At 62.5% G+C, this 113,621-nt stretch carries 111 protein-coding genes and 2 tRNA genes (1 of these 113 only partly in view); 53 read left to right on the top strand and 60 right to left on the bottom strand.

Annotation, left to right across the window (positions count from 1 at the left end):
- The 9 genes from odhB to HB676_RS02120 form a co-directional block, all read right to left on the bottom strand.
- Positions 1–575 carry the beginning of a 2-oxoglutarate dehydrogenase complex dihydrolipoyllysine-residue succinyltransferase gene (odhB, locus tag HB676_RS02160; protein WP_213735993.1) on the bottom strand. Its footprint begins 676 nt before the window's first position, so only the first 575 of its 1,251 coding nucleotides appear in the window; it begins with the start codon at positions 573–575; its stop codon lies beyond the left edge, outside the window.
- A 116-nt stretch (positions 576–691) separates the two neighbouring features.
- Positions 692–3,649: a 2-oxoglutarate dehydrogenase E1 component gene (locus tag HB676_RS02155; RefSeq protein ID WP_213735992.1), complete on the bottom strand. Its 2,958-nt coding sequence runs from the start codon at positions 3,647–3,649 to the stop codon at positions 692–694.
- A gap of 134 nt (positions 3,650–3,783) precedes the next feature.
- Positions 3,784–4,668 (bottom strand): succinate--CoA ligase subunit alpha, encoded by an 885-nt coding sequence (gene sucD, locus HB676_RS02150; RefSeq protein WP_213735991.1) that lies wholly within the window; start codon positions 4,666–4,668, stop codon positions 3,784–3,786.
- A 36-nt stretch (positions 4,669–4,704) separates the two neighbouring features.
- Entirely contained in the window at positions 4,705–5,184 is a 480-nt protein-coding gene (locus HB676_RS02145; protein WP_213735990.1) for a DUF1579 family protein, read from the bottom strand.
- Positions 5,185–5,188: 4 nt separating this feature from the next.
- Complete coding sequence (gene sucC / locus HB676_RS02140) at positions 5,189–6,382, bottom strand: ADP-forming succinate--CoA ligase subunit beta (RefSeq protein WP_213735989.1); 1,194 nt, start codon at positions 6,380–6,382, stop codon at positions 5,189–5,191.
- Between the two features lie 202 nt (positions 6,383–6,584).
- The gene (mdh, locus tag HB676_RS02135; RefSeq protein WP_213735988.1) at positions 6,585–7,553 is read right to left on the bottom strand and encodes a malate dehydrogenase; all 969 of its coding nucleotides are present in this window, start codon (positions 7,551–7,553) and stop codon (positions 6,585–6,587) included.
- 222 nt (positions 7,554–7,775) lie between these two features.
- On the bottom strand, positions 7,776–8,960 hold the full coding sequence (gene zapE / locus HB676_RS02130; protein ID WP_213735987.1) for a cell division protein ZapE: 1,185 nt from the start codon (positions 8,958–8,960) through the stop codon (positions 7,776–7,778).
- 74 nt (positions 8,961–9,034) lie between these two features.
- The gene (thpR, locus tag HB676_RS02125; RefSeq protein ID WP_213735986.1) at positions 9,035–9,571 is read right to left on the bottom strand and encodes an RNA 2',3'-cyclic phosphodiesterase; all 537 of its coding nucleotides are present in this window, start codon (positions 9,569–9,571) and stop codon (positions 9,035–9,037) included.
- A 145-nt stretch (positions 9,572–9,716) separates the two neighbouring features.
- Entirely contained in the window at positions 9,717–10,442 is a 726-nt protein-coding gene (locus HB676_RS02120; RefSeq protein WP_213735985.1) for an arylesterase, read from the bottom strand.
- Between HB676_RS02120 and HB676_RS02115 the strand changes: the two genes are divergently transcribed.
- From HB676_RS02115 to HB676_RS02100, 4 genes are all read left to right on the top strand, one after another.
- Positions 10,441–11,169, top strand: coding sequence for an ABC transporter ATP-binding protein (locus HB676_RS02115; protein WP_213735984.1), 729 nt, complete (start codon positions 10,441–10,443; stop codon positions 11,167–11,169). The two genes, HB676_RS02120 and HB676_RS02115, sit on opposite strands and share 2 nt — an antisense overlap.
- A gap of 13 nt (positions 11,170–11,182) precedes the next feature.
- Complete coding sequence (locus tag HB676_RS02110) at positions 11,183–13,753, top strand: FtsX-like permease family protein (RefSeq protein ID WP_213735983.1); 2,571 nt, start codon at positions 11,183–11,185, stop codon at positions 13,751–13,753.
- A 254-nt stretch (positions 13,754–14,007) separates the two neighbouring features.
- Positions 14,008–14,799, top strand: a complete 792-nt coding sequence (locus HB676_RS02105) for a Bax inhibitor-1/YccA family protein (RefSeq protein WP_213735982.1) — start codon at positions 14,008–14,010, stop codon at positions 14,797–14,799.
- A gap of 87 nt (positions 14,800–14,886) precedes the next feature.
- Positions 14,887–15,420 carry a GNAT family N-acetyltransferase gene (locus tag HB676_RS02100; protein WP_213735981.1) on the top strand — a complete coding sequence of 178 codons (534 nt, stop codon included), beginning with the start codon at positions 14,887–14,889 and terminating at the stop codon, positions 15,418–15,420.
- 136 nt (positions 15,421–15,556) lie between these two features.
- On the opposite strand, the gene HB676_RS02095 is transcribed toward HB676_RS02100, so the two are convergent.
- The 3 genes from HB676_RS02095 to acnA all read right to left on the bottom strand — a co-directional run bounded on the left by HB676_RS02095 (position 15,557) and on the right by acnA (position 20,114).
- Positions 15,557–15,928 carry a DUF2794 domain-containing protein gene (locus HB676_RS02095; protein ID WP_213735980.1) on the bottom strand — a complete coding sequence of 124 codons (372 nt, stop codon included), beginning with the start codon at positions 15,926–15,928 and terminating at the stop codon, positions 15,557–15,559.
- Between the two features lie 497 nt (positions 15,929–16,425).
- On the bottom strand, positions 16,426–17,211 hold the full coding sequence (locus tag HB676_RS02090) for a DUF1223 domain-containing protein (protein WP_213735979.1): 786 nt from the start codon (positions 17,209–17,211) through the stop codon (positions 16,426–16,428).
- Between the two features lie 182 nt (positions 17,212–17,393).
- Positions 17,394–20,114: an aconitate hydratase AcnA gene (acnA, locus tag HB676_RS02085; protein WP_213735978.1), complete on the bottom strand. Its 2,721-nt coding sequence runs from the start codon at positions 20,112–20,114 to the stop codon at positions 17,394–17,396.
- A 223-nt stretch (positions 20,115–20,337) separates the two neighbouring features.
- On the opposite strand from acnA, the gene ccmA reads away from it, so the two are divergent.
- The 5 genes from ccmA to HB676_RS02060 all read left to right on the top strand — a co-directional run bounded on the left by ccmA (position 20,338) and on the right by HB676_RS02060 (position 23,196).
- Complete coding sequence (gene ccmA, locus HB676_RS02080; protein ID WP_213735977.1) at positions 20,338–20,940, top strand: heme ABC exporter ATP-binding protein CcmA; 603 nt, start codon at positions 20,338–20,340, stop codon at positions 20,938–20,940.
- A complete protein-coding gene (gene ccmB / locus HB676_RS02075) occupies positions 20,937–21,605 on the top strand; it encodes a heme exporter protein CcmB (RefSeq protein WP_213735976.1) in 669 nt (222 codons plus the stop codon). The genes ccmA and ccmB overlap by 4 nt, the downstream gene beginning before the upstream one ends.
- A 72-nt stretch (positions 21,606–21,677) precedes the next feature.
- Positions 21,678–22,418, top strand: coding sequence for a heme ABC transporter permease (locus tag HB676_RS02070; RefSeq protein WP_213735975.1), 741 nt, complete (start codon positions 21,678–21,680; stop codon positions 22,416–22,418).
- A 5-nt stretch (positions 22,419–22,423) separates the two neighbouring features.
- Positions 22,424–22,603, top strand: coding sequence for a heme exporter protein CcmD (gene ccmD, locus HB676_RS02065; protein WP_213736117.1), 180 nt, complete (start codon positions 22,424–22,426; stop codon positions 22,601–22,603).
- A complete protein-coding gene (locus tag HB676_RS02060; protein ID WP_213735974.1) occupies positions 22,600–23,196 on the top strand; it encodes a DsbE family thiol:disulfide interchange protein in 597 nt (198 codons plus the stop codon). The genes ccmD and HB676_RS02060 overlap by 4 nt, the downstream gene beginning before the upstream one ends.
- A 5-nt stretch (positions 23,197–23,201) precedes the next feature.
- Here the strand turns inward: HB676_RS02060 and HB676_RS02055 are convergent, their stop codons facing one another.
- Together HB676_RS02055 and ftsY are read right to left on the bottom strand one after the other, a co-directional pair.
- Positions 23,202–23,804: a septation protein A gene (locus HB676_RS02055; RefSeq protein WP_213735973.1), complete on the bottom strand. Its 603-nt coding sequence runs from the start codon at positions 23,802–23,804 to the stop codon at positions 23,202–23,204.
- A gap of 127 nt (positions 23,805–23,931) precedes the next feature.
- Positions 23,932–24,876: a signal recognition particle-docking protein FtsY gene (gene ftsY / locus HB676_RS02050; protein ID WP_213735972.1), complete on the bottom strand. Its 945-nt coding sequence runs from the start codon at positions 24,874–24,876 to the stop codon at positions 23,932–23,934.
- A 28-nt stretch (positions 24,877–24,904) separates the two neighbouring features.
- On the opposite strand from ftsY, the gene HB676_RS02045 reads away from it, so the two are divergent.
- Positions 24,905–25,630, top strand: a complete 726-nt coding sequence (locus HB676_RS02045; RefSeq protein WP_213735971.1) for an RNA pseudouridine synthase — start codon at positions 24,905–24,907, stop codon at positions 25,628–25,630.
- 146 nt (positions 25,631–25,776) lie between these two features.
- Here HB676_RS02045 and mtaB read toward each other — a convergent pair whose 3' ends face one another.
- Positions 25,777–27,045 (bottom strand): tRNA (N(6)-L-threonylcarbamoyladenosine(37)-C(2))-methylthiotransferase MtaB, encoded by a 1,269-nt coding sequence (gene mtaB / locus HB676_RS02040; RefSeq protein WP_213735970.1) that lies wholly within the window; start codon positions 27,043–27,045, stop codon positions 25,777–25,779.
- Positions 27,046–27,048: 3 nt separating this feature from the next.
- Complete coding sequence (gene dapF, locus HB676_RS02035; RefSeq protein ID WP_213735969.1) at positions 27,049–27,921, bottom strand: diaminopimelate epimerase; 873 nt, start codon at positions 27,919–27,921, stop codon at positions 27,049–27,051.
- A 246-nt stretch (positions 27,922–28,167) separates the two neighbouring features.
- Between dapF and HB676_RS02030 the strand changes: the two genes are divergently transcribed.
- Both HB676_RS02030 and HB676_RS02025 read left to right on the top strand, forming a co-directional pair.
- Complete coding sequence (locus tag HB676_RS02030) at positions 28,168–28,872, top strand: GyrI-like domain-containing protein (RefSeq protein WP_213735968.1); 705 nt, start codon at positions 28,168–28,170, stop codon at positions 28,870–28,872.
- 5 nt (positions 28,873–28,877) lie between these two features.
- Positions 28,878–29,582: an SIMPL domain-containing protein gene (locus tag HB676_RS02025; protein WP_213735967.1), complete on the top strand. Its 705-nt coding sequence runs from the start codon at positions 28,878–28,880 to the stop codon at positions 29,580–29,582.
- 85 nt (positions 29,583–29,667) lie between these two features.
- Here the strand turns inward: HB676_RS02025 and HB676_RS02020 are convergent, their stop codons facing one another.
- Positions 29,668–30,732, bottom strand: a complete 1,065-nt coding sequence (locus HB676_RS02020) for an MBL fold metallo-hydrolase (protein ID WP_213735966.1) — start codon at positions 30,730–30,732, stop codon at positions 29,668–29,670.
- Between the two features lie 343 nt (positions 30,733–31,075).
- Here HB676_RS02020 and ffh point away from each other — a divergent pair, with 343 nt between their 5' ends.
- From ffh to HB676_RS01975, 10 genes are all read left to right on the top strand, one after another.
- The gene (gene ffh, locus HB676_RS02015) at positions 31,076–32,641 is read left to right on the top strand and encodes a signal recognition particle protein (RefSeq protein ID WP_213735965.1); all 1,566 of its coding nucleotides are present in this window, start codon (positions 31,076–31,078) and stop codon (positions 32,639–32,641) included.
- A 153-nt stretch (positions 32,642–32,794) separates the two neighbouring features.
- On the top strand, positions 32,795–33,130 hold the full coding sequence (gene rpsP, locus HB676_RS02010; RefSeq protein ID WP_213735964.1) for a 30S ribosomal protein S16: 336 nt from the start codon (positions 32,795–32,797) through the stop codon (positions 33,128–33,130).
- A gap of 19 nt (positions 33,131–33,149) precedes the next feature.
- Positions 33,150–33,677, top strand: a complete 528-nt coding sequence (gene rimM, locus HB676_RS02005) for a ribosome maturation factor RimM (RefSeq protein WP_213735963.1) — start codon at positions 33,150–33,152, stop codon at positions 33,675–33,677.
- A 189-nt stretch (positions 33,678–33,866) separates the two neighbouring features.
- Positions 33,867–34,565 (top strand): hypothetical protein, encoded by a 699-nt coding sequence (locus HB676_RS02000; RefSeq protein ID WP_213735962.1) that lies wholly within the window; start codon positions 33,867–33,869, stop codon positions 34,563–34,565.
- 54 nt (positions 34,566–34,619) lie between these two features.
- Positions 34,620–35,312 (top strand): hypothetical protein, encoded by a 693-nt coding sequence (locus HB676_RS01995; protein ID WP_213735961.1) that lies wholly within the window; start codon positions 34,620–34,622, stop codon positions 35,310–35,312.
- 108 nt (positions 35,313–35,420) lie between these two features.
- Complete coding sequence (trmD, locus tag HB676_RS01990; RefSeq protein WP_213735960.1) at positions 35,421–36,167, top strand: tRNA (guanosine(37)-N1)-methyltransferase TrmD; 747 nt, start codon at positions 35,421–35,423, stop codon at positions 36,165–36,167.
- A gap of 207 nt (positions 36,168–36,374) precedes the next feature.
- Positions 36,375–36,758, top strand: coding sequence for a 50S ribosomal protein L19 (gene rplS, locus HB676_RS01985; RefSeq protein WP_213735959.1), 384 nt, complete (start codon positions 36,375–36,377; stop codon positions 36,756–36,758).
- A 151-nt stretch (positions 36,759–36,909) separates the two neighbouring features.
- Entirely contained in the window at positions 36,910–37,032 is a 123-nt protein-coding gene (locus HB676_RS34010) for a hypothetical protein (RefSeq protein WP_275944902.1), read from the top strand.
- A gap of 69 nt (positions 37,033–37,101) precedes the next feature.
- Positions 37,102–38,508, top strand: a complete 1,407-nt coding sequence (gene leuC, locus HB676_RS01980) for a 3-isopropylmalate dehydratase large subunit (protein WP_213735958.1) — start codon at positions 37,102–37,104, stop codon at positions 38,506–38,508.
- 91 nt (positions 38,509–38,599) lie between these two features.
- The gene (locus HB676_RS01975) at positions 38,600–38,803 is read left to right on the top strand and encodes a hypothetical protein (RefSeq protein ID WP_213735957.1); all 204 of its coding nucleotides are present in this window, start codon (positions 38,600–38,602) and stop codon (positions 38,801–38,803) included.
- A 74-nt stretch (positions 38,804–38,877) separates the two neighbouring features.
- On the opposite strand, the gene HB676_RS01970 is transcribed toward HB676_RS01975, so the two are convergent.
- The gene (locus tag HB676_RS01970; RefSeq protein WP_213735956.1) at positions 38,878–39,075 is read right to left on the bottom strand and encodes a hypothetical protein; all 198 of its coding nucleotides are present in this window, start codon (positions 39,073–39,075) and stop codon (positions 38,878–38,880) included.
- Between the two features lie 240 nt (positions 39,076–39,315).
- On the opposite strand from HB676_RS01970, the gene HB676_RS01965 reads away from it, so the two are divergent.
- Positions 39,316–39,540 (top strand): hypothetical protein, encoded by a 225-nt coding sequence (locus HB676_RS01965; RefSeq protein WP_213735955.1) that lies wholly within the window; start codon positions 39,316–39,318, stop codon positions 39,538–39,540.
- A gap of 12 nt (positions 39,541–39,552) precedes the next feature.
- Here HB676_RS01965 and HB676_RS01960 read toward each other — a convergent pair whose 3' ends face one another.
- Positions 39,553–39,846: a hypothetical protein gene (locus HB676_RS01960; protein ID WP_213735954.1), complete on the bottom strand. Its 294-nt coding sequence runs from the start codon at positions 39,844–39,846 to the stop codon at positions 39,553–39,555.
- Between the two features lie 151 nt (positions 39,847–39,997).
- Here HB676_RS01960 and HB676_RS01955 point away from each other — a divergent pair, with 151 nt between their 5' ends.
- Positions 39,998–40,393 carry a metallopeptidase family protein gene (locus HB676_RS01955; RefSeq protein WP_213735953.1) on the top strand — a complete coding sequence of 132 codons (396 nt, stop codon included), beginning with the start codon at positions 39,998–40,000 and terminating at the stop codon, positions 40,391–40,393.
- Positions 40,383–41,168, top strand: coding sequence for a capsular polysaccharide synthesis protein (locus HB676_RS01950; RefSeq protein WP_213735952.1), 786 nt, complete (start codon positions 40,383–40,385; stop codon positions 41,166–41,168). The genes HB676_RS01955 and HB676_RS01950 overlap by 11 nt, the downstream gene beginning before the upstream one ends.
- A 168-nt stretch (positions 41,169–41,336) precedes the next feature.
- On the opposite strand, the gene HB676_RS01945 is transcribed toward HB676_RS01950, so the two are convergent.
- Positions 41,337–42,209 carry a CoA ester lyase gene (locus HB676_RS01945; RefSeq protein ID WP_213735951.1) on the bottom strand — a complete coding sequence of 291 codons (873 nt, stop codon included), beginning with the start codon at positions 42,207–42,209 and terminating at the stop codon, positions 41,337–41,339.
- 98 nt (positions 42,210–42,307) lie between these two features.
- Between HB676_RS01945 and HB676_RS01940 the strand changes: the two genes are divergently transcribed.
- A complete protein-coding gene (locus tag HB676_RS01940; RefSeq protein ID WP_213735950.1) occupies positions 42,308–42,958 on the top strand; it encodes a carbonic anhydrase in 651 nt (216 codons plus the stop codon).
- A 28-nt stretch (positions 42,959–42,986) separates the two neighbouring features.
- Here the strand turns inward: HB676_RS01940 and HB676_RS01935 are convergent, their stop codons facing one another.
- On the bottom strand, positions 42,987–43,538 hold the full coding sequence (locus tag HB676_RS01935) for a TIGR00645 family protein (protein WP_213735949.1): 552 nt from the start codon (positions 43,536–43,538) through the stop codon (positions 42,987–42,989).
- A 31-nt stretch (positions 43,539–43,569) separates the two neighbouring features.
- Entirely contained in the window at positions 43,570–44,604 is a 1,035-nt protein-coding gene (locus HB676_RS01930) for an aspartate-semialdehyde dehydrogenase (RefSeq protein ID WP_213735948.1), read from the bottom strand.
- A 141-nt stretch (positions 44,605–44,745) separates the two neighbouring features.
- Here HB676_RS01930 and HB676_RS01925 point away from each other — a divergent pair, with 141 nt between their 5' ends.
- Both HB676_RS01925 and HB676_RS01920 read left to right on the top strand, forming a co-directional pair.
- Positions 44,746–45,570 (top strand): hypothetical protein, encoded by an 825-nt coding sequence (locus tag HB676_RS01925; RefSeq protein WP_213735947.1) that lies wholly within the window; start codon positions 44,746–44,748, stop codon positions 45,568–45,570.
- A 173-nt stretch (positions 45,571–45,743) separates the two neighbouring features.
- Entirely contained in the window at positions 45,744–46,133 is a 390-nt protein-coding gene (locus HB676_RS01920; RefSeq protein ID WP_213735946.1) for a hypothetical protein, read from the top strand.
- A gap of 65 nt (positions 46,134–46,198) precedes the next feature.
- On the opposite strand, the gene leuB is transcribed toward HB676_RS01920, so the two are convergent.
- Entirely contained in the window at positions 46,199–47,311 is a 1,113-nt protein-coding gene (gene leuB / locus HB676_RS01915; protein ID WP_213735945.1) for a 3-isopropylmalate dehydrogenase, read from the bottom strand.
- A gap of 240 nt (positions 47,312–47,551) precedes the next feature.
- Between leuB and HB676_RS01910 the strand changes: the two genes are divergently transcribed.
- Positions 47,552–48,739: a YbfB/YjiJ family MFS transporter gene (locus HB676_RS01910; protein WP_346347235.1), complete on the top strand. Its 1,188-nt coding sequence runs from the start codon at positions 47,552–47,554 to the stop codon at positions 48,737–48,739.
- Positions 48,740–48,838: 99 nt separating this feature from the next.
- Here HB676_RS01910 and HB676_RS01905 read toward each other — a convergent pair whose 3' ends face one another.
- The 4 genes from HB676_RS01905 to HB676_RS01890 all read right to left on the bottom strand — a co-directional run bounded on the left by HB676_RS01905 (position 48,839) and on the right by HB676_RS01890 (position 52,004).
- Positions 48,839–49,624, bottom strand: a complete 786-nt coding sequence (locus HB676_RS01905) for a molybdopterin-binding protein (RefSeq protein WP_213735944.1) — start codon at positions 49,622–49,624, stop codon at positions 48,839–48,841.
- 20 nt (positions 49,625–49,644) lie between these two features.
- Positions 49,645–50,277, bottom strand: a complete 633-nt coding sequence (locus HB676_RS01900) for a cytochrome b/b6 domain-containing protein (RefSeq protein ID WP_213735943.1) — start codon at positions 50,275–50,277, stop codon at positions 49,645–49,647.
- A 190-nt stretch (positions 50,278–50,467) separates the two neighbouring features.
- Positions 50,468–51,022, bottom strand: coding sequence for a fasciclin domain-containing protein (locus HB676_RS01895; protein WP_213735942.1), 555 nt, complete (start codon positions 51,020–51,022; stop codon positions 50,468–50,470).
- Between the two features lie 220 nt (positions 51,023–51,242).
- Positions 51,243–52,004: an SDR family oxidoreductase gene (locus tag HB676_RS01890; protein WP_213735941.1), complete on the bottom strand. Its 762-nt coding sequence runs from the start codon at positions 52,002–52,004 to the stop codon at positions 51,243–51,245.
- A gap of 96 nt (positions 52,005–52,100) precedes the next feature.
- Between HB676_RS01890 and HB676_RS01885 the strand changes: the two genes are divergently transcribed.
- A complete protein-coding gene (locus HB676_RS01885; protein WP_213735940.1) occupies positions 52,101–53,645 on the top strand; it encodes a malonyl-CoA synthase in 1,545 nt (514 codons plus the stop codon).
- Between the two features lie 12 nt (positions 53,646–53,657).
- Here the strand turns inward: HB676_RS01885 and HB676_RS01880 are convergent, their stop codons facing one another.
- Complete coding sequence (locus HB676_RS01880; protein WP_213735939.1) at positions 53,658–54,647, bottom strand: ABC transporter substrate-binding protein; 990 nt, start codon at positions 54,645–54,647, stop codon at positions 53,658–53,660.
- Between the two features lie 470 nt (positions 54,648–55,117).
- On the opposite strand from HB676_RS01880, the gene sdhC reads away from it, so the two are divergent.
- From sdhC to HB676_RS01855, 5 genes are all read left to right on the top strand, one after another.
- Entirely contained in the window at positions 55,118–55,516 is a 399-nt protein-coding gene (gene sdhC, locus HB676_RS01875) for a succinate dehydrogenase, cytochrome b556 subunit (RefSeq protein WP_213735938.1), read from the top strand.
- 29 nt (positions 55,517–55,545) lie between these two features.
- Positions 55,546–55,920, top strand: coding sequence for a succinate dehydrogenase, hydrophobic membrane anchor protein (gene sdhD / locus HB676_RS01870; protein WP_213736115.1), 375 nt, complete (start codon positions 55,546–55,548; stop codon positions 55,918–55,920).
- A gap of 3 nt (positions 55,921–55,923) precedes the next feature.
- Complete coding sequence (gene sdhA / locus HB676_RS01865) at positions 55,924–57,768, top strand: succinate dehydrogenase flavoprotein subunit (RefSeq protein WP_213735937.1); 1,845 nt, start codon at positions 55,924–55,926, stop codon at positions 57,766–57,768.
- A gap of 33 nt (positions 57,769–57,801) precedes the next feature.
- Positions 57,802–58,584 carry a succinate dehydrogenase iron-sulfur subunit gene (locus HB676_RS01860; protein ID WP_213735936.1) on the top strand — a complete coding sequence of 261 codons (783 nt, stop codon included), beginning with the start codon at positions 57,802–57,804 and terminating at the stop codon, positions 58,582–58,584.
- A gap of 72 nt (positions 58,585–58,656) precedes the next feature.
- Complete coding sequence (locus HB676_RS01855; protein ID WP_213735935.1) at positions 58,657–59,586, top strand: glutathione S-transferase family protein; 930 nt, start codon at positions 58,657–58,659, stop codon at positions 59,584–59,586.
- Positions 59,587–59,600: 14 nt separating this feature from the next.
- Here HB676_RS01855 and HB676_RS01850 read toward each other — a convergent pair whose 3' ends face one another.
- On the bottom strand, positions 59,601–61,250 hold the full coding sequence (locus HB676_RS01850) for an acetolactate synthase large subunit (RefSeq protein WP_213735934.1): 1,650 nt from the start codon (positions 61,248–61,250) through the stop codon (positions 59,601–59,603).
- Positions 61,251–61,490: 240 nt separating this feature from the next.
- Between HB676_RS01850 and HB676_RS01845 the strand changes: the two genes are divergently transcribed.
- The 3 genes from HB676_RS01845 to HB676_RS01835 all read left to right on the top strand — a co-directional run bounded on the left by HB676_RS01845 (position 61,491) and on the right by HB676_RS01835 (position 63,109).
- On the top strand, positions 61,491–62,327 hold the full coding sequence (locus HB676_RS01845) for an FkbM family methyltransferase (RefSeq protein WP_213735933.1): 837 nt from the start codon (positions 61,491–61,493) through the stop codon (positions 62,325–62,327).
- 71 nt (positions 62,328–62,398) lie between these two features.
- Entirely contained in the window at positions 62,399–62,887 is a 489-nt protein-coding gene (locus tag HB676_RS01840) for a pyridoxamine 5'-phosphate oxidase family protein (protein ID WP_213735932.1), read from the top strand.
- Positions 62,888–63,109 carry a hypothetical protein gene (locus tag HB676_RS01835; protein ID WP_213735931.1) on the top strand — a complete coding sequence of 74 codons (222 nt, stop codon included), beginning with the start codon at positions 62,888–62,890 and terminating at the stop codon, positions 63,107–63,109. It abuts the gene before it with no gap.
- A gap of 389 nt (positions 63,110–63,498) precedes the next feature.
- Here HB676_RS01835 and HB676_RS34195 read toward each other — a convergent pair whose 3' ends face one another.
- Positions 63,499–63,930 (bottom strand): hypothetical protein, encoded by a 432-nt coding sequence (locus tag HB676_RS34195; protein WP_346347234.1) that lies wholly within the window; start codon positions 63,928–63,930, stop codon positions 63,499–63,501.
- Between the two features lie 500 nt (positions 63,931–64,430).
- Here HB676_RS34195 and HB676_RS34190 point away from each other — a divergent pair, with 500 nt between their 5' ends.
- Positions 64,431–65,351, top strand: a complete 921-nt coding sequence (locus HB676_RS34190; RefSeq protein ID WP_346347233.1) for an OmpA family protein — start codon at positions 64,431–64,433, stop codon at positions 65,349–65,351.
- Positions 65,352–65,468: 117 nt separating this feature from the next.
- On the opposite strand, the gene argG is transcribed toward HB676_RS34190, so the two are convergent.
- The 5 genes from argG to HB676_RS01805 all read right to left on the bottom strand — a co-directional run bounded on the left by argG (position 65,469) and on the right by HB676_RS01805 (position 70,281).
- Positions 65,469–66,806 carry an argininosuccinate synthase gene (gene argG / locus HB676_RS01825; RefSeq protein WP_213735929.1) on the bottom strand — a complete coding sequence of 446 codons (1,338 nt, stop codon included), beginning with the start codon at positions 66,804–66,806 and terminating at the stop codon, positions 65,469–65,471.
- Positions 66,807–66,882: 76 nt separating this feature from the next.
- Positions 66,883–67,632 (bottom strand): phosphatase PAP2 family protein, encoded by a 750-nt coding sequence (locus HB676_RS01820; RefSeq protein WP_213735928.1) that lies wholly within the window; start codon positions 67,630–67,632, stop codon positions 66,883–66,885.
- A 59-nt stretch (positions 67,633–67,691) separates the two neighbouring features.
- Positions 67,692–68,201, bottom strand: a complete 510-nt coding sequence (locus tag HB676_RS01815) for a hypothetical protein (protein WP_213735927.1) — start codon at positions 68,199–68,201, stop codon at positions 67,692–67,694.
- A gap of 166 nt (positions 68,202–68,367) precedes the next feature.
- Positions 68,368–69,597 (bottom strand): 23S rRNA (adenine(2503)-C(2))-methyltransferase RlmN, encoded by a 1,230-nt coding sequence (rlmN, locus tag HB676_RS01810; RefSeq protein ID WP_213735926.1) that lies wholly within the window; start codon positions 69,595–69,597, stop codon positions 68,368–68,370.
- Between the two features lie 84 nt (positions 69,598–69,681).
- The gene (locus HB676_RS01805) at positions 69,682–70,281 is read right to left on the bottom strand and encodes an invasion associated locus B family protein (RefSeq protein WP_213735925.1); all 600 of its coding nucleotides are present in this window, start codon (positions 70,279–70,281) and stop codon (positions 69,682–69,684) included.
- A 248-nt stretch (positions 70,282–70,529) separates the two neighbouring features.
- Between HB676_RS01805 and HB676_RS01800 the strand changes: the two genes are divergently transcribed.
- Entirely contained in the window at positions 70,530–71,504 is a 975-nt protein-coding gene (locus HB676_RS01800; protein WP_213735924.1) for an NADPH:quinone oxidoreductase family protein, read from the top strand.
- A gap of 15 nt (positions 71,505–71,519) precedes the next feature.
- Here the strand turns inward: HB676_RS01800 and HB676_RS01795 are convergent, their stop codons facing one another.
- Positions 71,520–71,894 (bottom strand): YkvA family protein, encoded by a 375-nt coding sequence (locus tag HB676_RS01795; protein ID WP_213735923.1) that lies wholly within the window; start codon positions 71,892–71,894, stop codon positions 71,520–71,522.
- Between the two features lie 127 nt (positions 71,895–72,021).
- Complete coding sequence (locus tag HB676_RS01790; protein ID WP_213735922.1) at positions 72,022–72,327, bottom strand: 4a-hydroxytetrahydrobiopterin dehydratase; 306 nt, start codon at positions 72,325–72,327, stop codon at positions 72,022–72,024.
- Between the two features lie 268 nt (positions 72,328–72,595).
- Between HB676_RS01790 and HB676_RS01785 the strand changes: the two genes are divergently transcribed.
- Positions 72,596–73,945 carry a TAXI family TRAP transporter solute-binding subunit gene (locus HB676_RS01785; RefSeq protein WP_249780026.1) on the top strand — a complete coding sequence of 450 codons (1,350 nt, stop codon included), beginning with the start codon at positions 72,596–72,598 and terminating at the stop codon, positions 73,943–73,945.
- Between the two features lie 150 nt (positions 73,946–74,095).
- Positions 74,096–75,679, top strand: coding sequence for an alkaline phosphatase D family protein (locus tag HB676_RS01780; protein ID WP_213735920.1), 1,584 nt, complete (start codon positions 74,096–74,098; stop codon positions 75,677–75,679).
- A gap of 20 nt (positions 75,680–75,699) precedes the next feature.
- Here the strand turns inward: HB676_RS01780 and HB676_RS01775 are convergent, their stop codons facing one another.
- Positions 75,700–76,122 carry a response regulator gene (locus HB676_RS01775; protein ID WP_249780006.1) on the bottom strand — a complete coding sequence of 141 codons (423 nt, stop codon included), beginning with the start codon at positions 76,120–76,122 and terminating at the stop codon, positions 75,700–75,702.
- Positions 76,123–76,296: 174 nt separating this feature from the next.
- On the opposite strand from HB676_RS01775, the gene HB676_RS01770 reads away from it, so the two are divergent.
- The 3 genes from HB676_RS01770 to HB676_RS01760 all read left to right on the top strand — a co-directional run bounded on the left by HB676_RS01770 (position 76,297) and on the right by HB676_RS01760 (position 80,545).
- The gene (locus tag HB676_RS01770) at positions 76,297–77,061 is read left to right on the top strand and encodes a helix-turn-helix domain-containing protein (RefSeq protein WP_213735919.1); all 765 of its coding nucleotides are present in this window, start codon (positions 76,297–76,299) and stop codon (positions 77,059–77,061) included.
- A gap of 251 nt (positions 77,062–77,312) precedes the next feature.
- Positions 77,313–79,136, top strand: a complete 1,824-nt coding sequence (gene typA / locus HB676_RS01765; protein WP_213735918.1) for a translational GTPase TypA — start codon at positions 77,313–77,315, stop codon at positions 79,134–79,136.
- Positions 79,137–79,297: 161 nt separating this feature from the next.
- The gene (locus HB676_RS01760) at positions 79,298–80,545 is read left to right on the top strand and encodes an NAD(P)/FAD-dependent oxidoreductase (RefSeq protein ID WP_213735917.1); all 1,248 of its coding nucleotides are present in this window, start codon (positions 79,298–79,300) and stop codon (positions 80,543–80,545) included.
- 94 nt (positions 80,546–80,639) lie between these two features.
- Here the strand turns inward: HB676_RS01760 and HB676_RS01755 are convergent, their stop codons facing one another.
- The 4 genes from HB676_RS01755 to HB676_RS01740 are packed head-to-tail and all read right to left on the bottom strand — an operon-like array spanning position 80,640 to position 83,786.
- Positions 80,640–81,044: a thiol-disulfide oxidoreductase DCC family protein gene (locus HB676_RS01755; RefSeq protein ID WP_213736113.1), complete on the bottom strand. Its 405-nt coding sequence runs from the start codon at positions 81,042–81,044 to the stop codon at positions 80,640–80,642.
- 5 nt (positions 81,045–81,049) lie between these two features.
- Positions 81,050–82,378 carry an SDR family oxidoreductase gene (locus tag HB676_RS01750; RefSeq protein WP_213735916.1) on the bottom strand — a complete coding sequence of 443 codons (1,329 nt, stop codon included), beginning with the start codon at positions 82,376–82,378 and terminating at the stop codon, positions 81,050–81,052.
- A gap of 35 nt (positions 82,379–82,413) precedes the next feature.
- Entirely contained in the window at positions 82,414–82,884 is a 471-nt protein-coding gene (locus HB676_RS01745) for a DUF2269 domain-containing protein (protein ID WP_213735915.1), read from the bottom strand.
- Complete coding sequence (locus HB676_RS01740; RefSeq protein WP_213735914.1) at positions 82,881–83,786, bottom strand: alpha/beta fold hydrolase; 906 nt, start codon at positions 83,784–83,786, stop codon at positions 82,881–82,883. The genes HB676_RS01745 and HB676_RS01740 overlap by 4 nt, the downstream gene beginning before the upstream one ends.
- Before the next feature lie 275 nt (positions 83,787–84,061).
- Here HB676_RS01740 and HB676_RS01735 point away from each other — a divergent pair, with 275 nt between their 5' ends.
- On the top strand, positions 84,062–84,571 hold the full coding sequence (locus HB676_RS01735; RefSeq protein ID WP_213735913.1) for a GNAT family N-acetyltransferase: 510 nt from the start codon (positions 84,062–84,064) through the stop codon (positions 84,569–84,571).
- A 110-nt stretch (positions 84,572–84,681) separates the two neighbouring features.
- Positions 84,682–85,212 (top strand): inorganic diphosphatase, encoded by a 531-nt coding sequence (gene ppa, locus HB676_RS01730; protein ID WP_213735912.1) that lies wholly within the window; start codon positions 84,682–84,684, stop codon positions 85,210–85,212.
- A gap of 7 nt (positions 85,213–85,219) precedes the next feature.
- Here ppa and folD read toward each other — a convergent pair whose 3' ends face one another.
- Genes folD through HB676_RS01715 form a run of 3 tightly spaced genes read right to left on the bottom strand, consistent with a single transcriptional unit; the run spans position 85,220 to position 86,733 of the window.
- Complete coding sequence (gene folD, locus HB676_RS01725) at positions 85,220–86,104, bottom strand: bifunctional methylenetetrahydrofolate dehydrogenase/methenyltetrahydrofolate cyclohydrolase FolD (protein WP_213735911.1); 885 nt, start codon at positions 86,102–86,104, stop codon at positions 85,220–85,222.
- Position 86,105: 1 nt separating this feature from the next.
- Positions 86,106–86,429 carry a DUF167 domain-containing protein gene (locus HB676_RS01720; RefSeq protein ID WP_213735910.1) on the bottom strand — a complete coding sequence of 108 codons (324 nt, stop codon included), beginning with the start codon at positions 86,427–86,429 and terminating at the stop codon, positions 86,106–86,108.
- A gap of 13 nt (positions 86,430–86,442) precedes the next feature.
- Complete coding sequence (locus HB676_RS01715) at positions 86,443–86,733, bottom strand: YggT family protein (RefSeq protein ID WP_213735909.1); 291 nt, start codon at positions 86,731–86,733, stop codon at positions 86,443–86,445.
- Positions 86,734–86,927: 194 nt separating this feature from the next.
- Between HB676_RS01715 and HB676_RS01710 the strand changes: the two genes are divergently transcribed.
- Positions 86,928–87,003, top strand: a tRNA-Ala gene (locus HB676_RS01710).
- Positions 87,004–87,102: 99 nt separating this feature from the next.
- On the opposite strand, the gene HB676_RS01705 is transcribed toward HB676_RS01710, so the two are convergent.
- The 6 genes from HB676_RS01705 to HB676_RS01680 form a co-directional block, all read right to left on the bottom strand.
- Positions 87,103–87,603, bottom strand: a complete 501-nt coding sequence (locus HB676_RS01705) for a nuclear transport factor 2 family protein (protein WP_213735908.1) — start codon at positions 87,601–87,603, stop codon at positions 87,103–87,105.
- Positions 87,604–87,699: 96 nt separating this feature from the next.
- Positions 87,700–88,530, bottom strand: a complete 831-nt coding sequence (locus HB676_RS01700; protein ID WP_249780005.1) for a glutamine amidotransferase — start codon at positions 88,528–88,530, stop codon at positions 87,700–87,702.
- 110 nt (positions 88,531–88,640) lie between these two features.
- On the bottom strand, positions 88,641–89,420 hold the full coding sequence (locus HB676_RS01695) for an SDR family NAD(P)-dependent oxidoreductase (RefSeq protein ID WP_213735907.1): 780 nt from the start codon (positions 89,418–89,420) through the stop codon (positions 88,641–88,643).
- Between the two features lie 249 nt (positions 89,421–89,669).
- Entirely contained in the window at positions 89,670–90,149 is a 480-nt protein-coding gene (locus HB676_RS01690; protein ID WP_213735906.1) for a TerB family tellurite resistance protein, read from the bottom strand.
- 154 nt (positions 90,150–90,303) lie between these two features.
- Positions 90,304–91,713 carry an adenylate/guanylate cyclase domain-containing protein gene (locus HB676_RS01685; RefSeq protein ID WP_213735905.1) on the bottom strand — a complete coding sequence of 470 codons (1,410 nt, stop codon included), beginning with the start codon at positions 91,711–91,713 and terminating at the stop codon, positions 90,304–90,306.
- 90 nt (positions 91,714–91,803) lie between these two features.
- Positions 91,804–93,186: a cytochrome P450 gene (locus HB676_RS01680; protein WP_213735904.1), complete on the bottom strand. Its 1,383-nt coding sequence runs from the start codon at positions 93,184–93,186 to the stop codon at positions 91,804–91,806.
- A 258-nt stretch (positions 93,187–93,444) separates the two neighbouring features.
- On the opposite strand from HB676_RS01680, the gene HB676_RS01675 reads away from it, so the two are divergent.
- Positions 93,445–95,136 (top strand): MFS transporter, encoded by a 1,692-nt coding sequence (locus tag HB676_RS01675; RefSeq protein WP_213735903.1) that lies wholly within the window; start codon positions 93,445–93,447, stop codon positions 95,134–95,136.
- A gap of 114 nt (positions 95,137–95,250) precedes the next feature.
- Here HB676_RS01675 and HB676_RS01670 read toward each other — a convergent pair whose 3' ends face one another.
- Entirely contained in the window at positions 95,251–95,460 is a 210-nt protein-coding gene (locus tag HB676_RS01670; RefSeq protein WP_213735902.1) for a cysteine rich repeat-containing protein, read from the bottom strand.
- Between the two features lie 120 nt (positions 95,461–95,580).
- Positions 95,581–95,859 (bottom strand): hypothetical protein, encoded by a 279-nt coding sequence (locus HB676_RS01665; RefSeq protein ID WP_213735901.1) that lies wholly within the window; start codon positions 95,857–95,859, stop codon positions 95,581–95,583.
- Between the two features lie 265 nt (positions 95,860–96,124).
- Here HB676_RS01665 and HB676_RS01660 point away from each other — a divergent pair, with 265 nt between their 5' ends.
- Entirely contained in the window at positions 96,125–97,147 is a 1,023-nt protein-coding gene (locus HB676_RS01660; protein WP_213735900.1) for a polysaccharide deacetylase family protein, read from the top strand.
- A 128-nt stretch (positions 97,148–97,275) separates the two neighbouring features.
- Here HB676_RS01660 and HB676_RS01655 read toward each other — a convergent pair whose 3' ends face one another.
- From HB676_RS01655 to HB676_RS01630, 6 genes are all read right to left on the bottom strand, one after another.
- Positions 97,276–98,556 (bottom strand): GTP-binding protein, encoded by a 1,281-nt coding sequence (locus HB676_RS01655; protein WP_213735899.1) that lies wholly within the window; start codon positions 98,554–98,556, stop codon positions 97,276–97,278.
- Positions 98,557–98,561: 5 nt separating this feature from the next.
- On the bottom strand, positions 98,562–104,273 hold the full coding sequence (locus HB676_RS01650) for a DUF4082 domain-containing protein (RefSeq protein ID WP_249780004.1): 5,712 nt from the start codon (positions 104,271–104,273) through the stop codon (positions 98,562–98,564).
- Positions 104,274–105,361: 1,088 nt separating this feature from the next.
- A tRNA-Thr gene (locus HB676_RS01645) sits at positions 105,362–105,437 on the bottom strand.
- 125 nt (positions 105,438–105,562) lie between these two features.
- The gene (locus HB676_RS01640) at positions 105,563–107,308 is read right to left on the bottom strand and encodes a heme biosynthesis HemY N-terminal domain-containing protein (protein WP_213735897.1); all 1,746 of its coding nucleotides are present in this window, start codon (positions 107,306–107,308) and stop codon (positions 105,563–105,565) included.
- A gap of 7 nt (positions 107,309–107,315) precedes the next feature.
- The gene (locus tag HB676_RS01635) at positions 107,316–108,452 is read right to left on the bottom strand and encodes a hypothetical protein (RefSeq protein ID WP_213735896.1); all 1,137 of its coding nucleotides are present in this window, start codon (positions 108,450–108,452) and stop codon (positions 107,316–107,318) included.
- Between the two features lie 150 nt (positions 108,453–108,602).
- The gene (locus HB676_RS01630) at positions 108,603–109,340 is read right to left on the bottom strand and encodes a uroporphyrinogen-III synthase (protein ID WP_213735895.1); all 738 of its coding nucleotides are present in this window, start codon (positions 109,338–109,340) and stop codon (positions 108,603–108,605) included.
- A 129-nt stretch (positions 109,341–109,469) separates the two neighbouring features.
- On the opposite strand from HB676_RS01630, the gene tsaD reads away from it, so the two are divergent.
- From tsaD to HB676_RS01615, 3 genes are read left to right on the top strand one after another with little or no spacing between them, the layout of a single operon-like run.
- Positions 109,470–110,561, top strand: a complete 1,092-nt coding sequence (gene tsaD, locus HB676_RS01625) for a tRNA (adenosine(37)-N6)-threonylcarbamoyltransferase complex transferase subunit TsaD (protein WP_213735894.1) — start codon at positions 109,470–109,472, stop codon at positions 110,559–110,561.
- A 2-nt stretch (positions 110,562–110,563) separates the two neighbouring features.
- Entirely contained in the window at positions 110,564–111,544 is a 981-nt protein-coding gene (locus tag HB676_RS01620; RefSeq protein ID WP_213735893.1) for an NAD(P)H-dependent glycerol-3-phosphate dehydrogenase, read from the top strand.
- Between the two features lie 2 nt (positions 111,545–111,546).
- Complete coding sequence (locus HB676_RS01615; protein WP_213735892.1) at positions 111,547–111,960, top strand: EVE domain-containing protein; 414 nt, start codon at positions 111,547–111,549, stop codon at positions 111,958–111,960.
- Positions 111,961–112,095: 135 nt separating this feature from the next.
- On the opposite strand, the gene HB676_RS01610 is transcribed toward HB676_RS01615, so the two are convergent.
- Positions 112,096–113,268 carry a DNA topoisomerase IB gene (locus HB676_RS01610; protein WP_213735891.1) on the bottom strand — a complete coding sequence of 391 codons (1,173 nt, stop codon included), beginning with the start codon at positions 113,266–113,268 and terminating at the stop codon, positions 112,096–112,098.
- Between the last annotated feature and the right edge of the window lie 353 nt (positions 113,269–113,621).

Below are 113,621 nucleotides of genomic sequence, written 5' to 3'. Positions count from 1 at the left end.
ATCTTCACGCGCTCTTCGCGCGCGGCATCGTCTGCGGGCGACGGGGCGCGGACCTGCACCGCGGCGGCGGGCTGATTGACCGGCGTCGGCGCCGAGGCAGCCTTCTCGATCGCAGCCAGCATGTCGCCCTTGGTGACGCGGCCATCCTTGCCGGAGCCGGGAACGGTCGCGGCATCTATGCCGCTTTCAGCGGATATCTTGCGCACCGAAGGCGCCAGCGGCGCGTCGGCGGGCGCAGCCTTGGCGGCGGGTGCGGGGGCCGGCGAAGCAGCAGCGGGCGGCGGCGGTGCGGCAGCCTTGGCAGGCGCGGCGGCAGCCGGCTTAGGCGCAGCGCCCGCGGCGCCTTCCGTGATCTGTCCGAGCAACGCGCCGACCGCGACGGTCTCGCCGTCCTTGGCCGAAATTTCGCCGAGCACGCCTGCCGAAGGTGCGGGGACTTCGATGGTGACCTTGTCGGTCTCGAGTTCGACCAAGGGCTCGTCAACGGCCACGGCATCGCCGGCCTTCTTGAACCAGCGGCCGATGGTGGCCTCGGTCACGGACTCGCCGAGCGTCGGAACGCGAATTTCAGTCATGGTGTGTTTCCTCTTGCGTCATGCCGGGACTTGCCCGCGGCATTCGCGCCCTAAACCGGATTTCAAAGAATGAGACGTGGATGCCCGCGACAAAGCGCGGGCGTCCACTTGGGATTTTAGTTCAGCGCCTCGTCCAGCAACGCCTTGAGCTGCGCGAGATGCTTCGACATCAGGCCGGTCGCGGTTGCCGCGGCAGCGGCGCGTCCGGCGTAGCGCGGGCGCTTGTTCGGCGCGTTGATCTGGTTGAGTACCCATTCGAGATAGGGCTCGATGAAGTGCCACGCGCCCATGTTGCGCGGCTCTTCCTGGCACCAGACCAGTTCGGCGTTCTTGAAGCGTCCAAGCTCCTGCACCAGCGCCTTCAGCGGCACCGGATAAAGCTGCTCGACGCGCATGATGTAGACATCGTCGATGCCGCGCTTTTCGCGCTCGTCGTAGATGTCGTAATAGACCTTGCCCGAACACAGCACGACGCGACGGATCTTGTCGTCTGGCACCAGCTTGATCTTTTCATCCGGCAGCATCGCCGCATCATCGTACAGCAACCGATGGAACGTGGTGTTTGCACCGAGTTCATCGAGCCGCGAGACCGCGCGCTTGTGGCGCAGCAGCGACTTCGGCGTCATCAGGATCAGAGGCTTGCGGATTTCCCGATGTAGCTGACGCCGCAGCACATGGAAGAAATTGGCCGGCGTGGTGGCGTGAACCACCTGCATGTTGTCTTCGGCGCACATCTGCAGATAGCGCTCGAGCCGCGCGGAGGAATGCTCCGGGCCCTGCCCTTCATAGCCATGCGGCAGCATGCAGACGAGGCCGGACATGCGCAGCCATTTGCGTTCGCCCGACGAGATGAACTGGTCGAACAACACCTGCGCGCCGTTGGCGAAATCACCGAACTGCGCTTCCCAGATCGTCAGCGCCGTCGGCTCCGCCAGCGAATAGCCGTACTCGAAACCAAGCACCGCTTCTTCCGACAGCAGCGAGTTGATGACCTCGTAGTGGCCCTGATCGCCGCCGAGATGATTGAACGGCGTGTAGCGGCTTTCGTCTTCCTGATCGATCAGGACCGAATGGCGCTGCGAGAAGGTGCCGCGCTCGGAATCCTGTCCGGACAACCGGACGTGATGGCCTTCCTGCAACAGCGTGCAGAACGCCAGGCCTTCGCCGGTCGCCCAGTCGATCCCGACGCCGCTGTCGATCGCCTTGGCGCGGTTCTCCAGGAACCGTTGCACGGTGCGGTGAACCCGGAAACCGTCCGGCACCTTGGTGATCTTGCGGCCGATATCCTTCAGCACGGAGATGTCGACACCGGTGACGCCGCGGCGGGCATCTTCTTCCGCGTCCGCCGACTTGAAGCCGGCCCATTTGCCGTCGAGCCAGTCGGCCTTGTTCGGCTTGTAGCCCGAGCCGGCATCGAGTTCGGCATCGAGCCGGGCGCGCCAGTCGGCCTTGGCCTTGTCGACTTCGCCTTCGGTCATCACGCCTTCACTGACTAGCCGCTTGGCATAGATCTCAAGCGTGGTCGGATGCGAGGCGATCTTCTTGTACATCACCGGCTGGGTGAACGCAGGCTCGTCGCCTTCGTTGTGGCCGTGGCGGCGATAGCAGAACATGTCGATGACGACAGGCTTGTGGAATTTCTGCCGGAATTCGATCGCGACCTTGGCCGCGAACACCACGGCTTCCGGATCGTCGCCGTTCACATGGAAGATCGGCGCATCGATCATCTTCGCCACATCGGACGGATAGGGCGAAGAGCGCGAATAGCGCGGGTAAGTCGTGAAGCCGATCTGGTTGTTGACGATGAAATGCAGCGAACCGCCGGTGCGGTAGCCCTTGAGGTCGGACAGACCGAAACATTCGGCGACTACGCCTTGGCCGGCAAACGCCGCGTCGCCATGCATCAACAGCGGCAGCACCGAAATGCGCTGGTCCGGCGGATCGCCATGTTGGTCCTGCTTGGCGCGCACCTTGCCGAGCACGACGGGATCGACGATTTCCAGATGCGACGGATTGGCGGTCAGCGACAGATGGATGCGGTTGTTGTCGAACTCGCGGTCCGACGAGGCGCCGAGATGATATTTGACGTCGCCGGAGCCTTCGACCGCGTCCGGATTGGCCGAGCCGCCCTTGAACTCGTGAAACAGTGCGCGATGCGGCTTGCCCATCACCTGCGTCAATACATTGAGGCGGCCGCGATGCGGCATGCCGACGACGATCTCCTTCACGCCGAGATTGCCGCCGCGCTTGATGATCTGCTCCAGCGCCGGGATCAGCGATTCCGCGCCGTCGAGGCCGAAGCGCTTGGTGCCGGTGAATTTGAGATCGCAGAATTTCTCGAAGCCCTCGGCCTCGACCAGTTTCATCAGGATGGCGCGCCGGCCCTCGCGGGTGAAACTGATTTCCTTGTCCGGGCCCTCGATCCGCTCCTGGATCCAGCTCTTCTGCGCGGCATTGGAGATATGCATGAACTCGACACCGACCGTCTGGCAGTAGGTGCGCTCGCAGATCGCAACGATTTCCCGCAGGCTGGCGTATTCCATGCCGAGCACATGATCGAGGAAGATCTTGCGGTCGAAATCGCCTTCCGCGAAGCCATAGGAACGCGGATCGAGTTCTTCGCGATCGCGGGGCGCTTCGATGCCGAGCGGATCGAGCTTGGCGTGGAAATGACCGCGCATGCGGTAGGCCCGAATCAGCATCAAGGCGCGGACCGAATCACGGGTCGCCTGATGGACATCGGCCGATGTCAGTTCAGCACCCTTGGCCTGCGCCTTGGCCGCCAGCTTGGCGCCCACAGCCTTTTCGACTTGCGCCCAATTGCCGTCGAGCGCGGAGGTCAGATCGTCGCGCGGCGTCAGCGGCCAATTGTCCCGGCCCCAGGACGGCCCCTCGGCGTTTTTGATCACATCCGCCGGCTGGTCTTTCAGACTTTTGAAGAACTCCTGCCACTCGGGATCGACCGAGGAGGGGTCTTTCTCATACCGGGCGTAGATATCGTCGATGTAGGGGGCGTTTGTGCCCTGCAGAAAGGAGGAGAGAGCAAATGCGGCATTCGCGTCTTGGCGAGACATGATTGCGTCCTGGTGATTTCGGTTCGCGCGTGGAAAACGGCGCAACAGCCGATCCGGGTACCGGACCAGCGGGATAAGCGCCCTTTTACCCTATTTAGGGTGAATGTGCGCCCCGAAAAGAACCAAGAAGTGAATTAGCCCTTCAATTTTTCGACAAGGGTCTTTCCGAGCCGGGCCGGGGACGGAGAAACCGTGATTCCGGCCGCTTCCATCGCCGCGGTCTTGGAACCGGCGTCGCCCTTGCCGCCGGAAATGATCGCGCCGGCATGGCCCATGCGGCGTCCGGGAGGCGCCGTAACACCGGCGATAAAGCCGACCATCGGCTTCTTGCGGCCGCGCTTGGCTTCGTCCTTGATGAACTGGGCGGCGTCTTCCTCGGCCGATCCGCCGATTTCGCCGATCATGACGATCGAGGTGGTCTTGGGGTCGGCCAGGAACATCTCCAGCATGTCGATGAATTCGGTGCCCTTGACCGGGTCGCCGCCGATGCCGACCGCGGTGGTCTGGCCGAGACCTTCTTGAGAAGTCTGGAACACCGCTTCATAGGTCAGTGTGCCCGACCGCGAGACGATGCCGACATTACCGGGCTTGAAGATATTGGCCGGCATGATGCCGATCTTGCACTCGCCCGCGGTCATCACGCCCGGGCAATTCGGCCCGATCAGCCGCGACTTCGACCCGCTCAACGACCTTTTGACCCGAACCATGTCGAGCACCGGAATGCCTTCGGTGATGCACACGATCAGCGGAATTTCAGCATCGATGGCTTCGCAGATTGCGTCCGCGGCACCCGGCGGCGGCACATAGATCACGGATGCATCGGCACCCGTTTTGTCACGCGCCTCGGCCACGGTGTCGAACACCGGCAGGCCAAGATGGGTCGCGCCGCCTTTGCCTGGCGAGGTGCCGCCGACCATCTTGGTGCCATAGGCGATCGCCGCCTCGGAATGAAAGGTGCCGTTCTTGCCGGTAAAACCCTGGCAGATGACTTTGGTGTTCTTGCCGATCAGGATGGACATGGTTGGGACTGCTTTCGCGAAACGATCGATACGGGATCAGTGAATGCGCTTGTAGACGCCGGTGAGCACGTCAGCCCATCCTTCCGCGTCAGGCGAGAACTGGATTTTCATGGCGTAGCTGTTGTCGTCGATGACTTCGTAGACATGGCGCGCGTTGCCGCGCAGCGAACCGCGCACCAGGATCAGGCTCTTGCCGCTCCAGCCCCCGGAGGCCGGTGATGGCGGATAATAGCCGAGCGAATCGTGCCAGAATAATTTGTAGAGCCGGTCGTCGCGGTCGTAGGTGAACACACCGTGGGTGGCAAAGGTCTCCTTGCCGTCACGCAGTTGGACCGTGTCCTGAATGAGATAAAAGCCGTTGAGATCGATGCGCGCCGTGACTTTCGAGGCCGCAGGCCCGCCCGCGGTCCAGCGCGACGGATAGACCATCTCTTCGCCGGTCCACTCGCCGGCAAACACCGCAAGCTTGCGGTGCTCCTCGAGCGGCGTCGGTGCGGCGAGATGGTCGGCGGCCATCGATCTATCCCTTCACGGCCTTGACGATCTTCTGCGCGGCATCGTCGAGATCGTCGGCCGGCAACACGTTGAGGCCGCTCTCCCGGATGATCTTCTTGCCGGCGTCGACGTTCGTGCCTTCAAGCCGCACCACCAAAGGCACCTTGAGGCCGACTTCCTTCACGGCCGCGACCACGCCCTCGGCGATGATGTCGCATTTCATGATGCCGCCGAAGATGTTGATCAGGATGCCCTTCACATTGGGATCGGCGGTGATGATCTTGAACGCCGCGGTGACCTTGGTCTTGTCAGCGCCGCCGCCGACATCGAGGAAGTTCGCCGGCGCCATGCCGTAGAGCTTGATGATGTCCATGGTCGCCATCGCCAAGCCAGCACCGTTGACCATGCAGCCGATAGTACCGTCGAGGGTGATGTAGTTGAGATCATATTTGGAAGCCTCGATTTCCTTGGCGTCCTCTTCGGTTTCGTCGCGCAGCGCCACCACGTCGGGATGGCGGTACAGCGAATTGCCGTCGAACGAAACCTTGGCATCGAGCACGCGCAAATCGCCCTGCTTGGTCACAACCAGCGGGTTGATTTCCAGCATCGCCATGTCCTTGGCGGTGAACGCCGTATAGAGCTGCGTCACCAGTTTCTCGGCCTGCTTGGCGAGATCGCCGGTCAGGCCCAGCGCCTTGGCGACGGTGCGGCCGTGATGGGCCATGATGCCGGTGGCGGGATCGACCGAAAAGGTCACGATCTTCTCGGGCGTGTTGTGCGCGACGTCCTCGATGTTCACACCGCCTTCGGTGGAGACCACGAACGACACTTCGGAGGTTTCGCGGTTGACCAGGATCGAGAGATAGAACTCCTTGTCGATGTCGGAGCCTTCTTCGACGTAGAGCCGGTTGACCTGCTTGCCATGCGGCCCGGTCTGCACCGTGACCAGCGTGGCGCCGAGCATCTGCTTGGCGAATTCATTGACCTCGGCGACCGACTTGGCGATCCGCACGCCGCCCTTGTCGCCGGCGGAGGCTTCCTTGAACTTGCCCTTGCCGCGGCCGCCGGCATGGATCTGGCTCTTCACCACCCAGATCGGACCCGGCAGCGTTTTCGCCGCCACGTCGGAGTCCGAGGCCCGCAGGACCGGAACGCCCTTGGAAATCGGCACCCCGAACTGATGCAGCAGCGCCTTGGCCTGGTATTCATGAATGTTCATTTGGGCGTTTCCCGAACCTTGATGCGCTGAGAATTCCGATCAGCTGCGTCTGGCATACCATATACCAAGAGAACTGCAAATTCAGAATCTCATCGCGTTGCGCTGTCTCAGATGGCCGAAATCCGCGCCGAAAGGCCCGCGAACTTCGAAAAATTGACGCCGGAAATCGATTGGCGCGATTTCCGGCGGTAACTAAATACGCTTAGCGACCAAGCAGATCCGGCGCGATTTTCTTGCAGGCGTCGACCAGACCCTGCACCGCCCCGACCGACTTGTCGAAGGCTTCACGGTCCTTGCCGGCCAGTTCGATCTCGACGATCCGCTCGACACCCTTCGAGCCGATCACGACGGGCACGCCGACATACATGTCCTTCACGCCGTATTCGCCGTTGAGATAGGCCGCGCAGGGCATCACGCGCTTCTTGTCGCGCAGGTAGCTCTCGGCCATCGCAATCGCCGACGCCGCCGGCGCATAGAACGCCGAACCGGTCTTCAGCAGGTTGACGATTTCGGCGCCGCCATTGCGGGTGCGATCTACGATCTCGTCGATGCGCGCCTGCGAGGTCCAGCCCATCTTCACGAGATCAGGCAGCGGAATGCCGGCCACCGTGGAATATTTCACCAGCGGCACCATGGTGTCACCGTGGCCGCCGAGCACGAAGGCGGTTACGTCCTCGACCGAGACATTGAATTCGTCGGCCAGGAAATAACGGAAGCGCGAGGAATCCAGCACGCCCGCCATGCCCACCACCTTCTTGTGCGGCATGTTGGAAGCCTTCTGCAGCGCCCACACCATCGCGTCGAGCGGGTTGGTGATGCAGATGACGAACGCATCGGGCGCGTATTTCTTGATGCCGGCGCCGACCTGCTCCATCACCTTGAGATTGATGCTCAGGAGATCGTCGCGGCTCATGCCGGGCTTGCGCGGCACGCCGGCGGTGACGATGCAGACCTTGGCGTTATCGAGCGCCTCATAGGAATTGGCGCCGGTGAAATGCGCGTCGAAGCCGTCGACCGGCGAGGACTGCGCGATATCGAGCGATTTGCCCTGCGGGACGCCTTCGGCGATGTCGAACATCACGACGTCGCCGAGTTCCTTCAGGCCGATGAGGTGAGCCAGCGTTCCGCCGATCTGGCCGGAGCCAATCAAAGCAATCTTGTCGCGCGCCATGGGAAATCTGTCCTTTGAACACGAAGGAGGGAAGATGGAAGAAGCTACTCGCTGGTTATCCCTTTCGCCTGATACGTTCAAGCGGGAGCATGCTCAATTGTCGATCAGGACCCTGCGTCATTCCGGGGCGCGTCAAAGACGCGAACCCGGAATCCAGAGGTTATTAAATCGAGATTCCGGGCTCGATGCTACGCATCGCCCCGGAATGACGGAGTGTAGGCATCACGTCTCCACCAGCCCGGTACTCGACCCGCTCGCCGCGGAATCCTTGTGTCCGTGGGGTAGCGCCAGATAGGATTCCGAACTCATCTCGATCAGCCGTGACGACGTCCGCTTGAATTCGTTGGCTTCATTGCCCTCGCTCGCGACATAGAGCGATACCGGATCGGCCGCCGCGGAGGCCAACAGCTTCACCGCGTTGTCATAGAGCGTGTCGATCAGGGCGATGAAGCGCTTGGCCGCGTTACGCTCGGCATAATCCATCACAGGTATATGGTCGACCAGGATGGTGTGATAGTCGCGCGCCAGCCGCAGATAGTCGGACGCGGCGAGCGGTTGTTCGCAAATATCCGCGAATGAAAATCGCGCGACGCCATGCGCCGAACACGGCACATGCAACACGCGGCCCTTGATCGTGATATCGCGCGGCTTGCACGGCGCGTCGCCGGTCATCCGCACCCAAGCCTTGTTGAGCGCGGCATCGGCCGCCGCATCCACCGGCACCAGCCACATTTTCACGCCCGCGAGTTTTTCCAGCCGGAAATCCGTGCGCGCATCGAGCCGCAGCACATCCATGTGATCGGAGATCTGCGCAATGAACGGCAGGAACAGCGCCCGGTTCAGTCCGCCTTTATAGAGATCCTCGGGCGCGACGTTTGATGTCGCGACCACCACGGTGCCGAGATCGAACAGCTTGGCGAACAGTCGCCCCAGAATCATCGCATCCGCAATATCAGTGACGTGGAATTCGTCGAAGCACAGCAGCCAGGCCTGGTCGAAGATTCCCGCGGCGGTCAGCGCGATCACATCGCCATCCGGAGTTTCCCCGCGCGCGATGCTCTGGCGCAAGGCAAAAATCCGCTCATGCACCTCGGCCATGAATTCGTGGAAATGCGCCCGGCGTTTGTGCTCGACCGGGCTCTGCTGGAAAAACAGATCCATCAGCATGGTCTTGCCGCGGCCGACTTCGCCGTGGACATAAAGTCCGCGCGGCGATCCCCCGTTTTTGTCGGCAAACAGCCGGCCGAGCAGGCCTTGTTTGCGGGCCGGCTTGTAATGCGCCAGCCGCTGCTCGAGATCCGCGAAGGCATCGGCAGCCGCTGCCTGCGCGGGATCGGCATCGATCGCGCCCGACGAGACGAGAGCCTGATAATGGGCGCGGAACGAAGCGGGCGAGGTAGACAGCATGGCCCATCTTACGGCCCCAGCCGCGCGGAAATTGCAAGCCGCGAATTAGGTGCAGCCGCTATGCGCGGCCGCTCCTATGCGCTGAGCGCGTAGGAATCCTCCACCACATAAGGCCCACCGCCGGTGGACGCCCGCGACGAGAACAGGACGAACCGCGACGCCGTGAATACCCGGGTCGGAAAATAGCCGCGCACCGACAGATAATCCGCGACATCCTGATTGGACGCATCGCGCAACCGCGCCAGCGTGACATGGGGGGTGAATTTGCGGCCCTCGGGATCAAGCCCGATGCGCTGCATCAGCCGTTCCAGCTCGGCCTGCAGCTCGATCAGCGGCCGGCTCGGCACTACCGAAGCCACCACCGCACGCGGTTTCTTGCCACCAAAGCTTGAGAGGCCTTGTAACGCGACCTCGAACGGCTTGCGGTTGACCCGGATCAGCAGCGAGGCGATTTCATTGGCCGCGATACCATCGATATCGCCGATGAAGCGCAAGGTGACGTGATAATTTTCGGGGTCGATCCAGCGTGCGCCCGGAAGGCCGCCACGCAAATTGGAAAGCGTCTGGCCGATCTCGGCCGGAATTTCCAGTCCAGTGAATAATCGCGGCATCGCAGGACTCCCGATGCTGAAACCCGGTACGAATCACCGATCACTAATTTCTACATGACTTATGTGACTCTGCGAAGCATCCCGCGTTAACGGCCCGGCAACATCTGAGCTTAACTTTGCGCTTAAGGTTATCGCTGCCTGTTTTTCAACTGTGTTGCCCGGATATCGTACCGAGAAATGCCTCGACGCTAGGCAAGATGTTTTTGACGATCACGTCAACGCCCTCCGCCGTCGGATGCAAACCATCCGCCTGATTGAGCTTGGGATCGGTGGCGACGCCTTCGAGGAAAAACGGATACAGGGGCACGCCAAGCGATTTCGAGAGATCGGGATAAATTGAGTTGAAGCGCGCGGCATATTCGCTGCCGTAATTCGGCGGGGCGAGCATTCCGCACACAAGAACCGCTATTTTGCGCGCCTTCAGCCGCGTCACGATATCCGTGAGGGCTGCACGGGGCACGTCCGGATTGGTCCCGCGCAAGGCGTCATTGGCGCCAAGTTCGACGATTACGGCCTGCGTGCCCTCCGGGATCGACCAGTCAAGCCGGTCGCGGCCGCCCGAGGCGGTGTCGCCGGACACCCCGGCGTTGATCATATCGACCTCTATCCCCTTGGCTTTCAAAGCTTTTTGCAAGCGCGCTGGAAACGCTGCCGGCGCCGGCAGGCCAAGGCCCGCGCTCAGCGAATCCCCCAGCACCACCATCTTGATCGGCTTCGTCTCGCTCGCGGGCGTCGTCTGGGACTGAGCCAAAGCCGGTTGGGAAAAGACAGGTTCCATGGCCGTCATCGCCAGTCCCAACACGAGCATGTGCGCGAACATTCGCAACCGCCTCTCGACCGCACCGCCGGAAGTGCCATATGACCGATGCATGGACAGCCTCATCGAACCCTCATCATTGACCGGCCATGAGCCGGACACCATTTCCATCTCGAACGTCAATCTCTCGCTCGGCGCGGGCGCGGCGCGCGTTCACATTCTCAAGGACATCAGCCTGCGCGTCGCGTCAGGCGAGGCAATCGGACTGATCGGGCCGTCGGGTTCGGGCAAATCCACCTTGCTGATGGTGATGGCGGGATTGGAACGGCCTGACAGCGGAGAGGTGGTGGTCAACGGTACCCCGTTCAATGCCCTCGACGAGGACGCGCTGGCGCGCTTTCGCGGCCGTCAGGTCGGCATCGTATTCCAGTCGTTTCATTTGATCCCGACCATGACGGCGCTGGAAAATGTCGCGGTGCCGCTGGAGCTGGCCGGCAACCCCGATGCCGCCAAGCGCGCGGCGGAAGAGCTGACCTCGGTCGGTCTCGGCGGCCGCCTGCATCATTATCCCACGCAATTGTCGGGCGGCGAGCAGCAGCGCGTCGCTTTGGCCCGCGCGCTGGCGCCCGATCCCGCAATTCTTGTGGCGGACGAACCGACCGGCAATCTCGATGAGACCACCGGCAAGCAGATCGTCGATTTGCTGTTCACCAAACATGCCGAGCGCGGCATGACGCTGGTGCTGGTGACGCACGATACCTCGCTGGCACAGCGCTGCGACCGCGTGGTGCGGCTGCGCTCGGGCCGGATCGATGTCGCGGAACGCGAAACCGCTTCATGACCCGAAGCATTTCATGACAACCATTTCCGAACCGGTCGCGCGCGGCCGCACCGCATCCCTCCCGCTGCGCTACGCCTTGCGCGAACTGCGCAGCGGCTTGCGCGGCTTTTACGTTTTCATCGCCTGCATCGCGCTCGGCGTGATGGCGATTGCCGGCGTCGGCTCGGTCGCGGCAAGCCTCGGCGAGGGACTGGCGCGCGAAGGCCGCACGCTGCTCGGCGGCGACGTGGCGTTCTCGCTGATCCAGCGTGAGGCCAAGCCGGATGAAGTCGCGCTGTTGCGTTCGCGGGGCCAAGTCTCGGTTGCCGCGACCTTGCGCGGCATGGCGCGCACCGGCGACGGCAAGCTCGCTCTGGTCGAACTCAAGGCGGTGGATAACGCCTATCCGATGCTGGGCGCGGTGACACTCGCGCCGAAAATGCCCGTAGCGGACGTGCTGGCCGAGCGCGACGGCGCCTTTGGTGCGGCCGCCGATCCGACCTTGCTGGCCCGGCTCGATCTGAAAGTCGGCGACCGCGTCACCGTCGGCAACGCAACCTTTCAAATCCGCAGCGTCATCGACGGCGAGCCCGACAAGCTCTCGGGCGGCGTCGGGTTCGGACCGCGATTCCTGGTCAGCGAATCCGCGTTGCGCGCCACGCAATTGTTGCAGCCAGGCAGCCTGGTGCGCTGGACCTATCGCGTCAAACTGCCGGACAATCTGGCCACCGATCGCGGCGCTGCGGCACTCGCCGAGGATGTGCGCAACGCGGTGCCGGAAGCCGGCTGGGAAATCCGCTCCCGCAGCAACGCCTCGCCGCAATTGGAGCGCACCGTCAGCCGCTTCACCCAGTTTCTCACGCTGGTGGGCCTCGCCGCGCTTTTGGTCGGCGGTGTCGGCGTCGCCAATGCGGTCAAGAGCCACATCGATCGCCGCCGCGACGTGATCGCGGCCTTCAAGGCGCTGGGCGCCACCGGCCGCGACGTGTTTGCGATCTATCTGACGCAGGTGACCGTGCTCGCGGTGATCGGCTCGATCATCGGCCTCGTCGCCGGCGCGGCACTGCCGTTCGTCATTGTCGGGGGGTTCGGCAAATTGTTGCCGCTGCCGGTGGTCCCGGCGCTGCATCCCGACGAATTGCTGCTGTCGCTGGTTTACGGTCTCCTGACCGCACTGGCCTTCGGACTGTGGCCGCTCGGCCGCGTGCATGATGTGCCGGTGGCGGCGCTGTTTCGCGAGGCTGTGGTCAGCCAGTGGCACCGGCCTCGCTGGCGTTATCTCGCGCTGATGGCCCTGGTGATCGCGGTGCTGATCGCCGTGGTGATCGGGCTTGCCTACGACAAACGCGTCGCGGCCGTGTTCGTCGCGTCTTCGATCGTGGTGTTTGCGCTGTTGCGCGGCATCGCCGCCGGCCTGATGGCGCTGGCACGCCGACTGCCCCGTACGCGCTTCACCATGCTGCGGCTGGCGATCGCCAATATCTACCGGCCGGGCGCGCTGACGCCCTCGGTGGTGATGTCGCTGGGGCTGGGACTGGCGGTGCTGGTCACGATCACCCAGATCGACGGCAATCTGCGCCGGCAATTCCTGGCGGCGCTGCCGGACCGGGCACCGTCGTTCTATTTCATCGACATCCCCTCCACGGAAGCCGACCGCTTCAGCGCTTTCCTGAAGCAGACCGAGCCGCAATCGACGGTCGAGGATGTGCCGATGCTGCGTGGCCGAATCGTCGCGGCGCGCGGCGTCAAGGCGGAGGATCTGAAACCTTCGACCGACAGCGAATGGGTGCTGCAGAGCGACCGCGGCCTCACCTATACCGGCGAAATTCCCAAGGGTTCGAAGATCGTCGAAGGCCAATGGTGGGGCGCCGATTACGACGGGCCGCCATTGATCTCGATGGAGAAGAAGATCGCCGACGGGCTCAAGCTCAAGATCGGCGACGAGGTCGTCGTCAATGTGCTCGGCCGCGACATCCCGGCCAGGATCGGCAATTTGCGCACCGTCGACTGGCAGAGCTTGGGGATCAATTTCGTGCTGGTGTTCTCGCCGAACGCCTTCCGGGGCGCACCGCATACCCATGTCGCGACGCTGACCGAGACCCACCCGGACGCCACCGGCGACGCCCGGATCATCAAATCGGTGGCCGACGCCTTCCCGATGGTCACGAGTGTGCGGGTCCGCGAAGCCCTGGAAACCATCGGCACGGTTGTCACCAACCTCGTGCTGGCGATCCGGGGCGCCAGCGCGGTCACGCTGATTTCTGCGATTCTGGTGCTCGGCGGCGCGCTCGCCGCCGGTCATCGTCATCGGGTTTACGACGCCGTTATTCTCAAGACACTCGGGGCGACGAGGGCGCGGCTACTCGGAGCCTATGCGCTGGAATATCTGATGATCGGCTTCGCGACCGCCATTTTCGGAGTCATTTCCGGCTCGGTCGCGGCCTGGTTAATCGTGACCCGGCTCATGACACTCAGTTTCATCTGGCAGGCGGGCAGCGCCGCCGGAGTCGTCGCAGCGGCGCTGATCGTGACCGTGGGGTTGGGTCTCGCCGGCACCCTGCTGGCGTTGAACCAGAAGCCGGCCACTGTTTTGCGGAATTTGTGACAAACTGGAAACAATCCCGCAGCGTAATCCCGCCACGTTATGGCTTTGGCCCAAATCGTGCTCTCTCGGAGCGACATTCAGCCGCGCATCGAAGCTTGCAGAGAATGTGTTAGTTTCCCAAATATCAGACAGGGCCAGACGCTGGTTTGATGACATAAAATTAATGTCAGCGATCGGCGTTAATCTGGGATAGGTTTCTTAGCCTGCGCCGCAAACCCTTTGCGCTCCGCCGGACAACCAACGGGAGTTCGACCATGTCGGACCTAGACCGCAACTATGCTTCTCCTTTCGGCCGGGCTGCCGGGCGCGTTGACGCCGCGACCGTCGATGCCGGTCTGCGCGCCTACATGCTGCGCATCTACAATTACATGAGCATCGGCCTGGCCATCACCGGCTTGGCCGCGCTCGGCGTCTACATGGCAGCGGTGACGGCGGACCCCTCCGCCGGCGCGGTGCGGATCGGCACCTCGTATTTGACGCCGTTCGGCTATGCGATGTTCGTAAGCCCGCTGAAATGGCTGTTCATGCTGGCGCCGCTGGCGATGGTGTTCGTGATCTCGGCCGGCATCAACCGGCTGCGGCCCGCGACAGCCCAGATGCTGTTCTGGGTGTTCTCGGCGCTGATGGGCATCTCGCTGTCGTCGATTTTCCTGGTGTACACCCACACCTCGATCGTGCGGGTGTTCTTCATCACCGCGGCGACCTTCGGCGCTCTGAGCCTCTATGGCTACACCACCAAGCGTGACATGAGCGGCATGGGTTCGTTCCTGATCATGGGCCTGTTCGGCATCATCATCGCGAGCGTGGTCAACATCTTCCTCGCCTCTTCGATGCTGCAGTTCGTGGTGTCGGTGGTGGGCGTGCTGGTGTTCGCGGGCCTCACCGCCTGGGATACCCAGCGGCTGAAGAACGACTACATCTACGGCTATGCCTCGCAGGGCGGTGACATCGCGGAACGTGCGGCAATCACCGGAGCGCTGTCGCTGTATTTGAACTTCATCAACCTGTTCACGCTGCTGTTGCAGCTCCTCGGCCAGCGCGACTGACCGGCGGCGAGCAGCCAAAACAAATTGAAGCCCCGGCCTTGTGGCCGGGGCTTTTCTTTTGCGCCGGGCAAAAATACTCTGCGCGCCATGTCAGCACTCGAAATCAGGCCCACCGTTGCGGCCGACCTGCCGTCTATCACCGAAATTTACAAGCACGAGGTCCGCTTCGGCACCGCGACGTTCGAGCTAATCCCGCCCGATCTCGCCGAGATGACCCGGCGCTTCAACACCCTGACGGACGGCGGCTTTCCCTATCTCGTCGCGATCCTCAACGGCCGCGTGGTCGGCTACGCCTATGCCGGGCCGTACCGGCCGCGGCCGGCCTATCGCTTCACGGTGGAGAATTCGGTCTATCTCGAGCCCGCTACACATCGCCGCGGGATCGGCTCGCAATTACTGCAACGCTTGATCGTGGAGTCGGAAGCCCGCGGCTATCGCCAGATGATCGCGGTGATCGGAGATTCCGCCAACGCCGGCTCGATCGGCGTCCATACCAGATGCGGATTCCAGATGATCGGGACCCACCCCAATGTGGGCCTCAAATTCGGCCGCTGGCTCGACACCGTGATGATGCAGTTGCCGCTCGGGGATGGCGGAAGCTCAGTGCCGGGATCGGCGTAATCGGAAAGACTAGTCGTCATTCCGGGGCGCGCGTCACCGCGAACCCGGAATCTCAAGCAGCGAGCTACCTAGGTAAACCAACCTCTAGATTCCGGATCCAGCGCTGCGTGCTGGTCCGGAATGACGGGGGTGGAAATTAGACCACCGCCAGCTTGCGGTCGATCACCAGCAATACGCGATCGAGTTCATGGCCGCGGCGCAGGATCAATCCGCTCGCCGAGATCACGCTGTACATGCCCTGCTTGCGCGCGAGGCGCGGATCTTTTTCGATCCGGTAGATCGGCACTTCGGACGCGCGGCGGAACACTGAGAACACCGCGCGGTCGCGCAGGAAATCAATCGCATAGTCGCGCCATTCGCCGTCGGCGACCATGCGTCCGTACAGATTGAGGATGCGATTGAGTTCGAGGCGATTGAACGTCACCCGGCTTGGCGCAGAACCCGCAGCGGCATTGCGCACCGCTGCGCGGCTCTCGCTTGGATCGGTTTCCTCCGACATCGAACTCATGTTCTATCTCCTGTCACACGAGCGACATGATCGCGCCGTCTGACTTCATCTGCAAGAGGGCCCGTGCCGGCTTTCGCGCACGACGGATCGTCCGCTGCTCATTTCCGCCAGGAAACACAGCGTCACGGGAACGTTAGCAGAATCATAATACCGCCCTACTTCCGCCCTTCGCCCGCCCTTCCGGGTTGCGACAAGAGGATACTGCGTTGGCCCGGTCCTTTCGGCACCGGATTCCTCAGCCCCCAGCCCCCCGGGGTCGTCGGGATCGGGCCTGTTCGCAGGATAGTTTATCCCCATACTGGGCCAACGAGAGTTGGTCCTTTTTCTTTTGGGGCTTCGGACATTTGGCTCATTCTCACGCGGCTGGTCCTCACAGCTCGCGCGTTCTAGGTGCCGCCGGATGTTTTCCCGCATCGCGGAAAATCCCAGCGGTCACGACGCGAAAAAGCCGCCCGTCAGGCGGCAACTTCATCGCCAGAAATAACCGAGAAAATAATTTAGTGAAGCGACGTGTACGCCGCGCCCAGCATGGGGCCCGGCCTGTCGTGACTGCCGTCCTGGACATAGACCGCCGCCGCATCGACACCATCGCGGGAGATATTTTCCAGCGGCACGGTCCAGCTACCGGCGCTACCGTTCCAGTCGCCGACTTTCAGAAGGTTCCGCACGACATTGTGGTAGGTGATTTCGCGACCGCGATTCTCACCGCGCCCGATCGCGATCGACACTTCTTTCGAGATCGAGCAAATCCATACTTCGCCGTGCATCGCGGCAGGAGACTTGTTGGACGCCGCCACCGATACCGTGATCTGCTTGCCCGCCAGCGCCAAAGACACCGGCACCGACATCACGCCATCGACCTTGTGATCGATTGCTTCTTCGATGCCTTCGCGATCGCTGCCAATCACATGCGCCGAACCGTTGACGACCACTTGCGGCGTGTAGACACCGCGGTCGCCACGGACCCGCGAATAGGCCTGCTGACGGGCGCTGAAGCGGGCATCGGCCAGCGTATCTTTCCAGCCCAGATAATCCCAATAGTCGATCGGCATGCTCAGCGCGATCACCGACGGATCTTTGGCGAGTTCGCCGATAACCTTGTCGGCCGGCGGACACGACGAACAACCTTGCGACGTGAACAGTTCCACCACCGCACGCGGCTCAGCAACCGCAGGGCGAACGATGGCCACGATCGCGCAGACGCCAAGTGCGCCGGAAAGTGCGCCGGACCACAGTGCGCCCGACCACTTCGAAATTGAATGATAGGCCATCATCGCTGTCATACTGGTAACCCAGATATTGCGCTGCCGCCATTAATGCATCCCACCGTTAACGCATTGCAGCAATCGAGCGCCCCCGCCTTCAAGCGCGAGAAGGCGGCTCTTTTTAGGCCGCCTTCTGTTGTATCGCTACTCACTTCGCGGTGAGCCATCGATCCCGATTGCCTTATGCAATCACGATTGCATCAGGCAGCGAGCTTGCGCAGCACATATTGCAGGATGCCGCCGTTGCGGTAGTAATCGAGTTCGTCGAGCGTATCGATCCTGCACAACAGCGAAACACGCTGCAACGAACCGTTGCCGGACACGATTTCCGCCGTCAGCTTCTGCCGCGGCTTCAGATCGCCCTGCAAACCCCGTATTGTTACGGTCTCGTCGCCCTTCAGCCCGATCGACTGCCAGGATGCACCGTCCTCGAAGGTCAGCGGCAGCACGCCCATGCCGACGAGATTGGAGCGATGGATACGCTCGAAGCTCTGGCAGATCACGGCGCGGACGCCGAGCAGCCGCGTTCCCTTCGCGGCCCAGTCGCGCGACGAGCCGTTGCCATATTCGGCGCCGGCGAACACCACCAGTGGCACCTGCTCGGCCTGATACTTCATCGCGGCGTCGTAGATCGACATCTGCTCGCCATCAGGCCAATGCTTGGTCAGGCCGCCTTCCGGAATGTTGCCGTCGGCGCCTTTCAGCATGAAGTTCTTGATGCGAATGTTGGCGAAGGTGCCGCGCATCATGATTTCATGGTTACCGCGTCGCGTACCGTACTGATTGAAGTCGGCCGGACGCACCTGATGCTCGGACAGATACTTTCCGGCAGGCGATGTCAGCTTGATCGCGCCGGCTGGCGAAATGTGGTCGGTGGTGATCTTGTCGCCGAACATCGCCAGAATGCGCGCGTCGACCACGTCGACGATCGCTTCCGGCTCCTTCTTCATGCCTTCGAAGTAAGGCGGGTTCTGCACATAGGTCGAGCTCATGTTCCAGCGATAGGTTTGGCTTTCGACCGTCTTGATCTTGCGCCAGTTGGTGTCGCCCTTGAACACATCGGCATAACGCTTCTTGAAGATCGCGGCGGTCACGAACTTCTTCATGTAGGCGTTGATCTCCTTGGACGTCGGCCAGATGTCCTTCAGATACACCGGCTTGCCGTCCTTGCCGTTGCCGATCGGCTCGGTCACGAGATCCTTGGTCACGGTTCCGGCCAGCGCATAGGCGACCACCAGCGGCGGTGAGGCGAGATAATTGGCTTGCACGTCCGGGCTGACGCGGCCTTCGAAGTTTCGGTTACCGGACAACACCGCCGCGCCGATGATGCCATTGTCGTTGATCGACTTCGAAATCTCTTCTGGCAGCGGGCCTGAATTGCCGATGCAGGTGGTGCAGCCGAAGCCGACCAGGTTGAAGCCGACCTTGTCGAGATCGAGTTGCAGTCCGGAGTTGGAAAGATATTCCGCGACCACCTGGCTACCCGGCGCCAGCGACGTCTTGACCCAGGGCTTGGCGGTCAGGCCCTTGGCGGCGGCGTTGCGCGCTAGCAATCCTGCGCCGATCAGCACGCTCGGATTGGAAGTGTTGGTGCAGGAGGTGATCGCCGCGATCACCACATCGCCATGGCCGAGATCGAAATTGCGATTCTCGACGGCGTAGCGCTTCGAGATGTCGGCGGCCTTCTTGTATTCGCTGGCCATCGCCGCGGCGAAACCTCCCGCCACCGCCGGCAGCGCGACACGGCCTTCGGGACGCTTCGGTCCGGCAAGCGAGGGAACCACATCAGCCAGATCGAGCGTCAAGGTTGCGGTGAAAACCGGATCGGGCGATTTCGCGGTGCGGAACATGCCCTGCGCCTTGGCATAAGCGGTGACGAGCGCAACGCGGTCGGCCTTGCGGCCCGAGGTTTTCAGATAATCGATGGTCGCGGCATCGACCGGGAAGAAACCGCAGGTAGCGCCATATTCCGGCGCCATGTTGCCGATGGTCGCCTTGTCGGCGACCGAGAGATAATCGAGGCCGGGGCCGAAGAACTCGACGAACTTTCCGACCACGCCCTGCTTGCGCAGCATCTGCACCACCGTCAACACCAGATCGGTCGCAGTAACGCCTTCCTTCAGCGCGCCCTTGAGCTTGAACCCGATCACTTCGGGCAACAGCATCGACTGCGGCTGACCCAGCATCGCGGCTTCCGCCTCGATACCGCCGACGCCCCAGCCGAGCACGGCCAGACCGTTGACCATGGTGGTGTGCGAATCAGTGCCTACCAGCGTGTCGGGATAGGCGACCTCGAAGGTGCCCTTCTTCTTGCCGACGGTCATCTTCTCCTTGCGGGTCCACACCGTCTGCGCGAGGTATTCGAGATTGACCTGATGGCAGATGCCGGTGCCGGGCGGCACCACGGAGAAATTCGAAAACGCCTTCTGGCCCCATTTCAGGAATTCGTAGCGTTCCTGATTCTGCTTGTATTCCTCGACCACGTTCTTGCCGAACGCCTTGTTGTCGCCGAAGAAGTTCACGATCACGCTGTGGTCGATCACGAGATCGACCGGCACCAGCGGATTGATCTTTTCGGCGTCGCCGCCCAGCGCCTGCATCGCATTGCGCATCGCCGCGAGATCGACCACCGCCGGCACGCCGGTGAAATCCTGCATCAGCACCCGCGCCGGGCGGAACGAGATTTCATGTTCGAGCGCACGCTTCTTCAGCCATTTCGAAACCGCGACGATGTCCGCTTTCTTGACGCTGCGGTCGTCTTCGTGGCGCAGCAGGTTTTCCAGCAGCACCTTCATCGAATAGGGGAGTTTCGATATTCCCTTGAGACCGTTTTTCTCGGCGGCGGGCAGGCTGTAATAGACGTAGGTCTTGCCACCAACCTTGAGGGTCTTTTGGCATTTGAAGCTGTCGAGCGAGGTCATGTGTGGCAATCCCAATTGTCAGTTATACCCGGCAAGGGTATCAAAACACCGGCGGAGAGGTTGGCCGATTAACTTGCAGCCGCGGATTGTGTGCTGCATCAAGTTCCGGCTTATAGAATCTTTCTAGAAGCACCGCCACACCGACAATCGTGCCGCAGCGATGCGGCACCCACAAATTCTGATGCGGTACCCACAAGTTTCCAAAGGGCTGTGAAAGGGCAATATGCGGCTCTCGGGACGTGACATCAGATGCGTGCGAGGTGGCCGGGAAGTGTTCGCGGCGCTGGATTTCGAGGCGTCTTCCGGCGAGGCCCTGGCCATCACTGGCCCCAACGGAGCCGGCAAAACCTCGCTGCTGCGGCTGATCGCGGGCCTTTTGACCGTGGCCGCAGGTTCCATCAGCCTCGAAGGCGGCGAGGCCGAGCTCAGCCTGCCCGAACAGACGCATTACCTCGGACATCGCGACGCGCTGAAACCGGCCCTGAGCGTCTCGGAAAACCTCACTTTCTGGCGCGATTTTCTGGGCGGCGAGACGTCCGATCCGGCTGCGAGCCTGGCCGCGGTCGGGCTCGACCATGCCGCGCGGCTGCCGGCTGCGTATCTATCGGCCGGCCAGCGGCGCCGGCTCTCGGTCGCCCGCTTGCTCGCCGTGCGGCGGCCGGTCTGGCTGCTGGATGAGCCGACCAACGCGCTCGATACCTCCGGGCAAAGTCTGTTTGCCGGCCTGATGCAGGACCACCTCGCGCACGGCGGCCTCATCGTCGCCGCCACCCATGCCCCGCTGGGATTGCCAGCCCGGGAATTGCGGATCGGGGGCGCATCGTGACCGCCCTCGCCGCGCTGATTCGGCGGGATATCCGCATCGCGCTGCGGGTCGGCGGCGGGGCGCTGATCGGCGTGCTGTTCTTCCTGACCGTCGTGGTGCTGATGCCGTTCGCGGTCGGACCTGACCTAGCGCTGCTGACCCGGCTTGGGCCCGCGATTCTCTGGCTCGGCGCGCTGCTTGCCAGCCTGCTCACGCTCGACCGGCTGTTCATGGCCGACCATGAAGACGGCTCGCTCGACCTGATCGTGATGAGCCGTACCCCGCTGGAACTGACCTGCGCCGCCAAAGCGCTGGCGCATTGGCTGGCCGCGGGGCTGCCGCTGGTAATCGCGACGCCGGTATTGGGACTGCTGTTGAATCTCGATGCGACAGCAACATCGGCGGTCGCATTGACGCTTTTCGTGGGCACGCCGGCGCTGACATTTACCGGCATGATCGGGGCCGCGCTGGCGGTCACGCTGCACCGCGGCGGCCTTTTATTGGCCGTGCTGGTGTTGCCGCTCTCGATCCCGGTATTGATTTTTGGCGTGGCCGCCTCGGAGGCCGCGATCACCGGACCCCTGACATTCGGCGCGCCGTTCTCGATCCTGTGCGCGCTGTCGCTGATCAGTTTTGTGGTCGGACCGTTCGCGGCCGCGGCCAGTCTCAGACAGGGCCTCGATTAGCCATGATCAAATCTCGCATCAGGCAATCCGTGCCGCATTGCCTGCGACCGCAACGATGACTATCAGGATGTCATGACGCTGATCGATCTTGCCAATCCGACCAGGTTCCTGTCGCTAACCACGCGCCTGTTGCCGTGGCTTGCTGCGGCAACCGCTATCCTGCTGCTGATCGGCCTCTATCAATCCGCGATGGCGCCCGACGACTACCAACAAGGCGCCACCGTCAAGATCATGTTCATCCACGTGCCGAATGCGTGGCTGTCGATGTTCGTCTGGGGCGTGATGAGCCTCTCGGCGTTGGGCACGCTGGTGTGGCGGCATCCGCTGGCCGATGTCGCGGCCAAGGCCGCAGCCCCCATTGGCGCCGCATTCACCTTTCTCGCTCTGGTCACCGGTTCGCTGTGGGGCCGGCCGATGTGGGGCACCTATTGGGAGTGGGATGCGCGGCTGACGTCGGTTTTGATTTTGTTCCTGATGTATCTCGGCTTGATCGCGCTGTGGCGCGCGGTCGAAGACCCTTCCCGCGCGGCGCGCGCCGCCGCCATCCTGACGCTGGTCGGCGCGATCAATCTGCCGATCATCAAATTTTCGGTGGATTGGTGGAACACGCTGCATCAGCCGGCATCGGTGATGCGGGTCGGCGGCAGCACGCTCGACCGTGCTTTCCTGATCCCGCTATTGGTGATGGCGGTGGCGTTTTCGCTGCTGTTCATCACGCTGCATCTGGCAGCGATGCGCAACGAGATCCTGCGCCGCAGGGTGCGAGCGCTGCAAATGATGCAAGTGGCGCAAGCCAGCCAGCGGCCGGCATGACCGCAATGTCGCTTGGCCCCTACGCTTCCTTTATCGTGACGTCTTATCTGCTGGTGACGGCGGTGGTGCTGCTGCTGATCGTCTGGATTGCGATCGATTATCGCCGCCAAAAGCAGACCCTGCACGAGCTTGAAGCCGGCGGCGTTATCCGACGCTCCGGGCGCAGCGCGATGGACATCAGATGAGCGAACCATCAACCACACCAAACACCGCGCCGCGAACCTCGCGCTGGCTGATGGCGGCGCCGCTGATCGCCTTCACCACGCTGGCTGCGATCTTCTGGTTCCGGCTCGGCAATACCGACCCCTCGCGTATTCCGTCCGCGCTGATCGGCCGCCCGGCGCCGCAGACTCCATTACCGGCATTGACCGGCCTTGCCAATAATGGCGCACCCATTCCCGGACTCGACCCGTCCGTGTTCAAGGGCAAGGTCAGTGTCGTCAATGTCTGGGCATCATGGTGCGTGCCCTGTCACGATGAAGCGCCGCTGCTGACCGAACTCGGCAAGGACACACGGCTGCAGATCGTCGGCATCAACTACAAGGATGCGCCTGATAACGCCCGGCGCTTCCTCGGCCGCTATGGCAATCCGTTCGGCATTGTCGGCGTCGACGGCAATGGCCGCGCCTCGATCGAATGGGGCGTTTACGGCGTGCCGGAGACCTTCATCGTCGGACGCCAGGGCACCATCGTCTACAAGATGGTCGGCCCGGTCACCCCTGAGAATATCAACACCGTATTGAAGGTCGAGATCGACAAGGCGCTGGCGGGGAGCTGAGACCCTCAGCCCTTCGACACATCTCCCGCCTCGGCCTCGCTTGTTTCCAGCGACGCCGGCTCCAGATGGTAGCGCTTGATCAGCGGCATCTGCGTGATCGCAAACAGCATTGTCAGCGGTGTCACGCCGAACACCTTGAAGTTCACCCAGAAATCCGTGCTCTGGGTGCGCCAGACGACCTCGTTTAAAATCGCCAGCGCGAAAAAGAACAGCGCCCAGCGCAGCGTCAGCACCCGCCAGCCTTGCGGGGTCAGATTGAACATCTGATCGAACATGATCGCGATAAACGAGCGGCCAAACAACAGACCGCCGCCGAGAACGCCTGCGAACAGACAATAGATGATGGTCGGCTTGACCTTGATGAAGGTTTCGTCGTGCAGCACCAGCGTCAACGTCCCGAACACGAGAACGACCACGCCTGTGACCAATGCCATCAGCGGCACATGCCGCGTCACCACATAGGACGCGATCATCGCGGCCACGATCGCCACCATGAAAGCCCCGGTCGCGACGAACAGATGGAATTTGGCATTCGCCACAAAGAACACCACCAGCGGGCCGAGTTCGGTCGCGAGCTTGAACAGCGGATGCGGCGTGGTTTTGTCCATTATTAAACCCGTCAATTCGTTGTGCCGCCATCCTTCGAGACGGCGCTTCGCGCCTTCTCAGGATGAGGGCTGTTCATTATCCTCATCCTGAGAAGCGCACCCTGGCGCGCGTCTCGAAGGATGAAGCCTATTCAATCCCCGCGATCGCCTGCGCGAAATCGCGCGCGGTGAACGGGGCGAGATCGTCGATACCTTCGCCGACGCCGATGAAGTGCACCGGCAGTTTATGCTTTTCCGCGAGCGCCACCAGGATGCCGCCACGCGCGGTGCCATCGAGCTTGGTCATCACCAAGCCCGTCACCCCTGCGGTACGATGAAACGCCTCGACTTGCGACAGCGCATTTTGTCCCACTGTGGCATCGAGCACCAGCAGCACAGCATGCGGCGCCGACGCGTCGATCTTCTTGATGACGCGCACCACTTTTTCGAGCTCGTTCATCAACTCGGCCTTGTTCTGAAGGCGGCCGGCAGTATCGATCAGGAGCACATCGATCTTGCTTTCGCGCGCCGCCGACAACGCATTGAACGCAAGACTCGCGGAATCCGATCCCTGTGCGGCGGCAATGACCGGCGATTTGGTGCGCTCGCCCCAGACCTTCAATTGCTCGATCGCGGCCGCGCGAAAGGTGTCGCCGGCGGCCAGCATCACCTTGCGGCCTTCGGCTGAAAGCTTCGCCGCAAGCTTGCCAATGGTCGTGGTCTTGCCGGAGCCGTTGACGCCGACCACCAGGATCACAAACGGCTTCTGCGCCGCATCGATCTCCAGCGGTTTTGCGACCGGGCCCAAAACTTTCTCAACCTCGGTCGCGACCACCGATTTCACGTCGTCCGCCGAAATCGCCTTGTCGTAGCGCCCGGTGCCCACGGCTGCAGCGATCCGCGCCGCCACCTCGGTTCCCAGATCGGCGCGCAGCAGCACGTCCTCGATATCCTCGAGCATCGCGCGGTCGAGCTTGCGCTTGGTGACGAGATCGGCCACGGCGGTGCCAAGCGAACTCGAGGTCCGCTTGAGCCCGCTGGACAGCCGCCGCCACCAGCTCTGTTTGGTCTTTTCCGGGGTGGTATCGCTCATGTTGGGGGTGTGTTAGCGGTTTCGCGGCATGAGCGAAAGTCTTGACCGATCGAGGGATGTTGCGGAACTGACGGCTGAAGAAATTCAGGCCCGCGTGCTCCATCGTGACGGGCTGATGCTGGTGATCGACAAGCCGGCGGGGTTACCCGTACATCGCGGCCCCAAGGGCGGCGCCAACCTGGAATCCTCGTTCGACGCACTGCGATTTGGCCTGCCGCGTCCGCCGGTGCTGGCCCATCGGCTCGACCGCGATACCTCCGGCTGTCTCGTGCTGGGACGCCATCGCAAGGCGACCGCGTCGCTGGGCCTTTTGTTCAAACATGGCAAAATTTCCAAAACCTATTGGGCGGTGGTCGAAGGCGGACCTGCCGAGGACGAAGGCACCATCGACATGCCGCTCGGCCGCCTCAACGCCGAGCGCGGCTGGTGGCAGAAACCGGACCCGGAAGGCCAGAAAGCCGTCACCAACTGGAAGGTGCGCGGCCGCGGCGACGGCCTCGCCTGGCTCGCGCTCGAACCCGTCACCGGCCGCACCCATCAATTGCGCGTCCATTCGGCTTCGATGGGCTGGCCGATTGTCGGCGACAATATCTACGGCAATGGCCCACGCTTCGGCGAGCCGACCTTGCATCTGCATTCTCGCGAGATCGTGATCCCGATTTCCCGTAATAAAGACCCGGTGAAGGTAACCGCGCCAGCGCCCGCGCATCTGCAGGAGCGGTTGCGGGCCTGCGGGTGGAATGGGGAAGAATAAGCGAATCCTTTTCCCCTCTCCCCTTGTGGGAGAGGGTGGCTCGCATCGTCAGATGCGAGACGGGTGAGGGGTTCTTTCCACGGACGCAGACCCCTCATCCGGCTTCGCTTCGCGCCACCTTCTCCCACAAGGGGAGAAGAAAGAACTCACACCCTCAACCGCGCCCCATCATCGCCCGCAATCGTCAGCGCCCGCACTGCACCCGGTGTCTCGCCACTGATCGCCACCGGCAGGAAATGTTCGGTGCGGCCTTGCGTTGCGCTCTCGATCAGCACATGGCGCGTAGTACCGATCTCTGAAGCCAGTCGCTTCTGCAGCGCGGCCTCGCCCACAGCGCGCAAGCGCCGGGCACGTTCCTTGATCTTGTCGCCCGGTACCTGCGGCATCCGTGACGCGGGAGTGCCCGGGCGCTTCGAGTAGGGAAACACATGCAGGAAGGTCAGGCCGCATTCTTCGACCAGATCCTGCGAGCGCGCGAACATGTCTTCGGTTTCGGTCGGGAAGCCCGCGATGATATCGGCGCCGAGTGCGATGTCCGGCCGCAACCGCCGCACCTGCGCGCAGAACTCGATCGCGTCGGCGCGCGAATGCCGCCGTTTCATCCGCTTGAGGATCATGTCATCGCCTGACTGCAGCGACAGATGCAGATGCGGCATCAGGCGTTCGTCATCCGCGATCACGTCGAGCAAATCCCTGTCGACCTCGACCTGATCGATCGACGAGATTCGCAAGCGCTTCAATTCCGGCACATGCCGCAAGATTTGCCTGGTCAGCAGACCCAGTTTCGGCGTGCCCGGCAGATCGGCGCCATAGCTGGTCAAGTCCACGCCGGTCAACACGATCTCGGTATGGCCGCGCGCGACCAGCGCGCGAACCTGATCGACCACCGCGCCCATCGGCACCGATCGCGAATTGCCGCGGCCATAGGGAATGATGCAGAAGGTGCAGCGATGGTCGCAGCCGTTCTGGACCTGCACGAACACCCGCGGCAGGCCGCTCTGGAAGCCCTCGAGGAGATGCGGCGCCATCTCCTTCACCGCCATGATATCGGCGACCGCTATCTTTTCGCTGGTAGAAATACCGAATGGCAAGGCGTCGAACGCCGAGCGCGCATCGCGCCACGCGCTGCCGCGCATCTTGTCGTCATTGCCGACGACCCGATCGACCTCGGCCATATCAGCGAACATGTCGGCTTGCGTCTGCGCCGCACAGCCGGTGACGACAATGCGTGCTTCCGGCCGCTCGCGTTTCAGCCTCCGGATCGATTGCCGTGCCTGCGCCACCGCCTCGTTGGTGACCGCACAGCTATTGATGACGATGGTCTCAGTCAGCCCCGCGCGCTCTGCCTCAAGCGCGATCACCTCGGATTCGAAGGCATTGAGCCGGCAGCCGAAGGTGATGACGTCGACGCTCATGATTTAAGCGACGGACGCAAACAACGCGGGATCGAAACGCCCCTCATATTCGAAATCGGCCGTGCCGGTCATCAGCACATGGTCGTCGCGCTCGCGCCATTCGATCGAGAGGTCGCCGCCGGGCAGCGTGATTTGCACGACGCGATTGGCGCGCCGCAGCCGGGCCGCGGCGACCGCCGTCGCGCAGGCCGCCGAGCCGCAAGCCCTGGTCAGACCCGCGCCGCGCTCCCATGTGCGGATCGTGATATGATCGCGATCGACGATATGCGCCAGCGTGATGTTGGCACGCTCCGGGAAGATCGGATGATTTTCGAGTAACGGCCCGAAACGTCCGAGATCGTAGGCGTTGACGTCGTCGACCCAGAAGATCGCATGCGGATTGCCCATGCTGACCACGGACGGTGTATGCAGGATCGGCGCATCGATTGGACCGATCTGCAATTCGATCGAGCGCGTGTCGCGAAACTCTTCCGCGAGTGGAATATCCTGCCAGCCGAACTTCGGCGGCCCCATGTCGACGGTATAGAGATCGGCTGATGGGCCCTGCCAGCAATTCAAAAGACCGGCCTTGGTCTCGAACGTCACGGCGGTCTGGCCGGTCTTCTCGAACAGCCGGCGCACCACGCAGCGCATGCCGTTGCCGCAAGCGCCCGCTTCGGAGCCATCATTATTATAAATGCGGATGAAGGCTTCCGTGCCGGCCAAACGCGGCGGCTGCAGTACCATCAACTGGTCGTAAGGCACGCCCGCCGGAGAAGCCACCGCACGCGCTTCTTCTGCCGTGACGGCGGCGGGCTGATCGCGCAGATCGACCACGACGATCTCGTTGCCGATGCCGTTCATCTTGGCAAAGCTATGGTTGGCGAGCGCGCTCATAATTTCCTGGCTTCAAGTTTACAGGCTTGGAATTTCCCGATCTGTGCCCGTCTTATATGGCGAATGACGGCGGATTGGCCAGTGCGGCCAAACTGTGTCGGGCCACTCATCGGATGAGGGCGGCTATGAAATATCTGTCATGGGACGAAAACCGCCCCTGCGTGTTAACGTGGCATTGCTTCGCCGACGTCAACCGGGATATCCGGGCGGGGCGCGACCGCTGATCACGGCCAAGGAGAATACCGAATGAACTTCCCCCGCTTTTGCCGCCTTGCCATGGTCGCGCTGGTCTCGGCAGCCGCGATTTCACTGGGGCTGAGTGCGGCAATAGCGCAATCGCCGCCGGCTGCATCGCCTCCCGCCGCGAGCACCCCGGCGACACCGGCTCCAGTACCGAGTGCGACGCCGAGCCCCGTGCCTACCCCTGCACCCGCTCCGGCCGCCGAAGCACCGGCAACACCGCCCCCAAGCCCTGCGCCGGTCCAAACCGCCGATCCGTTCGGCGAGCAAATCACGCTGGCTCCGAAAACGGTCGTCATCGCCAAGGGCAACGCCAACTGGGATTCCGCATTCGATACCCTCGTCGAGTCCCTCAAGACGCTGTCGTCATTGCTCGACAAACAGGGCATCAAGCCCGCCGGCAATTTCATGATCGTCTATACGTCTACCGACGATACCGGCTTCACCTATCTGGCGGAAATTCCGGTCGATCAGGAGCCGAAGAACCTGACCAAGGTGATGAGCATGGGCAAATCGCCCGAGGGCAAGGCATTGAAGTTTGTCCATCGCGGCTCCTACGACAATATGGACAACACCTATGAGGCGATCACCAATCACCTCGACGACAAGAAGCTCGAAGCCAAGGATACTTTTATCGAGGAATACATCACCGACCCGCTGAAGACGGCGGAGGACAAGCTGGTAATCAACGTCTATGTGCCGCTGAAGTGAGACAGATGAAACATCGCGGTTTCTTCGCGACTTCAATCATCGCAGGCCTGCTGCTCACAGCACCTGCGTTGGCGCAGACCGCGCTTCCGGCGATGATCTCCGTCACCGGCGAAGCCACCCTGTCGGTGCCCCCGGATCTGGCGCAGATCGACGGCGGCGTTACGACGGAGGCGAAGACCGCGCGCGAAGCCTCGGACACCAACAACGCGGCGATGGGCAAGGTGCTGCTGGCGCTGAAGGGCGCCGGGATCGACGAGAAGGATTTCCAGACCTCGCGGCTGTCGCTGCAGCCGCAAAGCGCGCCGAACCGCACCAGCGGTCCCGCTGTGATCGTCGGCTATCGCGCCAGCAACCGGGTGACCATCCGGCTGCGCGACGTCACGAAAGTGGCTGGCGTGATCGACACGCTGGTCGGCGCCGGCGCCAATGATATCGGCGGCATCAATTTCATGGTGTCGCAGGCCTCGAAACTGCTCGATGAGGCCCGCGAAAAGGCCATCGCCGATGCGCGCCGCAAGGCCGAGATTTATGCCAAGGCCGCCGGCGTCACGCTTGGCGCGCCGATCAGCATTTCGGAAGAAGGCTCGCCCGCCCCGATGCAATTTCGCAAACTGGCAGCGCCGATGGCCGCCTCGGCGCCGGTAGCGCAGGGCGAAGAGACGATCGGGGTCACGGTAAGTGTGTCCTGGGCGATCAAGCCGGAGCAATGATCGTCATTGCGAGGAGCATAGCGACGAAGCAATCCACAGCGACACGGCAAAGTATGGATTGCTTCGCTACGCTCGCAATGACGCCCTAAATCTCGAAAAACTGCCCCGGCTTCGGCGCGACGAACCGCTCGCGCGGAATCTTCGCTTCGTCGAGCGCGACACCCAGCGCGATCACCGGCGCGTCGATCGGCTCGTCGGTCAGTTGAAAGGTGCCGTTATGGTGCGCCAGCGCCTGCTGCGCCCCACAATCGGCCAACGCCAGCACGGCATCCGACGGATTCATGTGCTGATCCTTCATGAACCAGCGCGGCTCATAGGCGCCGATGGGGAGGATCGCCAGCCGCAACGGCCCATGCGCGTCGGCAACGCGCCGGAAGTGTTTGCCCTCGCCATAGCCGGAATCGCAGACGATGTAGATTTTGCCCGCCGGCGTCTCCAGCACAAAACTCGCCCACAGCGCCTTGTTGCGATCGAACACACCGCGCGCCGACCAGTGCCGCGTCGGCACCAGCGTCACCGCGATGTTGTTGCCGAGTTCGACGCGGTCATGCCAGTCGAACGCCTCGGCTTTGATCGCGCTGTCGGATGCGCGCATCGTGACATCGTTGCCGAGCGGGGTGACGACGCGCGGCGAAAACTTTGCCGCCAGCTTCGACAGGGTCACAACGTCGAGATGGTCGTAATGGCCGTGCGACACCAGCACGATGTCGATCGACGGCAGCTTGTCGAACGCAATGCCGGGATCGTTGTGGCGCTTCGGTCCGGCGAACGCGAAAGGCGAGACGCGCTCCGACCAGACGGGGTCGACCAGGATATTCAGCCCCGAAGTCTGGATCAGCCAACTCGCGTGGCCGACGAACGACAACCGCACCTTGTCGCCGTCGACGCGCGGCGGCGGCGTATCGGCATAGGGGCTCGGCACCCATTCGGGCCATGCCAGACGTTGCCGGTCGCGGCCGAACTGCCAGCGCAGCACCTCGCCAAGCGATTTTGGCGGCGAACCGTCGGGATCGAAGAAGTGCGTTCCGTCGAAGTGATCGGACGGCGGCCCGGCATAGGTTTTCATGCGATACATCCAGAAGGACGGGAGGCCTATGACGGTGGCGGCACCGGCGAGGAACCCGAGAACACGGCGACGGGTGATTTTCATGCCCGATTGGCCTCAAAACCTGCATTTCGGCAAGGGGGTAGCCGGCCGGCAAAGCTTACCGAAAATACCGCTTTTCGGTGACGTTTCTTGACTTTTGGGGGCTACGGGGGTTTAACCGCCACAATTCTCGGAAAGACGTTCTTTTCGACCCGCCGCCCGGTCCCTGAGGCCGGAGGTCAACGCCCGACAGCGCGATGCGCCCTCGGGCGCAAAATTGTTTGGTTACACCTCATCCTGAGGAGCCGCGAAGCGGCGTCTCGAAGGATGGGTTACGGCAAAACCGCCACCCTTCGAGACGCAGGCTACGCCTGCTCCTCAGGGTGAGGAAACAGGAAGAGATTACGTGTTCGACAATCTGTCGGAAAAGCTTGGAGGCATTCTCGATCGGCTGACGCGGCGCGGCGCGCTGACCGAGGCTGACGTCGATGCCGCGATGCGCGAGGTGCGCCGCGCGATGCTCGAGGCCGACGTCTCGCTCGACGTGGTCCGAAGCTTTACTGAAAAAGTCCGCGAACAGGCGATCGGCGCCACGGTGGTCAAATCCGTGACCCCCGGCCAGATGGTCGTGAAGATCGTCCATGACGAACTGGTCGCCACGCTCGGCGCCGATGGCCAGACCATCGACCTCAATGCGGTGCCGCCGGTCGCGATCATGATGGTCGGCCTGCAAGGCTCCGGCAAAACCACCACGACCGCCAAACTGGCGCGACGCCTGACCCAGCGCGACAAGCGCAAGGTGCTGATGGCCTCGCTCGACATCTATCGCCCGGCCGCGATGGAACAGCTCGCGGTGCTCGGCCGCGATCTCGATATCCAAACCCTGCCGATCGTCGCCGGCCAGAAGCCCGCAGAGATCGCCAGGCGCGCGATCGAAGCCGGCAAGCTCGGCGGCTACGACGTGGTGCTGCTCGACACCGCCGGCCGCACCACGCTCGACGAAGAGATGATGAGCGAAGCCGCCGAGATCAAAGCGACGGCCAATCCGCATGAAGTGCTGCTGGTCGCGGATTCGCTGACCGGCCAGGACGCCGTCAATCTGGCGCGCTCGTTCGACGAGCGCGTCGGCCTCACCGGCATCGTGCTGACGCGTGTGGACGGCGATGGCCGCGGCGGCGCGGCGCTGTCGATGCGCGCGGTCACCGGCAAGCCGATCAAGTTGATCGGCACCGGTGAAAAAACCGACGCACTGGAAGATTTCCATCCGAGCCGGATCGCCGGCCGCATTCTCGGCATGGGCGACGTGGTGTCGCTGGTGGAACGCGCCGCCGCCAATATCGACGCGGAGAAAGCCGCGCGCGTCGCCGAGAAGATGCGCAAGGGCCAGTTCGACCTGTCGGACATGCGCGAGCAATTGCTGCAGATGTCCAACATGGGCGGCATTTCGGGGCTGATGGGCATGATGCCCGGCATTGCGAAGATGAAGAACCAGATCGCCAATGCCGGCCTCGACGACAAGATTCTCAAGCGCCAGGTCGCTGTCATTGATTCAATGACGCGGCAGGAGCGCAAGAACCCCGACATCCTCAAGGCCAGCCGCAAAAAACGTATCGCCGCCGGCGCCGGCCTCAAGGTCGAGGAAGTCAACAAACTCCTGAAGATGCACCGGAACATGGCCGACATGATGAAGGCCATGGGCTCCGGCAAACGCGGCCCGATGGCCGGCATCGCGCAGGCGATGGGCTTTGGCGGCGGCATGCCTTCGCCCGAGCAGATGAAGGCGCTGACCGAGAAAATGCCGGGCGGCGCTGCCCCCGGTGGCATGCCCGCGCTGCCAAAAGATCTTCCCGCCGGACTCCGTACCGGCCTGCCGAACCTGCCCGGACTGACCGGGTTGAGCGGCAAGCCGACACTGCCGGGTCTTGGTAAGCCAGGTCTTGGCGGCTTTCCCGGATTGGGAAAGAAGAAATGAGAAGTTTCGTCACTCTCTCTAACGCGTCATTCCGGGGCGCGCGAAGCGTGAACCCGGAATCTCGAGATTCCGGGTCTGGTCCTTCGGACCATCCCGGAATGACGTGATCAAATCAAGCAACACACCCGTTAAAGCACTTCACAGGAGAACTAAATGTCAGTTGTTATCCGCCTCGCTCGCGCTGGCACCAAGAAGCGTCCGGTCTACCACGTCGTCGTCGCCGACTCGCGCTTTCCGCGCGATGGCCGCTTCATCGAGCGTCTGGGCCATTTCAATCCGCTGCTACCGAAGGACAACGAAGCCCGGCTGAAGCTCGACATGGACAAGGTCAAGGCCTGGCTCGCCAAGGGCGCGCAGCCGTCGGACCGCGTCTCGCGCTTCCTCGACGCCGCCGGCGTTGCCAAGCGTGCCGCGCGCAACAATCCGGAAAAGGCCGTGCCGCGCAAGGAGCGCAAGGCCAACGCCGAAGCCGCCGGCAAGTCGGCGTAACGCGTAACGGCACGCGGCGGTGTCAGCACCGATTTGCGTCGCCCGTATCGGCGCCGCGCATGGCGTGCGCGGTGCGGTGAAGCTGTGGACCTTCACCGAAGATCCGCTGGCCGTGAAGCGCTATGGAGCGCTCACGACCAAGGACGGCGTGCGCAAATTCGAAGTGGCGACCGCCCGTGAAGCGAAGGGGCATCTGGTCGCGACGCTGAAAGGCATCGCGACCCGCGAGGAAGCCGAGCGCCTCAACGGCATCGAGCTCTATATCGCGCGCGAGAAACTGCCCGCCACCGACGAGGATGAATATTACCACGCCGACCTGATCGGGCTCGCCGCGGTCAATGTCGCCGATGAGCCAATCGGCCGCGTCACCGCGATCCACAATTTCGGCGCCGGCGACATCATCGAAATCGCGCCGCCCCACGGCGCAACCATGTTGCTGCCGTTCACCAACGCGGTGGTGCCCACCGTCGATCTCGCCGCCGGGCGCGTGGTGATCGTATTGCCGGATGAAATCGACGGCGACGATGAAACCGGGATATCGATTTAGCGCTGGTCACGGCCAACCGTTCTGACATCTGACTGTTATAAAAAACCAACGCTGTTGCACCGGTAAATTCAAAAAATACTTGCGTTCAATTTTTGTCTCGGGCACGCTTAAGTTGCCTCATTCGAGGTCGTCGGGCAATCTTTCTCGCAGTTTCCCGCCTCAACGTCACAACAGCCTCAGGGACATTCCATGTTGCGCCATGTTTTTCTGGCCACCGTCGGCTTGCTCGCCGCGGCGAGCCCGCTATCCGCCCAGACGGCAGCGCCTGGATCCCCTCCTGCCGCCGCGTCCTCCCCTGCTGTCGAAACGCCTAACGGCCCCGAACCGATGGAAGACGCGCAGACCGGCGACCACTGGACCTACGAGCTTCGCGACGACATTACCGGCGATATCAAATCGACTATCACCAATACGGTAACGGACGTTTCAGCTTCGGAGATCAGCACCCGTGTTGGACAGCTCGGCAATTCCAACTTCGGCTATCAGACTTTCGATCGCTCCTGGAATCTGACGAACAACGGCACCTGGCGATATACGCCCAATGACGGCACCGGCGTGCGGGTCCCGCTCGCGGTAGGCAACACCTGGTCCTTCAAATCCACCGATCTCAACAGCACGGCCGGCGTTAGCTGGAAACGCTCGGGGACAGCGAAAGTAGTCGCTCAGGAAAGCGTCACGACCCGCGCAGGCACATTCGACACTTTCAAAATCGAAACCTCCTTTGAAACACGAAACGTCAACGACCCGACCAAGAAATTCCAGGCTACGCAACTCGTTTGGTACGCCCCGGCAATCGATCATTGGGTGAAACGCACGTTTACATCCCGGTCAGACGGCCGCGTTCGGGATAAGAGCACGATAGAGCTGGTCGAGTATGGCCGCCGCTAGGCGGTTGGCACACGCACCGTCGTAAGAATCACGAGCCGGCCAAGAGGAAACGCAATGCTTCGCTATGCCGTTCTGGGAGTAATCAGCGTTATCGCCGGCAGCGCGTGCGCGCAATCGGCGCCCCCTGCGTCACCGCCTTCATCCTCGGCGGTCACGATTGAATCGCCCAAACCGGTTGTCGCGATGGAGGAGCCAAAACCCGGTGACCATTGGACTTTCGAGACCCATGACGAAATCACCGGAAAAATAAGCGCTACCCGCGAGAATGTTGTCACGGAAGTGACCCCGACGAATATCAGCGTAAGGGTCACGATCGTAGGAAAACCCAACGATGGCCTCAACGTGTATGACCGGTCGTGGAATTTGGTCGAGAGCCCGCCATGGAGATTTTCGCCTAACGACGGTTCGGGTATTCGATCGCCGCTCGCGGTCGGAAAGACGTGGCCCGTGCAAACCAACAATATCAACGGTACCAATGGAAACGTCTGGAAAAGATCCGGGACTTCGAAGGTTGTCGCACAGGAAACCGTAACCACCAAGGCCGGTACGTTCGATACGTTCAAGATCGAAACCGCCTTTACCGGAAGTAATCTCAACAACCCTACCGTCAAGAACGAGGTCACATCACTGACCTGGTACGCACCCGCGATCGATCATTGGGTCAAGCGGACGTTTGTCTCTCGCACCAACAAGCATCTGCTGATCAACAATACGTTCGTGCTGATTGAGTATGGCCGGGGGCAGTGAGCGACGCGCTCTCGCGCAAAGATTCTCAGGCGCATAAAGGTTCCAGCCCGTTAAATTTGCGCGACAATGGCGTTTGACGGCCCCAACAAGACGCGCCATTGGAAAGCCATGACTTCCAACGAGACGATATGGCGCGCGACCGTGCTGACGCTGTTTCCGGAGATGTTTCCGGGACCGCTCGGCGTCAGCTTGGCCGGCAAGGCGCTGGCGTCGGGACTGTGGGCGCTGGAGGCGCGGGACATCCGGGATTCCGCCACCGACCGCCATCGCAGCGTCGACGATACGCCGGCCGGCGGTGGCCCCGGTATGGTGCTGCGGGCCGATGTGCTGGCCGCGGCCATCGATGCGGCGGATGCTGTCCCCGATTGCGTAAAAGACCGCCCACGCCTGCTGATGAGCCCGCGGGGTCGGCCATTGACCCAGTCCCGGGTCATGGAACTCGCCGCCGGGCTCGGTCCGCTGATCGTTTGCGGCAGGTTCGAGGGCGTCGACCAGCGGGTCATCGCGGGACGCGCGCTCGAGGAAGTCTCGATCGGGGATTATGTGCTGTCCGGGGGCGAAATCGCCGCCTTGGCGCTGATTGACGCCTGTGTGCGGCTGCTGCCGGGGGTGATGGGAAAGCTTGCTTCCGGGGCCGACGAGAGCTTTTCCGATGGGCTACTGGAATACCCGCAATATACCCGCCCGCAGGAGTTCGAGGGCCAGCCGATCCCGGAAATCCTGCTCTCGGGGGACCACGCCAAGGTCGCAGCCTGGCGCCAGGCCGAGGCCGAGGCCCTGACCAGGGCCAAACGGCCGGATTTATGGGCCATCAAGGTCAACCAAAAACGCCCAAAAAGCACGACAGACGGGTGACAAGCCCCAGCCTTTGCCGTATACGAGCGCCAAATCCGCGCGAGCATTTTCAGGCAAAGTGGTCTCCGGTTTGCCGTCAGAAAATGCTCTAACTATTTAATTGCGCGTATTCTTTTCGCAAAACCGGACCCACTTTTACGGAATACGCGCTGATAACCGAACACTCGCGCAGCCCGCGCCGGGCGCGCCGCCGATGGAGATTTCGCGATGAACCTCATTCAACAGCTCGAAAAAGAGCAATTCGACAAACTGGCCGCCACCAAGACGATTCCGGATTTCGGACCGGGTGACACCGTGATCGTCAACGTCAAGGTGGTCGAAGGCGACCGCTCGCGCGTGCAGGCCTATGAAGGCGTCTGCATCGGCCGTTCCGGCGGCGGGCTCAACGAGAGCTTCACGGTTCGCAAGATTTCCTACGGCGAGGGCGTGGAACGCGTATTCCCTGTCATGTCGCCGATGATCGACTCGATCACGGTGGTGCGTCGCGGCAAGGTGCGTCGTGCCAAGCTGTATTACCTGCGCAATCTGCGCGGCAAATCGGCTCGCATCGTCGAGAAGAAGACGGACCGGGCGGCTGCCGTCGGCGAGTAATTCTTAGCCTCACAGGATTTGACGCAAAAAGCGCGGGCTGGCCCCGCGCTTTTTTGTTGCGGCACAGCGTCACTGCATGCCCGGGACGGCGCAATGACGCTAGCGGCAAACGCATATCGCACTTAGATACCTCATGTGTTATGAGGTTGGAATGTTTCCAGATCGCCAAACCATCGCGTCCCGCGTCGTCCTCGACGATCGCAGCCGGCTGCCCGGCCGCTTCTTCGGACGGTTCGCGACCTCGGCAACGTCAGAGCTTACGCGCGCCCTTTGATGCCGCGTCTTTGAATGTGCGCGTATCCGCGCTCACCTAATCACGAACACTATTTTGGAGCTTACGCTCATGTCCAAACCCACCACGCTGTACGACAAAATCTGGAACGACCATCTGGTTCACGAAGCCGATGATGGCACATCCCTGCTCTATATCGATCGCCATCTGGTCCATGAGGTGACATCGCCACAGGCTTTCGAAGGCCTGCGCGCCGCCGGACGCAAGATCCGCGCGCCGGAGAAGACACTGGCCGTGGTCGATCACAACATCCCGACCACCGATCGCACCAAGCCCAATCCCGATCCGGATAGCACCGAGCAGATCCGCGTGATGGCGGAGAACGCGAAAGACTTCGGCATCGAATATTTCAACGAATTCGACGTGCGTCAGGGCATCGTGCATGTGATCGGCCCCGAGCAGGGTTTTACGCTGCCCGGCACCACCATCGTCTGCGGCGACAGCCACACCTCCACCCACGGCGCATTCGGCGCGCTGGCGCACGGCATCGGCACTTCCGAGGTCGAGCACGTGCTGGCGACGCAAACCCTGGTCCAGAAAAAAGCCAAGAACATGCGTGTCCTCGTCGATGGAAAATTACCCGACGGCGTCACCGCCAAGGATATCATCCTGGCGATCATCGGCGAGATCGGCACCGCCGGCGGTACCGGCTACGTGCTGGAATATGCCGGTGAGGCGATCCGTGCGTTGTCGATGGAAGGCCGCATGACGGTCTGCAACATGTCGATCGAGGGCGGCGCCCGCGCCGGCCTGATCGCGCCGGACGAAAAGGCCTTTGCATTCTTGAAAGGCCGCCCGAAATCGCCGAAGGGCGCGAACTGGGACGCCGCGGTGCGTTACTGGGAAACGCTGCGTTCCGACGAGGGCGCGCATTTCGATCACGAGATCAGGCTCGATGCCGCCAAACTGCCGCCGATCGTCACCTGGGGCACGTCGCCCGAAGACGTGGTGTCGATCTCCGGCTTTGTGCCGGATCCCGACCAGATCGCCGACGAGGCGATACGGCTCTCGAAGCATCGCGCGCTGAACTATATGGGCCTGAAGGCGGGCACCAAAATCACCGACATCAAGCTCGACCGCGTGTTCATCGGTTCCTGCACCAATGGCCGGATCGAGGATATGCGCGCCGCGGCGAAGATTGCCGAAGGCAAAACCGTCAACGGCAACGTCAATGCGATGATCGTGCCGGGCTCCGGCATTGTGAAGGAGCAGGCGGAAGCCGAAGGCCTCGACAAGATTTTCATCAAGGCCGGTTTCGAGTGGCGCGAGCCGGGTTGCTCGATGTGCCTGGCGATGAACCCCGACAAGCTCAAGCCGGAAGAGCGCTGCGCCTCGACCTCGAACCGCAATTTCGAGGGCCGTCAGGGCTTTAAGGGCCGCACCCATCTGGTGTCGCCGGCCATGGCGGCGGCCGCGGCGATTGCCGGGCACTTTGTCGATATCCGGGATTGGCGGTAGGGGCGGGCAGTCCCTTCCCTCAACCTCGACGCATTGGCGAAGGAAGTCGTTAAACAGTTGGGAGCAGAGTTGACCTCGCGAGGAACCCGCGATGGCCGACAAATCTGAATTCGTCGATATGATCAGCGAGGCGACGCGCCAGACGCGCCGCCGTTATAAGCCACGCGTAGCCGAGGCCGAGGTCAAGGAGACGTCGCGTCTCAGTCACTGGCCGCCGGACCGCGTAGTGCAGTGGCGATTGGAAACATTGACACCCTGGAAGCTCAAATCCTGGAAGTTCAAGAACTGGGATTGAGCGCAAACGCTTCCCGATAAAAAACAGGCCCGCAAAGCGGGCCTGTCGCGTCTTGAGATCAACCCGCGCGTTTATTAACGGCGATGCCAATGGCGATGATGCCAATGGTGATGCCAGCGCACCTCCGTGACCGATCCCTGCTTCGAGCTTTCCTGGACCGCTGCGGCGGCGCCGGGATTGGCCAGCGACAGCGCCTGAGCGCGCTCGGATGGAGCAGCAATAGCGAGCAATGCGCCAACCGCGGCAAGCCCCAGAACCCTCGTCACATTCATTTACGTCTCCCATAGGTCGTTGGATGTCACGTCATCGCCGTGCGACCGAATCGAACGCACGCCGCGACGCAGACCTAAGCTGAAGTGAGCGACGTGAACGTGAAATGAATGCCTGCGCCGGGGAGAGCAATGCGCCGCGCGTGATACGGTTCCACGCCGCACCAAAACATTCACAGGATGCCAAAACCGGCCCACACTGTAATCCGTATCTTCTGCGAGCTTCCGTTACAGGAGACTTCCATGCCCCCATCTGGAAAATGGCGCCGGGTACCGCGCACCGCGTTTTTTTTAACGTCGATGACGACGGTCTTGCTTACGGTCCACACCACAGAGGCGTCGCAAGGCCCGGGCGGTGGTCCCGGCACCGCGAGCAGCTTCCTTCAACTGGCCATGGCGATTCTCGTCTATGGAACCTCGGCGCTGGTTGTCGGCAGCGGACTGGTCGGCGCGCTGCGAAAGCACTGAGAACAGCAGGTTTTAACCGCGGCGCCAGGTGCAGTTCATGCGGGGCACGATCACCGTGCCGCTTGGCCGGTATTCCTGCACGTAGGTGGCGTTGCACTCCCGTACCGCATTCCGGCCGGGGAAATACCGGGGATAAACGCCGTCGGGGTCCGCCTGATACCGCGGATAAATGCGAACGCGTTTGGCCGGCCGTCTGACCGCAGGCGCGGTCGGATCGTCCGCAGCCGGCTGCGATGCCTGCGCAATCCGCGTGCCAAGTGCGGTCTGCGCTTGCGCGGCCGCCGCAAGCGCTGAAACAACAAGCAACGAAACAAAACCTGCCAAAACCGCTATTGCCGCTGTCCTGATACGCATCTTGACGCCCACCCAAGCCTGTTGACGGCGGTACGGTCTCCGATTGCAGCGGCAACGTCAACTGTGGCTGGAGCATCTGCGAAACCCGCGCTAAACAAAGGCGATGTGGACCTCCGCGAAAGCGCCATCGCTGACCGAGATCGAAGCCATGGCGCACGAGATTTTCGAGCGCCTGCCCAAGGATTTTCGCGACCTGTGCGAAGGCGTGATCATCCGTGTCGATGATTTTCCGACCGAGGAAGTGCTCGACGAAATGCAGGCCGAAACCGAATTCGACCTGCTCGGCCTGTTCCAGGGGGTCGGCCTGCCGTTCCGCAGCCATGACGATATCGCTGGGCTGCCCAACATGATCTGGCTGTATCGCCGCCCGATCCTGGACTACTGGGCCGAGCATGACGAGACGCTGGGGCATCTCGTGCGCCATGTGCTGATCCACGAGATCGGCCATCATTTCGGCCTCTCCGACGACGACATGGAAGCGATCGAAGATGCGGCCTGATGTCGTCACCTTCTGGCATGGGCCGCTCGATGCGCTGCGGCTTCTATGCCTGAGATCGCAGGTCGCGGCGGGCCATAAAGTCACCGTCTACTCTTTCGATCCGCTCGGACAATTGCCCGACGGCGTCGGCAATGCTGAAGCCGAAGCGATCCTGCCGCATGCCTTTGCGGAACGACTGCGGCCGACCGGCCCCGATGGCGTGTGGCGCGACTGGACCACGTTGCAATTCAGCGATTTTTTTCGGATGCGGCTGATGGCGCGCAAGGCCGGGCTATGGCTCGATGCCGATGTACTGCTGCTCAAACCGATCGAGCTGGATCCCGCAAAGCCCTATTTCGCATGGGAGCGGCCGCGCCAGCTCGGCAATTCCGTGCTGTATCTGCCGTCGGATGATCCCATCGTCACGGCATTCACCGCACTGCTGCAGCAGGACGAATTGACGCCGGATTGGCTGGCCCTGCGGCACCGGCTGACCTTCGCGCTTCGCAAGCTGCGTGGCTCGCCGCGGCTCGCGGATATTCGTGTCGCGATCTTTGGTCCGGCGGCGCTGACCGCGCTTGCCCGCCGCGCCGGCGAACTACAGCACGCGCTGCCGAAGAAATCATTTTACGCGGTTCATGCCGAACCGAAATTATTTTTCGAGCCGTCGGATTTTTCAGCGCTGCTCAATGATCCCGAGATAATGGGTTTCCACGTCTCGCCCAAAGGCCGCGGCAGTCAGCCGCCGATCCCGGGAAGCCTGTATGCGTGGGCGGCGGAGAGGTTTGGCGTCTAAAACATGGTGCTCTTCCCCTCTCCCCCTGTGGGAGAGGGTGGCTCGCATCGTCAGATGCGAGACGGGTGAGGGGTATGTCTCCGCGGATAGAGACCCCTCATCCGCCCTCGCTTTGCGAGGGCACCTTCTCCCACAAGGGGAGAAGGGAATGGCAGCGTCAGCGTTTCACTAATGCCCCATCGCCGCGATCGAGTCGGCGATCGCGATCGTGCGCCGCGCCATGTCGGCGTGCAGCCGCTCCACCATCTGGCCGTCGAGCCGGATCGCACCGCGCGCGGCATTTTCCGGCAATTCGAACGCGGCGATGATCTTGCGGGCCTGCGCGATCTCTTCCGCCGGCGGTGTAAAGATCGCGTTGCAGGCGTCAATCTGGCCGGGATGAATCAATGTCTTGCCGTCGAAGCCGAGATCGCGCGCCTGCGTGCATTCCTCTCCAAAACCGTCGAAATCGCTGAAATCGCTGTAGGGCCCGTCGAGGATTTCGAGACCATACATTCGGGTCGCAAGAATGCAGTGAGTGATCATCGGGATCATCGCCGCGCGGCCTGGCATCATGCGGATCCGCGTTTCCCGCGAAATGTCATTGGGCCCGAACATGAATCCGGCGAGCCGCGTCCTGGGGTCGCGCGAAGCCGCGGCCAGTTCCTCGGCATGCAGAACCGCGCGCGAGGTCTCGATCATCGCCCAGACCCGGATCGCGGGATCCGCATCGGCCAGCCGATCGCCGATGGTTTTGAGGTCTTCCACGCTGGAAACTTTGGGAACCACGATGCCGTCGGGCCGCGCCTTGCCGGCCATGCCGATATCGTCTGTTGACCACGGCGTATCCAGCGGGTTGACGCGGATCAGGACCTCCCGCTTGCCAAATCCCTTGGCGGCGATCGCCTGCGCAATTTGGTCGCGCGCGCCGACCTTGGCTTCCGGCGCCACGGAATCCTCCAGATCCAGAATGATACCGTCGGCCGGCAGGTTACGGGCTTTTTCCAGCGCCCGGGCGTTCGATCCGGGCATGAACAACAGGCTGCGGCGCGGACGGATCATGGCTGGTTCCCTTCAATTTACTCGCTTCACGCGATAACATTTCACCCGCGGCTCCGAAAGACTTGTTCCTGTCATCGCCATATGGTTTAGCCACTGTCATGGACCTGTTTCCGCCACGACTGCTTGAGGGCTACCGGACTTTCACCTCGCAGCGGCTGCCGACCGAGCAGACGCGCTATCGCGAATTGTCCGAGCGCGGTCAGTCCCCCGAAGTGATGGTGATCGGCTGCTGCGATTCCCGGGTATCGCCGGAAGTCATCTTCGATGCCGGTCCGGGCGAGTTATTCGTGGTACGCAACGTCGCCAATCTGGTGCCGGTCTATCAGCCGGACGGCGGCGCGCATGGCGTGTCGGCGGCGGTGGAATATGCGGTTCGGGCGCTGCATGTGAAGCACATCGTGGTGCTCGGGCATGCGCAATGCGGCGGCATCCGCGCCTTCATTGATAAAATGGAGCCGCTGTCACCAGGCGACTTCATCGGCCGCTGGATGTCGATGTTCATCAAGCCGGGCGAAAAGGTCGAGCAGCGCGACCACGAGACGATGGCCGACTTCACCATCCGCATCGAGAAAGCCGCGATATTCCGCAGCCTCGAAAACCTGATGACGTTTCCGTTCGTGCGGACCGCGGTCGAACGCGGCGAGTTGCAGTTGCACGGCGCTTATTTCGGCGTCGCCGAGGGCTCGCTGTTCGTGCTCGATCACGTCGCGAAGGAATTTGTCAGCGCGCGGGAGCAAGTAAGCGGGTAGCGAATTTCCGCGCGCTACTCGCTACTGCCTATTCGGCACCATGATCGCTGCCCCAGCGATCCGACAGCGCCAGGATCAGCGCCGAGACCACGAACACCAGATGCACGCCGACCAGCCAGCCCATCTTGGTGGCATCGAAGGCGACGTCGATATTCATAAACGCCTTGAGCACCTGAATGGCCGAAATCGCCACGATCGAGGCCAGCATCTTCTGCTTGAGCCCGGCGAAATCGACCTTGGTCATCCATTCCGGCCAGTCCGGATGATCGCCGGGATCGATCCGCGAGACGAAATTCTCGTAGCCCGAGAACACCACGATCAGGATCAGATTGCCGACCAGCGACACGTCGATCAGGCTGAGCGCGCCGAGGATGATATCCGCCTCATTGGCGGAGGGCGCGATGAGGATAAACTCCCACAGCTTCTTGAAGAATTTGAACAACATCACCGCGAGGCAGATGACGAGACCGAAATAGAACGGCGCCATCAGCCAGCGGCTGTTGAACAGGATGTTTTCAAACCCGTGCTCGATGCGTTTCAGCGTCGGGTTCGGTTTATAGGGCGCCGGTTGTTCGGTCATCGCGATTCCGGCCCCGTCCGTTACACCGTTTTTAAGCCGCTTTTTTCTTGGCGCTGATCAGCTTGCGGTTGATCAGGCATTCGGCGATCTGGATCGCGTTCAACGCAGCCCCCTTGCGCAGATTGTCCGACACGCACCACAGCACGAGACCGTTCTCTACCGTCGCGTCCTCGCGGATGCGGCTGATATAGGTCGCGTCCTCGCCCGCCGCTTCATACGGCGTGACGTAGCCGCCGGGTTCGCGCTTGTCGATCACGAGGCACCCCGGCGCATTGCGCAGGATGTCACGCGCCTCATCGGCCGAAATCGGATTCTCGAATTCGATATTGACCGCTTCGGAATGGCCGACGAACACCGGCACGCGCACGCAGGTCGCGCTCAGCTTGATTTTGGGATCAAGAATCTTCTTGGTCTCCATCATCATCTTCCATTCTTCCTTGGTGTAGCCGTCCTCCATGAACACGTCGATCTCGGGGATCACGTTGAAGGCGATACGCTTGGGGAATTTCTTGTTGATCAATTCGCTGTTGGTGTAGACCGCCTTGGTCTGCGAAAACAGCTCGTCCATGGCGTCCTTGCCGGCGCCCGAGACCGATTGATAGGTCGAGACCACGACGCGCTTGATCACGGCCTTGTCGTGCAGCGGCTTCAGCGCGACCACGAGCTGCGCGGTCGAGCAGTTCGGGTTGGCGATGATGTTCTTCTTGGTGAAACCGCCGACCGCGTCCGCATTGACCTCGGGTACGATCAACGGCACGTCCGGATCCATCCGCCAGGTCGACGAATTGTCGATCACGACCGCGCCGGCGGCGCCGATTTTCGGCGACCATTCCTTCGATACCGCGCCACCCGCCGACATCAGGCAGATATCGACGTCGCTGAAATCGTAATTCTCGAGCGCTTTGACTTTCAGGGTACGATCGCCGTACGAAACTTCGACGCCCATGCTGCGGCGCGACGCCAGCGCCACGACTTCGTCAGCCGGGAATTTGCGCTCGTCCAGAATGTTGAGCATTTCCCGCCCGACATTGCCGGTCGCTCCGACCAGCGCGACTTTGTAACCCATCGTTCACTCTCCGAAGAAAAATCCCTCGCCCCCGTGTCCAGCGGAAAGGGAAGAGGCAGCGCTTCTATGCGAGAAACGCCCTTAAGACAACGTTAGACTGGGGTGCCGCTCGCCGGTGCCCGGTAGCGATTTGGGCGTTTGATGCGATCGTTTTGGGCCACCCCTGCCAATCCCGGTTATCGGACCAGCATTCACCCCGCGCTGACCAGCTTTGCCGACGAATGCGCCGGCATGCTGGCGCGTCTGGTTGCCTATGTGGGGGCTCTGGCGTTGCTTGCCATCGTCGGGCTCCATCTTTGGGACGAATTGCCGGCGGCTGCCACCACGGAGCCGGCGCCGAAGCCGGGCTGGAGCCTGGCTTCGCGTTCGCACCCCGCCTTCGCGGTCAATCCACTCGATAATCAATATAAAACAGAGGCTTACGAGATATTTCGACACCCTGAAGGAGGGCGCAGGGATGTTCTGCGTTGGACGACTCAAGAAACGGCTCAATACGAAAAGCCGGTTGCGGAACTCGAAATCTACCGGCCCGGCGGTGAATTCAGCCCCTCCGACGCCCCCGGCGCCGAAATCGCGGCCCGGATGGAAGGCGACTACCAGGGCATGCAAGGGTCGGAGGCGGCTGGGGTCATCGACAGCAAGTTCGGCCCGGTGGCGTTGCTTCGTCTCGACGGAAATGCGGACGGAGCCAAATCTTGCCTCGGCTTTATCAAACGCCTCGGCGATCCCCTGCTGCAGATATCCGGCTGGACCTGCCAGGGCGACGGAATACCGGCCCGGCGCGCCGCGATCGGCTGCATGCTGAACCGTCTGATCCTGCTCACGGCTGGAAATGAACCGAAATTAGCCGAATTGTTCGCCCGGGCGGAGTTGAAGCGCGGCAACTGCAGCGCGGCGAGCCCCTCGGCCCCCTCTGCGGATTGGGTGACCGGCACCGGGAATCCCCTGTTGCGCGGCCCGCTCTGATCGGCGCCCGCACTAAATGGCAGGACTAAGGCGCTGGCTTTTATGCGACTTTTTCGTCACCCACGCATTTATTGTGATGCAGTGTGGCCCGATTGACCTTGTGACGACGGACCCCCGGCAGCTAAAATGACCCCTAATCGGATTTGGCGATCTGCCAGCCCTATGAGGACGTGATGACTTTAAAATCCCCCGCCGTAAAAAGGCTTCTGGTTGTGCTGGCGGCTGCCGCCGTTGTCGTGATCGGCTTCGACGCGACACAGGCCAGCGCACAACAAACCCGGAAGCTCGACAAGAACGGCCGTCCTTACTATGGCCCGACCGGACCCAACGTGTCCTATCAGCAGGGCCCGCACACCCGGGTCTTCATCACCAAGCGTTCCTGGCTCGACGCCGGCGTCGAGGTGCTGCCCGGCGACCGCAAGTTCACCGACTACGCATATCCCCCGGATGTCGGATATCCGTCATTCGCGCGCGAGAACAACAATCGCCCGATCGACCGCCAGCCGCTTAGCTCGCCCTCTGATTTGGGCGGATACCCGACGCGGATCCCGATCCCGTATTGATCGGGTAGCCCAAAGCCACTCTATGTCGTCCCTGCGAACGCAGGGACGACCAATCGCTTGGGGCCTTACCCGTGCAGCGTCTGCAATTCCTTCAGGATCGCCTCGCCCATCTGTGAGGTCGAGACGGCTGTCGTGCCTTCGGATTTGATATCGGCGGTACGCAGGCCGTTGGCGAGCACCGCGGCGATCGCCGCGTCGACCTTGTCGGCGAGCGTGCCCATATCGAACGAATAGCGCAGCGCCATTCCGAATGACGAGATCATCGCAATCGGATTGGCCAGGCCCTTGCCGGCGATATCGGGCGCCGAGCCATGCACCGGCTCAAACAGCGATTTACGCTTCTTGGTTTTGACATCGACCTCGCCGAGCGAGGCCGACGGCAGCATGCCGAGCGAGCCTGTCAGCATCGCGGCGATATCCGAGAGCATGTCGCCGAACAGATTGTCGGTCACGATGACATCGAATTGCTTGGGCCATTTCACCAGGTTCATGCCGCCGGAATCGGCCAATTGGTGCTCGAGCTGCACGTCCTTGTATTCGCGCGCATGGACCTGGGTGACGACCTCGTTCCAGAGCACGCCGGACTTCATGACGTTGCGCTTTTCCATCGAGGTCAGTTTGTTGCGGCGCTTGCGCGCCAGATCGAATGCGACCCGCGCGATGCGCTCGATCTCATAGGTATCGTAGACCTGGGTATCGATGGCGCGCTTCTGGCCGTTACCGAGATCGGTGATGGTTTTGGGCTCGCCGAAATACACCCCGCCGGTGAGCTCGCGCACGATCATGATGTCGAGGCCTTCGACCACGTCGCGCTTCAGGCTCGAGGCTTCCGCCAGCGCGGGATAGCACACCGCGGGCCGCAGATTGGCGAACAGGCCGAGATCCTTGCGCAGCCGTAACAGCCCGGCTTCGGGGCGCGCTTCATAGGGAACGCTGTCCCACTTCGGGCCGCCGACCGCGCCGAAGATCACGGCATCGGCGGCTTGCGCGCTCGCCATGGTCGCATCGGTGATGCTGAGCTTGCTGGCATCATAGGCGGCGCCGCCGACCAGTCCCTGATCGGTCTCGAAATGCGCGATGCCCTGCGCGTTGAGCCAGTCGATCAGGCGCTTCACCTCCGCCATCACTTCGGGGCCGATGCCGTCGCCGGGGAGAAGCAGCAGTTTTTGGGTCGCCATGGGAAGGATCCTCCAACTCGTCATGGCCGGGCTTGTCCCGGCCATCCACGTCTTGATTTTGATTGCACCGAAGAAGCAAGGACGTGGATGCCCGGCATAAAGCCGGGCATGACGGCCCATTTCGCTGCGCGCGGGATTGCTAGAGCGGCGTTGCGCAAATGGCAAGACACCATTGCCGCTGCCGTCCTGTGCAAGCGCCCGCAACCCTGCCACAGTCACGAACTCCTGCCGGAGAATCCCGTGAAAACCCCCGATCGTCACGTGCCACCTGCGCATCCCGCGCGGCTGATCCTGATCCTGTCGCTGGCGCCGACAGTGGGTCTTGGTATCGGCCGTTTCGCCTATTCGCTGGTGCTACCGGACATGCGCGACACGCTTGGCTGGTCCTATTCCGCCGCGGGCTTCATGAATACGATCAATGCCGCCGGTTATCTCGCCGGCGCGCTGATAACCTCGAAACTGATCGCGCGCTTCGGGCTGGCGGCGACCGTGCGCTGGGGAACCCTCGCCAGCGTGCTCTCGCTGGCGCTCTGCGCGCTGTCGGGAAATTTCTTCATATTGAGCTTTGCGCGACTGCTCGCCGGGCTCGGCGCCGCCGCCGGATTCGTGGCCGGTGCCGCGCTGGCGGCAACCATCGCGCAGTCGCAACCGGCCCGGGCGAATTTCCTGCTCAGTCTGTTTTACGCCGGACCCGGGCTCGGCATCGTCGCGTCGGGACTGGTCGCACCGTTCGTGCTGCAGGCTTTCGGGCCGGGATCGTGGTGGATCGTGTGGTGGGCGATGACGTTGCTTGCGGTTGCGATGACCGTGCCGCTGCTGCTCGCGCCGATCGATGCCGCGGCTGGCGTCGTCACCGAGGGATCAGCCAGGTTCGCGCTCAAGCCGGTCGTGATTTATATCGCCAGCTATTTTTTGTTCGGCGCCGGCTACATCGCCTACATGACGTTCATGATCGCCTATGTGCGCGACGCCGGCGGCGGCGCGGTGGCGCAGAGCGCCTTCTGGTGCCTGATCGGATTGAGCGCATTCGTGACCCCATGGCTGTGGCGCCGCGTGCTGGCGCGCGACAGCGGTGGGGTCTCCACCGCAATCATCCTTGGCGCCAACGCGCTGGGCGCGGCACTGCCGCTGTTCGGGCATTCCCCGCTGTTGCTGGCGATTTCGGCGCTGGTGTTCGGCGTAGCGTTCTTCGCGGTGGTGGGATCGGTGACCGCCTTCATCCGCTTCAACTGTCCCCCGGCGGCATGGCCGAACGGCATTGGGTCCATGACCATCGCGTTCGGCATCGGCCAGACGCTGGGCCCGATCGCGGTCGGCGCTGTCACCGACGCGTTCGGCAGCCTGTCCTATGCGTTGAACGTTTCCGCGGCGATGTTGGCGGTGGGAGCAGTAGGTGCGGCGTTTCAGAAGAAACTGGGGAGGACGTAGGGTGGGCAAAGGCGCGTTTGCGCCGTGCCCACCGAAAGTCTTTTGATGTCTCTGTGATGGTGGGCACGCTGCGCTTTGCCCACCCTACGTAGGACTTCTTCAGCTTCCGCTGAATGAATTATAGCCCTGGTCTTCCCAGTAGCCGCCCTTGTAGTCGTTGGTGACTTCCATCGAGACGACATATTTCGGGTTTTTGAATCCGAGCTTGGTGGGCACTCTGATCTTCATCGGAAAACCATAGGCCCGCGGCAGAATTTCATCGCCGAATTTGAAGGTCATCTGGGTCTGCGGATGCAATGCGGTGCGCATATCGAGCGGCGAGTTGTAACCCTCCCGGTCGGCGCATTGGAACCAGCAATATTTGGCGCGGGTATCGGCGCCGACTAATTTAAGAAAATCGCGCAGCGGCGTGCCGGTCCAGCTTCCGATCGCGCTCCAGCCCTCGACGCAGATATGGCGCGTGACCTGCTTGACCTGCGGCAGCTTGTAGAGCTCCTCCAGCGTCCATGACTTCTTGTTCTCGACAAGGCCCGTAACTTCGAGCTTCCAGTCCTTGCCGTCGATCTCGGGCGCGTCGTCGATCTCATAATAGGCGTTGAACGGAAACGGCTTGGTGATCGCGCTTTCCGGAAAGGTCGGCGCCAGCGCATCGGGATTAAACATCAGCGCTTGCACGCCGTCATTGAACTTCGAGACTTTCTTCAACATCTCTTCGGCCGAAAAACTGTTCGATACGTCACAGCCGGTCAACATTGTCAGTGCACCGAAACTCGCACCGCCCGCGATAAAGCGGCGGCGCGCCAGATCCGGCATCGTCTTCACTGCGTCGCGAACCAGCAATTGCTTGTCGACGCCTGGGATTAGAAGCGAGCGAAGGCGGCCCATAATATTCTCCTGAAGTTTTTCTAGCGGCCGATGATCATGGCGCGCAGGCTTTTGGGCACCAGCACGGCGAGGGCGACATGAATCACCATGAAGGCGACAATCGCCGCCATGCAAACGAAGTGAACGTAACGCGCAATGTCATAGCCGCCGAACAGCGCTGTCAGCCACTGCAACTGGACCGGCTTCCAGATCGACAATCCCGACAACACAATGAGAACGCCGACGATGATGATGCCGGTATAGAGCAGCTTCTGCACCTGATTGTATTTCGACAGATCGTCATGCGACAGCTTGCCGGTCAGCGCGGCCTTGGTGTCGGCGAGCACGCCTGACGGCGAGATCGGCAGCAGTTTCCTGGCGAAGCGCCCGGTGGCGAAACCCAGCGTCAGATAGATCAGGCCATTGACCATCAGCAGCCACATCGCGCCAAAATGCCAGAGCAGCGCGCCGCCGAGCCAGCCGCCCAGCGTAACCGAGGGCGGAAACGAGAACTTGAACAGCGGCGAGGCGTTGTAGACCTGCCATCCCGACATGATCATCAGGATGATCGCGACCGCATTGATCCAATGCACCAGGCGGACCCAGGCCGGCTGAATCACCGTCTTCCTGGCGGCTGGTATGGAATGCTCGTCGCTGGCGGTCAGGCTGGACATGACAGTTCCCATGGCGGTTTCGTCGCTGACGGTGGATACCCTGATATACGCCGGGAACCGGCGCCGCGTTACTACTATGACCCCGGTCCGATCGATACATTTCGGGCCGAGCGGTCACAAAAAAGCGAGCCGGGTTGCCCCGGCTCGCTATGCGTATCCCGAAGGGGACGCGATCGGGAAATGGGCTGGATTACGACGCCGGCATCAACACGGTGTCGACGACATGGATCACGCCGTTCGACTGATGGACGTTCGAGATCGTCACCGTCGAAGAACCGCCCTTGGCGTCGACGATCATGACCTTGCCGTCAGCCTTCTTCACGGTCAGCTCTTCGCCTTCAACGGTCTTGAGCTTCTTGCCATCGGTCAGGTCGGAAGCGTCAAGCTTGCCCGCCACCACATGGTAGGTCAGGATCTTGGTGAGGGTCGCCTTGTTCTCGGGCTTCACCAGAGTGTCGACCGTGCCGGCCGGCAGCTTGCCGAACGCCGCATTGGTCGGCGCGAAAACCGTGAACGGGCCTTTGCCTTCCAGGGTGTCGACCAGACCGGCGGCCTTCACCGCCGCAACCAGCGTGGTGTGGTCCTTCGAATTAACCGCGTTCTGGATGATGTTCTTGGAAGGGAACATCGCGGCACCGCCGACCATCACGGTCTTCTCCTGGGCGCTGACCGGCGCAACGATGACGGACGTCAGAGCCAGCGCGCTGAAGGCAACGGCGGACAAAAATGCGATACGCTTGGACATGGAAACGTCTCCCGAATGAGTGTGCCAGCGGATGTCCGCCGGGCGATTGAGGGGCTCAACAACGACGCTGTCTGTTTTTCTGTGACTGCGTCGCTATTGAGCCGAGTTACGGGAGGTTTCAGGGCCGGTTTCAGGGAATAAATTTTCGCGCGCTTGAAACCTTTCTCGACGTCGGCCGTGCGTGAACTTCCGTTAAAATCTTAACGTCGCGCCTGCGTTGCTAATCCCGGCTCCCGGGAGTCTGCAGAAACCCCCGGTTCCATGTCGGGCTGATCAGGATTTCATTCATGCAGACTCGCGGCGGCATGCTGGCGACAAAGGCGATGGTGCGGCCGAGATCTTCGGGCTGCAGCATTTTGGCCTGCTCTTGTTCCGAAGGCACCACCGGCCGCAGTTTCAGGATCGGCGTTGCGACCTCGCCGGGCGACAGGCAGCACGCCCGCAAGCCGTTGGCGCATTCATCCATGTTGAACGAATGGGTCAGCGCCAGCACCGCATGCTTGGTGGTGGTGTAGGCAGGACCCGGCATTTTCGAAACGTGACGACCGGCCCATGAGGCGACATTGATGATGCAGCCGTCCTGCTGTGCCCGCATCGCCGGCAGCACCGCGCGCATGCAATACAACACGCCGTTGAGATTGATCTCGACCAGCCGGTCCCAGCCTTCCAGTTCCATATCGGCCCAGCTGCGTTTGGGCACGTTGATGCCGGCGCTGTTGACCAGAAGATCGATGCGACCGTGCTTGGCGAGAATCTGCTCGGCGGCTTTGTTAACGTCAGCAGCCTTGCTGACGTCGAGCGCAATCGCCTCGGCCTTGCCGCCGCTCCCGTTAACCTTCGCCACCACCGCGTCCAGGGCCTCCTTGCGGCGTCCCGAAACCACCACGGTCCAGCCGTCGGCCGCCAGCGATTCCGCACCGGCTTCCCCAATCCCGCTGCCGCCCCCCGTTATCCAAGCTACGCGTTTCCCGTTATTTGACATGCAAACTGTCTCCGTTGCTTTGTGAAGGGCGTCTTTGCTATTGAACCCGCAGAGATCTGTGGCCCCGAGGGCCGCGCCCACCCACCGGAATGATGCATGAACGCGACCGACAAAACCATTGCGAAGGCCAACCTGTTTTCCCGCCTATTCGACGGCGTCGACGACCTCAATCGACTTGCGATCGAAACCGTCGACGGACAGCGCATCAGCTATGGTGATCTCGTGGCGCATGCAGGCCGGATGGCGAATGTGCTGGTCGAGCGCGGCGTCAAGCCCGGCGATCGCGTCGCCGCGCAAACCGACAAATCGGTGCCGGGCCTCGTGCTGTACCTCGCCACGGTGCGGGCGGGCGCGGTGTATCTGCCGCTCAACACCGCCTATACGCTCAACGAGCTCGAATATTTCATCACCGACGCCGAGCCCTCGCTGGTGGTGTGCGATCCCTCGAAGGCGCAAGGCATCGGTGCGATCGCGGCAAAAGTGGGCGCCACGGTCGAGACGCTCGGCGCCGATGGCAAGGGATCGCTGACCGATGCCGCCGCCAGAGCGAAGCCTGACTTCGTCACCGTCGCGCGCGCGGATGACGACCTCGCTGCCATTCTCTACACGTCGGGCACCACAGGACGTTCCAAGGGCGCGATGCTGACGCATGATAATCTTGCATCGAATTCGCTGAGCCTCGTTGACTACTGGCGCTTCACCGACAAGGACGTGCTGATCCACGCGCTGCCGATCTACCATACCCACGGCCTGTTCGTGGCGAGCAATGTCACGCTGTTCGCCCGCGCCTCGATGATCTTCCTGCCGAAATTCGATCCCGAGCTGATCATCAAGCTGATGGCGCGCGCCACCGTGCTGATGGGCGTGCCGACCTTCTACACAAGGCTGCTGCAAAGCCCGTCGCTGACCCACGAATCCACCAAGCACATGCGACTGTTCATTTCCGGCTCGGCGCCCTTGCTGGCCGATACCCACCGCGAATGGGCCGCCCGCACCGGTCACGCCGTGCTCGAACGCTACGGCATGACCGAGACCAACATGAACACGTCCAATCCCTATGACGGCGATCGCGTCGCGGGCGCCGTCGGCCTGCCGCTGCCCGGCGTTTCCGTGCGCGTCACCGACCCCGAAACCGGCGCGGAGCTAAAGCGCGACACCATCGGGATGATCGAGGTCAAGGGCTCCAACGTCTTCAAGGGCTACTGGCGGATGCCGGAAAAGACCAAGGCCGAATTTCGCGATGACGGCTTTTTCATCACCGGCGATCTCGGCAAGATCGACACCAAGGGCTATGTGCACATTCTCGGCCGCGGCAAGGATCTCGTCATCTCCGGCGGATTCAACGTGTATCCGAAGGAAATCGAGAGCGAGATCGACGCCATGCCGGGCGTGATCGAATCGGCCGTGATCGGCGTGCCGCATGCCGATTTCGGCGAGGGTGTCACCGCCGTCGTGGTCTGCGACAAGGGGGCTGCGGTAAGCGAGGCTTCGGTGCTGAATGCGCTCGACGGGCGGCTCGCGAAATTCAAGATGCCGAAGCGGGTGTTCGTCGTCGATGAATTGCCACGCAACGCGATGGGCAAGGTGCAGAAAAACATTCTGCGCGACACCTATGCGGGCATCTACGCCAAGGCGAAGTGAGTTCGCGCATCTTTATTCGATGATTTCATCGGCGCGCAGCAGGAACGACTCGGAAATCGTAAGCCCGATCGCCCGGGCGGTTTTAAGATTGACGACCATCTCGAATTTCGTCGGCTGCACCACCGGAAGATCGGCTGGCTTGGAGCCTTTCAATATCCTGCCGGCATAGAGACCGGCCTGACGATAGCCTTCCGCAAAATGCGGTCCGTAGCTCAGAAGGCCTCCGACTTCGGCAAATTCCCGGCGAAACGACATCGCCGGCAGCTTGTGACGCAGCGCCAGCGATGCCAGTTGCTCGCGATAGGAGCCGAAGAACGGGTCGTTACAGGCAAGCACCGCACCCGCCTTTTGCTCAACAAAAGCGCCGAAGGCCGCTGCCATTTCCTGTTCGGTGCTGGCGTTCAGCACGATCGGCGTGATCCCGAGCCGGCTCTTCGCGTCTTCGACCTCTTGGGTCTGCGCCTTCGCCTCCGGATATTTCGAATTGATCAGGACGCCAATGGTGGAAGTCTGAGGTATCATCTCATGCAGCAGTTCAAGGCGCTTGGCCTCCAACGTTGAGCCGATCAGGCTGATCCCCGTGACATTGCCTTCGGGTCGATTGAGGCTGGCAACGAGGCCGGCCCGGATCGGATCCGCGGCGCTGACAAAAACAATGGGAATGGTCGAGGTTGCGCCTTTCGCCGCGCGGCCAGGATCGCTGCCCCCGGCCGCCACAATCAAAGCAACGCGGCGCTCGACCAACTCCGCCGCGAGCCCCGGCAACCGGTCATATTTTCCTTCCGCCCACCGGGATTCGATCCTCAAGTTCTGGCCTTCGATAAAGCCGGATTCCTTTAGTCCATCGCGGGTCGCGGCCACCAGACTGACCTGATCGGCCGGGATACCACTGCCGAGATAGCCGATCACGGGCGCGGTCGATTGCTGGGCCCGCACGGCATCGGCAAACGACATGCTCGCCGCCGCACCTCCGGCAAGCCTGATGAATTCACGCCGCTGCATTCCGCCCCATCGACCCCAGTGTCCCACGCCCGCCGATATTCGACCAAGTCGCGGCGGACTTCAACGAAGAGAAATATTCTTTGTTTGTTATATCCGGGCGAGCCCTGAGCCCGAGCCGATGATGACAAGCTGACCACAAACCGGCTGCGGATGATGCGACGATAGAAGGTCGGGCAAGTCCGGGGCGTTCAACGCTGCGATCGTCGTTTCCGCCCGTTCGGGCTCTTGTTTTCGAAGCCGAGTGAACCGGTCGTGAATCGGGCTTCATCGGGGTTGGCCATCAGCGCCCGATAGCCCTGTCAATCCCCATCAATGCAAGGCTCATCTGACACTCATTCGAAGCAATGAACATTCGTTCGCAAACGATGATTTCGCCGTTGCACTCGCTGTTTCGAGTTCGTAAATAGAATTCGTCTACCGCGATCCCCGAAGGGCCCCTGCGGAGGCCCGCAAACCGTCAAAAGCTGCCGATGACCGCCAGGATCGAAAGACCGCTTTCACCGCATATTCAGACCTACCGCTGGACCCTGACGATGGCGCTATCCATCGTGCACCGCGCCACCGGCATCGCACTGTATTTCGGCACCTTGTTGCTGGCCTGGTGGCTGATATCAGCGGCGTCAGGGCCAACGGCCTATGCCAATGTGCAGGCCTTTACCTCGAGCTTCCTCGGCCGCCTGATCGTGTTCGGTTATACTTGGGCGCTGCTGCATCATCTGTTCAGCGGTCTGCGACATCTGGTCTGGGACCTTGGCTACGGCTTCAAGGCCAGCGAGCGCGAGGCCCTGACCTGGGGCGCGCTGATCGCCGGCATTGCCGCAACGGTGCTGCTATGGGTCGTCGCCTATGCGATCGGAGGCGGCCGATGAGCGAACCTCGTACCCAGACCGTGAAATCGATGCGTACGCCGCTGGCGCGCGTCCGCAATCTCGGCGCCTCGCATTCGGGCACCTCGGACTTCTGGCGCCAGCGCCTCACCGCGGTCGCGATGTTGCTGCTGATCCTGCCCGTCATCATCATCGTGATGATGCTGCTGGGCCGCAACCAAGCCGGGGCCGCGCAGATTCTCGGTTCGCCGCTGGTCGCGATCGTCCTGTTGCTTTTCATCATCGCCAGCGCCTGGCACATGAAGATCGGCATGCAGGTGGTGATCGAGGACTATGTGCATGGCGAGAAGGTGAAGCTCGCCGCCATCATGGCCAATAATTTCTTCTCAATTGCGGTGGCGCTGGCCTCGATCTACGCCATTCTCAAACTGTCATCTGGAGTTTAGCGCATGGCCGCTGATGGCAATGGCAAGGCTGCAAACGGCAGTGGCGGTCCCGCCGCCAACGGCCACGCCTATCCGATCGAAGACCACACCTATGACGTCGTCGTGGTCGGCGCCGGCGGCGCGGGCTTGCGCGCCGTTGTCGGCTGCAGCGAGGCCGGTCTGCGCACCGCCTGCATCACCAAGGTGTTTCCAACCCGCTCGCATACCGTCGCGGCGCAGGGCGGCATCTCCGCCTCGCTTGGCAACATGCATCCAGACGACTGGCGCTGGCACATGTACGACACCGTCAAGGGGTCGGACTGGCTCGGCGACCAGGACGCGATCGAATACATGGTGCGCAACGCGCCCGAGGCCGTCTACGAACTCGAACACTGGGGCGTGCCGTTCTCGCGCACCGAAGACGGCAAGATCTATCAGCGGCCGTTCGGCGGCATGACGCTGGACTACGGCAAGGGTCAGGCGCAGCGCACCTGCGCCGCCGCCGACCGTACCGGCCATGCGATGCTGCACACCATGTACGGCCAGGCGCTGCGCCACGCCGCGGAATTCTACATCGAGTTCTTCGCGATCGACCTGATCATGGACGATCAGGGCGTCTGCCGCGGCGTGATCGCGCTGAAACTCGACGACGGCACGCTGCATCGCTTCCGTGCCCAGACCACGATTCTGGCGACCGGCGGCTACGGCCGGGCCTATGCCTCCTGCACCTCGGCGCATACCTGCACCGGCGACGGCGGCGCGATGGCGCTGCGCGCCGGTCTGCCGTTGCAGGACATGGAGTTCGTCCAGTTCCACCCCACCGGCATTTACGGTTCGGGCTGTCTCGTCACCGAAGGTGCGCGCGGCGAAGGCGGCTATCTCGTCAATTCGGAAGGCGAGCGCTTCATGGAGCGCTACGCGCCCTCCGCCAAGGACCTCGCCTCGCGCGACGTGGTCTCGCGCGCGATGACCATCGAAATCCGCGAAGGCCGCGGCGTCGGCAAGAAGAAGGATCACATCTTCCTGCACCTCGACCATCTCGACCCCAAGGTGCTGCACGAACGCCTGCCCGGCATTTCCGAGTCCGCCAAGATCTTCGCCAATGTCGACGTGACCCGCGAGCCGATCCCGATCCTGCCGACCGTGCATTACAACATGGGCGGCATCCCCACCAATTTTCATGCCGAGGTGCTGACCAAGCGCAACGGCGATGACAACGCGACGGTGCCCGGGCTGATGGCGCTTGGCGAAGCCGCCTGCGTGTCTGTGCACGGCGCCAACCGCCTTGGCTCCAACTCGCTGATCGATCTCGTGGTGTTCGGCCGCGCCGCGGCATTGCGCTGCGCCGAGAAGCTGACCCCGAACGGCAAGCAGCCGGAATTGCCGGCCGGTTCGGCCGACAAGGCGCTCGGGCGGCTCGATCATTATCGCTACGCTTCCGGCGGCACGCCGACCGCCAAGCTGCGCGACAGCATGCAGCATGTGATGCAGAACAATTGCGCGGTGTTCCGCACTGGCGAGATTCTCAATGAAGGCCAGAACCTGATCCACAAGGTGCATGGCGGCATCGGGGATGTTTCGGTCAGCGACCGCTCGCTGATCTGGAATTCGGACCTGATCGAGACGCTCGAATTCGACAATCTGATCGTGCAGGCGGTGGTGACGATGGACTCGGCGGCCAACCGCACCGAGAGCCGCGGCGCCCATGCCCGCGAGGATTTCTCCGCGCGCGATGACAAGAACTGGATGAAGCACACGCTGGCGTGGATCGACGATGGCGGCAAGACCTCCGTCGATTATCGCCCGGTGCATGACTACACCATGACCAATGACGTGCAGTACATCCCGCCGAAGGCGCGGGTGTATTAAACGCGACCCGAACCACAGCGAAGGCTTAGCTCAATGGTTGAATTCGCACTGCCGAAGAATTCGAAGATCAGCGGCGGCAAGACCTGGCCAAAGCCGGCGACCGCCACCGAGACGCGCGAATTCAAGGTCTATCGCTGGAATCCGGATGACGGCAAAAATCCCAGCGTCGATACCTATTTCATCGATTCCAACGATTGCGGCCCGATGGTGCTCGACGGCCTGATCTGGATCAAGAACCACATCGACCCGACGCTAACCTTCCGCCGTTCCTGCCGTGAAGGCGTCTGCGGCTCCTGCGCGATGAATATCGACGGCCAGAACACGCTGGCCTGTACCAAGTCGATGCACGACGTGAAGGACGGCGCGGTCAAGATCAACCCGCTGCCGCATCAGCCTGTCGTGAAGGACCTGGTGCCGGACCTGACCAATTTCTACGCGCAATACGCCTCGATCGAGCCGTGGCTGAAGACCACTACGCCGACGCCGCAAAAGGAATGGAAGCAGAGCCACGAGGACCGCGAAAAGCTTGACGGCCTCTACGAATGCATTCTGTGCGCCTGCTGCTCGACCTCATGCCCGAGCTATTGGTGGAACAGCGACCGCTTCCTCGGACCGGCCGCCCTGCTGCAGGCGACCCGCTGGGTGAAGGATTCCCGCGACGAGGCCACCGGCGAGCGGCTCGACAATCTGGAAGATCCGTTCCGGCTCTATCGCTGCCACACCATCATGAACTGCGCCAAGGCCTGCCCGAAGAGCCTCAATCCGTCCGAGGCAATCGCCGAGCTCAAGATGAAGATGGTCGAGCGGCAGGTCTAAAGCCGCGATCACTGGTTGAACCCCTGTCATTCGCGAATAGCCTTTCGCAAAGCGTCTGGCTAAACTGACCGCATGACAACCACGCATCCCATTATCCTGCACCATTTCAAGGAGTCGCCGTTCTCCGAGAAGGTGCGAGTCATTTTCGGCCTGAAGAACATCGAATGGACATCGGTCCTTATCTCTCGAATCATGCCGCGTCCCGACCTGATGCCGCTCACAGGCGGCTATCGGCGCACCCCAGTGATGCAGATCGGTGCCGACATCTATTGCGATACCCAGTGTATCATCCGCGAACTGGAACGGCGCTTCCCCGAGCCGACGCTGTTTCCGGATGACGAAAAGGGTATTGCCTCAGCAACGGCAATGTGGACCGACCGCTCATTCTTCCAGAACACGGTAAATCTCGTATTCGGCCTGCTGGCAGACAAAGTCCCGCAGGATTTCATCGCCGATCGCGAAAAGCTGCGCGGCGCCAAATTTGACGTCGCGGCCATGACCGCCGCTATCCCGCAAATGCGCGATCAGTTTCGTGCCCATGTGCAATGGATAGAGGACCAGCTCAGAGACGGCCGGGAATGGCTGGGTGGCAACAAGGCCGGCCTTTACGACGTCAACGCCTATATGAACATCTGGTACGTGCGCGCGCATCTACCGAATCTCGACGAGATGCTTGCCGAGTTCGGCCGCACCCGTGCCTGGGAAACCAGAATGCGCGCGGTCGGCCACGGCCGCTCCAGCGAGATATCGACGTCCGCCGCACTCGACATCGGCGCCCGCGCCACGCCACTCACCGCCGAACTGTCGGACCCCCACGATCCCAATGGCCGCAAACCCGGCGATCGGGTCGAGGTGGTGCCCGACGATTATGGCAAGGTCAAAGTCAGCGGCGAGATCGTTGCGCTCTCATCGCAGCATATTGCTATTCGCAGGCACGATCCGCGCGCCGGCGAAGTGGTCGTCCACTTTCCGCGCGCAGGTTTCCACGTCCTGTCTGCCTAGGCATTTCTGCAGAGTCAGGACCCGTCTGGGCTGTCCTGCATCGACCGGAGCTCGTCGACCAGCACCCGCGTGTTCTCGCTGTAGTCGATCGGCACCGCGATCAGGTGCACGCCACCGGCGGAAAACGCCTGCTCCAGCGCCGGGATCAACTCCGAGGCCGCTGCGATCCGCCGCCCCTGAGCGCCATAGGCTGCCGCGTAAGCGACGAAATCAGGATTGCCGAAGGTCAGGCCCCAATCGGCAAAATGATCGACGGCCTGCTTCCAACGGATCATGCCGTAGGCATGGTCCTCGATGATCAGCACCACGAGATTGAGTTTCATCCGTATCGCGGTCTCGAGCTCCTGGCTGTTCATCATAAAGCCGCCGTCGCCCGCCACCACCAGCACGCGGCGCTTGTGATACAGCAGCGCTGCCATCATCCCGGAAGGTAGGCCGGCGCCCATCGTGGCCAGCGCGTTGTCCAGGAGGAGCGTGTTGGCGACATCCGTGCGGTAGTTGCGCGCGAACCAGATCTTGTACATGCCGTTATCGAGCGCGACTATACCGTCGGGCGGCATGACTTGGCGGACGTCATGCACGATGCGTTGCGGCGTCAACGGGAAGCGATCCTCCTCCGCGCGATCGGTGATGTGGTCGAGGATGTTCTTGCGCAAGGCGACCCAGTCCGGGTTCATTTTCAGCTTGCCCTCCAACCGGCCCGCCAGCAGTTCGAGGCCTTTCGCGATGTCTCCGATGATCTCGGTCTGGGGAAAATACACCTCTTCGACGGTTGCCGGCGCGAACCCGACGTGAATGACCTGATGCCGGTCCCGTGACATCAGAAACGGCGGCTTCTCGACCGTGTCGTGTCCAATCGTCACGATGAGATCGGCGCGATCGATCGCCCGGTGAACGTAATCGCGTTCGCTCAAAGCCGCGGTGCCGAGGTAAAACTCCGATGCGCCGCCAACAGAGCCCTTGCCCATCTGGGTGTTGAAGAAGGGAATGCGGACGCGACGAACGAACTCCGAGAGCGCTGGCGCCAGTTGCGGACGGCTGGCGCCGGCTCCGAACATCAACAGCGGAAACCGCGCGGCCAGAATCAATTCGGCTGCGCGCTCGATCGCTTCCGGCGGCGGAACCGGAAGGGCTGCGGCATGGGCCGGCACCAGCGCGACATCGCCGGCTTCTTCGGCGGCGACATCTTCCGGCAATTCGAGATGCACCGGGCCGGGGCGCTCTTCGACGGCGATCCGGAACGCATTGCGGACCAGGGTCGGAATACTCGATGCGCTCACAATCTGCTGCGACTGCTTGGTCAGGGGCCGCATCGCCGCGACCACATCGACAATCTGAAAATGGGCCTGTCGGCTCTGTCGGATCGCCTTCTGACCTGTGATCAGCACCATCGGCATGGCGCCGAGAAATCCGTAAGCGGCCGCGGTGACAAAATTAAGCGCCCCGGGACCGAGCGTGCTCAGCGCGACCCCGGGCTTGCCCGTGAGCCGCCCATAGGTAGCCGCCAGAAAAGCCGCCGGCTGCTCATGACGGGTGACCACCAGCTCGATGGACGAGCGGCGGAGACTTTCGACGACGGCGAGGTTCTCCTCGCCGGGGACGCCGAAGATTCGATCGACGCCCTCGTTCTCCAGCGCCGCAACGAGAAGATCTGAACCCTTCATTTCGCATCCCTTCCGTGAAATCGCGTATCGGCCGGTCAGTATCGAGGTGTCTGGCGCGGAGACTTTACCCCTGACATGTTGCGGCGTCATTTCGGGCTTTTTGCAGGTTAGCCGTCTCCAGCGCTGCGGCCACAGGGACCATCGTAGGCGTGCGGCGTTGGACTGACCAGCAAAGTCGGCTATGCATGCCGCCGCTTCACACGTCTGCGCGAGGACCTTTTGACGACTTCGAGACTGCCAATGGGCGTCGCCGCCAACGATCCGGTTCCGCCGGCCTTCGGCGCCTTCGCGCCGACGGGTGCGCAAGCGGCCATCATTTCGCTCGCGCAACGCACCCGGCTGAAACGGGGCGCATTCCGCCCGATGCTGTCACGGCTGATCAACCTGTTGCGCAAGGGTCCGGTCGATGTCGCCTATCAGGGCGCCTCGTTTCGATTCTATCATCAGGCCAGCGCCACCGAGCGCGGTGCGTTGTTCAATCCCGATTACAATCTTGAGGAACTGGATTTCCTGCGGACGCACACGCCCGCCGGCGGCGTGTTCGTCGATGTCGGCGCCAATGTCGGTACCTATGCCATGGTGCTGGCGCGTCACGTCGGCCCTGGCGGCAAAGTAATCGCGATCGAACCGCATCCGGTCACCCATGCGCGGCTGGCGTTCAACCGCACGGCATCGAGTTTTGCTCAGGTGACACTGGTGGCGGCAGCGGCCGGGCCTTCCGATGGCGAGTTGATGATCGAGACCGATGGCGACAATCTCGGCGCCAGCCACATCGTGACGGGCGAACGCTCTGGCAATGCCATCAAGGTCCCGTCGCTGCGGCTGCAGCGCATTCTCGGTGAAGCCGGCGTGGATCACGTCGATGCGCTCAAGATCGATGTCGAGGGCTATGAGGACCGTGTGCTGACCGGTTTCTTCAAGGAGGCACCGCCATCGTTGTGGCCGCGCGCGGTGGTGATCGAACATCTGTCGCGCAACGAGTGGCAGGACGATTGCATCGCCGACATGCGCGCACGCGGCTATGCCGAGACCGGCAAGACCCGCAGCAATACATTGTTGGTGCTGAGTTCCCTTTAGTTCCCCAGCGCTCCCGGGCGGAACATCACCCTAGCGGCGCCGTTATCCCTCCAACAGCAATGGAGCGAGACATGGCCAACGACAACACCGCACGCGATACGGATCGTGTCTGGGACCTTATGAAGAAGATCGGCTTTGCGATGCTGGTCACGCGCGATGGTGACAAGCTTCGCGCCCGGCCGATGAGCGCGTATCTCGAACGCGACGAAAACGCGATCTATTTCCTCACCGACGCGCGTCGTCACAAGGACGAGGAAATCACCCGTAACCCCGGCATCAATCTGTCTTTCGCCAATGCGAGCGACCAGAAATACGTTTCGATCACGGGCACCGCGATCGTCTCCAACGATCGGGCGAAGATCAAGGAATTGTTTTCGACGCCGGCGAAAGCGTGGTGGAGCAGTGCCGAAGATCCCGACATTCGGGTGCTGAAAATCACGCCCGATGAAGCCGAATTCTGGGACTCACCGGGCTCGGTGATTAGCTACGTCAAGATGGCGGCCGCTGCCATGACAGGCTCGCGCCCCGACATCGGCGACAATCGCAAGGTGGCGATGTAGATGCCGATCGACCCACAAGAGGACCCGCCGATCAATCCCGGAAACCCGGTCGAACCACCACAGGAAAGCCCGCCGGGAAATCCCCCGCCCGAGGTCCCGCCGCCGATGCACGAGCCCGGCGAACCTCCGAGGCCGGAGGAATTGCCGGGCCGCACGCCGGACGAATTGCCGGTGCGCGGACCGCAGGGGCCGACCGCGCCCTCGCCTGCAACCGACATGTGAGTATGTTAGATGCTGGCATGCCAGCGCGTGATCTGATTCGCGCGACGCGGATATGCCGCAGGGACAATGCGCACACATCGTTTTAAACGACCCTCTGAATGCGTCATGAACAAAGCCGCAATGGGGCTTCGCGCTGACAGAAATAAATACAAACCCGCCTTCAAAGCCCGCCACAATCCGGCCTAACGCTTGTTCGTTGATCGTCAGAGCTTGACGACAAGCTTTTGTTGCCGAGGACTCGTATCAAGAACTTGTTGCAAGACCTTCTGAGAATTTTCCGGGGATCCAGACCATCATGACAAAACTTCGTTTGTTGCTGCTCGCCACCACAGCTCTGACAGCGCTGCAATTTGCAAGCGCGCCATCGCATGCGCAAACCGCGCCACTGGTTATGGCTCAAGCCAAGGAAGAACTTGGTCCCGACGGAAAACCCAAGCAGCCGCCAAAGGGAGCGCCGCCGCCCGCTCGTCCGGCACCTCCGGCTGCAGCACCGCCGCATCCTGCACCGCCAGCTCCGCCGGCCGCCGCCCCGCCACCGCATCCCGCACCTCCCGCTGCGGCACCGCCGCCGCACCCGGTAGCTCCGCCGCCCGCGGCCGCACCTCCGCCGCGGCCCACACCGCCACCGGCACCTCCGCCGCATCCTGCACCGCCGGCTCCTCCGGCCGCAGCGCCAGCCCCGGCTGCGCCCAAGCCTCCCACTCCGCCAGTTGCTGCGCCCGCTGCACCGGCTGTACAGCCGCAGCAGAAAAGCGCGCCAACGGCACCGGCCGGACAACCGCAAGAACGAGAGCGAGGTCGGGAAAGACCGGGCACGACACCACAGCCCCCGGCGGGCGGAGCCGCAACAACGCCGGCGACGCCAGCTACACCGGCAACGCCAACAACGCCGACCGTGCAACCGCAGGAGCGAGAGCGAGGACGGGAAAGACCGGGCGCGACACCGCAGCCCCCGGCTGGCGGAGCCGCCACAACACCGGCGACACCCCCAACGCCCCCCGCGGGCACGCCTCCTGCCGTCGGCACACCTCCGGCAGGTCAGAGACCGCAGACCCCGTCAGCGGTTACGCCGCAGACTCAGGTTTCGCCTGGAGCACCGGGAGCACCTCCTCAGCGTGGCCCGCAACCGAACGCCGGCGCTCCGGCAGCAGCTCCGGGGACACCTGGCGCGGCGCCTGCCGTAGCCGGCCAACCGCCCGGCGGCGCGGCCTTCGTGCGGCATGCGGCGCCAGCCGTAACGGCGCCGATTCCAGCCGCCCCCGCACCGGCCGCTGCATTGACTCCGATTGCGCCGGGAGCAGCTCCGCAAGGGCCGCGCCGCATGGAAGACTTCCGTGGTGCGCGGCAGGAGAGCGACCAGGGCGGCCGCAAGGTCTTTACGGAACCCGGCCGGGTCATCGTGGTCGATCCGGGTGGCCAGTCGTTCATTCGTCATAACGAAGAAGACCGATTCCGTTTCGGCGCCCGCGATATCCAGACCCAGCAGGTCGGTGGCGATACCCGCACCATCGTGATTCGTCCCGATGGCTCGCAGATCATCACCGTCACCGGCCGCGACGGGCTGTTGCTTCGCCGGATCCGCCGGGATCGGGAAGGCCGCGAGATCATCATCATCGACAACAGCTATCGCGATCCCAGCGCGGTGGGCGGTTTCTATGTCGATCTGCCGCCGCCGGTGCTTCGGATTCCCTACGACCGCTACATCGTTCAGGCCGACGACGCGTCACCGGACCTGATCTACGAGACCATGGAAGCACCGCCGGTAGATCGGATCGCGCGACGTTATTCGCTCGATGAAATCCGCTTCAGCCCGTCAGTGCGCATGTTGATGCCGAGCATCGATCTCAACACCATCAACTTCGCCACGGGATCGTGGGATATTCCGCCCGATCAGGCAGCAAGGCTGCAGGTGATCGCGGACGGACTCAATCGGGCGATCGCGCGCAACCCGCGCGAGGTGTTCCTGATCGAGGGTCACACCGATGCGGTCGGCAACAGCGTCGATAACCTCTCGCTATCGGATCGCCGCGCCGAATCCGCCGCCGAACTACTGACACAGCAGTTCAACGTGCCGGCGGAAAACCTGACCTCGCAGGGTTACGGCTCGCAATATCTGAAAGAACAGACCGACGGGCCGAGCATCATCAACCGTCGCGTCACCGTCCGCCGGATCACGCCGCTGCTCAACGGCGGTACGGCCTCGTTGCCGCCGCCGCCCCCGGGCATCGCACCGCCGCGGTAAGAGTGAGGTCTTTGCAGAAATGAAAATGGCCGGGAGAAATCCCGGCCATTTTTTGATGCGTATTATCTCAACGTGTCGTCCACGCGTACGCGGGGACGACGAAGGCGTTGAATCGCTTCAATCCTTATCGGTCTCGAGCTTGAAGATGTGCGAGCTGTCGCCAATCGATAGCAAACCCGTCTCGGCATAGAGATTGAGCTTGGCGCGGGTGTCGATGATATCGAGATTGCGCATGGTCAACTGGCCGATGCGGTCAGCCGGCGTGAATGCGGCATCCTCTACCTTCTCCATGCTCAACCGCTCCGGCTGATAGGTCAGGTTCGGGCTCTGCGTGTTCAGGATGGAATAGTCGTTGCCACGCCGAAGTTCGAGCGTGACTTCGCCGGTGACGGCGCGGGCCACCCAGCGTTGCGCGGTTTCGCGCAGCATCAGGGCCTGCGAATCGAACCACCGCCCCTGATAGAGCAAGCGGCCAAGGCGCATGCCGCTGATTCGATACTGCTCGATGGTGTCTTCGTTATGGATGCCGGTGATCAGGCGCTCATACGCAATGTGCAGCAACGCCATGCCGGGCGCTTCATAGATGCCACGGCTCTTGGCCTCGATGATCCGGTTCTCGATCTGGTCGCTCATGCCAAGGCCATGCCGGCCACCGATGGTGTTGGCCTCGAGAAACAGCGCGACCGGATCGGCGAAGGTCTGGCCGTTCAGCGCGACGGGCTGCCCCTCCTCAAAACGCACGGTGACCGTTTCGGCTTTGACGGCACAATCGTCGCGCCAGAACGGCACGCCCATGATCGGATTGACGATCTTGATGCCGCTATCCAGGCCCTCGAGATCCTTGGCTTCGTGGGTCGCGCCGAGGATATTGCTGTCGGTCGAATACGCCTTCTCGGCGCTCATCTTGTAGTCGAAGCCATTGGCGGTCAGGAACGCCGACATTTCCGAACGGCCGCCCAACTCGTCGATGAATTGCTGGTCGAGCCAGGGCTTGTAGATCTTGAGGCTCGGATTGGTCAGCAGGCCGTAACGGTAGAACCGCTCGATATCGTTGCCTTTGAACGTCGAACCATCGCCCCAGATGTTGACGCCGTCTTCCTTCATCGCCGCGACCAGCATCGTGCCGGTCACCGCGCGACCGAGCGGCGTCGTGTTGAAATAGGTTATGCCGCCGGTGGAGATGTGGAACGCACCGGACTGGATCGCAGCGATACCTTCGTGAACCAGTTGGGTGCGGCAATCGACGAGACGGGCTTTTTCGGCACCGAAGCCCATCGCCTTGCGCGGAATCTCGTCATAGTCGGCCTCGTCGGGCTGGCCGAGATTGGCGGTATAGCCGAAGACGCGCGCGCCTTTCTGTTTCATCCACAGCAGCGCCGCGCTGGTGTCGAGACCGCCCGAGAAGGCAATGCCGACTTTTTCGCCCTTGGGCAGGCCTTTCAGGATCGTACTCATCGAACTTCCAATCGGTCGTAATGGCCAAATGTTTCTGACTGCGCGGATATCAAATTTCGGGCCTGTCGGCACGCGTTTAATCGCGGGCCGATTGTCCCGTCCTGCGGAAACGAGCGCTAAACCGGGTCAAGGCGGCATCGACGCGCTCATCCGTGAGCCGGGTCGATGGCCAGCGGTAAATATAACCGTGCGCCAGCCAGATCACCAGAAACGTGACCAGACCCGCAATCGCTACATCGGTAAAGAAATGCCCGCCAAACGACATCCGGAGCGCGCTGGTAGTGACGCCGAATACGGTCGCAGCGGCGTAAGCCAGCGGCCGCCAAGGGAGCGGTGTCAGAGCCGCGGGCGCGTAGGTCCAGAACGCGGTGGCGCCCTCGCCCGAGAAGAACGAACAGTTTCGCCCGCACGTCCCGCGCGGATCCCACCACGCCACGAAGGGCTCGGTTCCGTTGAATTGCGTCACCGTTACCGGGCGCGGACGTCCCCAGTAGCTCTTGAAAGTGAGATTGGTGAGAACGCCCGCCGACAGCAGCAGCGTGATCAACAGAAAGACCATTGCGCGACCTGACATCAGCAATGGCCGGTCCGGCCGCGCCAGCTTCACGATCAAGGCGACGAGAGCCGGCAGCGCCAGGCCCCACGCGATCCACATCGCACCATCGCGCGCAATCGCAGCCAGCTTGTTGAACTTGAGCGGAAAGGTTTTGGCCGCCGGATCGTAAAACAGTCCGGCCAATTTCAGATCGAGTTCGGGGTAGATCCCGAACAGCAATCCGACGATCAGCGTCAAAGCCAGCGCGATAAACAATCCAGTACGGTTCATGGCGCGGGGTTTAGCCGAGGGAGATGATGATGAAAAGGCCGCGGTGAAGAGCTGGTACTTCAGGATGACGGGGGCGAATCCGGCGGCGGGGGTGAATGCGCCGGCAGTGGCGGCGGCAGCCGCAGCGGACGCCGCGGTTCGCGCCATGCGCCGGCGTTACGGCCCGCGATCATCCAGTAGATCGCGCCCGCGACGATCCCCGCGCCGGTCATGATTTCGAGGTGACGCCGCACGATGCCATCGAAACGCAGCGTCTCGGTATCGAACGGAATCAAGCCGAGATAGCAGGCCAGACCAACAATGCCGCCACCGACCGCATAGGTCAGCGCGCCCCGGATATAAAACGCCTCGGTGATCAAGACCACGATCATCGCCGGCAGCAGCGCAAAGCCGCTGACAAAGATGAAGCCAAAGCCGATCACGACATTTATTGCGTCCTGATCAACGGGCCGAATTCCGAGATCGCTGAATTCCGGAAACAGCACCGCGGCGACGACGATCATTCCCGCCACCAGACAGGCCGCGAAAAATCCGAACAGAATGACAAACAAGCGGCCGATCAGCGCCATTAGGTCAAACCAAAATCGCTGTCATTCCGGGGCGATGCAAAGCATCGAACCCGGAATCTCGAGATTCCGGGTCTGGTGCTGGCGCACCATCCCGGAATGACGGAATTTGAATGGTGTTGCCTGCTCTTTCTGAAGGATGGGCCGAGCATGAATCGCGTCACGCCGATCAATCCGTCATCGCCATGGCACGCAGCGCCTGCCGCTCGCGCACCGACAGTTTCTCGGTCTCCGATTTCAACTGGCCGCAAGCGGCCAGGATATCGCGACCGCGCGGTGTGCGCACCGGCGAGGAGTAGCCGGCGTTGAAAACATATTCGGAGAACTTTTCGATCTGATCCCAGTCCGAACATTCGTAGCGGGTACCCGGCCACGGATTGAACGGAATGAGATTGATCTTGGCCGGAATGCCCTTCAGGAGCTTCACCAGCAGTTTGGCATCGTCGAGTGAATCATTGACGCCCTTGAGCATCACATATTCGAAGGTGATGCGCCGCGCATTGGAGGAGCCCGGATAGTCGCGGCAGGCCTGCAGCAATTCGGCGATCGGGTATTTCCGATTCAGCGGCACCAGTTCGTTGCGCAATTCGTCGCGCACAGCATGCAGCGAGATCGCGAGCATGACACCGATTTCGTCGCCGGTCCGGATGATGTTCGGCACCACGCCCGAGGTCGACAGCGTGATGCGGCGCCGGGAAATGCCGATGCCTTCATTGTCGGCGACGATCAACAGCGCATCGCGCACCGCGTCGAAATTATACAGCGGCTCGCCCATGCCCATCATCACCACATTGGTGACGAGGCGGCTGCCGGTCGGGGTTTCGCGGTCGGCCCAGTCGTTGAGACGATCGCGCGCCACCATGATCTGGCCGACGATTTCACCCGCGGTGAGATTGCGCACCAGCCGCTGTGTGCCGGTGTGGCAGAATGAGCAAGTCAGCGTGCAGCCGACCTGCGAGGAGACGCACAACGTGCCGCGATCGGTTTCCGGAATGTAGACGCACTCGACCTCATGCGCCTTCTCGAGCGTGTCGCCGCTCGGCAACCGCAACAACCATTTGCGGGTGCCGTCGTTGGATATCTGCTCCGCGACCACTTCGGGGCGCGCGACCGTGAAATGCTGCTCAAGTTCGCTGCGCATTCCCTTGGAAATGCTGGTCATCTGCGCAAACTCTTGCGCGCCGCGGACATAGATCCAGTGCCACAATTGCTGCACGCGCATCTTGCGCTGCGCTGGCGCCACGCCAATCGCCCCGAGTTGCTCGGCGATCTCGGCGCGTGACAATCCGACCAGCGACGGCTTGGCCGGTGGCACATAGGTTTCCAGCGCGACCTTTTCCAAAGGCGCGTTCTGGGACGCATCGGCGGCGCGGCCGGCTTCGATGGACGTGCTGATCATTGTTTCGCTCATGGCCCTCAAATAGGCCTTCCAGGGTCCGCTGGAAAGCCACCAAATGCAGCCATTTAGAGGTGAAAAGGCCCGTTAACGCCTGCAATCCTGCGCCAGCCGGTCGAGCGCCTGGGCAAGGCCCTTCAGCGAGAAGGTATCGGTGGTCTCGGTACCTTTTGCCGACACGCCCTTGACGGTGACATCGGCCGATTTGCGCATCGCATCAACCATCCGCTCTTCCTCGGCGGCGTTCTTGATCCAGAGGCCATCGCCCTGGGTGTACATCGCATAGGAACCGCCACCGACCTCGAGCGTCGATTCCGAGCCCGGCTTCAGCGTGTAACCGATCATGATCGAGACTTCGTTGCTGACCTTTTCGGCCGGGCGCGTCGAGACAAACGCATAGGCCGGGTCGCGCGGACGATTCGGCGGATTGGTTTTCGATGATGAGGGTTTGGCCAGCGCGAAACAAACCTTCTTGCCGTTCGGTGTCGCAGTGTAGGCGCCCCAGGTACCGAACTGACCGACCAGTGTCGGCTCCGCACCGCCCGCGGCCGCAACAGCCGGGGCTGGCGCAGGCGCCGCCGGCTTGGCGGTGCCTTTCGACGATGTGCTCTGGGCCTGCGCAAGGCTCATAGCCCCGCACACCAGCACGATCGCCACCAGCGCTGTCAGCATTTGCCGCACGGACATCACCAAGTCTGGTTCCCCCATCATTGTGACTGGAAGATGGCCCGGTCTCGCATCGTCACAGCAGCGATGGATAGCCGGGAAATGCTTTTTTGGGAAGGCAGTTAGCCGCATGTGAACAGGGACAGGTTGTCGCCACGTGTCCGCACCGCGATCTCGCCGGAAGCCGATACCCGAATCAGATTGTAGCCCGGCTTCAAATCCGGCATGAAGCTGACAAATATCGTGCCGCCCAAAACGCAGGTGTCTTCATGAAAGCCATTCTCTGCTCGCAATATTGCGGACCCGACGATCTCGTATTGGCCGATGTGCCAGATCCGGTGGCGGGACCCAATGAGGCGGTCATCGCGATCAAAGCCGCGGCGCTGAATTTCTTCGACCTGCTGATGATCCAGGGCAAATACCAGATCAAGCCGCCGTTTCCGTTTTCACCGGCGGCGGAAGTCGCCGGGATCATCGAGAGCGTTGGTGCAGGGGTTACCGATCTCAGGGTTGGCGACCGCGTGGTGGCGTCGTGCGGCCATAATGGTGCGCGCGAGAAGATCGCGCTGCCGGCGAGTTCGATCGTGAAAATTCCCGACAATCTCGATTTCGATCGCGCCGCCGGAATCATCATCATCTACGGCACCGCGCTGCATGCGCTGGAAGATCGCGCCAGCCCCAAACCCGGCGAGACGCTGGCGGTTCTCGGCGCCGCCGGCGGCACCGGTCTCGCGGCCTGTGAGCTGGGTAAATTGATGGGCCTGAAGGTGATCGCCTGCGCTTCATCCGAGGAGAAACTCGAATTCGCCAAGGCGCATGGCGCGGAGCTGGGCCTGAACTACACCACTGAAGATCTCAAGGAAGGCCTGCGCCGGCTCACCGGCGGCAAGGGCGCCGATATTATTTTCGATCCGGTCGGCGGCAGCTATGCCGAAGCGGCGCTGCGCTCGATCGCATGGGAAGGCCGTTTCCTGGTGATCGGATTCGCCGCCGGCGACATTCCGAAAATGCCGCTCAATCTGGCGCTTTTGAAAGGCTGCGATATTCGCGGCGTATTCTGGGGCGCGTGGGCGCGTATCAATCCGGAGAAGAACCGCGCCAATCTGGAAAAGCTGGTGAAGTGGACCGCGGAGGGCAAGATCTCATCGCATGTCGATCGCACCTTCCCGCTGGCGCAAACCGCCGACGCGCTGAAAGTGCTCGCGGGCCGCAAGGCGATGGGCAAGGTGATCCTGCATCCCTGATGCAAAACGCGGCGGCTATTGTTCCGGCTCGATCCCACGCTTGAGCGCGGCACGCGCGGCATCGCGATGTTCCGGCTTGATGTGAACCGCGACCATCCGGATCGCAGTGGCAAGCACCGCGGCGTCGTCGGTGAAACCGAGCACCGGCAGCATGTCCGGGATGAAATCGAACGGCAGAATGAAATAGGCGATGGCGCCGAGCAGCGCTGCCTGGACGTGGCGCGGGGTCTCTTTGTCGAACGCGCAGTAATAGGCGCTCAGCAAATCCTCGGCGAACGGCAGCCTGACCGCGACGCGCTTCAGCTTCTTCCAGAAGCGCCGGCGCACGCTTTCGCGGTCTTTCGCCAGCTCCTCGGCCGGCTCAAAGCCCACGGTATGTTCCGACATCATCGCCAGACTCTCCTTAAGACTGCCTCCCCTTGAGGCTGCGGCCGGTCGCCGCGGCGAATACCCCCTCAAGCTGGTGATGTCGCATCGACGCCGCAAGATTTGCAAAATTTGCTGGCGCGCGACCCGATCAGGCCACCCCGAACTGGCCCGCGATGGCGTTCATAGCCTTGGCCAGCGCAATATCCAGCGCGGTGACGCCTCCGGCATCATGGGTCACCAGAACCACTTCTACCGTCTTGTAAACGTTGCGCCATTCCGGATGATGGTCGCTCTTCTCGGCGACCAAAGCGGCGCGGGTCATGAACCCGAACGCCTCGTTGAAATCCTTGAAAACGAAGGTCCGCTCGATCGCTTCGCGGCCGGTTGTCTCGGTCCAACCGGGCAACTCTTTCAGGGCCGATTTTCGCGCTTCCGCCGACAGCCGCTCCGCCATGATGGCCTCCATTTGGTCCGAACTTTATCCTAACACTGAACCTAACCCTTTGGATCCATTTCAAAATAGGACCTCGCGGGGGCGCCAACGGTAACCATGACGCGGTTGTAACCCCACGGCGGCGGGAAATTTGCTACAATATGAGCCTAATCGCCTCGGCAACACGACATTGGACCTCAAACGATTGTTTTCCAGATCGATGACCGACGGCCCTAACCTCGCCGAACAACTTTCGACGCCCTCGCCACGCTCGGCGAAGCGCCGGATGATGTTCATCACGCTGGCCGGAGTCCTGGCCATCGTCGGCTCGCTGGCGGGTGGCTATTATTTTGCGTCGCGGCCGGTGACGTTGCGGATCGCGGTTGGTCCAGCCAATAGCGATGACGTCAAGGTTGTTCAGGCGCTGACGCAGGCCTTCAACCAGACACACAGTCACATCCGCTTGCGCCCGCTGCAGACCGATGGCCCGACCGCTAGCGGTGATCTGCTCGCCGACAGCAAGACCGATCTTGCGATCATCCGTGGCGATCTCGATGTGCCGAAAACTGCGCAGGCGGTGGCGACGCTGCGCAAGAACGTCGCGGTGCTGTGGGTGCCCGCACCGGTGAAAGTCAAAGGCAAGAAGGCCGCGCCGAAGATCACCAAGATTGCGCAACTCGCCGGGCGTCGCATCGGCGTCGTCGGCCGCACTCCAGCCAATGTCAATCTGCTCAAGGTGATCCTGCAGCAATATGGCGTCGACCCGAGCAAGGTCGAGATCGTTCAGTTTCCCGCCCCCGAAGCCGCCGACGCAGTCCGCAGCCAGAAGGCGGATGCCTATATCGCCGCCGGCCCGCTCAACAGCAAGATTACCGCGGAGGCGATCGCGGCCTCGACGCATGATGGGGTCACGCCGACCTTCCTCGCGATCGATTCAGCCGAGGCTATTGCGCAAAATCACCCGGCATACGAGGCGGCGGAAATTCCTGCCGGCGCGTTCGGTGGCTCGCCCGACCGGCCCGACGACGAGATCAAGACGATCAGCTTCTCGCACCACATTGTGGCGCGCAAGGACCTCTCGGAAACCACGGTCGCGGCCTTCACCCGGCAATTGTTTGCGATCCGCCAATCGGTGATGTCCGAATTCCCGCTGGCGGCGAAGATTGAAACGCCGGATACCGACAAGGATGCCGCGATCCCGGTGCATCCGGGCGCCGCGGCCTTTGTCGACGGCGAGGAAAAGAGCTTCCTCGATCGCTACAGCGATTACATCTGGTGGGGGCTGATGTTGCTGTCCGCGACGGGCTCTGCCGGCGCGTGGTTCGCAGGTTATCTGAAAAAGGACGAGCGCAACAACAACTCGTCGCTGCGCGAACGCCTGCTGGACATGCTCGCGGCCGCGCGCCGCAGCGATTCCATCGAAGAACTCGACACCATGCAGGCCGAAGCTGACACCATATTGCGCGATACGCTGATCAGCTTCGAGCATGGCGCGGTCGAAGAAGGCGCGTTGACCGCCTTCAATATTGCACTCGAGCAATTCCACAACGCCGTCGCCGACCGCAAGGCGTTGTTGATCAGCATGCCGCAAAATCTGCAGAGGGCTGGCGCCCAGTTTCGCGCGACCGGAACGCTGTAGGCAGTTCCTGGCCCCGGCTCCGCGCCCGCTGCAATCGAACTGTCACACTATTCTCCTAGGTCTGTCTGCGAGCCTTCTCTGCAAGCCATGGCGCCCAAGACTCGACACATCAGCCTCGGCGCATTCCGACGATCGATCAGGGAGACCCGCATGCCGGTCAAGATTCCTCGCTGGACTTCTCAGAGACTTTCCCGCCGGCGTTTTCTTTCGACCGCCGCCACGGCAGGCGCCGGCGCACTGGGCACCATCGCGATGCCCTATCTCAGCCGCGCGGCTGACCGGCCGCAGATCACCCACGGCGTGCAATCCGGCGATGTCGGCACCGACGGCGGCGTTGTGTGGGCGCGTGCGGACCGCCCCTCGCAAATGATGGTCGAGGTCGCGACAACCGAATCCTTTGCCAATGCGCGGGCTCTGCCGCCGATCGCGGCGTTGCCCGAGAGCGACTTCACCGCGAAAATGCTGCTGGAAAATCTGCCGGCCGGGCAGGATATTTTCTACCGCGTCAAATTTCGCGACCTATCGCACACCGACGTCTCCGGTGAGCCGGCGATCGGCCGCTTCCGTACCGCGCCGGCTGACCGGCGCAATGTCAGCTTCGTCTGGGGCGGTGACGTCGCCGGTCAGGGCTGGGGCATCAATCCCGACGACGGCGGCATGGTCACCTTCGCGACCATGCGCAAGCACCGGCCGGACTTCCTGCTTCATTCCGGCGACACCATCTATGCCGACGGTATCATCTCCGCCGAGGTGAAACTGCCTGACGGCAAAATATGGAAGAATGTCACAATCCCGGAGAAGGCAAAGGTCGCCGAGACACTCGACGAATACCGAGCGGCGCATAAGTACAATTTGCTCGACGACAATGTCCGCGCCTTCAATGCCGAGGTGCCTATCTTCGTGCAGTGGGACGACCACGAGGTCACCAACAACTGGTCGGCATCCAAGCAACTCCCCGCGGCCTACAAGGAACGCGACATCGCGCTGCTCGCGGCGCGCGCCGGCCGCGCGTTTCACGAGATGTATCCGATGCGCGAAAGCATCGTCGAACCGGGCCGGGTCTATCGCACCCTGAACTACGGGCCGCATCTCGACGTGTTCATGCTGGATGAGCGCAGCTATCGCGGCCCCAACGGTCCGAACCTGCAAACCACCTATGGTCCGGACAGCTACTTCATCGGTCCCGATCAACTGGCCTGGCTCAAGCGCGCGCTGTTGAATTCGCGCGCCACCTGGAAGGTGATCGCGTCCGATATGCCGCTGAGCCTGATCGTCTATGACGACGCCGACCATAAAAAAGGTTCGGAAGCCTTCGCGCAAGGCGACGGCCCGGCACGTGGCCGCGAACTTGAGATCGCCGAGGTGCTGCGCTTCATCAAGACGTCGGGCGTAACCAATACCGTTTGGCTGACGGCGGATGTGCACTACACCGCCGCGCACTACTACAATCCGGACAAGGCGCAGTTTCAGGAATTCGAGCCGTTCTGGGAATTCGTTTCCGGCCCCTTGCACGCCGGAACATTCGGGCCGAGCGAACTCGACAACACCTTTGGGCCGGAGGTGAAGTACTTCAAGGCTCCCGCTCCGGACAAACAGAATGCCCCGCCCTCCGCCGGTCTGCAGTTCTTCGGTCACGTCCAGATCGAAGGCACGACCGGCCAGATGACGGTGACGCTACGCGATCGCGCCGATGTGGCGCTGTGGTCGACCACGCTGGATCCGAAGTTGGGATAACCGAGCGCCCGCGGAGTCCGTCAGCGCTTCACGCCATGGTCCAAGCGGTACTGTTTCAGCACCGCTTCCAGCGCATCGGTCGGACAAGGTTTCGGTAGTCTCGGCCGGTGCGCGAAGGCCGCCGGAAGCCTGACATCGGCGCCATATCCGGTAATGAAGACGAACGGAATCCGCAGCGCCTCGAGCCGCTCGGCGACCGCAAAACTCTTTTCACCGGTCAGGCCGACATCGAGCAGGGCGAAATGCGGCGCCCGCTCGGCGATCATTTCGAGCGCCCTGGCGACATTTCCCGCGGTGCGAACCTCCTGCACCCCAAGCCCGAGAATCCTGTCTTCGAAATCGAGCGCGATGATCGGATCGTCCTCGACGATCAGGACGTCCCTGGGCCACGCGCAAAGGCTGTCGGAAGAGGTCGTTTCCATCGTCTCACTGGCGTCATGCATCGAAATGGAACCCGGACCAAGGCGAGTTGGAACCCGGCCTGCCGTTGGCGCTTTAACACCTGCAGGTTCCCCATATGAAACCCATCATCGAGCTCTCGTCTGTGCACTTGTGCACATAACTCTCCGGTTAGATCAGTTATTGTCGAAGCCATTGGGAGCAGAGGGATATTTTAGATGGCCGCGCCAGCTGCAAAGGATTCGGACAATTCTGATCGGCCGTTCAACAACCTGTTGCGGCGGCTCAACCCCAGGGATTTCGGGCTGATCGCGGCGAATCTCGGGCCCGCAGAGGCGGTGGCAGGCGATCTGCTTTACAATCCCGGCGACGACGTCGAGATCGTCCATTTTCCCTGCGGGCCCAGCCTCGCGACCTATCTGGTTCCCAACGAAGACGGCCGCGACGTCGAGACCATTCTGGTCGGCCGCGAAGGCGCTGTCGGCGGTATCGTTAGCCTGGGCCATCTGCCGGCCTATACCCGCATCATGGTCAAGTTCGGCGGCCCGTTCGTGCGCCTGCATGTCGGGAAGCTGGACGCGGCGAAAACCGCTTCCCCCACCCTGCGCAATGTGTTCGCCCGCTATGCTGATTGCATGCTGGCCCAGATGTTCCAGTCGACCGCCTGCAACGCGATCCATTCGATCGAACAGCGCACCGCGAAATGGATCATCTCGGCGATGGAACGCACCGACGGCGACAACACCGTACCGTTGACCCATGAGCAGCTATCGACCCTGTTGGGGGTCGGCCGCAGCTACACCAGCCGGGTAATCCAGACTTTCAAGGCGGAAGGGGTGCTGGAAACCCGTCGCGGCTCGATCCTGGTTCGCAATCGCGAGGCGCTGCAAAAACGGGCCTGCCTCTGTAATGAATCTGTCAAAAACCACTTCGAGGAAGTGCTACGCGGCGTTTATCCCGCCGAAGGCGAACACAGCAACTGACCCCTAACCGGTTCCTTGTTGGTTTGGCGCCAAAATCAGCTAACCAAATCGTAAACAACGCATTGTTTTCCGGCAATTTCTGACTATATTGCGCCGCAACGAGTAGGGTGTGCCCGGTCCTTTGGCCGGGCTTCCTTTTTGGGCGCCTTGCGCCCTCTCGAACTCCAGGTTTCTGAGTGTGATCCGGAAAAGTGGGTCCCGGTTTTCCGGCGAGATCGCGCTCCAGCATTGTCCGAGCCAGAAGAAGAGCTATGAACCTTCGCAACATCGCCATCATCGCCCACGTCGACCACGGCAAGACCACGCTCGTCGACAAATTGCTGCAGCAATCCGGCACCTACCGCGACAACCAGCGTCAGGTCGAGCGTGCCATGGACTCCAACGATCTGGAGCGCGAGCGCGGCATCACCATTCTCGCCAAATGCACTTCGGTGCATTGGGAAGACACCCAGATCAACATCGTCGATACCCCCGGCCACGCCGATTTCGGCGGTGAGGTCGAGCGCATCCTGTCGATGGTCGACGGCGTCATCGTTCTCGTGGACGCCGCTGAAGGTCCGATGCCGCAGACCAAATTCGTGGTCGGCAAGGCGCTGAAGCTCGGCCTGAAGCCGATCGTCGCGATCAACAAGGTCGATCGCCCGGACGCCCGCGTCACCGAAGTCGTCAACGAAGTGTTCGACCTGTTCGCAGCACTCGACGCGACCGACGATCAACTCGACTTTCCGATTCTGTACGGGTCGGGCAAGAACGGCTGGATGGGAACGACGCCGGATGCGTCGCACGATGTCGGCATGAAGCCGCTATTCGATCTCGTCATCAAGCATGTGGCGCCGCCTGTGGTCGAGGAAGGCCCGTTCCGCCTGCTCGGCACCATTCTGGAGGCCAACCCCTATCTCGGCCGCATCATCACGGGGCGTATCGCGTCCGGTTCGGTCAAGCCGAACCAGTCGGTGAAGGTGCTGTCGCGCGACGGCAAGCTGGTCGAAACCGGCCGCATTACCAAGATCCTCGCTTTCCGTGGCCTTGAGCGCCAGCCGGTCGAATTGGCCGAAGCCGGCGACATCGTCGCGATCGCGGGCCTGCCCAAGGGCACCGTGGCAGATACCTTCTGCGATCCGAGCGTCGACACTCCGATCCAGGCCCAGCCGATCGATCCGCCGACGGTGTCGATGTCGTTCATCGTCAACAACTCGCCGCTGGCGGGTACCGAAGGCGACAAGGTTACGAGCCGCCTGATCCGCGATCGCCTGCTGCGCGAAGCCGAAGGCAATGTCGCGCTGCGCGTGGTCGAGGCCGCCGACAGGGATTCGATGGAGGTGTCGGGCCGCGGCGAATTGCAGCTCGCGATCCTGATCGAGACCATGCGCCGCGAAGGCTTTGAGCTGAGCGTATCGCGTCCGCGCGTCGTGCTGACCAAGGACGAGAACGGCCAGATGCTGGAGCCGGTCGAGGAAGTCGTCATCGACGTCGACGAGGAATTCTCCGGCGTGGTTGTGCAGAAGATGAGCGAACGCAAGGCCGAGATGATCGAGATGCGCCCGTCCGGCGGCAATCGCCTGCGGCTGGTGTTCTACGCGCCGACCCGCGGCCTGATCGGCTATCAGGGCGAGTTGATGACCGACACCAAGGGCACGGCGATCATGAACCGCCTGTTCCACGATTACCTGCCCTACAAGGGCGACATCCAGGGCCGCCGCAACGGCGTCTTGATCTCCAACGATCAGGGCGAGGCCGTGGCCTATGCGATGTTCAAGCTGGAAGATCGCGGCCCGATGATGATCGAGCCGGGCTGGAAGGTCTACAAGGGCATGATCGTCGGCGAGCACACCCGCGACAACGACCTTGAGATCAACATCCTCAAGGGCAAGCAGCTCACCAACATCCGCACCACCTCGAAGGATGAAGCGGTGCGGCTGACGCCGCCGATCCGCATGACCCTCGAAAAGGCACTGGCCTACATCGAGGACGACGAGCTGGTCGAGATCACGCCAAAGTCGATCCGCCTGCGCAAGCGCCACCTCGACGCCAACGAGCGCAAGCGCGCGGAAAAGTCCAAGGAAGCGGTAGCGTAAGCAGAAGCTGTCATGCCCCGCGAAAGCGGGGCATCCAGTAATCGCCGCGACCAGAAGTAAACCGAGACGGCGCGGCGTACTGGATCATCCGCTTACGCGGATGATGACACCGCCACCCGGGTTGGCTTCAGGCCCACACCCGAACGTGCTAGAGCCAAGGCATGTCCCTTCCCTCCACAGTCGATGTCGCGATCATCGGCGCCGGCGCCGCCGGCCTCGGCGCTGCGCATGCGCTGAAGCGCTCCGGCCTCACTACCCTCGTGCTGGAAGCCCGCGACCGCGTCGGTGGCCGCGGCCACACCATCATGGCCGCGCCCAACATCACCTTCGACCTCGGCTGCGGCTGGCTGCATTCTGCCGACAAGAATTCGTTCGTCGGGATCGCCACAGAATTGAATTTCGAGGTCGACAAGACGTTGCCGCCCTGGCGCGAGCGCGCCTATGGCAAGGCCTTTCCACAACAGGACCGCGACGAGTTCATCCGCGCCATCGATGAATTCTACGAGCGCGCCGAAGAAGCCGCCAAAAGCGGCCGCGACGGGCCCGCCAACGCTTGCCTTGAGCCCGGCAATCGCTGGAACCCGATGCTCGATGCGATTTCGACCTACATCAACGGCTGCGAACTCGACCAGGTCTCGATCCTCGACATGGACAACTATGAGGACACCAACCTCAATTGGCGAGTCCGACACGGCTATGGCGCGCTGATGGCGGCCTATGGCGCGTCCTGCGAGATCGCAGTGAATACGCAGGTCACGCTGATCGATCACTCCGGCCAGCAGGTGCGGATCGAGACTTCAAGGGGCACGCTCACGGCCAATAAAGTCATCATCACCGTGCCGACCAATCTGATCGCTGTTGAAGCCATTCGTTTCCACCCCGCACTGCCCGCCAAGGTGGACGCCGCGCGCGGCCTGCCGCTGGGTCTCGCCGACAAGGTGATGCTGGCGCTCGATGACCCCGATGCACTGCCGGCGGACGGCAATCTACGCGGCGCCACCATGCGTACCGCGATGGGCACCTATCATCTGCGCCCGTTCGGCCAGCCCTGCATCGAAGGCTTTTTCGGCGGCAGGTTCGCCCAGGAATTGGAAGACGCAGGCCAAGGCGCACTGGCGGCACAGTCGATCGACGAGATCGCCGCCCTGCTCGGCAATGATTTTCGTCGCAAGCTAAAACCGCTGTCGGAATCGCGCTGGTCCCACGACCCCTTCGCCCGCGGCTCCTATTCGCACGCCCTACCCGGCCACGCCGGCAACCGTGCAATCCTCGCCGCGCCGGTCGATGGGCGGTTGTTCTTTGCCGGCGAGGCTACGTCGCCTAACTTTTTCTCGACGGCGCATGGGGCGCGGGACAGTGGCAAGAGGGCGGCGGGGGAAGTTTTTCCCGGCGGAACCAGCCGATCCTGACTCCGTCATTCCGGGGCACGCACCTTCGCTTGAACCCGGAATCTCGAGATTCCGGGCCTGGTCCTTCGGACCATCCCGGAATGACAACCAAGTCCTACTCTAACACCCTCGCCCGAAACTCGGCATCCGGCACAAAGCATTCCTCATACTTCCCGAAAATCCGGTAGCGATTGCGCGCGACGAGATTGTAGATCGCATCGCGCAGCGGCTTCGGAAATGCGAACAGCACGCGCACCCAATTCCATCCCGGCAGATTCGACAGCACCGTCAACGCCGCGTCGGATTTGAAATATGCGACGCCGCCATGGATCACGGCATTGGTGTCGGGATCCTCAGGGTTGATACCGAAAGCCTGCGCCAGCTTCGTGCCAAAGCCGGACTGGATCGCGGTGAAGCGAAAGCACCTGTTGATGTCGCGCGCGGCGATGAAGCGGATCCAGCGCGAACAGAACACGCATACGCCGTCGTAGAGAATCACGTCGTCGGGCCACGGCTTCATCATGGTCACCTGTTATCCAGGATCAGCAGTGCCACCAGCATCAACACGATCGCCGGGCCGGTCTTGACCAGTGCGCCGAGCGGCTCGATCCACAGATCGGGCGTGAGGATCGCGGCTCCCAGCGTGTAACCGAGCGATGCGACGATACCCGCGATCAATCCGGCCGCGCAGGTCCGGCGGAAGGTGATCAGGCCGCCGATCGTCATGTCCATCAGGCTGGTGAGAATCGTGACCGGCCCGACCAAGGACGGCGGAAAAGCGTGCGAACTCAGGATCGCGGCCGCAGCGTCGTAGGAAACAAACAGCGCGATGAAACCCGAAACGATCCAAAATACCGACAGGCTCGCGATCACCAGCGCCTTGATCAGAAACAGGCGGGCAAACCATTTATCCTGAATGGTCGCGGAACGCTGCCCCACTGCCTGCAAAAGCGTCTTTGGCACGATACCGGTTGCGGCCATCCATGCCGACGGATCGCCGCTGACCCCGCGCCGCAATTCGGCGATCGCCGTAGAGCGCATCGGCGACATCCAGCCGAGCCAGCTCGTGATGTCACCAAACCTGGCACCCACATCGAGCATGAAGGCGGGCAGCGTCATGCGCGGGAAATGCGTCGTGCCGAACGACCGGCGAAATTGCTCGACCACGCCGCCAAGCGTGACGGGCTGCGGCTGCATCAGATCCCAGACCACGGCGTTCGCGGTCTTATCCCCGATATCGCGGCCGGCAAGCCATGCGATAGCAGCGGATATGTCTTCGACCATCACCGGCTGGAACGGCCTCGCGGATTCGGCCGCAGGTAGCTGCAACGGCAGCGCGGCCAGCGCGCGCAGCATGGCGCTGCCGCCATAGGCTGACGGCGCGAGGACGAAACCCGGCCGCAGGATCGCGTAAGCCACGCCGGACGCGACGATCAGGCGTTCGGCTTCGCGCTTGGTTTGGCTGAACGCAGTATGATCGTCGGCGACGTCGCCTGGAATGGAAATGTGAATCAGCCGGATCGCGCAGCCAGAGGCGCTGACCGCCTGAAGCAACCGCGCGACGAAATCGCGATGCACGGCGCCGACATCGTGGCCCGGGGCGTCCTGCAAGACGCCAAGACAGTTGACCACGACATCGATGCCGTAATCGGCCATCAGCCGTGCCAGCGCATTCCAATCCATCGACAACAGCGGCAGTTCCAGATCGAACGCGCTTGCCTGCTGCGAGGACGAGAATCGCCGGGCAACTCCGATCACCTCAAAACCACGCACGCGCAGATCGTCGTTAACGAACCGCCCGATCAGGCCGGATGCGCCGAGCACGAGAATCTTGCGGGATTTGTCTTCATTCATTCAGGCGCTCTTTGACCGGACATGATGTTGAAATCCTAGAATTGCGGCCTCGCGATCATCAGCCACAGGATAATCATGACCGAGCCGAAGCCGGGAATCCCGAACAGGAACCAGCGGCGAAACAGCGAGAAATAACGCCGCGGCAGCGGTTGATTCCGCAACGCGGCCACCTGTGCCAGGTTACGCATCTCAATTTGCATGAAAATCACCGGTACCCAGAACAGTCCCGCGACCGCATAGAGCCCGAGTGAGGTGACAAGCCAGTGCTCGGCCAACGTCGTCGCCGACAGCAGCATCAAGAGCCCGCCGCTGACCGGCTGCAGGACAACCGCGGTCAACGTGAACAGCATATCCGCAATCACCACCGTGGTCGCGGTACGCGCAATAAATGCCGGATCGCCGCTGCGGTGGGCCATCATCATGAAAAATGCGATGCCCGTGCCGGTGCCAAGAATGACGATCGCGCCAACTACGTGCAGATATTTGACGATGAAATACAGCGTCATCGCTTTTTGACCGTGGCCGCAATCGGCGCCGGCACCTTCAGCGCGCGATCCAGTTCCGGCCCTGCGATTTTGATGCCGGTCTCGGTTTCCGGCAGCCAATGGCCCTCGCCGCCGGCTGCGGCCACGATTCGAAAGTCCACCTTGCCGCCACCGGCGCGGAACGCATCAGCCAGTTTCCGCGACAGGTCCGGCGAAAAATAGCTGTCATTGGCCGCCACCAGCCACGTCACAGGGATGTGCGCGGCCTTGCCGAATTCGGCCGCGGCGGCCAACAGCGTATGCGGCGCGCAGACCTGATTGGGGAAGTCGTTGGCGTGACCGCCACGGCCGGGCGCAAACGCAATGATCGCGGCGACGCCGGGAATCTCGGCGCCCGCGAGCGCCAGCGCGCCCCATCCGCCGGCTGAATGTCCGACAATGATAGCGCCGTCCTGCCGGATAAAGGATTGCCCGCGCAGATAATTCAGCGCCGCCGATATCTCGCTGGCAGTGGCGTGCCCGGAGCGGGAATAGTCCGCCTCGTCGCAGCCGCCCTGATCTTCGAGATATTTGCCGCCGGTCGCGCCATGGCCCGGGCGTTCCGGCACCAGCACGGCAAAGCCGCGCGCGACCAGCCACGCCGCCAGCGCGCGGTATTCGGGCTGCGGCATTTGCGCGCGACGCAACACGTTCTGCACCGAGGCATGTGCAATCACCGCGAGCCGGAACGGCCCGTCGCCCGGCGGGCGAAACAGCACCGCGTGGGCCGCTATATCTGGATCTGGCGACGGCACCAGCCATTGCTGCTCGCGATTGGGTTCACCTTCCGCGCCTTGCGCGCCGAAGCCAGACTGCGCCGCCGCGATCTGGGTCCCGAGGGCGGCCAGCATCAGCAGAGCGAAAAGTGCCTTGAACGATTGCATGAATGGGCCTGGCGCAAGGGTCGGACGGGATTCGGCTGCGGCAGCAGAATACGCACGGCGAATCAAATCCAGCATTTTTCCGGGACCGCACCCCGCAAAAACCCGGGCTCCGGGCCGTCATGCCCTGTCGGGCATCAGCCAACTGCCGTTTTAGGCGGCCGCCTGTCCTCTTTCGGTACAGTCAGACCGTCATACTGATGCAGAAAATCCACAGGTTAACCGATAATTAACGATGGACCTTGAAGCGGACGCGCTGACTTGCTTTGATCAGATCCATGAGCACAACCCTGATCGAGGTTCGGCCGGCCAAAGCTGCGGATGCAGCCGCGGTGGCGTCCACCCATGACGAAGCCTGGCGCTCGGCCTATCAGGGCATCATTCCTGGTGCCGAGCTGGAGAAGCTGATCAACCGTCGCGGCCCGCAATGGTGGGACAGCGCGATCCGCAAAGGCAGCCGCGTCAGCGTGCTGGTGTTCGGCGACAAGGTCGCAGGCTACGCCAATTACGGCCGCAACCGCGCCCGCAGCCTGCACTTCGAAGGCGAGATCTACGAGCTTTACCTGCGGCCGGAATTTCAGGGCCTCGGCTTCGGCCGCCGGCTGTTCGCCGCCGCCAAGCGTGACCTGCTGCAAAGCGGCCTGAAGAGCATGGTGGTATGGGCGCTCTCCGATAACGATCTCGCGACTGAATTCTACCGCGCGCTGGGCGGCCGCATGGTGGCGCGCTCGTCGGAGAAGTTCGGGCCGAAGTCGCTCGACAAGGTCGCCTTCGCCTGGACCAACTGAGCCTTCAAATTGACCGGTTCTTGAACGACGGCAAGAGCGGTTCTGACGCCCTGCGTCAGGTTCAATCCGGTACGTAATTCCCCTCACCCCAAAGCCTCGCGGAGTCATCCATGCGCATTGACGCCATCCCGATCGGGATCAATCCGCCGCACGACGTCAACGTCATCGTCGAAGTACCGGTTGGTGGCGAGCCGATCAAATACGAGATGGACAAGGAGGCCGGCACGCTGGTTGTCGACCGGTTCCTCTATACAGCGATGCGCTATCCCGGAAATTACGGCTTCATTCCGCACACGCTGTCGAACGACGGCGATCCCTGCGATGTGCTGGTCGCCAACACCCGCGCGATCGTTCCCGGTGCGGTGATGAGCGTGCGGCCGGTCGGCGTGCTGTTGATGGAAGACGAGGCCGGCGGCGACGAAAAGATCATCGCGGTGCCTTCCTCCAAGCTGACCCAGCGCTATGACAAGGTGAAAAACTACAGCGACCTGCCGGATATCACGCTGCAGCAGATCCAGCACTTTTTCGAGCACTACAAGGATCTCGAGCCAAAGAAATGGGTCAAGATCCTGCGCTGGTGCGACGCCGACGAAGCGCGCAGGCTGATCCTGGAAGGGATCGAACGCGCAAAGGGGAAGTGACGCGGTTTTACACCGCTGGCTTCCGCAATCCGTGAATCGCACAGGCCGCGCGTAGCGTGTTGACCAAGAGGCACGCCACGGTCATTTGGCCGACTCCGCCCGGCACCGGCGTGATGGCGCCTGCAACCTGCGAGACTTCGGCAAAGGCGACATCGCCGACCAGGCGGGTTTTGCCGTCTACGTCCGGCAGCCGGTTGATGCCGACATCGATCACGGTGGCGCCTGGCTTGATCCAGTCGCCACGCACCATTTCGGGCTTGCCGACGGCGGCGTAGACCAGATCGGCGCGGGCGCATAATTGCGCGAGGTCGCGCGAGCGCGAATGCGCGATCGTCACCGTCACGTTTTCATTCAGCAGCAATTGCACCAGCGGACGGCCGACCAGATTGGAACGGCCGATCACGATCGCATTCATGCCTTCCAGCGTGGCATGCACGCTCTTGGTCAGGATGATGCAGCCGAGCGGCGTGCAGGGCGACAATGCGGCCAGTCCGCCCGCAAGACGCCCGGCATTGTTCGGGTGCAGCCCGTCGACATCCTTGGCCGGATCGATCGCGTTGATAATGGTTTCGGTGTCGAGCGATTTCGGCAGCGGCAATTGCACCAGAATGCCGTGCACGGAGGGATCGCGGTTGAGCTGCGCGATCAGCGTCAGCAGATCGTTTTGCGCGACGTCCGCGGGCAACACATGCTCGAACGACGCCATGCCGGCCGCCTGTGTCTGCTTGTGCTTGCTGCGGACATAGACCTGGCTCGCGGGATCGCTGCCGACCAACACCACCGCAAGGCCGGGCGTGATCCCGTGATCCCGCTGCACGCGCGCGACCTCGTCGGCGACGCGGGCGCGAAGATCGGCGGCAATGATTTTTCCATCGATGATCTGGGCTGTCATCTCAATCCTTCTTCAACGCGGTCAGTTCGCGCAGCATCGCGCCAAGCTTTGCGGGATCGCCATCGACGGCAACCTGCTTGAGGCGCGAGGTCGTGCCGGACAGAATCCGCACACTGGCCTTGGTGACGCCGAGCGCTTTTGCGACCAGCTCCGTCACCGCACGGTTGGCTTCGCCGCCATCGGCGATGGCGCGGACGCGGACCTTGACCACGCTGCGGCCGTTGGCGAGCGTTTCAATACCGTCGATATCGTCGCGGCCGCCCCGCGGGGTGACCCGCAACGCGACGCTGATACCCTGGGTGGAATAGCGCCAAGGGTCAGCCATACATCGTCCGCGATCAGAATACGGCGGGATAAATGTAGTACTGGATCACCCGCTGCAGGAACATGATTATCAGAATCAGGATGATCGGCGAGATATCGAGGCCGCCCAGATTCGGCATGATCGAGCGTATTGGCGCCAGCAGCGGCTCGGTGATCCGGTAGAGGAATTCGGCCACTGCCGACACGAACTGGTTGCGCGTGTTCACGACATTGAAGGCGATCAGCCAGGACAGGATGGCCGAGGCGATCAATAGCCAGACATAGAGATCCAGAACGATGAGAACGATGTCGAGAACGGCACGCATGGCAGGCTTACTCGCGGGGTTCGGTCGTGGATTCGACTTCCTGCTAAATATCGGTTCCCCCCCTCCCAAACAAGGGAACTTCCCGGTAAATGGCCCGGAAAATCAGCAATTTCGCCGTTCTTGACTTGGCCTTGGCGCGGATTGTAAATGGCGCCGATTGCTGGCCGCCCGCTTCCCATTTAGGCGGCCACGATGGGGCCATAGCTCAGCTGGGAGAGCGCGTCGTTCGCAATGACGAGGTCGGCGGTTCGATCCCGCCTGGCTCCACCAGCCTTCGCAGGCTGCGCCTGCTTCGGCTCGGCAAGCCCAGACGCAGCGAAGGCTGCCGCGTCGTAGCCCGCAGGGCGAAGACGGGCTGTATCTGACAGCTCACCCGCCCCGCGACCGCTTCCCCCGCACCAAATACGCCTGTGTCTCCGGACGCTCGTTCAGCCAGCCGGCCCAGCGCTTGAACACCCTGCTCATGCGCTCGGGCTCGACCCCGAGCTGAACCATCGCCACGCCGCCATTGACCGATTCGCGGTACTCCGCGATCAGGCCATCCCTCACGACAAACCGGCTGATGCCGTCGATCACGACATGGCGGCCGGCGAATTGTGGGATTTTCGACGTGAAGTTCGACAGCGACCACGCATAGCCTTTTTCGCCGTCGAACACCGGATCGAACATTTCCCACCGATAGTCGGCGGCATCGCGATGAAACAAATCTTGCATCATATGCGCGATGTCGGCACGGCCGCGATGGGCGCCGTAGATGTAATCGTCATAGACGGCGTCCTCGGTGAAATGCCGGGCGAAGCGCGCGCCGTCGCCGGATTCGGCCGATCGCGTCAATTCATCCAGCAGCGCTGCGAATTCATCGCTGGTCATGTTCCGCTCCCATGCGCCATCGCGGGCTTGTTGGCCCGACGCTATATCATATTGGCGGTTTTGAAGCGGTCCCTGGAACGCGATATGAGAAGCGCGCTATTCCGCGGCTTCCGACATCACTGACACCGGCATCCGGGCCAGCCACCCATCGAGGACGTGATTGAGCCAAGCGCGCTCAATCACGTCGTGCACGGCGCGGTCGGCGAAATGCTGGTGACGCGGGCAGGCGCCCGGCATTTCGAGGCGCGCATCGCCGCGCGTCGTCCAGCGATGCATCATCGCGTAGGTCACGTCGGGATGGAACTGGAAGCCGAACGAATGGCCCGATCGAAATGCCTGCACCGGGAAGTCGCATCCCTCTGCCAATAATTCAGTGCCGCGCGGCAGGTCGAATCCTTCGCGGTGCCAATGATAGACATGTTCGGGCCAATGCCGGCACAGATCGAGCCCTGCAGCCGTGGGACGGATCGGATAATATCCCATCTCCGCGCGTCCCTGCGGATGCGGCGCAACCCGGGCTCCGAGTTGCATCGCGAGCATCTGCGCGCCCAGGCAAATTCCCATAAACGGCCGTTGCTCCCGCAGCGGCACTTCGATCCAGTCGATCTCGCGGCGAACGAATTCATCCGGATCGTTGGCGCTCATCGGCCCGCCAAAAATCACCGCGCCGGCATGATCATCCAGCGTTTCGGGAAGCGCATCACCAAACCGGGGGCGCCGGATATCCAGGGGGTGCCCGAGCGCCCGCAACGCATTGCCTACGCGGCCCGGCGTCGAGGTTTCCTGATGAAGAATGATCAGAACCGGCAGAAGAGGCTCAATGTCGGCTGAAGGCGCCACGGCCGGAGATAGTCTGCCCGGCAGACGGTGCACGGTTCCGGTATTGGCCTCGATCAACTGAAACAGCATCGACTTTTCTTTGCGCATCAAGCCGGAATCATAGCTAAGCAATCGTTAATTTCGTGTGAGCGCAGGTCTGTTGAGTTCACGGCCGTGAATAAGCAAATCACGGGCCAGAACCGGCCCCGACAGGCCGGTCAGCGTTTGCGCAGCTGAAAACGGGCGACCGCCGCCAGGATGAAGCCACGGGGAAACAGCCGCAGCAGAACCGGCACGATTTTGATGCCGACACCGGGCAATACGGCCCGCTTGTTGGCCATCAACCCCTGGTATCCGGCCAGCGCGACATTCGCCGCCGAGACATTGAGGACTGCGGAATCGAATCCGGGAGCGAACCCCGCCCGGTTTTGAAATTCCGACGGCACCGGCCCGGGACACAGCGCGGTGACGCGTACGCCACGCGGACCGAGCTCGCCGCGCAGCGCTTCGGTGAACGACAGAACATAGGCCTTGGAGGCGTAATACACAGCCATGCCGGGTCCCGGCAGGAAGCCGGCGATGGATCCCAGATTGAGGATACCGCCGCGATTACGAATCAACTGATCGGCAAACCGCAGCGACAGATCGGTCAACGCGCGAATGTTGACCGCAATCATGCCCAGCTGCTCCCCACGGTTCAGTTCGGCCGCGGTGCCAAACAAGCCGAATCCGGCATTATTGACGACAAACTCGACCTCCACCCCGGCCGCGGAAAGCGCGGCGGCGACCTGGTCGCAGGCGTCAGGCTGTTCGAGATCGCAGGGAATCACCATCGGGAGCGCGCCGCCGCAGGCGCCGATTTCGGCGGCTAGCGCCGTCAGGCGATCCGCACGTCGCGCCACCAGCACGAGGCGATGGCCCTTGGAAGCGAAAACCCGAGCCAGTTCGGCACCTATTCCAGCCGAGGCCCCGGTAATCAGCGTCACACGCTCAGTCACGATCGATGCTCGTAAATAAATGGCAGGCTATGCCCAGGAAGGCAGCATACGCCTTAAGCGGGATGCAAGCCGCCTGCAAGCATTTCGGTGCTATCAAATCCGGGATCGGGAGAATTAAACGAGAGGATTTGGGGGGATAAGCGCGTATTGCAGCGCGCGACGGGCGACGAAATTAAAGTTTCGTCATGTCCGGTATCGGAAGATCGAAACACGCTGCACCGGGACGTGCCGGATGGCCTGCCCACAACCTCAATTGCCGGCGGCCGGCGCAGATTGCGTCCCGGCGACACGATGCTTGAGATCAATCCGGTCCCGCGACGACACGCCGAGCAGATCGGCGGCACGCCACACCACATTGTCCTCGAACTCGCTGACCTGCCCGTCGGCGTAAACCAGCTCCCACATCATTTCGACAATGCGCAGGCGGCCCGCCTCATCCACCGAACGCATGATGACGCTGGTGAAATGATAGAGATCGACCGCCTCGCCCTCGACCAGGGTTGCGGAGGCGATCAGTTGATCGGCAGTTCCCGGATCAAGTCCGAAGCGGCTTTCGATCAGGCTGTGAAGTTTCCGCTTCTCGACTTCGGATGGTTCGCCATCGAGCGAGATGACGTGCACCAGCAACGCGGTCGCTGCCAGACGATAGCCGGTGTCGTCGAACGACCGGCCCTCGTGTCCGCCGGGAGAAATAACGTCGGCAATGAATTGGCGTAATCCGTCCAGCATTACTTCCTACCGATATCGCGTGGGATAAACCGTGTGACGTCGCTTGGCTGCCGCATCGTGGCGATAGCCAATATATGGGCTGGAAATTCCCGGCGCGCAATCCGCGCAAGTTCCCAAACCGCATTACGAATAGGCAATCTAACAGGGGATTCGTTCAGGGGATTTCGTAAACCACGATCTTGTCGGCAATGCCCCGCAGCGCCGCGTGTTTTTGAATGGGCGCAATCGCCTTCTTGTCCAGCAGCGCGGCCACGGCAGGGGCGTCAATCACCGGACCGGTGATGTGAATCGACTGCGAGGTCGCGAGGCCTTGAACCCGGGCGGCAATGTTGACGGTCTGTCCGAAATAATCCTGCCGCTCATTGAGCATCACGGCGAGACACGGTCCTTCATGAATGCCGATCTTGACCACGAGATCATCGGTGCCACGCTGGGCATTAAGCGCATCCATCGCAGCCCGCATCCGCAACCCCGCAGCCAGCGCATGTTCAGGCCGCACGAAGGTCGCCATCACGGCATCGCCGATCGTCTTCACGACGGCACCTTTCTCGGATGCGATGATTTCCAGCAAGGCGTGAAAATGCGCGCGGACCAGATCGAAGGCGGCGAGATCGCCGACCCGCTCATAGAGCGCAGTTGAGCCCTTGAGATCGGTGAACAGGAACGTCAGCGAGGTGATCTTGAGCCGCTGATCGATATTGAGGTTGTCGGCCTTGTAGACATCGCGAAACGTCTGGTTGGTCAGCATCCGCTTGGCGGTCAGCAACGGCTTGCGCTTGCGGATCAGATGATGGAGCGCATCGGCGGCGACAAAGACCGACGGCAGCACCCGCACGCCGGTCTGATTATCTAGCGACAGAAGCAACGGGCCGGGGCGCAATGTGATGGTTTCGACCGGCTCATGGGCCTTGGCATAGGTCAAGGATATTCGCTGAACTTCCTGGGTCGGCTCGCCCTGGACGTCGATAAACGTTGCGGCATGCGTCACCGGCTCGAACACGATGATGAATTCCGCCGGCAGTTGCAGCGACAGCTCCGCCTTCTCACCGGCGGGCAATTCACGCGTGTCCAGCGCCACCTCATCCGTCAACGCGTCGGCGGACTCCTGATCGAAATCGACGCCGGAGCTCCAGAACACCTGCTTGAAATATTCCCAGATCGGCAGCGAATTGGGATTGTGCGCCGCGATCTGCCGGATCCGGGGGCTGACGGTGAAGGCAACCTCGACCTGTTCGTCGACCGAGGCTTCGTAACCGGTGGCGCACAGCCCGCACTGATATTCATCATGGCGCAGCGATTTCAGCGTACTGTGGGCATCCAGAACGCCGCCGCAGCCAGGGCACAGCACGTTCCAGGATAGATCGAACATCCCGAGCCGCGACGCATGCAGAAAGCCGGAAATCACCCGCTCCTCGTCGAGGCCGGTGCGCCTGGAAAAATCCAGAAGATTGATCCGGTTAAGCTCGTGGTCCGCGCCGGTCTCGATCAGGCGCGCGATTGCGTCGGCCACGACCGGGTCGGCCGCCTGTTTCAATACTGAAAATTGCGCCTGAATATCGTTCATACCGGAGACTTAAATGAGATTGACGACACCTTCATGCAAGGGCGGGTCACGCGGCAAGCGGCTGAATCCATCCCGCAGGAAAGCTTCCGGTCAGCGGCGTGTAATCCGAAACATCGGCGAGCGATCGGGCTGCGTCGTCACCACACCGAGCGGCATGACCGGCTCCTTGTCGACAAGCTCGACCCGGAAAGCGGCGATCAGTTTGGCGAGCGCCAATGTGGCCTCCACCAGCGCAAAATGCGCCCCGATACAGACCCGTGCGCCGACGCCGAACGGCAGATAGGCGAAGCGATCCGGCGGCGGCATACCCGGCATAAAGCGCGAGGGCACAAACGCGTTCGGATTGTCCCAGAGTTTTTCGTGACGATGCAGAAGCCATGGCGCAATCAAAATCACGTCGTTCTTCTTGACCGGCCGGCCTGCGACCGTGTCGGCGGCATAGGCCGCGCGCGCGATCAGAAACGCCGGCGGATAGAGCCGCATGGTTTCATCGACCACCGCGCGGGTAAATTTCAGCCGGTCGAGATCGAGCGTGCCGTTCGCGGTCGCGCCCTGGACCTCCGCCGCCAGTTGGTCCTGGGTCGGGCCATCCAGCGCCAACAGATACAACGACCAGAACAGCGCCGTCGCGGTGGTCTCGTGGCCGGCCAGAATCATCGTCGCCACCTGATCGCCGAGCTGCGCGTCGCTGAAGGCCTCATTGGTCTCCGGATCGCGCGCGGCCTCCATCAGGTCGAACAGGTCGCGCGCCGGCGCGCCTTCGTTCTTGCCGGCGGCACGGCGTTCTTTCATCAAAGTGCCGATGAACTGCGTCCATCGCCTGCGGAAACGGGCGCGGGAAAAATCCTGTGGGCTCGGCCAGCCCAGCGGCAACAGCAGGTCGAGAAAATGCGGCCGCGCCAGCCGCGCGCCATATTCCATCACGAAGTCGCGCAAGGTCGCGCCGTGACGGCCCATCTCGAACGAGAACATTGTGCGCCCGGCGATCTCGAGCGTCATGCGCTGCAACGCTTCGCGCAGGTCGACCGGGCCGCCGCTCAGGGACTGCAATTTCGCGATCGTTTCATCGGTCGCCGCAATCATGTGCGGAATCATCGGCGCCACCGCGCGCGGCGTGAAAGCTGGCGCCAGCGTTCGGCGTTGGTGCTTCCAGGTACGGCCCTCGGCAATCAGCAGGCCTTCGCCGAGCACCGGACGCAGCACGCGGATGCCGGCCGGCGTTCGCGTGTAGTTCTCGTAATTGTCGACCAGCACATGCCGGATCGCATTCGGGTCGTTGATGATGAAACTGTTGCGCCCGAGAAAGCGACCCTGGATGACATCCTCCTCGTAGGCGGGCTGCCCCCAGGTCGCGATCATGCTTTCGCGCATCAACGCCATCCGCTTCAACGCGGTCAGGGTTTCGGAGGCGCGTGGAGGGCTTGGCGGCACCAGCGGCGTGACCGGAATATCCCAGGCTTCGGCTATGCTCACGGGCGTCCTCGCTAAAAGCTACGTGACGAGATCGGCGTCGCGTCATCCTATCAGCTCCGGAATCCCGGCGCCATGAAGGCACTCCTCGGCCAATACCATCCGGCGGAATATCTGCCGCGAACGGCCGGTTGTTGGCTGCGCGCTGTTTGCCGTATTTTTGCCTGGAGCTAACCACTGGACAGCCAAGGACTTTCACGGGCATCACTGCAAAAGGCAGGAATCAAGGACCGGCAACGGCCGGCCTCCATGGAGCGGGCGATGACGGAACAGCCAAGGCGCTCGATGCTGTCGGCCGATGGCGTCACCGCGCCGTTGCGGCATTCCGTGTTCCGGCGGATCTGGCTGGCGAGCCTGCTTTCCAATCTCGGTCTCCTGATCCAGGGCGTTGGGGCGGCCTGGGCCATGACCCAGATGACGTCGTCGGCCGACAAGGTCGCGCTGGTGCAGACCGCGCTGATGCTGCCGGTGATGCTGATCTCGATGCCGGCCGGTGCCATTGCCGACATGTATGACCGGCGCATCGTCGCGCTGATCTCGCTGGCGATCGCGCTGTCGGGCGCCACCGCGCTATCGGTGCTGGCGTGGCTGGGCCTGATCACGCCGCAGACCTTATTGGCGTTTTGCTTCGTCGTCGGCAGCGGCATGGCGCTGTTCGGTCCCGCCTGGCAATCCTCGGTCAGCGAACAGGTCCCGGCGGAGACGCTGCCGTCCGCGGTGGCGCTGAACGGCATCAGCTACAATATCGCGCGAAGTTTCGGCCCGGCGATCGGCGGCATCGTGGTCGCGACCGCCGGCGCGGTCGCGGCCTTCGCCGCCAATGCGGTGCTTTATATTCCGCTGCTGGTGGTGCTGTTTCTGTGGCGCCGCACCAACGAACCATCGCGATTGCCGCGCGAACGTCTCAACCGGGCGATCGTCTCCGGCGTGCGCTACATCGCCAACTCGCCCTCGATCCGCATTGTTCTTGCGCGCACCTTGGTGACCGGCGTTCTCGGCGGCTCGGTCTCGGCGCTGATGCCGCTGGTGGCGCGCGACCTGTTGCATGGCGGCGCGCAAACCTACGGCATCATGCTCGGCGCGTTCGGCATGGGTGCGGTGGTCGGTGCGCTTAACATCGCCGAGGTGCGCAAGCGCATGAGCGGCGAAGCCGCGATCCGCGCCTGCGCGCTGTCGATGGGCGGCGCGATCGTCGCCGTAGCGCTGAGCCGCGAGCCGGTGCTGACCGCCGCGGCGCTGGTGGTGGCGGGCGCGGCATGGATGCTTGCGGTCGCGCTGTTCAATATCGGTGTGCAGCTCTCGGCACCGCGCTGGGTCGCCGGCCGCTCGCTGGCGGCGTACCAGGCTTCGATCGCCGGCGGCATCGCGATCGGAAGCTGGGGCTGGGGACATCTGACCGATCAGGTCGGCGTCGAGACGGCACTGTTGGTTTCCGGCGCATTGATGTTTGCTTCCCCGGTGCTCGGCCTGTGGCTGCACATGCCGCCGGTCGGCGCGCGCAACGAAGACGCGGAAATGCTCGCCGACCCCGAAGTGCAATTGTCGCTGACCGCGCGGAGCGGACCGCTGGTTGTCGAGATCGAATATCGCGTGGCGCAGGAAAACGCGCGCGCCTTCCACAATGTGATGCAGGACGTGCAGCTCAGCCGCCAGCGCAGCGGCGCCTATGGCTGGTCGATCGCGCGCGACATCGCCGATCCGGAATTATGGACCGAGCGCTATCATTGCCCGACCTGGCTGGATTATCTGCGCCAGCGAAATCGCGCGACGCAATCCGAACGCGCGCTGCATCTGCAGGCGATCGCCTTTCACCTCGGCCCGGACCCGATCCGTATCCGCCGCATGCTGGAGCGGCCGTTCGGATCGGTGCGCTGGAAAGAAGAAAGCCCCGACATTGCCGCGAACGAGGTCTTGCCGATCGCTTCCGCCGCTGCGGGCAGCAGCGGTACGTAAAATAGCAGAGTCGTCATTCCGGGGCGATGCAAAGCATCGAACCTGGAATCTCGCGCTTATTACTTCTAGATTTCGGGTTCGCGCTACGCGCGCCCCGGAATGACGGGGATTTAGTTACTGCCCGTTGTCGGTCAGCACCTTGTCGCAGGCCCTGCTGAGCCGGGCGCGGTGTTGCTTGAGACAGCCCAGAACCGCCGAATCGCCCTCGTTCATCACAGCCCGGCAATGACGCGAGACATCCCGCGCACAGGCGTCATGCCCTTGCTGCGCCGACGCTGCGGAAAGCATCAGGACAAATGGAACAATAAAAAGAATTCGGGTCATATGATCACGCCTTGCCTCAATTATGCGGGGATCAGAGTCTGCCGCGCGATCGATGTCAATGCGCCCCAACTGCACCAATTCGCAGGGCCAGGAACCCGCGAGGCATAACGTCGCGGCTGATTACTGCGCCGCGACCTTGCTGGATTGCCGGGCCAGATCCCGGTCCATCACAGTCCTGCAGCCGGCGCTCAGATCAGACCGATGCTTCACCATGCAGGCGGTGATTTTCGCAATATTGGGGATTTCGGGACTGCACAGGCGAAACGCATCGCCGGTGCACATCTGCTGCGCCTCGGCGCTGAAGGCAAAACTTTGGGTCGAGCAGAGCCCGGACAGCGAGACGGCGAAAACCAGCACTAAACCGGCCTGGCGAAGTGTCCTGGTGTGAGATGCGGTCATGTTCGGCTCCAAGGGTATCGCCGGGTCGGCGGCGCGTTGTTGATGCCTGTTTGTGCCTCGACGGCGCGGCATCAACTGTGACCTCCATCACTCCATAAGCCGAATGTGACCTCGGTCACTCGACCAGATGGCCCTCCCGAGAGCCCGTTACGGGTGCTGCTAATTAGCGCGGCGGAACCAGGGCCGCGTTGGTGGGGCGTTAATAACTATTTTCCATAAATGACATGGCTCCAATTTTGTCGTGCGTATTTAAGGAAGCGTAACCATGCGTAATGCGGTCGGTCTGATGTTGGCGAGTGTCGTGGCGGCGGTCGTCATCGCCGGCGTGTGGTTCTGGACATCCCATCCGGGCCATGAGCTCGCGCCCCAGATCGTCGCGGCCGCGCAGACCCCACCTCCGCAGGTTCCGCCCGCCACCGCCAAAGCCAGCGCGTCCCGCGACATTGAAGTCACCGGCACGATCCCGGAAAAGCCGCCCGTTGCGCCGCAGCCGGTCAAGACCGTTTGCGCCAATCCGGACGCGCTTGGCCTCAGCCGCGTGGTCGAAATCGACACCACGGGCGGACCGGGCTTTGGTTTCGAGCATTTCAAGCAACTTGATTTTCTGGCCGACAAGGAAGTCGTGCTGACCTTCGACGACGGCCCGTGGCCGGGCAATACGCCCGCCGTGCTCAAGGCGCTCGCCGATGAATGCACCAAGGCGGTGTTCTTCTCGATCGGCAAGCACGCCACCTATCATCCGGAGATTCTGCGGCAAGTGGCCGCAGCCGGCCACACCGTCGGCGCGCACACCTGGTCGCACGCCAATCTGAACAGCAAGAAGATGACCGAGCAGGCGGCGAAGGACGAAATCGAAAAAGGCTACAGCGCCGTCAAGATGGCGCTGGGCACCGGACCGGCGCCGTTCTTCCGCTTCCCCGAATTGCAACACGGCCCGGCCGCGATGGCTTATCTCGGCACGCGCAACGTCGCGATGTTCTCCTGCGACGTCGATTCCTTTGACTTCAGAGCCAAGGATGCGACACAGATCATCAACACCGTGATGACCAAACTCGACAAGCTCGGCAAGGGCATCATCCTGATGCACGATTTCCAGAAGCACACTGCCGAAGCGATGCCCACACTGCTGCGCCGCCTCAAGGCCGGCGGCTACAAGGTCGTGTTGATGAAAGCCAAGACCACGTACCAGACGCTGCCGGAATATGACGAAGCGCTGGTCAAGGACATGAAGCTGCCGCCGACCAGCCTGCGGCCGGTGAACAGCGTGGTCCAGACGGTTTCGCAGTAGTAGAGCGGTCTCGGAAGTCGCGCAAACCGATTATTTTTTTGTGAGGGCCGGGGGTCGTAACCGTCCGTAGGACGGTGCCGCTTCCGCTCGCCCATGGCCCGGCCATCCACGTATTCTTGCTTCGACAGTCAGGAAACCGTCAGCGGTGTGAGGCTTTCGCGCTCGGCCCGTGGCTGCGAGTCCGTCGCCCCATTGGGGAGCGTCGAAAGTCCCCAATCGGGAAACGGATCGGCGAGCTTCGCGGCAGTTGAGGGCCCCGTCGCCGGCAAATCGATCAAGCACTCGTCCAGCATGGTCCGCAGCGCTGCGTCGTCGTGACCCGTTCCGATGAAGACCAACTCCTGCCGGCGATCGCCGCAAACGGCGTCCCACCGGCTTTCGAGGTACGCAAGGAAGTTTTCATCGCTCGGCCATGTTTCGCGGGGGACCGAAGCCCACCACAATCCGCTCGGCTCGCATCGCCGCTGAATCCCCGTGACCGAGAGCATTCCCGCCCAGTCGGGCCGCGTCGCCAGCCAGAAATGGCCTTTCACGCGCAGAATTCCCGGCCAAGGCCTGCCCAGGAAGTCAAGAAACTTCCCCGGATGGAAAGGCCGGCGCGCACGATAGACGAACGAGGCGATGCCATAGGCCTCCGTCTCCGGCACATGGGTCTCGAGCTGATCCAGCTCCCGGCGCCACAACGGGTGCAGCGCCGCCTTGGCCGGGTCATACAAACAGCGATCCAGAATTGCGCTCAGGGGCGCTCGTCCATAGTCCGTTTCGATCACCACGGCGTCCCCGTTCAGCGCGGCGACGATGGATCGCGCCTTGGCGCTCTCCGCCTCGCGCGCATCCGACACCTTGTTGAGGACGACGATGTCGGCGAATTCGATTTGCTCGACAAGAAGATCGACCAGCGTGCGCCGGTCGGCTTCATCCCTGCGCTCGCCATGGTCCGTCAGGAGATTTCGGCTTTGGAAATAATTGGCCAGACTTGTGGCGTCGACGACGGTCACAAGGGCGTCGAGGCGCGCGACGTCAGACAGGGAGAAACCCTCGGCGTCGCGAAAAGAGAAGGTCGCCGCGATCGGCATCGGCTCGCCGATGCCGGTGCTTTCGATCACGAGATAGTCGAAACGGTTTTCCGCGGCCAGCCGCCGGACCTCGGCAAGCAGGTCGTCCCGGAGCGTGCAGCAGATACAGCCATTCGTCATTTCGACCAGTTGTTCGGTCGAACGGGAAAGTCTCGCGTCGCCGTTGCGCACGAGGTCGGCGTCGATATTCACCTCGCTCATGTCATTGACGATGACAGCGACGCGCAGGCCTTCCCGATTGGTCAGGACGTAATTGAGAAGCGTCGTCTTGCCTGCGCCGAGGAAGCCCGTAAGAACGGTCACGGGCAACCTTTGGTCGGCAGTTTCGATCATGGCTCTCAAGCTGCAGGATGGAAAACCAGATCAGCCCAATAGTTGGCGGAATTGAAGCTGCTCGACGGGAACAGACCCGCCGTGCTGGTCCCACCATAGGCGTAGACACCGTTGGAGCCACTGGGCGCCGTGAGCGGGCCGCTGGTGGCCGCGCTGGTGAAGTAATTGGAGTTCGCCACATAGGCACCGGTGGTGTGATAGGAGGCGACATAGGTCGTGTTGGCCGAGATCGTGACCGGCGTCGCCAGGGCCACCGTCTGCCAACCGCTGGCGCTGGTGTTGGTGAAGGTGACGCTGGCAAGGTTCGTACCCGTCGCGCTCCAAAGGTCGAGAACGTCCGGTCCGTTGTCGTTGGCCGAGCGATAGAACTTCAGCGCCGTTACCTGTCCCGCCGTCGAAGAGGTGAATTTCACGCCCAATTCCAGCGGCAGACCGTCATTGAAGGACCCCGGCGCCGTCGCAGGCGTTGAGGCGTCGAACAGGCTGAAACTCTGGGACGCCGCGGTCGAGACGTTCAGGTTGAAGGTTTCGCTGGCAGAGAGGCCGGCGGCATCGGTCGCGGTGACCTTGACGGCAGCGGTGCCGGCGTCGGCCGCGGCCGGCGTCCCGGTGAAGGCGTGCGTCGTGGCGTTGAAGCTGAGCCAGGTCGGCAGTGCCGCGCCTGTCGAATCGGTCGCGACATAGGTCAGGCTGTCGCCACTGTCGACATCGGTGAAGGTCCCGGTCGGCAACGTGAAGGAGTAGGCTTGGCCGACGACGGCCGACTGCGCCGACGTCTGGACCGCCAGCACCGGTGCGTCATTGGCGCCGTGGATGGTGACGGTCAGCGTCGTCGAGGATGTGGCGCCGGCGGCGTCGCTCATCGTGTAGTTGAACGTGTCGGTCAGCGTGTTGGTGGGGAGCCGCAGCGCCTGGACAGCGGCGTCGGTCTCGTTGATCGTATAGGTGTAGGTGCCGTCGGCGTTGAGGACGAGTCCGCCATGCGCGCCGGTCAGCGACGTGCCGAGCACACCCGCGGTGGCTCCAAAATTGACCGCGGTGACGATCTTGATATCGCCAGCGTCGGGATCGGTATCGTTGGTGAGCACGTTGCCGGTGGCCGCGGATCCGGCAATGCCATTGGCGACGCCGCCCTTCTCCGTGGCGCTGCCGGTGTCCGCGACTGCCGTCGGCGCGGTGTTGGTCGTGGTCGTGGTTGCGGTCGCGAATACGACATCCGCCCAATAATTGCTCGCGCTCCACGAACTCGACGGAAACACGCCGGCTGTGCTGGTCCCGCCATAAGTATAGACGCCGTTGGAGGCTGCGATCGCCGTGAGCGGGCCGCCCGTGACCGCGCTGGTGAAGTAATTGGCGGTCGCCACATAGGCGCCGGTGGTGTGGTAGGAGACGACATAGGTCGTGTTGGCCGAGATCGTGACCGGCGTCGCCAGGGCCACCGTCTGCCAGCCGCTGGCGCTGGTATTGCTGAAGGTCACGCTGGCAAGCTTCGTGCCCGTCGCGCTCCAAAGGTCGAGCACGTCCGGTCCGTTGTCGCTGGCCGAGCGATAGAACTTCAGCGCTGTCACCTGTCCCACCGCCGAAGAGGTGAACTTCACGCCCAGTTCCAGCGGCTGACCATCATCAAAGGACCCTGGCGCCGTCGCAGGCGTCGAGGCGCTGAACAGGCTGTAAGTCTGGGTCGAGACGTTCAGGTTGAAGATTTCGCTGGCGGAGAGGCCGGCGGCATCGGTCGCGGTGACCTTGACGGCGACGGTGCCAGCATTGGCAGCGCTCGGCGTCCCGGTGAAGGCGCGCGTCGTGGCGTTGAAGCTGAGCCAGCTCGGCAGCGCCGCGCCTGTCGAATCGGTCGCGACATAGGTCAGGCTGTCACCACTGTCGACATCGGTGAAGGTCCCGGTCGGCAACGTGAAGGAATAGGCTTGGCCGATAACGGCCGACTGCTGCGCGGTCTGGGCCGCCAGCACCGGTGCGTCATTGGCGCCGTGGATGGTGACGGTCAACGTCGTCGAGGATGTCGCGCCGGCAGCGTCGCTCATCGTGTAGTTGAACGTATCGGTCAGTGTATCGGTGGGGAGCCGCAGCGCCTGGACCGCAGCGTCGGTCTCGTTGATCGTATAGGTGTAGGTGCCGTCGGCATTGAGGAGGAGGCCACCATGCGCGCCGGTCAGTGACGTGCCGAGCACACCTGCGGTGGCTCCAAAATTGACCGCGGTGACGGTCTTGGTGTCGCCGGCGTCGGGATCGGTATCGTTAGTGAGCACGTTGCCGGTGGCCGTCGATCCGGCAATACCATTGGCGACGCCGCCCTTCTCCGTGGCGCTGCCGGTGTCCGCGACTGCCGTCGGCGCGGTGTTCGATCCGCCGAGCGGCGTGAACGCGACATCCGCCCAATAATTGCTCGCGTTAAATGTGCCCGAAGGAAACACGCCGGCCGTGCTGGTCCCGCCATAAGTATAGACGCCGTTGGAGGCCGCGATCGCCGAGAGCGGGCCGCTGTTGACCGCGCTGGTGAAGTAATTGGCGGTCGCCACATAGGCGCCGGTGGTGTGGTAGGAGACGACATAGGTCGTGTTGGCCGAGATCCTGACCGGCGTCGACAGGGCCACCGTCTGCCAACCGCTGGCGCTGGTGTTGGTGAAGGTGACGCTGGCGAGATTCGTGCCCGTCGCGCTCCAGAGATCGAGCACGTCGGGTCCGGTGTCGCTGGCCGAGCGATAGAACTTCAGCGCTGTCACCTGTCCCGCCGCCGTGGCGGTGAACTTCACGCCAAGCTCGACCGGTATGTTGTCGTTTCCAGTGCCGGCCGGAATGTTCGCGATCGAGAACAGACTATATGACGCACTGCCTGCGGCCTGGATCGTCAGGCTCACCTGAGCAGTGGAGGTGCCTCCGCGCCCGTCCGCGATCGTGTAGGAGAACGATGCCGCGCCGGTGTAGCCGGCGTCCGGCGTGAAAGTGATGATCGAATTCTGCGGATTGGATTGCGCGGTGAGAGCGACGGTCCCGTGCGAGGCCGCGCTCACCGAAGTGATCGAAAGGATGTCGCCGTCCAAATCGGAATCGTTGGCGAGGAGCTGCGACGCCGCGATGACGACGGCCGCGTTCTGGGCTCCGGTCAAGCCAGTGTCCGCAACGGCCGTTGGCGCATGGTTTGTAACCCCTGCTGCGGGGTTGAACATCACATCGACCCAGAAATTCGAGGAATTATAGGTGCCCGTCGGAAATTGGCTCGTGGTCGAATAGGCGAAGACGCCGGCGGCTGCCGTTAGCGGCCCGCTCTTGACCGGGGAGGTGAAGAACTCATCGGTATTGGAATAATGTCCCGTATTGGTGTGGTAAGACACCGTATAGGTCTGACCCGGCGTGATGGTCACCGGACTGGAGAAACTCGCGGATTGCCAGCCGCTTGCCGTCTCATTGCTGAAGGTCACGGTCGCAAGCAGCGTTCCAGTGCTCGACCACAACTCGCCCGTGTGCACGCCGATGTCCTGGCTACTCTTATAAAAGCGCACGCCCGTTACGGTTCCCGCCACCGATGACGAGAATTGCAGGCCGAGTTCGACGGCCGACGCGTCCGTGGTGTTGACCACGGCCGGAATATCGCTTCCAGGAAATACAGTCAGATATGGGAAGGCTCCAACCGTGACGGTTTGTCCGGCAGACGGTGTCTCGAGATTAATGCTGTCGTCGACGGCGCGCGACTGGACGGTCACCGGGCCCGGGACCTGCGGCGACCAGCTATAGGTCCAATTTTCGTCTCCCGTCGCTGGGTGCCAGCTCGCACCGCCGTCGGTCGAAACCTCGACGCCCGCGATCACGCCGCCGACATCAGACGCCGTTCCGGAAACGGTGACCACGCTACCTGCGTTGACGTTTCCGATCGGCTTAATTGTCGAGACGGGCGGTGTATGGTCCGTACTCGGCGTGCCCTTGATAAGGCCCGACTGCAACGTTTGGGGTTGCACCCCCATGTCGGCGAACAGGTTGACCATCGCCTGCTGTACGCGGCTGTCGGTCGGCGTTGCCTCAAGGTCGTGATTGTCGCTCAGCCCCCAAGACCAATAGACGGTGCCCGCGCCGAAAACCAACGCGCCGGACGGCGCCCGGTACAGGCTCAGCGAGTGGGTCGCGGTTCCGTTCCCCGTGGTGTTGCCATAGTCGAGAAGATAGGAATTGACGTCCAGCGTGGTCGACGAAAGCTGGACCAGACCGGCGGGATCGAAGCCGTTGTCCGGCGTGGTGTCCCATTCGTAACCCAGATAATTCTGGGTCAGGGTCGCCGTCTGACCGGGTTGCAGATTGGCGACGCTGGTGTTGCGCCAGAATCGGAGATTGGCGTCGTCGTAGGGGACCGTGATCGATTTCAGGCCGATGGTGGATCGCGTGTCGTCGACCGTGAACAATTGTCCCGTGAGGCTGTTCTCGGGGGTTCCAGCGCCGGTTTGCGAAGGGAAGCGCGGGTCACGGAACGTACCGGTCCACTGACTGCTCGGGTCGATGTCCTCGTTGGCCCAGGTTTCCTTGTAGGATACCAGCGTGCGGTCATCGGTCTGGCCGCTGCTGATGCTGGGAGCCAACCGCGTCTCCCAGTACATCTCGTTGCCGCTCCAGAATTCCAGGTTGACGCCGGCGTCCCGCGCGGCCTGGACGTTGTTCCGCTGGTTTTCCGTCCAATATTCGTCGTGACCGGAATCCACGAAAACCTTATGGTTCAGGAGCAAGCTGCCGTAGCGGTCGACATCGATGCCAGACATGTAGGAAACGTCGTAGCCGTTCTCCTCGAGCCACGAGATCGAGGAATATTCCGCGCCGAACAGGTAGTCCTGCGGCCCGGCGGCGGTGCCGATGCCGCCGCGCGTGTCGATCGGACGATTATAGCTGACCTCATAGGCGCGCCCGCCACCCTGGCCGGTAGCAGGCCCCTCGCCGCCGTAGAAATTAGCGATGCCCCAGCCGTTGTAGGCCTGCCAGGTCTCGTCGCTGGTCTGGAAGACTATGTCGCTGGTGCTGGAATCGTCGCGCACGATGAAGGGAATCTGGTTCTCGCCGGCCGTGCCGTCGAGGCGCGTCAACTTGGCGATATAAACGCCCGAGACCGCGTCCGCCGGAACGTTCCAGGTTGCAGAAACCGACCAGTTGCCGGCGTCGACCAAGCCTGTCGTGGGGTCGACAAGCGGGTCGGGCTGCGTCTGCAATCCGGTGTGCTCGATCGTATCGACCTTGCGCGCGCCCAGGCCGCCGTAATAGCCGAGGCGGTAGATATCGATCCGGTAGTCTGTTGAATTCGTGTTGATCTTGAAGCTGATCGGCGAACCGTGGTTGACGCTGATGTCGGTGGCGAAGCCTTCGATATTGCTGTCGCCCGCTCCGTCGATACCCCACTCGCTTTCGGGATTTCCGGGCTTCATGTTTTCGAGGACGATGGGATTGAGGTTTTGCACGCCCTGCAGCGATGCCGCGACGGCGGCCTGTTGCGCCGCTGCCTGTGCTACGGTCGTGTCCGTGACCGCGCCCCCAAGGATGCCGAAATCGCCGGAGGTGTGACCGCTGCCGGTCGGGTAGCCGCTGCTGGCTGCGGTTCCGCCGACCAGTTGCGTCGAGAAAGTGTTAGCTGCGGTTCCGCCGACCAGTTGTGTCGAGACCGGCATGGCAACGTTGGTAAACAAGGGTGGGCTGCCAGTGATCTGTCCGGCGAGTCCATTGCCAGTCAGCATGACCTGCGTCGGGCATTGATAGAACCCGCACACACCGCAACACAAGACAGGCGTTGCTATCGGCAAGGGCTGCGTCGCCATCGGCATCACAGAACCGCCGCCGGATGGCGCCGAAGCGAGGATCAGGACAGGGGAGGTCGGGTCCGCCGAAGCGGGGGCGGTATTAAGATCTGCGGAAGCTTGAATGAGGCGGGGCGCTGCCGGAGTCTCTGGCGGGACGACATCGACTGCTGCAGGCGCCGCCACGAAACTGCCCGGCGCTGCAAACGATGGGCTCGCCACCAGAGGGGCCGTAAACCCGGCAGAAGCCATGGCATGGACCGACATCAATTCCGGGACCGTCGCGAGCTGCGCGGAGGCGTTGTCCGGATCGGATGGAGATCTCGCCGCGCTCCCGAGCGGCAGGAGGCGCAAGTTGAAACGCCCGTCGCTGAGTATTTCGTTTGTTTTCTTGGCTTTCTGAAACTTGTCTTGCTTTATCGGAGCGCCCATAGCGCTTTCCCTCTCCACGACGGCAATCAGATCGCCTGTGATGGCAAACAAAAAAGATTTTTAATTAACATTTAGAATTAAATCAATTTAAATATTATTCCGACATTTAAAATCTCTGTAAAACCCGCCAATTTATTGAACTGTCTAAGGAATTTATGAAACAGCCTGGCGATCATGGCCGGGCTATCGACGATCAAGGGATGTCTCGATATCACGCCTCGCGAGAAGGTTGCGCCGACCACGACCGAGACAGGCGTCCAGCTTCGTTGCTACGAACAGCCTTGGCGTCAGGCGTAGTATGACGAGCGTGTCGGTTAGCGGACAAGCGATCGCGGTTGCGATTCCTTTTGCATACCGACGGTCACCGAGCCGTATCCGGTAGATGACCGTGTCGTCCTGCGACTCCGAAAACTCTTTTTCACAGAGCCGCACCTGCAGCTCCGCCCAATTCGGATATCGGGCAAGGTCGACATCATCGGTTGCCCTCACGTCTTCCGGGGCAACTTCATCGATGATGATAAGATGATGATAAAGGGTGGCGGGTAACCGCCTGCGAATGTCAGCCGCTCGTGGACGTGGATTCGAGGCGCCGCCGTTGGTGCCGCAAACAGGACTCGAACCTGTGACCCCGTCATTACGAATGACGTGCTCTACCAACTGAGCTATTGCGGCGGACCAAACAGTGCGCTCAGAAACTGCCTGAAAACGCGTGCACCTGATATCGGGCAACGCCTGATTTTGCAAGAAAAACACACCTGCCCGAAGCCGTCTCAGGCAGGCTTTTGCTGGAAAATGCTTCAATTCCCCCAGCGGGACAGGAAGCCGCGCCAGCCGCCGGTCTGACCCGGCGGCGGGTTGATCTGGTCGGCGAATTCGTCGCTGACCGCCTCATCGTCGATTCCCGGATCGTCGGGCGCCCGGATGATGGGAATCACTGCGGGAATGCTCGCAAGAGCGGGTTTGTCGGCGACTTTCGGGATATCCTGCCGCGCCCGGAACAGCGGCGGGGCTGCAGCAGGAACCGCCTCGGTCGGCGGCGGCGCGGGCACGGGCTCCGCGGGAATCGGCGCAACAACGGGCGCCGGCTCGATCGCGGGCTTTGGCGTCGAACTCACCGGCACATTGTCCTGCGCAGCCGGGGGCGGAACTTCCAGCGGGGATTCCTGCACGACCTCTCGCGGCGGCTCGACGCGGCGCGGGGCGGCGGCGAGCATCGCCTCCTCGAACGGCGAAGATTCAATCGCGGCATTTTTGTCCGACGGCAAGGCCGCCAGCGGCATCTGCCACTGAAACGCATCGAGCCGGCCGGATACCGGCGACACCGGCCGCCAGCGATCGCTGACATAACCGTCCGCGGTCCACACCGGATCGTGCAGCGCGCGCACCGCGCGCAAGGTCCAGGCCCGCGCCCGGCCGCTGTCGCCATGTTCGGTGCGCTCGATTTCCGCCATCAGCATCGCAACCCGCTGGGTCGGCGCCGCAACGAACGGCGCCAGCGCCTCGCGCGCGCGCGCAAATTCTGTCGCATCGATCGCGGCGCGCGCCACCGCAAGCGCGCCCTCGAGATGACCCGGCGCCTTCGCGGCCAGCGTCTCGACCCGCACCAGCCGCTGCCGCGCGGAATCGCCGAGCTTCACATGCGCGTACGCGTCGGCAAGGTCAGGATGCGGATGCGCGAGCCATGCTGCTTCCACAATGCGCATCGAACGGCGCACCTGATGCGCCTCGCTTTGATATTTGCTGGCGAGTACCGCGGCCGGGACCAAAGTCGGCGCGAGCTTTATCGCCTCCATCACGCTTTCACGCGATAGATCACGATCCACCTTTTCAAGATCCAACGCACGCGCGGTCAGCAACACACCGCGTTGGCGCCGATAGACCGGCTTGTCGAGCAGACCCGAGGCGAGATTATTGTCGAGGATCGCCAGCGCACCGTTCCAGTCGCCCTTGGCGCAGCGAAATCCCAATACCGCTTGCGAAGCCCAGGTCGACGCCGGCGACAGTTTCAGCGCTTCTTCCGCGATCCCGACCGCCGCGACCGGATCGTCGGCGCGCTGGGCTTCGATGAACAGGCCGCGCAGGCCCAGCAATCTTGTGTCCGGACGCTCGGCCATCGCGTGAAACGCCTTTCGCGCGCCGACGCGATCGCCATCGAGCTGCGCGGATTGCGCGTGCAGCAGCAGCGCCAGCGGATCATCCGCGGCATGGCGGCGTGCGACATCGGCATGCTGGCGCGCAGCGGAGGAATCGCCATGGCCGACCGCGAGCAACCCTTGCGTGATCGCGTTACGGCCCCGCGCGCGGCGCCGTTCGCGCCGGTTGCGCCTGAGACGCTCCGGCAGGCGCCAGAACGCAAGCAATATCGTCCACGCCAGAATCGACGCGACAACGACAATGCCGACCAACAGCACGAACACCGGCAAGGAGGGATGCGCTTTCCCACCGCTCCACGATATCAAGACCTCGCCGGGCTGATCGGCCACCCACGATGCGCCCCAGCCTGCGAGCGCGATCAACACCAAAAACAGAATGATCCGGTACATCGAAATCCTATGGCGCCGGTTTGGCGAGCGCCGTCATGGCGTCGGCCGCGAATTGACGCGAGGCGGCGAGCGCCGCATCACGCTGATCGGCCTTGTCCAGCCAGGGCTGCGCCGCCGCGCGATCGGCCGGCGCCAGCGTATTCAATTCGCGCCGGGCCTCGGCGGAATCATTGCGCAGCGCCGCGGCCGTCACCCGCGCGACGATGGCGCCACGGTCGGTGCCGACAGCGTCGGTGCGCTCGATGCGAATCAGCTTTGCCGCGCCGGCCTGCAGGCGATCGACAATCCCGGCCCCGGTGGTGGCCATTTCCGGTGCCGGCGGCGACAGTTTCGGCACCAGCGTCAACAATTCGCGGCTGAGAATCGCAGCACTCGGCACGCCGGACGTGGCGAATTCATCGAGCGGCTTGAGTGCATTTGCTTCTGTTGCAAGCGATTTCGCCGCGGTCAGCGCGGCGGCGAAAGGCTCACCCTGCCGGACCGCGACATCGAGCATCGATGCCACCACGACACGGCGAAGCCCGGTATCGTCCACGGGCTTGGCGCTTTGCCGGGCGATCTCGGCGCTTTCGGCACGGGTGGCGCGCTCGATCTGGCTGAGGCGCTCGTTGATCGCGCTGAGATCCGGCGGCGCTGCGGCTTCGCGCGGCGCTGACTTCACCGCATTGACGTCGGAGCTAAGCTTTTCGGATTGCGCGCGGGCGCCGGCGATTTCGCTGCGCAGCGCCACAATGGTTTTCTCCAGCGCTTCGATTCGCGCCGCGGCCGCCGGATCGGGTGCAGTGACCGGAGGCTTGGCCGATTTGGATTCGATATCGGCGACGCGTGACGTCAGCGTGTCGATCGCGGCCGTATTGGCTTGCGGTGCGGCCGATGGCGCCGCTGCCTCACCCGGCCATCCCAGATACCAGGCCGCCGCAATCACCACCGCGGCCGTGACGGCGCCGGTCACCGCCGATGTGGCGGTCGCGGCCGAAAGCCATGGGCGCGATGGCCGGGGCGGCGGCGCCGTATCCGTTGCGGCGCCGGCTCCCTTGGTTTCTCCTGAGACTTCCGAGGCTTCGAGGTCGATGGTCGGCGGCGCGCGCTTGGCGCGGCCCGAATCCGGCGACAGCGTGGTGTCTTCGGGCCTGTCTTCGTCCATTCCGCGGTTCCTCTTTGGCTCCAGCCAACTCTACCAGAATCGGCCCGCTCTCGTAGAGCCTGACCCGGATAGAACCAAGCTCTAATCTTCTGATTTGACGCGTTTTCTTGAACCGGCGTTCAATTGGTCCGAACCCGCGTTGTAGCGCGATCAGGCTCGCAAAGCACGGTCCAGCAGCGCGAATAAGGCATTTTCATCCGGTGACGCCGCCGTGATGACCTGCGGTGCCCCGGCGTCGCGAACCACCGAGGCCACGGCAGCCGAGATACAGCATTGCGGGATCGCCAGTGCCGATATTTCAACACCGGCGGCGCGAACTGATTCCAGGAACGCGCGCGCGCTACGCCGTGAATAATGCAGCACCGCCTCGATCTGGTTGGCGGCAAAGGCGTCGCTGGTTTCGCGCGGCAGGCTGGAGAGGGGAACCATCCTGTATGTCGTCTGCGTGACGACGGTGAATCCGCGCTCGCCGAGTTCGCCGGCCAGATCGCGGGCCAGATCGGCGCCGGCCAGATAAAGCAGCGGGCTGGTCTTCTTGAGCGCTTTTGTCTTCGCACTGGCCAGCACCAGATCGCGCAGACTGGCGGCGTCGCCCTTGGCCGGAATCACGGTTTCGAATCCGACGCTGCGGGCTGCGGCAGCGGTATGTTCGCCGACCGCAAACAGCGGCAGCTTCAGCAAGCCTCTGCCATTAAGTTGACGTTCGATCCCGCGCAATGCATTGGCGCTGGTGACGATGACCGCGCCGTAGCGCATCTCCTCGTCGTCATCGAAGGCCACCGGCTCAAACCGCAACATCGGCGCCAGCAAAACCTCAAAGCCCCGGGCACGCAGGCTCAAAGCGGTAGCTTCATCGTCCGGATGCGGGCGCGTGACGAGAATAGCCATGCTTCACGCCGTCGCTGAAGGGGTTTTCGCGTCACCGGGCGATTGCACTTCGAGACCTCACAATGCTAGAGCCATATTGACTCTGGACGACGAAAAACGCCGGTTTCGCCGATAACGCAAGGCCTCAAATTGGGTAACGACACGCGAACGCTGGTTCTGGGTATCGAGACCACCTGCGATGAAACCGCAGCCGCCGTGGTCGAGCGCCAGAGCGACGGCACCGGCCGGATTTTGTCCAATATCGTGCACTCGCAGACCGAAGAACACGCGGCCTATGGCGGCGTGGTGCCCGAGATCGCGGCGCGCGCCCATGTCGACCTGCTCGACGGCATTGTCGAGCGCGCGATGAAGGAAGCGGGCGTCGACTTTGCACAGCTCTCCGCGGTCGCCGCGGCCGCCGGCCCCGGCCTGATCGGCGGCGTGATCGTCGGTCTCACCACAGCCAAGGCGATCGCGATGGTGCACAACACGCCGCTGATCGCAGTAAACCATCTCGAAGCCCACGCGCTGACGCCGCGACTGACTTGCGCGTTGGCATTTCCCTATTGCCTGTTTCTCGCCTCCGGCGGCCACACCCAGATCGTGGCGGTGACCGGCGTCGGCAAATATGTGCGCCTCGGCACCACAGTCGACGATGCGATGGGCGAAGCCTTCGACAAGGTCGCAAAGATGCTCGGCCTGCCCTATCCCGGCGGACCGGAAGTCGAACGCGCCGCCAGCGGCGGTGACGCCGAACGCTTTGCGTTTCCGCGGCCGATGCTCGGACGCAGCGATGCCAACTTCTCGCTATCGGGATTGAAGACCGCCGTGCGCAACGAAGCCAGCCGGATCGATCCGCTGGAGCCGCAGGACATCAGCGATCTCTGCGCCGGCTTTCAAGCTGCGGTACTGGAATCGACCGCGGACCGATTGAACGTCGGTTTGAGGTTGTTTCACGAACAATTCGGTCCGCCGCGCGCATTGGTCGCCGCCGGTGGCGTCGCGGCCAATCAGGCCATTCGGGGGGCGCTGCAGGATGTCGCCGCCAAAGCGCAGACCACGCTGATCATTCCACCGCCCGCGCTGTGCACGGACAACGGCGCGATGATCGCCTGGGCTGGCGCGGAACGGCTCGCAATAGGGCTCAGCGACACCATGGACACGCCGCCGCGCGCCCGCTGGCTGCTTGACGAAAACGCCACGGCCCCGGCGGGATACGCGAATACGCGCGCAGGGTTTTAGCGATGACGGGCTTCGATAAGGTCGCAGTGATCGGCGCCGGCGCGTGGGGGACGGCGCTGGCCGCGCTCGCCACGCGTGCCGGACGCAAGGTGATACTGTGCCCGCGCAACTCGGCCACAGCCGCGCAGATCGCCGCAACCCGCATCAATCCGAAATTATCGGGCATGACGCTGCAGGCGAATATCGACGTGACAGACGATATCGCACGCGCCGCACTGGCCGACATCATCCTGATTGCGACACCGGCGCAAAGTTTGCGCGCGGCAGTCACCGCGCTCACGCCTCATCTCGCCAGAGCCACACCGGTCATCGCCTGCGCCAAAGGCATCGAGCGCGGTACCCATAAATTCATGACCGAGGTGATCGCGGAAGCAGCACCCGACGCGCGCCCGGCCATCCTGTCGGGACCGAGCTTTGCCGAAGACGTGGCGCGAGGCCTGCCCACGGCGGTCACGCTTGCGGCAAAGGAAGTCGAATTGGCCGGCGCATTGGCGCAAGCTTTGGGTTCGCCGAGCTTCAGGCTCTATCACACCTCGGATATTCGCGGCGTCGAGATCGGCGGCGCGGCGAAAAACGTGCTGGCGATCGCCGCGGGAATCGCCGCCGGCAAAAAACTCGGCGCCTCGGCGCAGGCCGCATTGACCACACGCGGCTTCGGCGAACTCGTGCGGCTCGGCCGAGCCTGTGGCGCGCGCAGCGAAACCATGGCGGGGCTGTCGGGCCTGGGCGATCTGATCCTGACCTGTTCAAGCCCGCAATCGCGCAATTTCGCGCTTGGCATGGCGCTGGGACGCGGCGAAGCACGGCCGCGCGACAAGCTCGCTGAAGGTGAATTCACTGCACCCGTACTGATCGAACTGGCGACGGCGCAGGACGTCGACATGCCCGTGTCAAATGCGGTCGCCGCCATCCTGAACGGCGCAACCACCATCGACGATGCGATCGAGAGTCTTTTGACGCGGCCGTTCAAGGCAGAGGGATAATAATGGCGCACTGGCTGGTGAAATCCGAACCGTCCACCTGGTCGTGGGATCAGCAGGTCGCGAAAGGCGCCAAGGGCGAGGCCTGGACCGGCGTGCGCAATTTCACCGCGCGGCAGAACCTCGTGAAAATGAAGAAGGGCGATCTCGCCTTTTTCTACCATTCCAACGAAGGCAAGGAGATCGTCGGCATCGCCGAGATCATCAAGGAAGCCTACACCGATCCCACCGACAAAACCGGCAAGTTCGTTTGTGTCGACATCAAAGCCGACAAGCCGCTGAAGGCCCCGGTGACGATGGCCGCGATCAAGGCCGACAAGCGATTGGTCGACATGGCGCTGGTGAAATATTCCCGGCTGTCGGTGCAGCCGGTCACCGCGGAAGAATGGAAGATCGTCTGCAAGATGGGCGGCCTTTAGGATTCATCATTGCGAGGAGCGACGCGACGAAGCAATCCACACTTCCTTGTTTCCCAATGGATTGCTTCGCTAACGCTCGCAATGACGGTTTGGCCGTCGCGCGTTCAGCTCTTGACCCAGAAGAGGAAAAACAGCCTAAGCCGCTGCGGCCGAAACCACCTGCGCCAGCAACTGCTCGCGCTTGGACTGCGAGCGATAGCCCTTCATCGTCGCGGCGAAGCGCTCGAGGATGCCGTCTTCGAACGCCGTGACGATGGTATCGTGGACGTAGCTCTTGCGGCAGATCGCCGGCGTGTTCGACAGCTCATCCGCGGCGGCGCGGACGGCTTCGAGCACCTGCTTCTTGCGGCCGCGGGCGCTGGCTGCGGGCGAAATCCGCGACAGCGATTCCAGCACCACGGCTGACGCCATCAGGGTGCGAAAATCCTTCAGCGAAATCTTGATGCCGGCGATCTCGCGCAAGAATGCATTGACGGTCGTGGTCGACACCGTGCGCACGGTCCCGGAATTGTCGCGATACTGAAACATGCGTTTGCCGGGCACGCTGCGCAAAATGCCGATCGCGCGGACAAGTTTCGCTGCGTCGCATTCCTTGCGCACGGCCTTGCCGCCCTTGGCCTTGAAGGCCAGCACCAGCGTATCGTCTTCCAGCACGACATTGGACTTCAAAAGCGTGGTGGCGCCGCGGGTGCCGTTGAGGCGGGCATAGGATTCGTTGCCGGGGCGGATCGCGGTGCGCGCGATCAGCTCGATCACGGCCGACAGCGCGAATTCGCGGGTCGGCTCGTCGCCCGACAGATGCATGGACACGTTGCGCCGGATTTTCGGAAGTGCTGCAACCAGCCGCGCCAGGCGATGCGCCTTGCGGTGTTCGCGGACCTTCTCCCAATCGGCGTGATAGCGGTATTGCAGCCGGCCGGCCGCATCGATGCCGACGGCCTGCAGATGCGAGGTCGGATCGGGCGAATAGCGCACTTGCTGGTAGGCCGGGGGCACCGCCATCGAATTCAGCCGCCGGATGGTGCCGACATGGCGGATCGGCGTGCCGTTGGCACGGACGAAGGAATAGTTCTTGCCGCGCTTGATCCGGCGGATGGTCAATTCGTTCTGGTCGCCGAGGGTAAGACCGATATCGCGGGCCAAGGCTTCGACGGAGGTTTTGGCGGCGATGCCGGGGGCTGCGGATGTCTTGACGACAGGCGCCTTTACGGGAGCCGCTTTGGGCAATTGCCCCAGCGCTTCCGCCAAGGCTACGGCGGGATCGGCGGAAACGGGCCGCGTAGCCTCGAAATTCTGCTGATCTGTCATGACCGTAGTCGCCTTGCTCCGCCTGCTATCCGGTAATGCCGCTTATTATGGCTTGGTTCCGGGTGGGACCGCCCGGCCCCGGAAACGCGATTTAGGGGGTAACCCCGGCCATTGCGAGTCCCGAATCAGTTATCAGAGGTTTCTAAATACCTTTCATGGGAGCCATTCGCGCGATAACGTTGATTTCAGGCTTTGCCAAAACGCGAAAGTGATCGCTTTCCGGGGCAAGATCGGAGCGGCGAGAGCCAGCCCGACCAAGGTCGCAGACGTTTGCGCCTTGTCCGCCCATCGCCCGGCGACGCATAATCACGCCAACAATCAAGATGGCCAGCGCGCGCCGGGTGGCCCGCTGT

The sequence above is a fragment of the Bradyrhizobium sp. dw_411 genome (genome assembly GCF_018449695.1).
GTDB lineage: Bacteria > Pseudomonadota > Alphaproteobacteria > Rhizobiales > Xanthobacteraceae > Bradyrhizobium.
The sequence above is the reverse complement of the archived record's forward strand: the minus strand, read 5'-3'. Positions and strand labels throughout refer to the sequence as shown.

Coding starts and splice junctions, on each gene's coding strand:
- HB676_RS01880 (WP_213735939.1), bottom strand. CDS start 54,647: ATGCAGCGGCGTGAATTCATCAGGCTTGCCGGAGGTGCGGCGGCGAGC.
- HB676_RS02100 (WP_213735981.1), top strand. CDS start 14,887: ATGTCAGCACTCGAAATCAGGCCCACCGTTGCGGCCGACCTGCCGTCT.
- HB676_RS01745 (WP_213735915.1), bottom strand. CDS start 82,884: ATGACGCTGTATTTCATCGTCAAATATCTGCACGTAGTTGGCGCGATC.
- HB676_RS02090 (WP_213735979.1), bottom strand. CDS start 17,211: ATGACAGCGATGATGGCCTATCATTCAATTTCGAAGTGGTCGGGCGCA.
- argG (WP_213735929.1), bottom strand. CDS start 66,806: ATGAGTACGATCCTGAAAGGCCTGCCCAAGGGCGAAAAAGTCGGCATT.
- ccmD (WP_213736117.1), top strand. CDS start 22,424: ATGTCGCTTGGCCCCTACGCTTCCTTTATCGTGACGTCTTATCTGCTG.
- mtaB (WP_213735970.1), bottom strand. CDS start 27,045: ATGAGCGTCGACGTCATCACCTTCGGCTGCCGGCTCAATGCCTTCGAA.
- HB676_RS01925 (WP_213735947.1), top strand. CDS start 44,746: ATGCGATCGTTTTGGGCCACCCCTGCCAATCCCGGTTATCGGACCAGC.
- HB676_RS02155 (WP_213735992.1), bottom strand. CDS start 3,649: ATGTCTCGCCAAGACGCGAATGCCGCATTTGCTCTCTCCTCCTTTCTG.
- HB676_RS01685 (WP_213735905.1), bottom strand. CDS start 91,713: ATGAACGATATTCAGGCGCAATTTTCAGTATTGAAACAGGCGGCCGAC.
- HB676_RS01795 (WP_213735923.1), bottom strand. CDS start 71,894: ATGATGTCGGAACATACCGTGGGCTTTGAGCCGGCCGAGGAGCTGGCG.
- HB676_RS02105 (WP_213735982.1), top strand. CDS start 14,008: ATGTCGGACCTAGACCGCAACTATGCTTCTCCTTTCGGCCGGGCTGCC.
- HB676_RS02145 (WP_213735990.1), bottom strand. CDS start 5,184: ATGGCCGCCGACCATCTCGCCGCACCGACGCCGCTCGAGGAGCACCGC.
- HB676_RS01650 (WP_249780004.1), bottom strand. CDS start 104,273: ATGCTGACTGGCAATGGACTCGCCGGACAGATCACTGGCAGCCCACCC.
- HB676_RS02115 (WP_213735984.1), top strand. CDS start 10,441: ATGGACAGCCTCATCGAACCCTCATCATTGACCGGCCATGAGCCGGAC.
- HB676_RS34190 (WP_346347233.1), top strand. CDS start 64,431: ATGGAAGACTTCCGTGGTGCGCGGCAGGAGAGCGACCAGGGCGGCCGC.
- sdhD (WP_213736115.1), top strand. CDS start 55,546: ATGCGTACGCCGCTGGCGCGCGTCCGCAATCTCGGCGCCTCGCATTCG.
- rplS (WP_213735959.1), top strand. CDS start 36,375: ATGAACCTCATTCAACAGCTCGAAAAAGAGCAATTCGACAAACTGGCC.
- HB676_RS01850 (WP_213735934.1), bottom strand. CDS start 61,250: ATGAAGGGTTCAGATCTTCTCGTTGCGGCGCTGGAGAACGAGGGCGTC.
- HB676_RS01715 (WP_213735909.1), bottom strand. CDS start 86,733: ATGCGTGCCGTTCTCGACATCGTTCTCATCGTTCTGGATCTCTATGTC.
- HB676_RS01975 (WP_213735957.1), top strand. CDS start 38,600: ATGGCCGACAAATCTGAATTCGTCGATATGATCAGCGAGGCGACGCGC.
- HB676_RS01760 (WP_213735917.1), top strand. CDS start 79,298: ATGTCCCTTCCCTCCACAGTCGATGTCGCGATCATCGGCGCCGGCGCC.
- HB676_RS01620 (WP_213735893.1), top strand. CDS start 110,564: ATGACGGGCTTCGATAAGGTCGCAGTGATCGGCGCCGGCGCGTGGGGG.
- HB676_RS01660 (WP_213735900.1), top strand. CDS start 96,125: ATGCGTAATGCGGTCGGTCTGATGTTGGCGAGTGTCGTGGCGGCGGTC.
- dapF (WP_213735969.1), bottom strand. CDS start 27,921: ATGAGCGCGCTCGCCAACCATAGCTTTGCCAAGATGAACGGCATCGGC.
- HB676_RS01670 (WP_213735902.1), bottom strand. CDS start 95,460: ATGACCCGAATTCTTTTTATTGTTCCATTTGTCCTGATGCTTTCCGCA.
- HB676_RS02055 (WP_213735973.1), bottom strand. CDS start 23,804: ATGGACAAAACCACGCCGCATCCGCTGTTCAAGCTCGCGACCGAACTC.
- HB676_RS01995 (WP_213735961.1), top strand. CDS start 34,620: ATGCTTCGCTATGCCGTTCTGGGAGTAATCAGCGTTATCGCCGGCAGC.
- zapE (WP_213735987.1), bottom strand. CDS start 8,960: ATGCTGTCTACCTCGCCCGCTTCGTTCCGCGCCCATTATCAGGCTCTC.
- HB676_RS01615 (WP_213735892.1), top strand. CDS start 111,547: ATGGCGCACTGGCTGGTGAAATCCGAACCGTCCACCTGGTCGTGGGAT.
- HB676_RS01895 (WP_213735942.1), bottom strand. CDS start 51,022: ATGTCCAAGCGTATCGCATTTTTGTCCGCCGTTGCCTTCAGCGCGCTG.
- HB676_RS02060 (WP_213735974.1), top strand. CDS start 22,600: ATGAGCGAACCATCAACCACACCAAACACCGCGCCGCGAACCTCGCGC.
- HB676_RS02120 (WP_213735985.1), bottom strand. CDS start 10,442: ATGCATCGGTCATATGGCACTTCCGGCGGTGCGGTCGAGAGGCGGTTG.
- ppa (WP_213735912.1), top strand. CDS start 84,682: ATGCGCATTGACGCCATCCCGATCGGGATCAATCCGCCGCACGACGTC.
- HB676_RS01945 (WP_213735951.1), bottom strand. CDS start 42,209: ATGATCCGTCCGCGCCGCAGCCTGTTGTTCATGCCCGGATCGAACGCC.
- HB676_RS01640 (WP_213735897.1), bottom strand. CDS start 107,308: ATGTACCGGATCATTCTGTTTTTGGTGTTGATCGCGCTCGCAGGCTGG.
- typA (WP_213735918.1), top strand. CDS start 77,313: ATGAACCTTCGCAACATCGCCATCATCGCCCACGTCGACCACGGCAAG.
- HB676_RS01950 (WP_213735952.1), top strand. CDS start 40,383: ATGCGGCCTGATGTCGTCACCTTCTGGCATGGGCCGCTCGATGCGCTG.
- ccmA (WP_213735977.1), top strand. CDS start 20,338: ATGCGGCTCTCGGGACGTGACATCAGATGCGTGCGAGGTGGCCGGGAA.
- HB676_RS01770 (WP_213735919.1), top strand. CDS start 76,297: ATGGCCGCGCCAGCTGCAAAGGATTCGGACAATTCTGATCGGCCGTTC.
- HB676_RS01775 (WP_249780006.1), bottom strand. CDS start 76,122: ATGCATGACGCCAGTGAGACGATGGAAACGACCTCTTCCGACAGCCTT.
- sdhA (WP_213735937.1), top strand. CDS start 55,924: ATGGCCGCTGATGGCAATGGCAAGGCTGCAAACGGCAGTGGCGGTCCC.
- HB676_RS01755 (WP_213736113.1), bottom strand. CDS start 81,044: ATGAAGCCGTGGCCCGACGACGTGATTCTCTACGACGGCGTATGCGTG.
- HB676_RS01890 (WP_213735941.1), bottom strand. CDS start 52,004: ATGTCAAATAACGGGAAACGCGTAGCTTGGATAACGGGGGGCGGCAGC.
- HB676_RS01815 (WP_213735927.1), bottom strand. CDS start 68,201: ATGGCGCTGATCGGCCGCTTGTTTGTCATTCTGTTCGGATTTTTCGCG.
- rlmN (WP_213735926.1), bottom strand. CDS start 69,597: ATGATCAGCACGTCCATCGAAGCCGGCCGCGCCGCCGATGCGTCCCAG.
- HB676_RS01720 (WP_213735910.1), bottom strand. CDS start 86,429: ATGGCTGACCCTTGGCGCTATTCCACCCAGGGTATCAGCGTCGCGTTG.
- HB676_RS01840 (WP_213735932.1), top strand. CDS start 62,399: ATGGCCAACGACAACACCGCACGCGATACGGATCGTGTCTGGGACCTT.
- HB676_RS01735 (WP_213735913.1), top strand. CDS start 84,062: ATGAGCACAACCCTGATCGAGGTTCGGCCGGCCAAAGCTGCGGATGCA.
- HB676_RS01655 (WP_213735899.1), bottom strand. CDS start 98,556: ATGATCGAAACTGCCGACCAAAGGTTGCCCGTGACCGTTCTTACGGGC.
- HB676_RS01740 (WP_213735914.1), bottom strand. CDS start 83,786: ATGCAATCGTTCAAGGCACTTTTCGCTCTGCTGATGCTGGCCGCCCTC.
- HB676_RS02030 (WP_213735968.1), top strand. CDS start 28,168: ATGAACTTCCCCCGCTTTTGCCGCCTTGCCATGGTCGCGCTGGTCTCG.
- HB676_RS01940 (WP_213735950.1), top strand. CDS start 42,308: ATGGACCTGTTTCCGCCACGACTGCTTGAGGGCTACCGGACTTTCACC.
- HB676_RS01835 (WP_213735931.1), top strand. CDS start 62,888: ATGCCGATCGACCCACAAGAGGACCCGCCGATCAATCCCGGAAACCCG.
- HB676_RS01630 (WP_213735895.1), bottom strand. CDS start 109,340: ATGGCTATTCTCGTCACGCGCCCGCATCCGGACGATGAAGCTACCGCT.
- HB676_RS01705 (WP_213735908.1), bottom strand. CDS start 87,603: ATGACCAGCGATGAATTCGCAGCGCTGCTGGATGAATTGACGCGATCG.
- sucD (WP_213735991.1), bottom strand. CDS start 4,668: ATGTCCATCCTGATCGGCAAGAACACCAAAGTCATCTGCCAGGGTTTT.
- mdh (WP_213735988.1), bottom strand. CDS start 7,553: ATGGCGCGCGACAAGATTGCTTTGATTGGCTCCGGCCAGATCGGCGGA.
- HB676_RS01675 (WP_213735903.1), top strand. CDS start 93,445: ATGACGGAACAGCCAAGGCGCTCGATGCTGTCGGCCGATGGCGTCACC.
- HB676_RS01700 (WP_249780005.1), bottom strand. CDS start 88,530: ATGCGCAAAGAAAAGTCGATGCTGTTTCAGTTGATCGAGGCCAATACC.
- HB676_RS01610 (WP_213735891.1), bottom strand. CDS start 113,268: ATGACAGATCAGCAGAATTTCGAGGCTACGCGGCCCGTTTCCGCCGAT.
- leuB (WP_213735945.1), bottom strand. CDS start 47,311: ATGGCGACCCAAAAACTGCTGCTTCTCCCCGGCGACGGCATCGGCCCC.
- HB676_RS01905 (WP_213735944.1), bottom strand. CDS start 49,624: ATGGGCCGCCTTCGCTCGCTTCTAATCCCAGGCGTCGACAAGCAATTG.
- HB676_RS01820 (WP_213735928.1), bottom strand. CDS start 67,632: ATGAACCGTACTGGATTGTTTATCGCGCTGGCTTTGACGCTGATCGTC.
- HB676_RS02045 (WP_213735971.1), top strand. CDS start 24,905: ATGAGCGAAAGTCTTGACCGATCGAGGGATGTTGCGGAACTGACGGCT.
- HB676_RS01690 (WP_213735906.1), bottom strand. CDS start 90,149: ATGCTGGACGGATTACGCCAATTCATTGCCGACGTTATTTCTCCCGGC.
- ftsY (WP_213735972.1), bottom strand. CDS start 24,876: ATGAGCGATACCACCCCGGAAAAGACCAAACAGAGCTGGTGGCGGCGG.
- HB676_RS01845 (WP_213735933.1), top strand. CDS start 61,491: ATGGGCGTCGCCGCCAACGATCCGGTTCCGCCGGCCTTCGGCGCCTTC.
- folD (WP_213735911.1), bottom strand. CDS start 86,104: ATGACAGCCCAGATCATCGATGGAAAAATCATTGCCGCCGATCTTCGC.
- HB676_RS01970 (WP_213735956.1), bottom strand. CDS start 39,075: ATGAATGTGACGAGGGTTCTGGGGCTTGCCGCGGTTGGCGCATTGCTC.
- HB676_RS01860 (WP_213735936.1), top strand. CDS start 57,802: ATGGTTGAATTCGCACTGCCGAAGAATTCGAAGATCAGCGGCGGCAAG.
- HB676_RS01780 (WP_213735920.1), top strand. CDS start 74,096: ATGCCGGTCAAGATTCCTCGCTGGACTTCTCAGAGACTTTCCCGCCGG.
- HB676_RS02070 (WP_213735975.1), top strand. CDS start 21,678: ATGACGCTGATCGATCTTGCCAATCCGACCAGGTTCCTGTCGCTAACC.
- HB676_RS01855 (WP_213735935.1), top strand. CDS start 58,657: ATGACAACCACGCATCCCATTATCCTGCACCATTTCAAGGAGTCGCCG.
- HB676_RS02095 (WP_213735980.1), bottom strand. CDS start 15,928: ATGAGTTCGATGTCGGAGGAAACCGATCCAAGCGAGAGCCGCGCAGCG.
- HB676_RS01750 (WP_213735916.1), bottom strand. CDS start 82,378: ATGAATGAAGACAAATCCCGCAAGATTCTCGTGCTCGGCGCATCCGGC.
- HB676_RS01935 (WP_213735949.1), bottom strand. CDS start 43,538: ATGACCGAACAACCGGCGCCCTATAAACCGAACCCGACGCTGAAACGC.
- HB676_RS01665 (WP_213735901.1), bottom strand. CDS start 95,859: ATGACCGCATCTCACACCAGGACACTTCGCCAGGCCGGTTTAGTGCTG.
- trmD (WP_213735960.1), top strand. CDS start 35,421: ATGACTTCCAACGAGACGATATGGCGCGCGACCGTGCTGACGCTGTTT.
- HB676_RS02000 (WP_213735962.1), top strand. CDS start 33,867: ATGTTGCGCCATGTTTTTCTGGCCACCGTCGGCTTGCTCGCCGCGGCG.
- HB676_RS01785 (WP_249780026.1), top strand. CDS start 72,596: ATGTTCATCACGCTGGCCGGAGTCCTGGCCATCGTCGGCTCGCTGGCG.
- HB676_RS01635 (WP_213735896.1), bottom strand. CDS start 108,452: ATGGACGAAGACAGGCCCGAAGACACCACGCTGTCGCCGGATTCGGGC.
- sucC (WP_213735989.1), bottom strand. CDS start 6,382: ATGAACATTCATGAATACCAGGCCAAGGCGCTGCTGCATCAGTTCGGG.
- HB676_RS01930 (WP_213735948.1), bottom strand. CDS start 44,604: ATGGGTTACAAAGTCGCGCTGGTCGGAGCGACCGGCAATGTCGGGCGG.
- HB676_RS01965 (WP_213735955.1), top strand. CDS start 39,316: ATGCCCCCATCTGGAAAATGGCGCCGGGTACCGCGCACCGCGTTTTTT.
- sdhC (WP_213735938.1), top strand. CDS start 55,118: ATGACCGCCAGGATCGAAAGACCGCTTTCACCGCATATTCAGACCTAC.
- HB676_RS02110 (WP_213735983.1), top strand. CDS start 11,183: ATGACAACCATTTCCGAACCGGTCGCGCGCGGCCGCACCGCATCCCTC.
- HB676_RS01805 (WP_213735925.1), bottom strand. CDS start 70,281: ATGTCCGTGCGGCAAATGCTGACAGCGCTGGTGGCGATCGTGCTGGTG.
- thpR (WP_213735986.1), bottom strand. CDS start 9,571: ATGCCGCGATTATTCACTGGACTGGAAATTCCGGCCGAGATCGGCCAG.
- HB676_RS01800 (WP_213735924.1), top strand. CDS start 70,530: ATGAAAGCCATTCTCTGCTCGCAATATTGCGGACCCGACGATCTCGTA.
- HB676_RS01900 (WP_213735943.1), bottom strand. CDS start 50,277: ATGTCCAGCCTGACCGCCAGCGACGAGCATTCCATACCAGCCGCCAGG.
- rpsP (WP_213735964.1), top strand. CDS start 32,795: ATGTCAGTTGTTATCCGCCTCGCTCGCGCTGGCACCAAGAAGCGTCCG.
- HB676_RS01920 (WP_213735946.1), top strand. CDS start 45,744: ATGACTTTAAAATCCCCCGCCGTAAAAAGGCTTCTGGTTGTGCTGGCG.
- acnA (WP_213735978.1), bottom strand. CDS start 20,114: ATGACCTCGCTCGACAGCTTCAAATGCCAAAAGACCCTCAAGGTTGGT.
- HB676_RS02025 (WP_213735967.1), top strand. CDS start 28,878: ATGAAACATCGCGGTTTCTTCGCGACTTCAATCATCGCAGGCCTGCTG.
- HB676_RS01885 (WP_213735940.1), top strand. CDS start 52,101: ATGAACGCGACCGACAAAACCATTGCGAAGGCCAACCTGTTTTCCCGC.
- HB676_RS01790 (WP_213735922.1), bottom strand. CDS start 72,327: ATGGCGGAGCGGCTGTCGGCGGAAGCGCGAAAATCGGCCCTGAAAGAG.
- leuC (WP_213735958.1), top strand. CDS start 37,102: ATGTCCAAACCCACCACGCTGTACGACAAAATCTGGAACGACCATCTG.
- HB676_RS02020 (WP_213735966.1), bottom strand. CDS start 30,732: ATGAAAATCACCCGTCGCCGTGTTCTCGGGTTCCTCGCCGGTGCCGCC.
- HB676_RS34010 (WP_275944902.1), top strand. CDS start 36,910: ATGTTTCCAGATCGCCAAACCATCGCGTCCCGCGTCGTCCTCGACGAT.
- HB676_RS01955 (WP_213735953.1), top strand. CDS start 39,998: ATGTGGACCTCCGCGAAAGCGCCATCGCTGACCGAGATCGAAGCCATG.